Source organism: Actinoplanes sandaracinus, assembly GCF_030009775.1.
In the GTDB taxonomy this organism is placed as follows: Bacteria; Actinomycetota; Actinomycetes; order Mycobacteriales; family Micromonosporaceae; genus Actinoplanes; species Actinoplanes sandaracinus.
On record NZ_JASCTH010000008.1, the window covers coordinates 166,589 to 279,112 of the forward strand.

General features: G+C 70.1%; 111 protein-coding genes, 2 tRNA genes and 2 pseudogenes (1 of these 115 running past the window's edge). 40 read left to right on the plus strand and 75 right to left on the minus strand.

The genetic code is table 11. The features are described 5' to 3' along the window. The first annotated feature begins 131 nt into the window (after positions 1–131). Positions 132–836, plus strand: a complete 705-nt coding sequence (locus tag QLQ12_RS14295; protein WP_282760130.1) for an HAD family hydrolase — start codon at positions 132–134, stop codon at positions 834–836. A 208-nt stretch (positions 837–1,044) separates the two neighbouring features. Here QLQ12_RS14295 and QLQ12_RS14300 read toward each other — a convergent pair whose 3' ends face one another. The 5 genes from QLQ12_RS14300 to QLQ12_RS14320 form a co-directional block, all read right to left on the minus strand. After that, complete coding sequence (locus tag QLQ12_RS14300; RefSeq protein ID WP_183222624.1) at positions 1,045–1,632, minus strand: GTP-binding protein; 588 nt, start codon at positions 1,630–1,632, stop codon at positions 1,045–1,047. 1 nt (position 1,633) lies between these two features. Next, the gene (locus tag QLQ12_RS14305; RefSeq protein ID WP_043533582.1) at positions 1,634–2,014 is read right to left on the minus strand and encodes a DUF742 domain-containing protein; all 381 of its coding nucleotides are present in this window, start codon (positions 2,012–2,014) and stop codon (positions 1,634–1,636) included. Between the two features lie 132 nt (positions 2,015–2,146). After that, entirely contained in the window at positions 2,147–2,551 is a 405-nt protein-coding gene (locus QLQ12_RS14310) for a roadblock/LC7 domain-containing protein (RefSeq protein ID WP_067706828.1), read from the minus strand. Next, positions 2,548–6,003 carry a sensor histidine kinase gene (locus QLQ12_RS14315; RefSeq protein ID WP_282760134.1) on the minus strand — a complete coding sequence of 1,152 codons (3,456 nt, stop codon included), beginning with the start codon at positions 6,001–6,003 and terminating at the stop codon, positions 2,548–2,550. The genes QLQ12_RS14310 and QLQ12_RS14315 overlap by 4 nt, the downstream gene beginning before the upstream one ends. 453 nt (positions 6,004–6,456) lie before the next feature. Continuing rightward, the gene (locus tag QLQ12_RS14320; RefSeq protein WP_282760135.1) at positions 6,457–7,578 is read right to left on the minus strand and encodes an adenosine deaminase; all 1,122 of its coding nucleotides are present in this window, start codon (positions 7,576–7,578) and stop codon (positions 6,457–6,459) included. 26 nt (positions 7,579–7,604) lie between these two features. Between QLQ12_RS14320 and QLQ12_RS14325 the strand changes: the two genes are divergently transcribed. After that, positions 7,605–8,405, plus strand: coding sequence for a putative RNA methyltransferase (locus QLQ12_RS14325; protein ID WP_282760137.1), 801 nt, complete (start codon positions 7,605–7,607; stop codon positions 8,403–8,405). Positions 8,406–8,519: 114 nt separating this feature from the next. On the opposite strand, the gene QLQ12_RS14330 is transcribed toward QLQ12_RS14325, so the two are convergent. The 12 genes from QLQ12_RS14330 to trpS all read right to left on the minus strand — a co-directional run bounded on the left by QLQ12_RS14330 (position 8,520) and on the right by trpS (position 19,954). Then, entirely contained in the window at positions 8,520–9,200 is a 681-nt protein-coding gene (locus tag QLQ12_RS14330) for a DUF4272 domain-containing protein (protein WP_282760138.1), read from the minus strand. A 6-nt stretch (positions 9,201–9,206) separates the two neighbouring features. After that, positions 9,207–10,484, minus strand: coding sequence for a thymidine phosphorylase (locus QLQ12_RS14335; RefSeq protein ID WP_282760139.1), 1,278 nt, complete (start codon positions 10,482–10,484; stop codon positions 9,207–9,209). Between the two features lie 49 nt (positions 10,485–10,533). Next, the gene (locus tag QLQ12_RS14340; protein ID WP_282760141.1) at positions 10,534–11,247 is read right to left on the minus strand and encodes a cytidine deaminase; all 714 of its coding nucleotides are present in this window, start codon (positions 11,245–11,247) and stop codon (positions 10,534–10,536) included. 159 nt (positions 11,248–11,406) lie between these two features. After that, positions 11,407–12,678 carry an ABC transporter permease gene (locus QLQ12_RS14345; RefSeq protein WP_282760142.1) on the minus strand — a complete coding sequence of 424 codons (1,272 nt, stop codon included), beginning with the start codon at positions 12,676–12,678 and terminating at the stop codon, positions 11,407–11,409. Between the two features lie 4 nt (positions 12,679–12,682). Then, positions 12,683–13,882: an ABC transporter permease gene (locus QLQ12_RS14350; protein ID WP_282760144.1), complete on the minus strand. Its 1,200-nt coding sequence runs from the start codon at positions 13,880–13,882 to the stop codon at positions 12,683–12,685. After that, the gene (locus QLQ12_RS14355; protein ID WP_328518277.1) at positions 13,879–15,360 is read right to left on the minus strand and encodes an ABC transporter ATP-binding protein; all 1,482 of its coding nucleotides are present in this window, start codon (positions 15,358–15,360) and stop codon (positions 13,879–13,881) included. The genes QLQ12_RS14350 and QLQ12_RS14355 overlap by 4 nt, the downstream gene beginning before the upstream one ends. A 160-nt stretch (positions 15,361–15,520) precedes the next feature. After that, positions 15,521–16,615: a BMP family lipoprotein gene (locus tag QLQ12_RS14360; RefSeq protein ID WP_282760146.1), complete on the minus strand. Its 1,095-nt coding sequence runs from the start codon at positions 16,613–16,615 to the stop codon at positions 15,521–15,523. Positions 16,616–16,816: 201 nt separating this feature from the next. Next, a complete protein-coding gene (locus QLQ12_RS14365; protein WP_282760148.1) occupies positions 16,817–17,044 on the minus strand; it encodes an SCO4848 family membrane protein in 228 nt (75 codons plus the stop codon). A 21-nt stretch (positions 17,045–17,065) separates the two neighbouring features. Next, positions 17,066–17,443, minus strand: coding sequence for a hypothetical protein (locus QLQ12_RS14370; protein ID WP_282760150.1), 378 nt, complete (start codon positions 17,441–17,443; stop codon positions 17,066–17,068). Positions 17,444–17,450: 7 nt separating this feature from the next. Then, the gene (locus tag QLQ12_RS14375; protein ID WP_282760151.1) at positions 17,451–18,371 is read right to left on the minus strand and encodes a YihY/virulence factor BrkB family protein; all 921 of its coding nucleotides are present in this window, start codon (positions 18,369–18,371) and stop codon (positions 17,451–17,453) included. Positions 18,372–18,392: 21 nt separating this feature from the next. Continuing rightward, positions 18,393–18,923, minus strand: a complete 531-nt coding sequence (locus tag QLQ12_RS14380; protein WP_282760152.1) for a 2'-5' RNA ligase family protein — start codon at positions 18,921–18,923, stop codon at positions 18,393–18,395. Between the two features lie 5 nt (positions 18,924–18,928). Beyond that, entirely contained in the window at positions 18,929–19,954 is a 1,026-nt protein-coding gene (trpS, locus tag QLQ12_RS14385; protein WP_282760153.1) for a tryptophan--tRNA ligase, read from the minus strand. A 131-nt stretch (positions 19,955–20,085) separates the two neighbouring features. On the opposite strand from trpS, the gene galE reads away from it, so the two are divergent. The 4 genes from galE to QLQ12_RS14405 all read left to right on the plus strand — a co-directional run bounded on the left by galE (position 20,086) and on the right by QLQ12_RS14405 (position 23,360). Continuing rightward, complete coding sequence (gene galE / locus QLQ12_RS14390; protein WP_282760155.1) at positions 20,086–21,060, plus strand: UDP-glucose 4-epimerase GalE; 975 nt, start codon at positions 20,086–20,088, stop codon at positions 21,058–21,060. Between the two features lie 2 nt (positions 21,061–21,062). Then, the gene (gene galK / locus QLQ12_RS14395) at positions 21,063–22,205 is read left to right on the plus strand and encodes a galactokinase (RefSeq protein WP_282760157.1); all 1,143 of its coding nucleotides are present in this window, start codon (positions 21,063–21,065) and stop codon (positions 22,203–22,205) included. Between the two features lie 36 nt (positions 22,206–22,241). Beyond that, a complete protein-coding gene (locus tag QLQ12_RS14400) occupies positions 22,242–22,439 on the plus strand; it encodes a hypothetical protein (RefSeq protein ID WP_282760159.1) in 198 nt (65 codons plus the stop codon). Positions 22,440–22,559: 120 nt separating this feature from the next. Beyond that, positions 22,560–23,360: an ATP-binding protein gene (locus tag QLQ12_RS14405; protein ID WP_282760161.1), complete on the plus strand. Its 801-nt coding sequence runs from the start codon at positions 22,560–22,562 to the stop codon at positions 23,358–23,360. Here the strand turns inward: QLQ12_RS14405 and cysN are convergent. The 10 genes from cysN to QLQ12_RS14455 all read right to left on the minus strand — a co-directional run bounded on the left by cysN (position 23,344) and on the right by QLQ12_RS14455 (position 33,664). Further along, positions 23,344–24,642 carry a sulfate adenylyltransferase subunit CysN gene (cysN, locus tag QLQ12_RS14410; protein WP_282760163.1) on the minus strand — a complete coding sequence of 433 codons (1,299 nt, stop codon included), beginning with the start codon at positions 24,640–24,642 and terminating at the stop codon, positions 23,344–23,346. The genes QLQ12_RS14405 and cysN overlap by 17 nt on opposite strands. Next, positions 24,642–25,553 (minus strand): sulfate adenylyltransferase subunit CysD, encoded by a 912-nt coding sequence (gene cysD / locus QLQ12_RS14415; protein ID WP_282760165.1) that lies wholly within the window; start codon positions 25,551–25,553, stop codon positions 24,642–24,644. Before cysD ends, cysN begins: the two co-directional genes overlap by 1 nt. 54 nt (positions 25,554–25,607) lie before the next feature. Then, a complete protein-coding gene (locus tag QLQ12_RS14420; protein WP_282760167.1) occupies positions 25,608–26,492 on the minus strand; it encodes a 3'(2'),5'-bisphosphate nucleotidase CysQ in 885 nt (294 codons plus the stop codon). 30 nt (positions 26,493–26,522) lie between these two features. Beyond that, positions 26,523–28,283 carry a sugar transferase gene (locus QLQ12_RS14425; RefSeq protein ID WP_282760169.1) on the minus strand — a complete coding sequence of 587 codons (1,761 nt, stop codon included), beginning with the start codon at positions 28,281–28,283 and terminating at the stop codon, positions 26,523–26,525. Between the two features lie 98 nt (positions 28,284–28,381). Further along, the gene (gene pth / locus QLQ12_RS14430; RefSeq protein ID WP_282760409.1) at positions 28,382–28,969 is read right to left on the minus strand and encodes an aminoacyl-tRNA hydrolase; all 588 of its coding nucleotides are present in this window, start codon (positions 28,967–28,969) and stop codon (positions 28,382–28,384) included. Positions 28,970–29,054: 85 nt separating this feature from the next. Beyond that, entirely contained in the window at positions 29,055–29,657 is a 603-nt protein-coding gene (locus QLQ12_RS14435) for a 50S ribosomal protein L25/general stress protein Ctc (RefSeq protein WP_282760171.1), read from the minus strand. A 405-nt stretch (positions 29,658–30,062) separates the two neighbouring features. Further along, on the minus strand, positions 30,063–31,043 hold the full coding sequence (locus QLQ12_RS14440) for a ribose-phosphate diphosphokinase (RefSeq protein ID WP_282760173.1): 981 nt from the start codon (positions 31,041–31,043) through the stop codon (positions 30,063–30,065). Positions 31,044–31,156: 113 nt separating this feature from the next. Further along, on the minus strand, positions 31,157–32,596 hold the full coding sequence (glmU, locus tag QLQ12_RS14445; RefSeq protein ID WP_282760174.1) for a bifunctional UDP-N-acetylglucosamine diphosphorylase/glucosamine-1-phosphate N-acetyltransferase GlmU: 1,440 nt from the start codon (positions 32,594–32,596) through the stop codon (positions 31,157–31,159). 88 nt (positions 32,597–32,684) lie between these two features. Beyond that, positions 32,685–32,756 (minus strand) — tRNA-Gln (locus tag QLQ12_RS14450). Positions 32,757–32,773: 17 nt separating this feature from the next. After that, positions 32,774–33,664 (minus strand): helix-turn-helix domain-containing protein, encoded by an 891-nt coding sequence (locus QLQ12_RS14455; protein ID WP_282760175.1) that lies wholly within the window; start codon positions 33,662–33,664, stop codon positions 32,774–32,776. Between the two features lie 128 nt (positions 33,665–33,792). Here QLQ12_RS14455 and QLQ12_RS14460 point away from each other — a divergent pair, with 128 nt between their 5' ends. Then, entirely contained in the window at positions 33,793–34,395 is a 603-nt protein-coding gene (locus QLQ12_RS14460; RefSeq protein WP_282760411.1) for a TetR/AcrR family transcriptional regulator, read from the plus strand. A 26-nt stretch (positions 34,396–34,421) separates the two neighbouring features. On the opposite strand, the gene QLQ12_RS14465 is transcribed toward QLQ12_RS14460, so the two are convergent. The 4 genes and pseudogenes from QLQ12_RS14465 to rsmA all read right to left on the minus strand — a co-directional run. Next, positions 34,422–34,883: a DUF4383 domain-containing protein gene (locus QLQ12_RS14465; protein ID WP_282760176.1), complete on the minus strand. Its 462-nt coding sequence runs from the start codon at positions 34,881–34,883 to the stop codon at positions 34,422–34,424. 78 nt (positions 34,884–34,961) lie between these two features. Further along, positions 34,962–36,758 carry an ABC-F family ATP-binding cassette domain-containing protein gene (locus QLQ12_RS14470; RefSeq protein WP_282760179.1) on the minus strand — a complete coding sequence of 599 codons (1,797 nt, stop codon included), beginning with the start codon at positions 36,756–36,758 and terminating at the stop codon, positions 34,962–34,964. 7 nt (positions 36,759–36,765) lie between these two features. After that, on the minus strand, positions 36,766–37,713 hold the full coding sequence (locus QLQ12_RS14475; RefSeq protein WP_282760180.1) for a 4-(cytidine 5'-diphospho)-2-C-methyl-D-erythritol kinase: 948 nt from the start codon (positions 37,711–37,713) through the stop codon (positions 36,766–36,768). A gap of 119 nt (positions 37,714–37,832) precedes the next feature. Further along, a pseudogene (gene rsmA, locus QLQ12_RS14480) lies at positions 37,833–38,660 on the minus strand (16S rRNA (adenine(1518)-N(6)/adenine(1519)-N(6))-dimethyltransferase RsmA); the annotation flags it as partial. A 60-nt stretch (positions 38,661–38,720) separates the two neighbouring features. On the opposite strand from rsmA, the gene QLQ12_RS14485 reads away from it, so the two are divergent. After that, positions 38,721–39,143 carry a hypothetical protein gene (locus QLQ12_RS14485; protein WP_282760181.1) on the plus strand — a complete coding sequence of 141 codons (423 nt, stop codon included), beginning with the start codon at positions 38,721–38,723 and terminating at the stop codon, positions 39,141–39,143. A 257-nt stretch (positions 39,144–39,400) separates the two neighbouring features. Here QLQ12_RS14485 and QLQ12_RS14490 read toward each other — a convergent pair whose 3' ends face one another. Continuing rightward, positions 39,401–40,306, minus strand: a complete 906-nt coding sequence (locus tag QLQ12_RS14490; RefSeq protein WP_282760182.1) for a TatD family hydrolase — start codon at positions 40,304–40,306, stop codon at positions 39,401–39,403. 78 nt (positions 40,307–40,384) lie between these two features. Between QLQ12_RS14490 and QLQ12_RS14495 the strand changes: the two genes are divergently transcribed. After that, entirely contained in the window at positions 40,385–41,419 is a 1,035-nt protein-coding gene (locus tag QLQ12_RS14495; RefSeq protein ID WP_282760183.1) for a hypothetical protein, read from the plus strand. A 48-nt stretch (positions 41,420–41,467) separates the two neighbouring features. On the opposite strand, the gene QLQ12_RS14500 is transcribed toward QLQ12_RS14495, so the two are convergent. Further along, the gene (locus QLQ12_RS14500) at positions 41,468–42,781 is read right to left on the minus strand and encodes a PKD domain-containing protein (RefSeq protein WP_282760185.1); all 1,314 of its coding nucleotides are present in this window, start codon (positions 42,779–42,781) and stop codon (positions 41,468–41,470) included. A gap of 196 nt (positions 42,782–42,977) precedes the next feature. Further along, positions 42,978–44,783 (minus strand): methionine--tRNA ligase, encoded by a 1,806-nt coding sequence (gene metG / locus QLQ12_RS14505; RefSeq protein ID WP_282760187.1) that lies wholly within the window; start codon positions 44,781–44,783, stop codon positions 42,978–42,980. Between the two features lie 132 nt (positions 44,784–44,915). On the opposite strand from metG, the gene QLQ12_RS14510 reads away from it, so the two are divergent. Beyond that, complete coding sequence (locus QLQ12_RS14510) at positions 44,916–45,887, plus strand: hypothetical protein (protein WP_282760189.1); 972 nt, start codon at positions 44,916–44,918, stop codon at positions 45,885–45,887. 154 nt (positions 45,888–46,041) lie between these two features. Here the strand turns inward: QLQ12_RS14510 and rsmI are convergent, their stop codons facing one another. Then, positions 46,042–46,899, minus strand: coding sequence for a 16S rRNA (cytidine(1402)-2'-O)-methyltransferase (gene rsmI, locus QLQ12_RS14515; RefSeq protein WP_282760190.1), 858 nt, complete (start codon positions 46,897–46,899; stop codon positions 46,042–46,044). A 75-nt stretch (positions 46,900–46,974) separates the two neighbouring features. Here rsmI and QLQ12_RS14520 point away from each other — a divergent pair, with 75 nt between their 5' ends. Beyond that, a complete protein-coding gene (locus QLQ12_RS14520) occupies positions 46,975–48,558 on the plus strand; it encodes a dolichyl-phosphate-mannose--protein mannosyltransferase (RefSeq protein WP_282760192.1) in 1,584 nt (527 codons plus the stop codon). Between the two features lie 629 nt (positions 48,559–49,187). On the opposite strand, the gene QLQ12_RS14525 is transcribed toward QLQ12_RS14520, so the two are convergent. Then, positions 49,188–49,736 carry a hypothetical protein gene (locus QLQ12_RS14525; RefSeq protein WP_282760194.1) on the minus strand — a complete coding sequence of 183 codons (549 nt, stop codon included), beginning with the start codon at positions 49,734–49,736 and terminating at the stop codon, positions 49,188–49,190. Positions 49,737–49,765: 29 nt separating this feature from the next. On the opposite strand from QLQ12_RS14525, the gene QLQ12_RS14530 reads away from it, so the two are divergent. Continuing rightward, the gene (locus tag QLQ12_RS14530) at positions 49,766–52,135 is read left to right on the plus strand and encodes a bifunctional polysaccharide deacetylase/glycosyltransferase family 2 protein (RefSeq protein ID WP_282760196.1); all 2,370 of its coding nucleotides are present in this window, start codon (positions 49,766–49,768) and stop codon (positions 52,133–52,135) included. A 55-nt stretch (positions 52,136–52,190) separates the two neighbouring features. Here QLQ12_RS14530 and QLQ12_RS14535 read toward each other — a convergent pair whose 3' ends face one another. Next, a complete protein-coding gene (locus tag QLQ12_RS14535; protein ID WP_282760197.1) occupies positions 52,191–53,435 on the minus strand; it encodes a GAF domain-containing sensor histidine kinase in 1,245 nt (414 codons plus the stop codon). 169 nt (positions 53,436–53,604) lie between these two features. On the opposite strand from QLQ12_RS14535, the gene QLQ12_RS14540 reads away from it, so the two are divergent. Continuing rightward, positions 53,605–54,108, plus strand: coding sequence for a DUF2199 domain-containing protein (locus QLQ12_RS14540; RefSeq protein WP_282760199.1), 504 nt, complete (start codon positions 53,605–53,607; stop codon positions 54,106–54,108). A 9-nt stretch (positions 54,109–54,117) separates the two neighbouring features. Further along, positions 54,118–54,573 (plus strand): GNAT family N-acetyltransferase, encoded by a 456-nt coding sequence (locus tag QLQ12_RS14545; protein WP_282760201.1) that lies wholly within the window; start codon positions 54,118–54,120, stop codon positions 54,571–54,573. A 61-nt stretch (positions 54,574–54,634) separates the two neighbouring features. Here QLQ12_RS14545 and QLQ12_RS14550 read toward each other — a convergent pair whose 3' ends face one another. From QLQ12_RS14550 to QLQ12_RS14560, 3 genes are all read right to left on the minus strand, one after another. Beyond that, entirely contained in the window at positions 54,635–55,048 is a 414-nt protein-coding gene (locus QLQ12_RS14550; protein ID WP_282760203.1) for a hypothetical protein, read from the minus strand. A gap of 1,191 nt (positions 55,049–56,239) precedes the next feature. Beyond that, positions 56,240–56,416: a hypothetical protein gene (locus QLQ12_RS14555; protein WP_282760204.1), complete on the minus strand. Its 177-nt coding sequence runs from the start codon at positions 56,414–56,416 to the stop codon at positions 56,240–56,242. Positions 56,417–57,340: 924 nt separating this feature from the next. Then, positions 57,341–57,673: a hypothetical protein gene (locus QLQ12_RS14560; RefSeq protein WP_282760206.1), complete on the minus strand. Its 333-nt coding sequence runs from the start codon at positions 57,671–57,673 to the stop codon at positions 57,341–57,343. Here QLQ12_RS14560 and QLQ12_RS14565 point away from each other — a divergent pair. Next, positions 57,663–58,160, plus strand: coding sequence for a DUF4760 domain-containing protein (locus QLQ12_RS14565; protein ID WP_282760208.1), 498 nt, complete (start codon positions 57,663–57,665; stop codon positions 58,158–58,160). The two genes, QLQ12_RS14560 and QLQ12_RS14565, sit on opposite strands and share 11 nt — an antisense overlap. Before the next feature lie 552 nt (positions 58,161–58,712). Here the strand turns inward: QLQ12_RS14565 and QLQ12_RS14570 are convergent. Together QLQ12_RS14570 and QLQ12_RS14575 are read right to left on the minus strand one after the other, a co-directional pair. Continuing rightward, the gene (locus tag QLQ12_RS14570) at positions 58,713–59,186 is read right to left on the minus strand and encodes an HIT family protein (RefSeq protein WP_282760209.1); all 474 of its coding nucleotides are present in this window, start codon (positions 59,184–59,186) and stop codon (positions 58,713–58,715) included. Next, a complete protein-coding gene (locus QLQ12_RS14575; RefSeq protein ID WP_282760211.1) occupies positions 59,183–59,659 on the minus strand; it encodes a UTRA domain-containing protein in 477 nt (158 codons plus the stop codon). Before QLQ12_RS14575 ends, QLQ12_RS14570 begins: the two co-directional genes overlap by 4 nt. On the opposite strand from QLQ12_RS14575, the pseudogene QLQ12_RS14580 reads away from it, so the two are divergent. The 3 genes and pseudogenes from QLQ12_RS14580 to QLQ12_RS14590 form a co-directional block, all read left to right on the plus strand. After that, positions 59,589–60,276, plus strand: a pseudogene (locus QLQ12_RS14580) (replication initiator); the annotation flags it as partial. The gene QLQ12_RS14575 and the pseudogene QLQ12_RS14580 overlap by 71 nt on opposite strands. A gap of 101 nt (positions 60,277–60,377) precedes the next feature. Continuing rightward, positions 60,378–60,587, plus strand: coding sequence for a helix-turn-helix domain-containing protein (locus QLQ12_RS14585; RefSeq protein ID WP_282760213.1), 210 nt, complete (start codon positions 60,378–60,380; stop codon positions 60,585–60,587). A gap of 188 nt (positions 60,588–60,775) precedes the next feature. Further along, positions 60,776–61,846 carry a tyrosine-type recombinase/integrase gene (locus QLQ12_RS14590; RefSeq protein ID WP_282760215.1) on the plus strand — a complete coding sequence of 357 codons (1,071 nt, stop codon included), beginning with the start codon at positions 60,776–60,778 and terminating at the stop codon, positions 61,844–61,846. Positions 61,847–61,910: 64 nt separating this feature from the next. Here the strand turns inward: QLQ12_RS14590 and QLQ12_RS14595 are convergent. From QLQ12_RS14595 to QLQ12_RS14620, 6 genes are all read right to left on the minus strand, one after another. Then, positions 61,911–61,984, minus strand: a tRNA-Ala gene (locus QLQ12_RS14595). Between the two features lie 198 nt (positions 61,985–62,182). Next, the gene (gene sepX / locus QLQ12_RS14600; RefSeq protein ID WP_282760413.1) at positions 62,183–62,947 is read right to left on the minus strand and encodes a divisome protein SepX/GlpR; all 765 of its coding nucleotides are present in this window, start codon (positions 62,945–62,947) and stop codon (positions 62,183–62,185) included. Positions 62,948–63,078: 131 nt separating this feature from the next. Further along, positions 63,079–63,717 (minus strand): GNAT family N-acetyltransferase, encoded by a 639-nt coding sequence (locus QLQ12_RS14605; protein WP_282760217.1) that lies wholly within the window; start codon positions 63,715–63,717, stop codon positions 63,079–63,081. Beyond that, a complete protein-coding gene (locus QLQ12_RS14610; RefSeq protein ID WP_282760219.1) occupies positions 63,718–65,028 on the minus strand; it encodes a molybdopterin molybdotransferase MoeA in 1,311 nt (436 codons plus the stop codon). Next, positions 65,025–65,915 carry a UTP--glucose-1-phosphate uridylyltransferase gene (locus QLQ12_RS14615; RefSeq protein ID WP_282760221.1) on the minus strand — a complete coding sequence of 297 codons (891 nt, stop codon included), beginning with the start codon at positions 65,913–65,915 and terminating at the stop codon, positions 65,025–65,027. The genes QLQ12_RS14610 and QLQ12_RS14615 overlap by 4 nt, the downstream gene beginning before the upstream one ends. 41 nt (positions 65,916–65,956) lie before the next feature. Next, positions 65,957–67,951 (minus strand): GGDEF domain-containing protein, encoded by a 1,995-nt coding sequence (locus QLQ12_RS14620; RefSeq protein ID WP_407651481.1) that lies wholly within the window; start codon positions 67,949–67,951, stop codon positions 65,957–65,959. A gap of 76 nt (positions 67,952–68,027) precedes the next feature. Between QLQ12_RS14620 and QLQ12_RS14625 the strand changes: the two genes are divergently transcribed. The 3 genes from QLQ12_RS14625 to QLQ12_RS14635 all read left to right on the plus strand — a co-directional run bounded on the left by QLQ12_RS14625 (position 68,028) and on the right by QLQ12_RS14635 (position 70,118). Continuing rightward, positions 68,028–68,648: a 5-formyltetrahydrofolate cyclo-ligase gene (locus QLQ12_RS14625; protein ID WP_282760225.1), complete on the plus strand. Its 621-nt coding sequence runs from the start codon at positions 68,028–68,030 to the stop codon at positions 68,646–68,648. A 243-nt stretch (positions 68,649–68,891) separates the two neighbouring features. Continuing rightward, positions 68,892–69,266, plus strand: a complete 375-nt coding sequence (locus tag QLQ12_RS14630) for an FmdB family zinc ribbon protein (RefSeq protein ID WP_282760227.1) — start codon at positions 68,892–68,894, stop codon at positions 69,264–69,266. 345 nt (positions 69,267–69,611) lie between these two features. Continuing rightward, positions 69,612–70,118: a hypothetical protein gene (locus tag QLQ12_RS14635; protein WP_282760229.1), complete on the plus strand. Its 507-nt coding sequence runs from the start codon at positions 69,612–69,614 to the stop codon at positions 70,116–70,118. A 211-nt stretch (positions 70,119–70,329) separates the two neighbouring features. On the opposite strand, the gene QLQ12_RS14640 is transcribed toward QLQ12_RS14635, so the two are convergent. After that, on the minus strand, positions 70,330–70,509 hold the full coding sequence (locus tag QLQ12_RS14640) for a hypothetical protein (protein ID WP_282760231.1): 180 nt from the start codon (positions 70,507–70,509) through the stop codon (positions 70,330–70,332). Positions 70,510–70,573: 64 nt separating this feature from the next. On the opposite strand from QLQ12_RS14640, the gene QLQ12_RS14645 reads away from it, so the two are divergent. Further along, on the plus strand, positions 70,574–70,903 hold the full coding sequence (locus tag QLQ12_RS14645) for a translation initiation factor 2 (protein ID WP_282760233.1): 330 nt from the start codon (positions 70,574–70,576) through the stop codon (positions 70,901–70,903). Positions 70,904–70,992: 89 nt separating this feature from the next. Here QLQ12_RS14645 and QLQ12_RS14650 read toward each other — a convergent pair whose 3' ends face one another. Beyond that, the gene (locus QLQ12_RS14650; RefSeq protein WP_282760235.1) at positions 70,993–71,448 is read right to left on the minus strand and encodes a DUF2231 domain-containing protein; all 456 of its coding nucleotides are present in this window, start codon (positions 71,446–71,448) and stop codon (positions 70,993–70,995) included. A 272-nt stretch (positions 71,449–71,720) separates the two neighbouring features. On the opposite strand from QLQ12_RS14650, the gene QLQ12_RS14655 reads away from it, so the two are divergent. Then, a complete protein-coding gene (locus QLQ12_RS14655) occupies positions 71,721–72,575 on the plus strand; it encodes an oxygenase MpaB family protein (protein WP_282760238.1) in 855 nt (284 codons plus the stop codon). Positions 72,576–72,590: 15 nt separating this feature from the next. On the opposite strand, the gene QLQ12_RS14660 is transcribed toward QLQ12_RS14655, so the two are convergent. The 7 genes from QLQ12_RS14660 to QLQ12_RS14690 form a co-directional block, all read right to left on the minus strand. Next, positions 72,591–73,415 carry a RecB family exonuclease gene (locus QLQ12_RS14660; RefSeq protein ID WP_282760414.1) on the minus strand — a complete coding sequence of 275 codons (825 nt, stop codon included), beginning with the start codon at positions 73,413–73,415 and terminating at the stop codon, positions 72,591–72,593. Between the two features lie 112 nt (positions 73,416–73,527). Further along, complete coding sequence (locus QLQ12_RS14665; protein ID WP_282760240.1) at positions 73,528–74,145, minus strand: MarC family protein; 618 nt, start codon at positions 74,143–74,145, stop codon at positions 73,528–73,530. 51 nt (positions 74,146–74,196) lie between these two features. Continuing rightward, positions 74,197–75,051, minus strand: a complete 855-nt coding sequence (locus QLQ12_RS14670) for a PHP domain-containing protein (RefSeq protein ID WP_282760242.1) — start codon at positions 75,049–75,051, stop codon at positions 74,197–74,199. Positions 75,052–75,091: 40 nt separating this feature from the next. Beyond that, positions 75,092–75,907: a PH domain-containing protein gene (locus tag QLQ12_RS14675; protein ID WP_282760244.1), complete on the minus strand. Its 816-nt coding sequence runs from the start codon at positions 75,905–75,907 to the stop codon at positions 75,092–75,094. A 9-nt stretch (positions 75,908–75,916) separates the two neighbouring features. After that, positions 75,917–76,075, minus strand: a complete 159-nt coding sequence (locus QLQ12_RS14680) for a hypothetical protein (protein ID WP_282760246.1) — start codon at positions 76,073–76,075, stop codon at positions 75,917–75,919. Between the two features lie 130 nt (positions 76,076–76,205). Further along, on the minus strand, positions 76,206–76,880 hold the full coding sequence (locus tag QLQ12_RS14685; RefSeq protein ID WP_328518278.1) for a DUF6758 family protein: 675 nt from the start codon (positions 76,878–76,880) through the stop codon (positions 76,206–76,208). 65 nt (positions 76,881–76,945) lie between these two features. Continuing rightward, positions 76,946–77,593 carry a TrmH family RNA methyltransferase gene (locus QLQ12_RS14690; RefSeq protein ID WP_282760250.1) on the minus strand — a complete coding sequence of 216 codons (648 nt, stop codon included), beginning with the start codon at positions 77,591–77,593 and terminating at the stop codon, positions 76,946–76,948. A 486-nt stretch (positions 77,594–78,079) separates the two neighbouring features. Here QLQ12_RS14690 and trxA point away from each other — a divergent pair, with 486 nt between their 5' ends. From trxA to QLQ12_RS14710, 4 genes are all read left to right on the plus strand, one after another. After that, positions 78,080–78,502: a thioredoxin gene (trxA, locus tag QLQ12_RS14695; RefSeq protein WP_282760252.1), complete on the plus strand. Its 423-nt coding sequence runs from the start codon at positions 78,080–78,082 to the stop codon at positions 78,500–78,502. Positions 78,503–78,625: 123 nt separating this feature from the next. Then, the gene (locus tag QLQ12_RS14700) at positions 78,626–80,575 is read left to right on the plus strand and encodes an intein-containing Rv2578c family radical SAM protein (RefSeq protein WP_282760254.1); all 1,950 of its coding nucleotides are present in this window, start codon (positions 78,626–78,628) and stop codon (positions 80,573–80,575) included. A 322-nt stretch (positions 80,576–80,897) separates the two neighbouring features. Then, positions 80,898–81,305, plus strand: a complete 408-nt coding sequence (locus QLQ12_RS14705) for a CoA-binding protein (RefSeq protein ID WP_282760256.1) — start codon at positions 80,898–80,900, stop codon at positions 81,303–81,305. A gap of 218 nt (positions 81,306–81,523) precedes the next feature. Next, complete coding sequence (locus tag QLQ12_RS14710) at positions 81,524–82,075, plus strand: DUF4190 domain-containing protein (RefSeq protein ID WP_282760258.1); 552 nt, start codon at positions 81,524–81,526, stop codon at positions 82,073–82,075. Positions 82,076–82,116: 41 nt separating this feature from the next. Here QLQ12_RS14710 and QLQ12_RS14715 read toward each other — a convergent pair whose 3' ends face one another. From QLQ12_RS14715 to QLQ12_RS14725, 3 genes are all read right to left on the minus strand, one after another. Beyond that, a complete protein-coding gene (locus tag QLQ12_RS14715; protein WP_282760259.1) occupies positions 82,117–83,055 on the minus strand; it encodes an SDR family NAD(P)-dependent oxidoreductase in 939 nt (312 codons plus the stop codon). Positions 83,056–83,163: 108 nt separating this feature from the next. Beyond that, positions 83,164–83,781, minus strand: a complete 618-nt coding sequence (locus tag QLQ12_RS14720; RefSeq protein ID WP_282760260.1) for a hypothetical protein — start codon at positions 83,779–83,781, stop codon at positions 83,164–83,166. Between the two features lie 116 nt (positions 83,782–83,897). Beyond that, on the minus strand, positions 83,898–84,803 hold the full coding sequence (locus QLQ12_RS14725; protein ID WP_282760262.1) for a DMT family transporter: 906 nt from the start codon (positions 84,801–84,803) through the stop codon (positions 83,898–83,900). A gap of 134 nt (positions 84,804–84,937) precedes the next feature. On the opposite strand from QLQ12_RS14725, the gene QLQ12_RS14730 reads away from it, so the two are divergent. From QLQ12_RS14730 to QLQ12_RS14750, 5 genes are all read left to right on the plus strand, one after another. Further along, complete coding sequence (locus QLQ12_RS14730) at positions 84,938–85,636, plus strand: HAD family hydrolase (RefSeq protein ID WP_282760264.1); 699 nt, start codon at positions 84,938–84,940, stop codon at positions 85,634–85,636. A gap of 99 nt (positions 85,637–85,735) precedes the next feature. Continuing rightward, positions 85,736–86,230: a hypothetical protein gene (locus tag QLQ12_RS14735; protein ID WP_282760266.1), complete on the plus strand. Its 495-nt coding sequence runs from the start codon at positions 85,736–85,738 to the stop codon at positions 86,228–86,230. 196 nt (positions 86,231–86,426) lie between these two features. Beyond that, complete coding sequence (locus QLQ12_RS14740; RefSeq protein WP_282760268.1) at positions 86,427–87,704, plus strand: magnesium transporter MgtE N-terminal domain-containing protein; 1,278 nt, start codon at positions 86,427–86,429, stop codon at positions 87,702–87,704. A gap of 47 nt (positions 87,705–87,751) precedes the next feature. Further along, positions 87,752–88,225, plus strand: a complete 474-nt coding sequence (locus QLQ12_RS14745; protein ID WP_282760416.1) for a DUF1003 domain-containing protein — start codon at positions 87,752–87,754, stop codon at positions 88,223–88,225. Positions 88,226–88,246: 21 nt separating this feature from the next. Next, entirely contained in the window at positions 88,247–89,407 is a 1,161-nt protein-coding gene (locus QLQ12_RS14750) for an Mrp/NBP35 family ATP-binding protein (RefSeq protein WP_282760270.1), read from the plus strand. Here the strand turns inward: QLQ12_RS14750 and QLQ12_RS14755 are convergent. Together QLQ12_RS14755 and QLQ12_RS14760 are read right to left on the minus strand one after the other, a co-directional pair. Next, on the minus strand, positions 89,404–89,817 hold the full coding sequence (locus QLQ12_RS14755) for a Sec-independent protein translocase family protein (protein WP_282760271.1): 414 nt from the start codon (positions 89,815–89,817) through the stop codon (positions 89,404–89,406). The genes QLQ12_RS14750 and QLQ12_RS14755 overlap by 4 nt on opposite strands. Before the next feature lie 70 nt (positions 89,818–89,887). After that, positions 89,888–91,171, minus strand: a complete 1,284-nt coding sequence (locus tag QLQ12_RS14760; protein WP_282760272.1) for a S1C family serine protease — start codon at positions 91,169–91,171, stop codon at positions 89,888–89,890. 253 nt (positions 91,172–91,424) lie between these two features. On the opposite strand from QLQ12_RS14760, the gene QLQ12_RS14765 reads away from it, so the two are divergent. Then, entirely contained in the window at positions 91,425–92,033 is a 609-nt protein-coding gene (locus QLQ12_RS14765) for an O-methyltransferase (protein ID WP_282760273.1), read from the plus strand. Here the strand turns inward: QLQ12_RS14765 and QLQ12_RS14770 are convergent. Both QLQ12_RS14770 and QLQ12_RS14775 read right to left on the minus strand, forming a co-directional pair. After that, complete coding sequence (locus QLQ12_RS14770; RefSeq protein WP_282760274.1) at positions 91,998–93,416, minus strand: leucyl aminopeptidase family protein; 1,419 nt, start codon at positions 93,414–93,416, stop codon at positions 91,998–92,000. The genes QLQ12_RS14765 and QLQ12_RS14770 overlap by 36 nt on opposite strands. A 77-nt stretch (positions 93,417–93,493) precedes the next feature. Next, complete coding sequence (locus QLQ12_RS14775; RefSeq protein ID WP_014694782.1) at positions 93,494–93,661, minus strand: DUF3117 domain-containing protein; 168 nt, start codon at positions 93,659–93,661, stop codon at positions 93,494–93,496. A 274-nt stretch (positions 93,662–93,935) separates the two neighbouring features. Between QLQ12_RS14775 and QLQ12_RS14780 the strand changes: the two genes are divergently transcribed. Together QLQ12_RS14780 and QLQ12_RS14785 are read left to right on the plus strand one after the other, a co-directional pair. Then, positions 93,936–94,748, plus strand: coding sequence for a PaaX family transcriptional regulator (locus QLQ12_RS14780; RefSeq protein ID WP_282760280.1), 813 nt, complete (start codon positions 93,936–93,938; stop codon positions 94,746–94,748). Then, entirely contained in the window at positions 94,745–95,533 is a 789-nt protein-coding gene (locus tag QLQ12_RS14785; protein ID WP_282760281.1) for an enoyl-CoA hydratase-related protein, read from the plus strand. The genes QLQ12_RS14780 and QLQ12_RS14785 overlap by 4 nt, the downstream gene beginning before the upstream one ends. A 3-nt stretch (positions 95,534–95,536) precedes the next feature. Here the strand turns inward: QLQ12_RS14785 and QLQ12_RS14790 are convergent, their stop codons facing one another. The 5 genes from QLQ12_RS14790 to ndhC form a co-directional block, all read right to left on the minus strand. Further along, positions 95,537–96,049, minus strand: coding sequence for a hypothetical protein (locus tag QLQ12_RS14790; RefSeq protein WP_282760282.1), 513 nt, complete (start codon positions 96,047–96,049; stop codon positions 95,537–95,539). Positions 96,050–96,056: 7 nt separating this feature from the next. Beyond that, a complete protein-coding gene (locus QLQ12_RS14795) occupies positions 96,057–96,632 on the minus strand; it encodes a DNA-3-methyladenine glycosylase I (protein ID WP_282760284.1) in 576 nt (191 codons plus the stop codon). Then, complete coding sequence (locus tag QLQ12_RS14800; protein WP_282760286.1) at positions 96,629–97,132, minus strand: SRPBCC family protein; 504 nt, start codon at positions 97,130–97,132, stop codon at positions 96,629–96,631. Before QLQ12_RS14800 ends, QLQ12_RS14795 begins: the two co-directional genes overlap by 4 nt. After that, positions 97,129–97,575, minus strand: a complete 447-nt coding sequence (locus QLQ12_RS14805) for a DivIVA domain-containing protein (RefSeq protein WP_407651482.1) — start codon at positions 97,573–97,575, stop codon at positions 97,129–97,131. Before QLQ12_RS14805 ends, QLQ12_RS14800 begins: the two co-directional genes overlap by 4 nt. Before the next feature lie 70 nt (positions 97,576–97,645). Further along, positions 97,646–98,023 carry an NADH-quinone oxidoreductase subunit A gene (ndhC, locus tag QLQ12_RS14810; RefSeq protein ID WP_282760288.1) on the minus strand — a complete coding sequence of 126 codons (378 nt, stop codon included), beginning with the start codon at positions 98,021–98,023 and terminating at the stop codon, positions 97,646–97,648. A gap of 187 nt (positions 98,024–98,210) precedes the next feature. On the opposite strand from ndhC, the gene QLQ12_RS14815 reads away from it, so the two are divergent. Next, positions 98,211–100,064, plus strand: a complete 1,854-nt coding sequence (locus tag QLQ12_RS14815; RefSeq protein WP_282760290.1) for a 2-oxoacid:acceptor oxidoreductase subunit alpha — start codon at positions 98,211–98,213, stop codon at positions 100,062–100,064. Continuing rightward, entirely contained in the window at positions 100,057–101,067 is a 1,011-nt protein-coding gene (locus QLQ12_RS14820) for a 2-oxoacid:ferredoxin oxidoreductase subunit beta (RefSeq protein WP_282760292.1), read from the plus strand. The genes QLQ12_RS14815 and QLQ12_RS14820 overlap by 8 nt, the downstream gene beginning before the upstream one ends. A 9-nt stretch (positions 101,068–101,076) precedes the next feature. Here QLQ12_RS14820 and QLQ12_RS14825 read toward each other — a convergent pair whose 3' ends face one another. Continuing rightward, complete coding sequence (locus QLQ12_RS14825; RefSeq protein ID WP_282760294.1) at positions 101,077–102,093, minus strand: potassium channel family protein; 1,017 nt, start codon at positions 102,091–102,093, stop codon at positions 101,077–101,079. Positions 102,094–102,186: 93 nt separating this feature from the next. Between QLQ12_RS14825 and QLQ12_RS14830 the strand changes: the two genes are divergently transcribed. Continuing rightward, on the plus strand, positions 102,187–102,663 hold the full coding sequence (locus tag QLQ12_RS14830; RefSeq protein ID WP_282760296.1) for a phospholipase: 477 nt from the start codon (positions 102,187–102,189) through the stop codon (positions 102,661–102,663). A 138-nt stretch (positions 102,664–102,801) separates the two neighbouring features. On the opposite strand, the gene QLQ12_RS14835 is transcribed toward QLQ12_RS14830, so the two are convergent. After that, a complete protein-coding gene (locus tag QLQ12_RS14835; protein ID WP_282760297.1) occupies positions 102,802–105,480 on the minus strand; it encodes an ATP-binding protein in 2,679 nt (892 codons plus the stop codon). Between the two features lie 466 nt (positions 105,481–105,946). Then, entirely contained in the window at positions 105,947–106,171 is a 225-nt protein-coding gene (locus QLQ12_RS14840; protein ID WP_282760298.1) for an FmdB family zinc ribbon protein, read from the minus strand. Positions 106,172–107,045: 874 nt separating this feature from the next. Between QLQ12_RS14840 and QLQ12_RS14845 the strand changes: the two genes are divergently transcribed. Both QLQ12_RS14845 and QLQ12_RS14850 read left to right on the plus strand, forming a co-directional pair. Beyond that, positions 107,046–108,455: a lytic transglycosylase domain-containing protein gene (locus QLQ12_RS14845; protein WP_282760299.1), complete on the plus strand. Its 1,410-nt coding sequence runs from the start codon at positions 107,046–107,048 to the stop codon at positions 108,453–108,455. A 111-nt stretch (positions 108,456–108,566) separates the two neighbouring features. Further along, on the plus strand, positions 108,567–109,583 hold the full coding sequence (locus QLQ12_RS14850; protein WP_282760301.1) for a GNAT family N-acetyltransferase: 1,017 nt from the start codon (positions 108,567–108,569) through the stop codon (positions 109,581–109,583). A 165-nt stretch (positions 109,584–109,748) separates the two neighbouring features. Here QLQ12_RS14850 and hemB read toward each other — a convergent pair whose 3' ends face one another. The 3 genes from hemB to hemC all read right to left on the minus strand — a co-directional run. Next, positions 109,749–110,738, minus strand: coding sequence for a porphobilinogen synthase (gene hemB, locus QLQ12_RS14855; RefSeq protein ID WP_282760302.1), 990 nt, complete (start codon positions 110,736–110,738; stop codon positions 109,749–109,751). An 87-nt stretch (positions 110,739–110,825) separates the two neighbouring features. Beyond that, complete coding sequence (locus QLQ12_RS14860) at positions 110,826–112,412, minus strand: bifunctional uroporphyrinogen-III C-methyltransferase/uroporphyrinogen-III synthase (RefSeq protein ID WP_282760304.1); 1,587 nt, start codon at positions 112,410–112,412, stop codon at positions 110,826–110,828. Beyond that, positions 112,409–112,524, minus strand: the end of a protein-coding gene (hemC, locus tag QLQ12_RS14865; protein ID WP_282760306.1) for a hydroxymethylbilane synthase. 814 nt of this gene lie beyond the right edge of the window; the window shows 116 of its 930 coding nt (coding positions 815–930); the start codon falls outside the window, past its right edge — the gene reads right to left on this strand; it ends in the stop codon at positions 112,409–112,411. The genes QLQ12_RS14860 and hemC overlap by 4 nt, the downstream gene beginning before the upstream one ends.

Below are 112,524 nucleotides of genomic sequence, written 5' to 3' on the forward strand. Positions count from 1 at the left end.
CCCCCCACCAACCCCCCCCCCGCCCCCGCCCCCCCCCCCCCCCCCGCCCCCCCCCCCCCGGGCCCCCCCCTTCTCGCATGCCCGGCCACCGGGGCCCGGAGCCCCGGACGCCGGTGGCGGATGATGATCGCATGCGAGGTGTTGTCTTCGACTTCTTCGGCACCCTGACCGATCCCGCTGTGGAGAGTCAGCGGAAACAGGCCTTCACGGCCACGGCCGAGGTGCTCGGGGTGCCGGCGGAGCGGTTCTGGGCCGCGATGGCGGGCAGCTTCCCGAGGCGGATCGTGGGTGCCTACGGCAGCACGCGGGAGACGCTCCTCGCGATCGCCCGGGAGTGCGGCGCGAAACCGGACGAAGAACAGCTGGACCGTGCGGTGGCAACGCATCGTTCGGGCGCTGAGAGGCTCCGCACGCCCCGTCCGGAGGCCCTCGCGGTACTCGACCACCTCCGGACCCAGAATTACCGTCTGGGCCTTCTCAGCGACTGCTCCAGCGAACTCTGCGAGGCGTGGCCGGACACGGTCTACGCGGCACGGATCGACGCGCCGGTCTTCTCCTGGAAGGAGGGCCACCGCAAACCCGATCCGAGGTTGTACGCGACCGCCGCCGCCCGTCTGGGTGTGCCGGTGTCCGAGTGCTGGTTCGTCGGTGACGGCGGCAGCCGGGAGCACGACGGCGCACGCCGGGCCGGCATGCGGCCGGTGCTGGTGACCAATGCGGCCTACCCGGGGGCGAACCTGCTGCGGGACGACCCCGATTCGTACCTTCCGGAGCACCGGATCGACGACCTGGGCGAGCTGATCCGGTTGCTGGGGCCGAGCCATGACAACGGGTGACCGCTCATATACGATTGTGCCCGGCCGAAAGCGCGCGAAAGCCCCGCTCCGGTCACAGCAGTGAATACTTCAGCCCTGGGGTTGATCCAGAGCTGAAGAACTCAGCTGTGTCGCAGCGGGGCTTGATCGCCTGAGCCATCGGCCCGGCGAGCAGCGCTGGTTGAGACCGGCCTGGTGAGACCGGTTTCCGCGCGGGTGGTGCTGCTGGTCAGGCAGGCGCCGTGGCGCGAGTGCGACGCATCGTCAACACATACTCGACGAGCGAGATGAGGACGTTCTTCGTCGACTCACGATTACGGGCGTCACAGCTCACGACGGGCACGTCGCTCGAGATCGCCAAGGCGTCCCGCACGTCCTGCGCGTTGTGGTACTGCATGCCGTCGAAGCAGTTTATCGCCACCAGGTACGGCAGGCGACGGTGCTCGAAGAAGTCGATGGCGGCGAAGCAGTCGGCGAGCCGACGCGTGTCCACCATGACGACAGCACCGATAGCCCCCCGGACCAGTTCGTCCCACATGAACCAGAACCGCGTCTGGCCAGGTGTTCCGAACAGGTAGAGGATCAGGTCACGGTCGATGCTGATCCGGCCGAAGTCCATGGCCACGGTGGTGGTCATCTTTCCCGGCACCTGCCGGTTGTCGTCGACACCCACACCGGCCGAGGTCATGATCGCCTCAGTGGTCAGTGGGGTGATCTCCGAGACCGACCCCACCAGCGTCGTCTTGCCGACGCCGAAGCCACCGGCGATGACAATCTTCGCCGATGTCACGCGTCCCGCAGCGGGACGGTGCGACATGTCAGAGCCTGCGAAGTCCACTCAGCACCCTTTCCAGCAGTTCCGTGCCTACCGCGTCGGTCTCGTCTTCGAGCGAGGTGGGCTCGTAAACCGCGACCAGACCGTCAGTGGCCATGTCCGCGACGATCACACGTGCCACACCGAGCGGCAGTTGCATGCGTGCGGCGATCTCGGCGAGCGATTGGACTCGCCCGCCGTCGCACATCGCCGCGATGTACTGATGCTCGCTTCCACCCTGTCCGCCACGGCTGATCCCAGAACGGCCGCGCACGGTTGTCTCGACCAGCGCTTCCAGCGCTATCTCAAGCTTCGGCCGGGTCCGACCGCGGGTCATGGCGTACGGCCTGACCAGCGCGCCAGTCGGCTCATCGCGTTCAGGCATCGTCACCCTCAACCCCTCCCTCGGCCCCTCGAAGTGTATTGGTTATCAAAGCTTTGACCAGTAGCCGGCTGAGCCTGTCCGCGGTGGTAGACCCCGGACGAAGCAGTAGATCATGCCGGCTCACTACCCGTATCAGCCCAGCACCCCGGCCGCGGAACGCGGCGCGGGGGTCAATGCCTCACCGACACGGTCGACCAGGAGAGCCATCTCGTAGCCGACCTGCCCGACGTCGCAGCTGCGCGCCGCGAGCACCGCGAAGGAGGACCCGTCGGAGATGGACATCAGGAACAGGAAACCATTGTCCATCTCGACGACCGTCTGAAGGACGGCGCCACCCTCAAAGCATCGCGCGGCGCCCTGGGTCAGGCTTACCAGGCCGGACGCGATGGCCGCCAGCTGGTCGGCACGGTCACGCGGAAGGTCCCGCGAGGACGCCAGGAGCAGCCCGTCGGCGGAGACCGCGATCGCGTGCGCGACCCCGGGAACGCGGTCGGCGAAGTTGGCCAGGAGCCAACCGAGATCCTGCGTAGATGTCATGCCTCATGCTCCTTGCCAGCCTGCGAGGGCTGCTGCCCTCCCGGAGTGTCCTCCAGGTTGGTCGATTGTTCCTTGGTGCGACCGCGCTGAACCCCACGGTGGTACGCGGAGAGTAGCCCGCGAACCCCCTCAGGCGTCCGGCGCTGGACGGAGGTACCGCCCCGGTCGACACCACCGGGGACGAGTTGGGCCATCGGCTTGCGCTTCGGCAGGCCCGCCGTGGTGGTGACCTCGACGGGCGCCTCGGCTGCCGCGCGGGCAGCCTGCCAGCCGTCGTCTGCCGCGGTCCGCCAAGGGTTCGCCGCGGGGGCGCCATTGTTGCCGTACCCAGCCGCAGCCGCGGCCGGTGCACCAACAGTAGCGGGGTCGAAGGTGCGAGGTTCGGGTGAAGCGGCCTGCTGCGGCACTCCCGCGGTACGGGCCGGCTCACCGGTCGAGATCCGCTGAGAGATGACCGACTCGTCGCCGACGCCGGAGACCTGCGGCCGGGCGGGCTCGTTGCCGGGCACCGTGATGAACCAGGCCGACTCGAGCTCCCGGAAGATCGGCAGCTCCATCGTCTCGTCAGCGAACGGCACCGCGCCCTCGCGGGCCGAGGCCATCTGTGCGGCGGCGGTGGCCTGGGCCTCCACCGGCGTCGACGGAGCCGCCTGTGCGGGCGACACCGGCGCCGTCTGCGGGTTGGCCGGGCGGGCCACCTGCGGCTGCGCGTCGAAGCTCTCCGGGCGGAACCGCGGGATCTCGGCAGTCATGTCGAGCGCGGCGGCCAGGTTCTCCGGCACGTGCGGGGCGGGGTGCTCGCGTTCCGCGGCGACCGGCGGCCAGGCCGGCGGCGCCGAGGCGTACGGGCTGCGCTGGTCGGCCGGCGATCCCGAGGTCGGCGAGGCCGAGATCGGTTCGGCCGGGCCCGCGGAGACCGGAGCCGCCGACACCGGCGGAGCCGACACCGGCGGAGCCGAGACGGGCGGCGCCGAGACCGGGGGCACCGGGGGCGCCGAGACCGGCGGCATGAACGCGTTGCGGCTGTAGCTCTCGGGGTTAGCCGGAAGCTGGCGCGGAATGGTCGCGCCGAAACCGTTGGCGTCGCCGTCGGGCCGGAAGTCGCCGTTGCGGCGCTCGGCCAGTTCGTCCAGGCCGGCGAAGCCCTGCGGACCGGACGGCAACGGCGGGATGACCTCGTTGCTGCGCGGGCCGTGGAAACCGTTGGCCGAGCCGTTCGCCGCGTTGAAGCCGCCGCCGTTGGACCCGTTGGACCCGCCGCCGTTGAAGCCACCGGCGTTGAATCCGCCGAAGCCGACCGGGGGCGCGCCGGTGAGGTCGGACCAGGCCGGAACCGGGCCGTTGGACCCGTTGGACCCGTTGGAGCCGGGGTAGCCGCTCTCCAGAGCCAGGGGCTCACCGAAGCTCGGCAGGCCGGAGCCGGGACCGCCGTCGAACGAACTCCGTGACTGGACCTGGGCGGTAGCCGCCGCGGCCAGGACCGAAGCGGGCAGACCCACCTCGGCGACGGTGCCGCGCTCACGGTCGGCGGGCCGGAGCTCGACCCGGACGCTGTGCCGGTTCGCCAGCCGGGCGACCACGACGAGGCCCATCATCCGGGAGACGGCGACGTCCACCGTGGGCGGGTTGGCGAGCCGCTCGTTCAGGTCGCGCAACTGCTCACGGCTGATGCCGATGCCGTGGTCCTCGACGGTCAGCACGGCGTGGTCACCGAGGCGCCGGGCCTCGACGAGCACGTTCGAGTTCGGCGGGGAGAACGCGGTCGCGTTGTCGAAGAGCTCGGCGACCAGGTGCACCATGTCGTTCACGGCGTGCGCCGCGACCTCGATGTCCCGGTCGATCATGCCGAACTCGATGCGGGTGTAGTGCTCGACCTCGGACTGCGCCGCCCGGAGCACGTCGATCAGGGCGGCCGGCTCCCGCTGCACACGGGTCGAGTCGGCGCCCGCGAGAACCAGGAGGTTCTCGTCGTTACGGCGCATTCGGGTGGCGAGGTGGTCGAGCTGGAAGAGCTCGGCCAGCCGGTCCGGGTCTTCCTCGCCGCGCTCCAGGCGGTCCAGGTGACCGATGAGCCGGTCGACCAGGATCTGCGAACGGCGGGCGAGGTTGACGAACATCGTCGCGACCGAGGAACGGAGCGCGGCCTGCTCGGCCGCGGTACGCACCGCTTCCAGGTGGACCGCGTTGAACGCCTCGGTCACCTGCCCGAACTCGTCCCGGCTTCGGACCGGGAGTGGCTCGGCGATCTGGTCGGCGACCTGTGCCGGAGTGAGCGACGCGGAGAGCGCCGGGTCACGCAGCCGGCTCACCGCGTGCGGCAGGCCGAACTGGGCGACGGCGAGCGCGCCCTGGCGGAGCTCACGCAGCGACCGGGCCATCGACCGGGCGACCAACCAGGCGAACAGGATGGCCAACAGGAGCATGCCGAGCAGGAGGCTCGTCTCCAGGAAGACCTTCTGGTTCGTCTCGTTGCGCAGCACGGTGGCGTCGGCCACGATCCGCTTGTCGAGTTCGACCTCGACCTGGCGGAAGAGCGTGTTGTAGCCGGCCAGCGCCTCTTCCCACTGTGCGGAGTCGAACGGGAGGTTCCCCGTCGCCTGCGCCTGGCGGAACTCCAGGGGCGCGATGTAGTTCTCCGCGGCCTGCTTCTTCGGACCGGTGACGGTGTTGTTGAAGAAGTTCAGCTCGTCCGCGGTGCCGACGGCTTCGAGGGTCTCGGCCGCGAGCTTGTAACCGGTCTGCGTCTGCAGCAGGTCGCGGCGGTCGCGGTTGTCGAACTTCTGGTCCGCCACGAACGTCTGGCCCAGGTAGCGCTGCTGGGCGATGTAGTCCTTCGCCCTGGCGACCGCGGCCACCACCCGCAGGTGGTCACTCAGCTCCTGGTCGTTGGCGAGCTGCGCGGAGATGTCACGGACCTGGAGCAGGTCGTCGATGAGGGTGTCGTACGTCTGCAGGATCTGGTCCGGCGCCTCGTCGCCCTTGGCGACGCGGCTCCGGAGCACCGGCAGGTCCTCCAGGTTGCGTTCCAGGCGGAGCAACAGTGTGCCCACGTTCTCCGGAACGTCCTCCAGCGCGGCTCGCTGCTGAACGTAGGGCGCCTTGGCGTCGTCGACGCTCCGGTGCTCCTCGTTGTAGAGCTTGACCGCGTTGTTGAAGGGCTCGGCGCCCTTGGGCGACTTGGCGATCATGACGCCGTACGTGCGCTCGGCCTGCAGGTGGTCGACCAGACCACCGGCGGCCTCGGAGAGCACCGATAGGGTGCGTGCGCGCTCCGCGTTACTGGCTTCGTCGATGTGGTCCACGAGGCCGTTGACACCGACGATGATCGTTGCCACCGTCGGCACCAGCATGATGAGGCCAAGTTTGGACCAGATGGGTAGGTCTCGCAGCCGACCCGCGGGTCGCCGCAGACGCGACATGACGCCATTCGCGCTACTGGGGCGCTTGCTCACGTCACCGTCCTCCTGATTCGGGTCCGGCATTCGGCACGCCAGACACCGCACACGGCCGACTCGCCGACGTCGGGCCCCCGAGATTCCATCACGACAAGTGTCAAAGAGAAAGAGCAGGCAGACACGGACCGGTTGTGTGACGCGATGTTGCAACTTCGTAGTTGGACATCGCCGGTCCTATTTCACTGCCGATGGAACGCATGTCTCTCAAGGTCACTTCACGGTCGGCGCAGCGTTTGGGGGGTGGGTGCCGGCCGACCGGGTCCCGATCGTAGTCGATCGCGATAGGACCCACGATGACTCAGGTGCCCCGCGATCGGCAAGGTGAGATGCCAGAGTATGCCGACTTTGCAGGCGGCAGTCTAGCCGAACGGCGGGGCCCCAGAGGCTGACGGTTGATTTCTTATGACGTACGTTCGTTCAGATCCGGCTATTACCGGACATAGTGCAATCTCATGCCAACAGTTTGGCGTACGCCGGTTTGATGACCTCGTTGATGAGCACCAGGCGCTCGTCGTACGGGATGAAAGCGGACTTCATGGCATTGATGGTCAGCCACTGCAGTTCCATCCAGCCCCACCCGAACGCCTCCGTCAGCAGAGTCATCTCCCGTGTCATCGACGTGCCACTCATCAGCCGGTTGTCAGTGTTGACCGTCACCCGGAACCGGAGATCGTGCAGCAGCTTGATCGGGTGCTCGGCGATCGACGCCGCCGCACCGGTCTGCACGTTCGACGACGGGCACATCTCCAGCGGGATCCGCTTGTCCCGGACGTAGGAGGCGAGGCGCCCCAGCACCGGCGGCGCCGCCTGGGTGCCACCGGTCGCCGACGCGGCGCTCGGCCCGTCCGGGGTGGCCGTGATGTCGTCGACCAGCCGGACCCCGTGGCCCAGCCGGTCCGCGCCGCACCACTGCAGAGCCTGCCAGATCGAGGGCAGACCGAAGGCCTCGCCGGCGTGGATGGTGAAGTGGAAGTTCTCGCGCTGCAGGTACTCGAAGGCGTCCAGGTGCCGGGTGGGAGGGAACCCGGCCTCCGCGCCCGCGATGTCGAAACCGACCACGCCGGTGTCCCGGTAGCGGACCGCCAGCTCGGCGATCTCCTGCGAGCGGGCGGCGTGACGCATCGCGGTGAGCAGGGTCCCGACCCGGATGGGAGTGCCGTTCGCCGCGGCTTCGGCGGAACCCTCACGGAACCCCGCGTGGACCACCTCGACCACCCGGTCCAGGGTGAGCCCGCGCTCCAGGTGCTGTTCCGGGGCGTACCGGATCTCGGCGTAGACGACGCCGTCGGCGGCCAGGTCGAGGGCGCACTCCCGGGCGACGCGGTGCAGACCCTCCTCGGTCTGCATGACCGCCACGGTGTGGGCGAAGGTCTCCAGGTACCGTTCCAGCGAACCGGAGTCGGCGGCCGCGACGAACCACTCGCCGAGCCGGTCCGGATCGCGGGTCGGCAGTTCATGCCCCACCGCCTCGGCCAGTTCGACGATGGTGGCCGGCCGCAATCCACCGTCCAGGTGGTCGTGCAGCAGAACCTTCGGGGCCTTGATGATGTCGGAGTGTGCGATGCCAGCCATCAGAAGAGCCTAGAGGGAAGCCCTGGATGATCGACGGAGCAATTCCGTATCTGCGGTGCCCCGTGTGCCGCGACACACTGTCCCGCCAGGAGCGGTCGCTGCGCTGCGCGCGCCGGCACAGCTTCGACATGGCGAAGCAGGGGTACGCGGACCTCAGCGCCGGACGCCTCCCGCACACCGGCGACAGCGCCGAGATGGTGGCCGACCGAACCGGATTCCTGGCCGCCGGGCACTACCGTTTCGTCGCCGAGGCGCTGGCCGCGCACCGGGCCGGTGGTCTCGTGCTGGACGCCGGCACCGGCACCGGTGACTACCTGGCCCGGTTCCTCGACGCCTCGCCGGAAGCGATCGGTCTGGGCCTGGACGTCTCGAAACCGGCGCTGCGACGGGCGGCGAAGGCTCATCCCCGGGCCGCGGCGGTGCTGACCGACCTGTGGCGGCCGCTGCCGGTCGCCGACGCGGTGGCCGACGTGGTCCTGAACGTGTTCGCGCCGCGCAACGGCCCGGAGTACCGCCGGGTGCTGCGCCCGGACGGCGTGCTGCTGGTGGTCACCCCGGCGGCCGACCACCTGGCCGAACTGGTCACCGCGCACGGGCTGATCCAGGTGGACCCGGAGAAGGCGGCCCGGGTCAGCGGCAGCCTCGGCGAGCACTTCACGCGGGTGACCACCGGCACCCACCGCCGCGAGCTGAGACTGACCGCGGCCGAGGCCCGCACCCTGATCGGGATGACTCCCAGCGCCCGGCACGTGCCCGTGGACGACCTGCCCACCCACGATCTGACGGTGACGGCCGCCGTCGACGTCACGGCCTACCGGCCGCGCTGACCGCCATGCCCGGCGGCGGCGCGGCGGCCCGGTGCGGCGCGGACGTCGCCGGGACAGCGTGGGGGCGACCCGGATTCTCTGGTACGCCCGGTGGCCGTACCAGAGAGGGGGGTTTCAGACCGAGAGATCGACTTCTTCCCACTCGGGGGGTTTCTCGTGGTAGGGGCCGCGGAAGACGACGGCCCACTCGAGCGCCCAGCGGCGCTGGCCGATCGCGTTGCTGTCCACCTCGCCCGGCAGTGACCGGCCGTTCTGCTCGGCCTCCTGGAAGGCCCAGTCGAGGCAGTAGTAGAGGTCGAGCAGAACCGCGGCCTCGGCCGGGTCCCGGACCGCGACCAGGGACCGGGACCGCCAGCTGGTGAAGCTCTCCCCCGCCGGCAGGTCGGGCATCTGGGCCATCAGCCGGTCGTCCGGCGGCACCGTGGGATCGAGGTGCCGGCTCAGGCCGAGCAGCCAGGCCAGCGCGAAGACCGCGTCGTGGTGCAGCACGAAAGACCGGTGGTCGCCTTTCGCGCCGATCACGAACTGCCACTCCGGCGGGGTGACCAGCTCGACCAGGTGTGAGCCGAGCAGCCAGCTCATCGCCGCCTCGGTGGGCATGCCGAAGCAGCGGGCCACGACGACGTGCAGCACCGCGGCGCGGGCTTCCAGCTCCGCGGTGTTGCGCAGCTCGACGGTGTCACCCTCTTCCCAGACCAGCGGGAACGCCAGCGGGGGCAGAGGCAGGCCGAGGCGCGCCAGTTCGTCGAGACTCGCCTCGCGGACCGCGCGGGGGTCGGGGACGGCCTTTTCCATGGCGGCTCAGGCTATGCGGTCGAGCAGGAGCGGGGAAGGGGCGGGCGGCTCGGTGCCGACCGTGATCGCTCCGGCGGCGTCGTCGCGGGCGGCCGGGATCCGGGACTCCTCGTCGGCGCGCAGTTCCAGGAGGACGTCCCCGGCCTTGACCCGGTCACCGGGGCGGACCCGGAGCTGCACTCCGGCGCCGAAGCTGACCGGGTCCTCCTTGCGGGCCCGGCCGGCGCCGAGACGCCAGGCGGCGATGCCGACGCCGTACGCGTCGATCGAGGTCACCACGCCGTCCGCGGTGGCCCGGAGCACCTCGGTGTGCGCGGCCGTGGGCAGTGTCGCGTCCGGGTCGCCGCCCTGTGCCCGGATCATCGCCCGCCAGGTGTCCATCGCCGCGCCGGAGGCCAGGGCCTTCTCCGGGTCGGCGTCGACGCCGGCGGCGGCGAGCATCTCGCGGGCGAGGGCGAGCGTGAGTTCCACCACATCGGACGGTCCGCCGCCGGCCAGGACCTCGACCGACTCGGCGACCTCGTTGGCGTTGCCGATGGCCAGGCCGAGCGGAGTGCTCATGTCGGTGAGCAGGGCGACCGTGGTGACTCCGCTGTCCTTGCCGAGCTGGACCATGGTGCGGGCCAGCTCCTGCGCCATGGCCAGGTCCTTCATGAACGCGCCGGTGCCGACCTTGACGTCCAGGACCAGCGCGCCGGTGCCCTCGGCGATCTTCTTGCTCATGATCGAGCTGGCGATCAGCGGGATGGCCTCGACGGTGCCGGTGACGTCACGCAGCGCGTAGAGCTTGCGGTCGGCGGGGGCCAGGCCCTCGCCGGCGGCGCAGATGACCGCGCCGATCTCGTCCAGCTGGCTCTTGAACTGGTCGTTGGAGATGCGGGCCTGCCAGCCCGCGATCGACTCCAGCTTGTCCAGGGTGCCGCCGGTGTGACCCAGGCCGCGGCCGGAGAGCTGCGGCACGGCCACGCCGCACGCGGCGACCAGCGGGGTCAGCGGCAGGGTGATCTTGTCGCCGACGCCGCCGGTGGAGTGCTTGTCGGCGGTCGGCCGGGACACCCCGGAGAGGTCGAGCCGCTCCCCGCTGGCGATCATCGCGGCGGTCCAGCGGGCGATCTCGGCGGGCGTCATGCCGCGCAGCAGGATCGCCATGGCGAGCGCCGACATCTGCTCGTCGGCGACGACGCCCTTGGTGTAGGCGTCGACCACCCAGTCGATCTGGGCGTCGGACAGCACCTGGCCGTCCCGTTTGGCCCGGATGACGTCCACTGCGGCAAAAGCACTCATCGTTGTTCTCCCTCGGGCATGCTCTCGCGGCGTGCGCCCCAGCAGTTGATCATGCCGGGTCCTCCCAGCGTTGGGGGATGCCCTCGGGGGCTTCGCCCTCGCCGGCCCAGGACAGGCCGCCCTCGGCGTCCACCACCACGACCCGCGGGGTGCGGACCAGGCCCCAGGCCACCGCGGCGGCCGTGCTGGCCAGGTTCGGCGCCTCCTCCAGGATGCCCTTCGCCTCGGCCGATCCGGGCTCGCCGGACGATCTCTCCCAGTACCCGGTCCAGACCGTCTCGCCGCCGGACAGGTCCGGGTGGACGAAGACCGTCCCGCGGCCGCGCCACTTCGCCAGCTCGGCGGGGACGTCGGCGCCGCCGACCGGGCCGGTCACCCGCTCCATGTCCTCATAGCCGAAGGCGTGCGGCAGCAGCTCGGTCATCCGCAACGGGCGGGGCACCGCCTCGACCAGCAGCTCGGGGCCACCGTGCTCCCAGAGGAGCTGGCGGCAGCGGCCGCACGGCATCAGCGGGGCTCCGGTGGCGTCCACGCAGGAGATCGCCACCAGCCGGCCGCCGCCCGTCGCGTGCAACGAGCTGACCAGCCCGCACTCGGCGCACAGGGTCATGCCGAGGGACGCGTTCTCCACGTTGCAGCCGACGATCACGCGACCGTCGTCGACCAGGCCGGCCACGCCGACCGGAAAGTCGGACACCGGCGTGTAGGCCCGCCGCATCGTCTCGATGGCGGCAGCCCTCAGGGCCGCCCAGTCGATCTCCATAACACCTGATTCTGCCGTAGGACGGGACAACGCCGTCACGCGCTCCGCGAGACGGCGCCCATGACGAACCTTTTACCGCTCCCGGCGAGCGGCTCTCTCATGAGTGCGGAAACAGCGATGCCGTGCCGCCGGTCTCCAGGCGGCACGGCATCGCGGACGTCAGCCCTTGATGTACGGCAGACCGTCGGCCGCCGGAGCACGGACCCGGCCGACCAGTCCGGCCACCGCGATTAGCGTCGCCAGGTAGGGCAGCATGTTGAGGAACTGGCTCGGCACCGGGCTGTCGATCGCGCCCAGATAGGTGGCCAGTTTCTGCGCGAAGCCGAAGAACAGCGCCGCCCCGAACGCCCCGAACGGTGTGTACCGGCCGAAGATGAGCGCGGCCAGGGCGATGAAGCCGGCGCCCGCGGTCATGTTCTTGGTGAAGCTGCCGGTCGCCACCAGCGTGAAGTACGCCCCGCCGATACCGGCGACCACGCCGCCGAGCAGCACGTTCATGTAGCGCAGGCCGCGAACCCGGATGCCCACCGTGTCGGCCGCGGTCGGGTGCTCGCCGACCGCGCGGGTCCGCAGGCCCCACCGGGTCCGGCTGAGCCCGAAGTGGATCACCACGACCAGGCCGAGCGCGACCCAGACCAGCAGGTTCGCCTCGAACAGCACCGGCCCGACGACCGGGATGTCGGCCAGCCCGGGGATCCGCCACTCGGGCATCTGAGGCGGGGTGTTGTAGGTCGGCGCGTCCGGCTGCATCAGCCGCTCGTACAGGAAGCCGGTGATGCCGAGCGCGAACAGGTTCAGCACCATGCCGACGACCGTCTGGTCCACCAGGTAGCGGATCGACAGCACGGCCAGGATCCCGGCAATGATCATGCCGCCGACGGCCGCGCTGACCAGCCCGACCCAGACACTGGTCGCCATCGTGCCGACCAGGGCGCCGGCGAACGCGCCCATCAGGAACTGGCCCTCGATCGCCACGTTCACCACCCCGGACCGCTCGCCGAGCACACCGGCGAGAGCACCGAGGATCAGCGGCAGGGCCAGTTGCAGCGTGCCGTCGGTGGTGTCCACCAGCGGCATGAACTCGCCCGCCACCTGCCAGCACAGGAAGGACAGCACGAAGGCCAGGATGCCGGCACTGAGCAGCGCGTTCGACCAGCGCTTGAGCAGGCCCGCGAAGAGCGCCCCGCCGGCCACCAGGGCGAGCACCCCGAAGAGCACCGCGCCGTACTGGCCGTTGATGGAGAGGGCGGCGCCCTCGGCGTTCTCGCTCAGCGTGAACCGGGCGTCCTCGCTCGGCGCCAGCGCGCCGAACACCGCGGCGGCCAGGCCGCCGAGCAGGATCAGGGCCAGGCCGAGACGGCGCTGCCGGGTCCAGAACGGCTCCGGCGCGGCGACGACCTCGGTCGGCTCCTCCACAGTCGCGGTCGACATGTCCTCAGCCCTTCGCCAGGGAGGCGCCGAGCCCGGTCGCCCGGGCAGCGCGCAGACGGAAGATCGCCTTCACCAGAGCGGGAGCGGCGATGAAGATGACGATGAGCGCCTGGAGCACCGTGACCAGCTCCAGGGAGATGCTGGCGAAGGACTGCATCCGGTCACCGCCGGCCCGCAGCGCGCCGAACAGCAGCGCGGCGAACAGCGTGCCCCACGGGCGGTTGCGGCCCAGCAGGGCGACCAGCAGGCCGTCGAAGCCGATGTTGCCGGCCACCGCGGGGGTCAGCGCGTGCGCCGTGCCGAGCACCTGGGTGGCGCCACCGAGCCCGGCCAGGCCACCGGCGATCGCCATGAGCAGCACGTACGTCCTGCCGACACCGATGCCGGCGGTCTTCGCGGCGTGCGGGTTGGCGCCCACCGCCCGCAGCTCGAAACCGAACGCCGAGCGGTTCAGCAGCCAGGAGACACCGGCCGTGACCAGCACCGCGAGGATGATCCCGAGGTGCACGCGGAGCACGCCGCCGGGCGACGGCAGTTGCGCGGTCTCGGCGACCGTCTTGCTGATCGCGTCGGTACGCCCGGGAGCCTGAATGCCCTGCTGGATGACCAGCCAGGACAGGAAGAGGCCGGCCGAGTAGTTGAGCATGATCGTGGTGATCACCTCGTGCGCCCCGGTACGTGCCTTGAGGAAGCCCGGGATGAAGCCCCACAGCGCGCCGCCCACGACACCGGCGATCAGCGCGACCAGCAGGTTGAGCACGACCGGAAGGCCGAACGTGAAGCCGGCGATCCCGGCCGCCACACAGCCGAGCACCGCCTGGCCCTGCGCGCCGATGTTGAACAGGCCGCCCCGGAAGGCGAGCGCGACCGACAGGCCGGTGAAGACCATCGGGGCCGCGTAGGTCAGGGTCTCCGACAGCGGCGCGAACGCCTGCTGCCAGGTGGCGGTGCCGGCGAACCAGGCGGAGAACACCTGGGGGTCACCGAAGGCGCCCTTGAGCAGGTCGGCGTAGGCGGTGCTGACCACCGCCCAGCTCGACTCGATCGCGTCGCTCGGGCGGGCCGTGAAGTAGCCGAACTTCGCCAGCACATCCGCGTCCGAGACGATGATCAGGAGCGCGCCGATGAGCACGGCCAGGACCATCGACAGGAACGTGAGCGCAACGGTGTTCGCGGACCAGAGCTTCCGCAGGAACGCGGTCACTTCTCCCCCTCCGGCGTGTCGCCGGTGATGCCGGCCATGAGCAGACCGATCTCCTCGCGCGGCGTGTCCGGCGAGACGATGGCCAGGACCCGGCCGCGGTACATCACCGCGATCCGGTCAGCCAGGCCGACCACCTCGTCCAGTTCGCTGGAGACCACCAGCACCGCGGTGCCCTGGTCGCGCTCGTGGATGATCCGGCTGTGGATGAACTCGATCGAGCCGACGTCCACCCCACGGGTGGGCTGCGACGCGATGAACAGGCGCAGCGGGCGGGACATCTCCCGGGCCACCACGACCTTCTGCTGGTTGCCGCCGGACAGCGTGCCGACCGGAGTGGCCGGTGACTGGCAGCGGATGTCGAACTGCTCGATCCGCTCCTTGGCGTTGCCGCCGACCTTGCCGAGGTCGAGGCTGAACGCGTTGCCGTACGGCGCCTGGTCGTACATGTCGAGGACGAGGTTCTCCGCGACGCTGAACTCCTTGACGACGCCGTCGTGGCTGCGATCCTCGGGGATGTATCCGACGCCGGAGCGCAGGATCCGCTTGGTGCTCATGGTGACCAGGTCGTCGTCGTCCAGCCGGACCGCGCCGGCGCGCACCTCGCGCAGGCCCATCACGGCCTCGACGAGTTCGGTCTGGCCGTTGCCCTGAACGCCCGCGATGCCGAGCACCTCGCCGGCGCGGACCTCCAGGTCGACGCCGTCGACCGCGCGGACGCCCCGGTCGTCGTCGACCACCAGGCCCTCGATCTTCAGGACGCTGCGGCCGGGCTCGGCCGGCGACTTCTCCACCTCGAGGCTCACCGCGCGGCCGACCATGAGGGCGGCCAGTTCCTCCTCGCTGGTGTCCGGAGAGGCGGTGCCGACGACCTGGCCACGGCGGATCACGGTGATCCGGTCGGCGATCGCCTTGACCTCTTTGAGCTTGTGGGTGATGAAGACGATGGACTTACCCATCGCGGTGAGCGAGCGCATCACCGCGAGCAGTTCCTGGGTCTCCTGGGGGGTCAGCACGGCGGTCGGCTCGTCCAGGATCAGCAGGTCGACCTCGCGGGTGAGGGCCTTGACGATCTCGACGCGCTGCTGCGCGCCGACCGGCAGGTCCTCGACCAGCGCGTCCGGGTCGACGGGCAGGCCGTACCGCTGGGAGGTCTCGATGACGTCGCGGCGGGACCGGCGGCGGTCGAGCCAGCCGAGCGGGCCGCCACGCACCTCCTCCGCGCCGAGCGCGATGTTCTCGGCCACCGTGAAGACGGGCACGAGCATGAAGTGCTGGTGCACCATGCCGATGCCGGCCGCGATGGCGTCACGGGGGCTTTTGAAGACGCGGGGCTCGTCGTTGACGATGATCTGGCCCTCATCGGGCTGGAGCAGCCCGTAGAGCTGGTTCATCAGCGTCGACTTGCCGGCGCCGTTCTCGCCGAGCAGGGCGTGAACCTCGCCGGGCTCGACGGTGATGTCGATGTGGTCGTTGGCCACCAGGTCGCCGAAGCGCTTGGTGATGCCGCGCAGTTCCAGTTTCAGCGGAATCTCCCGACGTCGGGTAGCTAAGCCTGGTGGATGGGGGGAATGCGAGCCGCCGCTCGGCCCCGGGTGATTACCCGCGGCCGGGCGGCGGCCAGATGTTACTACCCGTGGGTCACTTCGGCGCGTTGGCCGACTCGACCTTGACGGTGCCGGCGACGATGTCGGCCTTCAGCTTCTCCAGCTCGGCCTTCAGAGCAGCGTCGACCTTGCTGTCGAACTGGTTGAACTTGGCGAGCGAGACGCCGTCGTTCGCCAGGCTGCCCACGTAGCCCGGGGTCGCCGACAGGGTCTCGCCCTTGGCGCCCTTGACGACGGACTGCTTGACCGCGTCCTCGATGTTCTTGACGACGGTGCTCAGGAAGACCTCGCAGTACTGCGCGGCGCTGACACAGCCGTCCTGGTCGACCCAGATGACCGAGAGCTTGCCGCCGGAGTCCTTGGCGACCTGGGCGGTGCCCAGGCCGGTGCCGCCGGCGACCGGCATGATCACGTCAGCGCCCTGGCCGACCAGGGTCTGGGTGACGCTCTTGCCCTTGTTCTGGTCGATGAAGCTCTCGGCGAAGTTGCCGTTCTGGGCGGCTTTGTCCCAGCCGAGGACCTTGACGTCCTTGCCCTTGACGGTGTTGTAGTGCTTGACGCCGTCGGCGAAGCCGTCCATGAAGATGGTCACCGGGGCGATCTTCAGACCGCCGTAGGTGGCGACCTTGCCGGTCTTCGAGTAGCCCGCGGCCAGGTAGCCGGCGAGGAACGCCGCCTGGTGGGTCGCGAACTGCATCGGGTAGACGTTGCTGTTGCCGCTGCCGCTGTCCACGATGGCGAACTGCGACTTGGGGTTCTCCTTGGCGACCTTGGTGGTCACGTCGCCCATCAGACCGCCGACGGCGAGGATGTAGTTGCAGTTCTGCGTGACGTAACCGCGCAGGCCCGGCTCGTAGGAGGCCTCGGAGGAGGACGCCACGAACTTCGGGTCGACGTTGCTGGCCTCGGTCTTCGCCGCCTGCAGGCCGGCCCAGGCCGAGGCGTTGAACGACTTGTCGTCGATGCCACCGAGGTCGGTGACCATGCAGGCCTTGTAAGCGGCCCCCGCGGCGGTGCTGCCACCGGTCTTCGGAGCCTCCGCCGGTGCCTGACCACAGGCAGCGGCAGCGAGCGTCAGCCCACCTGCCGCGAGAATCGCCACGATCCGCTTCCCACGTACTGGGCGCAAGACGCCCTCCTTCCGCTGCACACCGAGGCCCTGTTTACCCGGGTGAATCTCAGGTCGGGAGCGTATCCCCGGGCCAGCACCCCGCAAGGGCATCGGTACGGACTGTTGGCGCACCGTTATACCGCCGCAACCACCCTGGTGGTGGCACGTCGCTTTCGGCTGGTTCAGGTGGGAATTGCGACGGTGACGGGAAACACTGCGTTAATCTGCGGCCCGCCGCCAGGCCCGGACGCCGAGGACGCCGACCGTGGTGCCGATCGCCAGCGAGGCCGTGATCAGCAGGGCGTGCACCCAGAGGAACGAGGTCGGCGCGCCACCGTCGAACGAGCGGTCGTCGTTCCAGATGGCGAGCCCGAACCGGGGCCAGATGATCCAGGTCCACACGCCCACCGCGATCAGGAACGCCGCCCACCGTCTGTTGATCAGCACGCGGGCCAGTATCCCATCGGCTCAGGCGGTCAGCTTCCCGGCTATCCGCCGCCAGCCGGCCAGCACCTCGGCCGGTTCCGGCGGGGCGCCGGGGTGCTCCCGGGCGAGCTGGGGTTCGAAGTCCCCGGCGTCCGGCGCCTCGGCCGCCGCCCGGGCCAGCTCGATCTCCTTGCGGATCGCGTCCACCCCGTCCAGCGGCAGCATCGGCTCGACCACGGCCATCAGATCGTCGTCGGCGACCACCGCGCGGGCCAGCGCGAGCGCGTGCCGGTGTTCATAGGGCCCGCAGACGATGGGCTCCCACTCCTCCAGGTCGCCGAGCGAGCCGATGGTGATCACCCATGGCTGCTCGACGATCGGCGAGCCGGGTGGGAGGTGCAACGTCACGAGGGTGCCCATCGGCCCATCATCGTGGGCGCTCATCCCTGATCCAGGTGTTTTGGCCCACGGGAGCGGTCTTGTCATCAGCGGAGAGATCGACCACCCGGCCGTGCGGGCTGGTCGCCGCCCAGGACGCGCCGAAGAGCAGCAACTGGTTGAAGACATAGAGGTAAACCAGCGCGCCGACGGCGGAGCCGACCAGGCCGTACGCCGGATTCCGCTGCACGATCTCGACGAACGACTTGCCGATCGTGTTGAGCAGCATCAGCCCGATCGCCACCTGGAGGACCGGCGGGGCCATCCGGCGCGCGGTCATCCGCAGCCGCGGCACGGCGGCGAGCAGCGCCGTCGCCAGGAACATGTTGACCCCCAGCGTCAGCACCCAGCTCACCACCGACAGCGTGGTGCTGAAATCGTCGCCGGCCAGCCAGTGCAGCAGCCGTTCCAGGCCGTAGACGGCCATCTGGGTGAGCGCCAGCAGGAGCAGGAGCCCGACCAGCACCAGCAGGTCGACGGCTTGGCGCACCCCGATGTATCCCGGCTGCTCGCGCAGTTGCCAGATCAGCCGCTGCGAGGAGCGGATCGACTCGACCCAGCCGATGCCGGTGAAGGTGAGGCCCACCAGGCCCACGATGCCGACGCTGCCCTTGCTCTCCAGGATGGCCTGGATGTCCAGGAAGGGCAGGTTGTGCCGCAGGAAGTCGCGCACGAGGGCGAGCAACTCGACGTTGTTGGTCAGCAGGAAGCCGAAGACCGAGTAACCGATCAGCAGCAGGGCGAAGACCGCGAAGAATCCGTAGTAGGCGATCGCGGCCGCGAGCCGGCCGCCCTGGACGCTCTCGTACCGGAGGATGGCCCGGCACAGATGGTCGAAGTAGGGCGACCGGTAGCGCACCACCATGATCCGGGCCGCGGTCGCGTCATAGGCCCGGTCGATCGGATTCACCGGCCGACCGTATAGGACAGGTCAGCGTCCGAGGGGGAAGTCCCGCCGTGGCTGCCAAGGTCCTTCGCCGCCGTGCGAGAAAAGCGTGAACGCGGAGACCTCGAACCTGGCCGAGAAACCGGCCAGATCCTCGAAGACCGAGTCCAGCGCGCCGGCCGGCACGTCCTGGGCGACGGTGACGTGCGGGTGGTACGGGAATCGGGTGTCCCGGTTGATGTCCTCCGACCGGGTGATCGCCTCGGCCAGCAGCTCGCACTCGCTGATGCCCTGGGCCAGTGTCACGAACACCACTTCGGTGATCGGCCGGAACGTGCCGGTCCCCCGCAGGTGGACGGTGAACGGGGCCTGCGCCGAGGCGATCGCCTCCAGGTGTTTCTCCACTGCCGGCAGCGCGTCGGCGGCCACCTCGGTGGGCCCGAGGAGGGTGACGTGCGCCGGCGTGTAGGCGGCCTGCGGGTCACCGGCCTCCGCGCGCCTGCGGGTGAGCGCCGAGCCCCAGGGCTCGGGTATGTCGATAGCCACGCCGATGCGGGTGATGGCCGGCTGGGACATTCGGCTCAGGCCCCGCGGGCAGGGCTGAGGAAACCCACGTTCCGGTACGCCGTGGCGAGGGTGGCCGTGGAGACCGCCCGGGCCTTCTCAGCCCCGATCGCCAGCACCTTGTCGAGTTGGGCGGGGTCGTCCAGGTAGAGCTTGGTGCGCTCCTGGATGGGCTTGACGAACTCGACCAGCACCTCGGCGAGGTCCTTCTTCAGGTCGCCGTAGCCGCGTCCGTCGTACGCCTCGAGCAGGTCGTCGATGGCCCGGCTGGTGAGCGCCGCGTAGATGGTCAGCAGGTTGCTGATGCCGGGCTTGTTCTCCTCGTCGAAGAGGATCTCGCGCCCGGTGTCGGTGACCGCCGACTTGATCTTCTTGGCCGAACGGGCCGGGTCGTCCAGCAGCTCGATGATGCCGTTCGGCGAGGAGGCCGACTTCGACATCTTGATCGCCGGGTCCTGCAGGTCGGTGATCTTCGCGGTGTCCTTCACGATGTACGGCGAGGGCACGGTGAAGGTCTTGCCGAACCGGGTGTTGAACCGCTGCGCCAGGTCGCGGGTCAGCTCCAGGTGCTGCCGCTGGTCCTCACCGACCGGGACCTGGTCGGCCTGGTAGAGCAGGATGTCGGCGGCCTGCAGGATCGGGTAGGTGAACAGCCCGACACTGGTGCTGTCCTGGCCGGCCTTGGTCGACTTGTCCTTGAACTGCACCATCCGGCCGGCCTCGCCGAATCCGGTGATGCAGCTGAGCACCCAGCCGAGCTGCGCGTGCTCGGGCACGTGGGACTGCACGAAGAGGGTGCACCGCTCCGGGTCCAGCCCGAGGGCGAGCAACTGGGCGGCGGAAATCCGGCTACGGTTACGCAATGTGGCCGGATCATGACCCATGGTGATCGCGTGCAGGTCGACCACGCAGTAGAACGCGTCATGCGTGTCCTGCATCGCCACCCAGTTGCGCACCGCGCCCAGGTAGTTGCCGAGGTGGAAGGAATCGGCGGTCGGCTGGATGCCGGAAAGCACTCGCGGGCGGCGGGCAACGTCGGACATGGCCGCCATTGTGTCAGCCCCGGGGCGGGAATCGCGAATCCCCTGCCCGGTCGCGCCAATGTTCGAACCTGTTGACCTATGAGCGATTCTGGGGAACTCTAGGATCGTCCTGACTAGGGAGAGTGCTTGTCGTGAAATTGCTCGTCACCGGCGGCGCCGGCTACGTCGGTAGCGTCACCAGCAGGCTACTGCTCGACGCGGGCCACGAGGTCGTCGTGCTGGACAGCCTGCGCACCGGTTTCCGCGAGGCCGTCGCCCCCGACGCCACCTTCGTCGAGGCCGACATCGCCGACGCCGCCCAGGTGCTGACGCCGGACTCCGGGTTCGACGCCGTCCTGCACTTCGCCGGGCTGATCGCGGCCGGCGAGTCGATGGCGAAACCCGAGCTGTACTGGCACGAGAACGTGGTGAAGTCGCTCGCCTTCCTCGACGCCGTCCGTGCGGCGAAGGTCCCGCGGTTCATCTTCTCCTCCACCGCCGCCGTCTACGGCAACCCGGTCGAGCTGCCCATCACCGAGGCCGCGATCAAGGCCCCGACCAGCACCTACGGCTCCACGAAGCTGGCATTCGACCTGGCCCTGACCTCGGAGGCGTTCGCGTACGGCCTGGCCGCCGTCTCGCTGCGCTACTTCAACGTGGCCGGCGCCTACATCAGCGACAGCCACGAGATCGGTGAGCGCCACGATCCGGAGACCCACCTGATCCCGATCACTCTCCAGGCCGCCGCCGGCAAGCGGGAGAAGCTGCAGCTGTTCGGCGACGACTACCCCACCGCCGACGGGACGTGCGTGCGCGACTACATCCACGTCCACGACCTGGCGCGGGCGCACCTGCTGGCGCTGGACGCGACGGTCGCCGGCGAGCACCGCGTCTACAACCTGGGCAACGGCAACGGGTTCTCCAACCGGCAGGTCGTCGAGGCCGCCCGCGAGGTCACCGGCGCGGCGATCCCGGTCGAGATCGCCCCGCGCCGCGACGGCGACCCGGCTACCCTGGTGGCCTCCTCGGCCCGGGCCCGCGAGGACCTGGGCTGGGTGCCGGAGAAGAACACCCTGCAGGACATGATCGGTGACGCCTGGACCTTCTACCGGAAGCACGTCGCGTGAGCATGAGCATTCCCTCGGCCGCCACGGCGGCTTTCCTCGAGGCGTACGCGACGGAGCCGGCCGGACTGTGGGCGGCGCCGGGCCGGGTCAACCTGATCGGCGAGCACACCGACTACAACGACGGCTTCGTCCTGCCCTTCGCCCTGCCGCAGCGGACGGTCGCGGCCGCCGGCCCGGCGCCGGACGGCCGCTGGTCGGTCTGTTCGACTCTGGCGCCGGACCCGGTCTCGTTCGGGGTCACCACCCCGGGTGACGTGACCGGCTGGGGCGCGTACGTCGCCGGGGTGGTCTGGGCCCTGAAGGACGCCGGCTTCGAGGTGCCGCCGGCCCGCATCGCCATCGCCTCGGACGTGCCGCTCGGCTCCGGCCTGTCGTCGTCGGCCGCCCTGGAGTCGGCCGTGCTGACCGCTCTGGTCGATCTCGGCGGTCTGGACGTCGCGCTGGAGCGCCGGCCGGCGATCGCGCAGCGGGCCGAGAACGTGTATGTCGGCGCCCCCACCGGCATCCTCGACCAGTCCGCGTCGATCCGCTGCCAGGAAGGCCGCGCGCTGTTCCTGGACTGCCGGACCTACCAGGTCGAGCAGATCCCGTTCGACCTGACCGCCGAGGGCCTGGCCATCCTGGTGATCAACAGCAACGCGCCGCACCGGCACGTCGACGGCGAGTACGGCGAGCGCCGCAAGAGCTGCGAGGCGGCGGCCGCCACACTGGGGGTGGCGGCGCTGCGGGACGTCTCCACCGACAGCCTGCCGCAGGCGCTGGAGCGGCTCGACGACGACGTGATGCGGCGCCGGGCCCGGCACATCGTCACCGAGAACCAGCGGGTCCTCGACACCGTGTCGCTGCTGCGTTCGGGCCGGGTGCGGGAGATCGGCCCGCTGCTGACCGCCTCGCACGCGTCGATGCGCGACGACTTCGAGATCACCGTGGACCAGGTGGACGTGGCCGTGGAGGCGTCGCTCGCGGCGGGGGCGTACGGCGCCCGGATGACCGGCGGCGGATTCGGCGGCTGCGTGCTGGCCCTGGTCGACGCCGAGCGGGCGGACGCGACGGCGGCCGCGGTCGACGCCGCGTACCGGAAGAGGGACTTCACCGCCCCCACCAGTTGGGTGGCGACCGCCGGCCCGGGCGCGGCCCGGCTCTGACGCTTCGATCGACCTGCGGCGGGTATGCCGGTTCTCATGACCAACGAGCCCAACCCGCCGCAGGACGAGCGCAACGAGCCCAACGAGTTCGGCTTCGCCGGAGCCGCCACCGCACCGCAGCCGCGGCCGAAGCCCTCCAGCACCGACGGTGAGCAGATCGCGGTGCCGTCCGGCGATCTCACCGGCGCCCTCGGTGAGGCCATCGAGGAACGCACGGCCCGCAACGGCGACTGACCCGCCCGGCCGAGCCTCCGGCACCCCTCATCCGCGGGGGCCGGGCTCGGCCTTTCGCCCGATCACCCGCAGGAGCGAGACCAGGGGCTCGGTCCCGGGCGCCGGACTATGGTGTGCGACATGGGGGTAAGCCCACCGTATCTTCACGATCACACCGAGCGAGGCGTCAGCGTCGACACCACCGAGGACGCCGCCGTCTCGCTGCTCACGGTCCGCGGGCCGTGGGACGCCCAGCTGCGCCTGCACGCGTCCGCGACGCTGCGCCGGTGCTTCACCGATCACCCCGACGGGCTGATCGTTGATCTGACCGGGCTGCACGACCCGCACAGTGAGAGCGCCACCACCTGGACCACCGCCCGGCACTTCGCCGCCCGGCTGGAACCGCCGGTGCACCTGGCGCTCTGCGTGCCGCCGCATCTGCCGCTCGCCGACCGCATGCAGGGGCTGGGCGCCGGCCGTTTCCTGCCGATCTATGCGAAAGTGCGGCAGGCCCGGGTTGCGCTGGCCGGCCGGATCCCCGGCGAGGACCGCCTCACCGCCACCCTGCGACCCGACGCGGAAGCGCCGAGCCTGGCCCGCAACCTGGTCAGCGACGCCTGCCTGACGTGGGGCCTGGCCCATCTGCTGCATCCGAGCCGGGTGGTGATGTCGGAGCTGGTCACCAACGCGGTCGAGCACGCCCGCACCGAGATCCGGGTGGCGGTGAGCCGGCGCGGCGCCGGGCTGCACCTGGCCGTGAGCGACGGCGACCCCCGCCTGCCCCGGATGATGCCGGTGTCCCGCCCGCGCCCGGACCTGCCGCTCGACGAGCGGGGCCGCGGGCTGCGGACGGTGCACGAGGCGGCCGCCCTGTGGGGGTGCGAACCGACCGAGACCGGCAAGGTCGTCTGGGCGACGATCAGGGTCAGCGCGCCTCGATGATCATTCCGGCGCCGACCGTACGGTTGGTGCTCTCGTCGATCAGGATGAAACCGCCGGTGGTGCGGTTACGGCGGTACTCGTCGGCGAGCAGCGGCACCGTGGTCCGCAGCTTGACCCGGCCGATCTCGTTGAGGGCGAGCCCGTCCGCCGACTCGTCGCGGTGCAGCGTGTTCACGTCGAGCCGGTACTGCAGGCCACGCACCACGGCACGGGCGGTCCGGGTGGTGTGCTTGATCGCGTATTTGCCGCCGACCCGCAGCGGGGCCGTCTCGTCCATCCAGCAGATCATCGCCTCGATGTCCTGCGCGACGGCCGGCGCGTTGTTACGGCGGCAGATCATGTCACCGCGCGAGATGTCGATCTCGTCGTTCAGCCGGACCGTCACCGACATCGGCGGGAACGCCTCGCCGACCGGGCCGTCAGCGGTGTCGATCGACGCGATCGTGCTGGTCATGCCGGAAGGCAGAGCCATCACCTCGTCACCGGGCTTGAGGATGCCGGAGGCGACCTGACCGGCGTAGCCGCGGTAATCGGTGACCGTGGTGGACTGCGGACGGATCACGTACTGCACCGGGAAACGCACGTCGACCAGGTTGCGGTCGCTGGCGATGTGCACGTGCTCCAAGTGGTGCAGCAGCGACGAGCCCTCGTACCACGGGCTCTTGTCCGAACGGGAGGCGATGTTGTCGCCGTTGAGCGCCGAGATCGGGATGGTCGTCAGATCGGGGACGTCCAGCTTCGCCGCGAACGAGGTGAACTCGTCGGCGATCTTGTCGTAGACCGCCTTGTCCCAGTCCACCAGGTCCATCTTGTTGATGCAGAGCACCAGGTGCGGCACCCGCAGCAGACTCGTCAGGAAGGCGTGCCGGCGCGACTGCTCGACCAGGCCCTTACGCGCGTCGACCAGGATCAGCGCCAGGTCGGCGGTGGACGCGCCGGTGACCATGTTCCGGGTGTACTGAATGTGCCCCGGGGTGTCGGCGATGATGAACTTGCGGCGCGGCGTCGCGAAGTACCGGTACGCCACGTCGATCGTGATGCCCTGCTCCCGCTCGGCCCGCAGACCGTCGGTGAGCAGCGCGAGGTTCGTGTACTCGTCACCGCGGGAGGCGCTGGCGGTCTCCACCGCCTCGAGCTGATCCTCGAAGATCGTCTTGGTGTCGTAGAGCAGACGGCCGATGAGGGTCGACTTGCCGTCGTCCACACTGCCCGCGGTGGCGAACCTCAGCAGGTCCATGCCACGCCCGGCGGTGGCGTCCGGCTCCAGAACAGCCTGGCTCATCAGAAGTAACCCTCTCGCTTACGGTCTTCCATCGCGGCCTCGCTGACCTTGTCGTCACCGCGAGTGGCGCCGCGCTCGGTGATCCGCGTGGCGGCGACCTCGTCGATCACCTTCTCCACGGTGTCGGCCTCGGACAACACGGCCGCGGTCTGCGACGCGTCACCGACCGTGCGGTACCGCACCCGGCGGACCTCGGACGTCTCACCGTCACGCAGCCGGATGAACTCGTTCACCGCGTAGAACATCCCGTTACGCTCGACGACCTCACGGTCGTGGGCGTAGTAGATGTCCGGCAGCGGGATGTCCTCCTTGGCGATGTAGTGCCAGACGTCCAGCTCGGTCCAGTTGGACAGCGGGAACACCCGGATCGACTCGCCCGGGTGGTGCCGGCCGTTGTAGAGCGACCACAGCTCGGGCCGCTGGTTCTTCGGGTCCCACTGACCGAACTCGTCACGGAAGCTGAACATCCGCTCCTTGGCGCGGGCCTTCTCCTCGTCCCGCCGGGCGCCGCCGAACAGGGCGTCGAACCGGTACTTCTCCACGGCGGCGAGCAGCACCGGCGTCTGGATCCGGTTGCGCGTGCCGTCCGGCAGCTCACGCACCTGGCCCGCGTCGATCGCCTCCTGCACGCTCGCGACGACCAGGTTCAGGCCGAGCGAGGCGACCCGCCGGTCCCGGTACTCCAGAACCTCGGGGAAGTTGTGGCCGGTGTCGACGTGCATGACCGGGAACGGGATGCGCGCCGGCGCGAACGCCTTCTCCGCGAGGCGCAGCATCACGATCGAGTCCTTGCCGCCGGAGAACAGCAGCACAGGGCGCTCGAACTCGGCCATGACCTCACGCATCACGAAGATGCTCTCCGCTTCGAGAGCATCCAGATGCGAAACGCGATAGGGCTTCGTCTGGCTCATGGGTTCAGTCCCCAGACCTTTCTCCGGTGTCGGTCGGCAGGGCAGACGTCATTGTTACGGAAGATGCCTCTGCAACGCAGCAAGCAACCGAGGAGCGAGATCCTTACGACAAACGACCAGGTCAGGCAAACTTGGATCGGCCTGGTTGTACGTCAATGGTGAGCCGTCGACCCGGGACGCGTGCAGGCCAGTGGCCAACGCCACAGCCACCGGAGCGGCCGAGTCCCACTCGTACTGGCCGCCGGCGTGCACGTAGGCGTCCGCCTCGCCGTTGATCACCGCCGCGATCTTCACCCCGGCCGAGCCCATCGGCACCAGCTCGGCGCCGAGATCCTCGGCCAGCGCGGTCACGAACGCCGGCGGACGGGTCCGGCTCGCCGCGATCCGGATCGACCCGCCGGTCGCCGACTCCAACGGCATCGGCGGGTACGCCGGAGGCTGATCGGTGGCGAGCGTGCAGTGCCGGGCCGGCATCGCCACCGCGCCCGCCGTCAGATGGGCCGGAGCCGACGAATCGGCCGTCCACAGCGCCACGTGCACCGCCCAGTCGTCGCGCCCCTCCTCGGAGAACTCCCGGGTGCCGTCCAGCGGATCCACGATCCACACCCGGTTCGCGCCGAGCCGGTCCGGCCGCGACACCGGCGCCTCGTCCTCGGACCACGCCACCCGGGCATGCTCGTCCTCCTCGGACAGCACCGCGTCCGCCGGACGCCAGCGGGCCAGCTCCGCCCGCAACAACTCGTGCGCGGCCCGGTCGCCGGCCGCCTTGAGAGCCTTGCCGTCCGCGTGCCCCATCTCGGCACGAACCTGGAGAAGCACCTGGCCGGCACGGTCCGCCAGCCAGCGGGCGAAAGCGGCGTCGATGACCGGCGGGGATCCGCCCTCACCCGCGTCCCGCGGACCCGCTATGCGTGCTGACGTCTTCGTCTGCTCGCCCATCTCTCGCTCCTCACTGAAAGATCGCCTCTGTCAGTACGCTCCCGACGACCGCGCCACCGCGGTCACCGTCCTGAGCAGGATCACCAGATCCAGGCTCAGCGACCAGTTCTCGACGTAGCGCAGATCCAGCCGAACCGCCTCCTCCCAGGAGAGGTCCGACCGCCCCGACACCTGCCAGAGACCGGTCATTCCCGGCTTGACTGCCAGCCGGCGCCGCACGTCGTCGGCATAGGCGGCCGCTTCCGTGGGCAGCGGCGGCCTCGGGCCGACCAGAGACATCCGCCCCGACAGGACGTTCAGCAGTTGCGGCAGCTCATCCAGCGAGAACCTGCGCAACCACCGCCCGACCGGGGTGACACGCGGGTCGTCGCGAATTTTGAAGAGCACACCGTCGTGCTCGTTGAGGTGCCTCAGCTCGGCAAGCCGGGCCTCGGCGTCGACATACATGCTGCGGAACTTGAAGATCCGGAACAAACGGCCATCACGTCCCACGCGCACCTGGCGAAAGAGTACCGGGCCACGTGACGTAAGGCCCACGCAGAGCGCCACGCTCAGAAGCACAGGACCGAGAAGGATCAGCAGAATCAGCGCACCGACCCGATCGACCAACTCCTTCACCAGCCGCGAGCCACCGTGCAGCCGGGGATGCTCGACATGCAGCATCGGCAGACCGTCGAACGGGCGGATCGTGGTCCGCGCACCGGCCACATCCACCAGCGCGCTCGCCACCACCAGGTCCACCTCGTCGCGCTCCAGCCGCCACGCCAGCCGCCGCAGCGCCGCCCCGTCCAACTCCGGGCAACTGAGCACCACCACGGTGTCCGCGTCGGCCCGCTCCACCGCGCTCGCCACATCGTCGAACGTCCCGAACACCGGCAGATCGGTCACCCCGACCCCGTCGGCGCCCGGCGGCAGGCACGCGCCCACCACCTCCAGGCCGTGATAGCGCTCGCGGCGCAACTGCCGGGTCATCCCGATGACCGACAACTCGTGGCCGACCACGATCACCCGGCGGAGGTTCTCGCCCCGCACCCGCGACAGATGCAACCGCTTACGCAACGCGAACCGCAGAACCACGATCGTGGCTATCGCCAGCGGAAACGACACCAGGACGTACGACCGGGCCAGATCCAGATTCAAGGCGTACGACACCAGAGCCGCGCCACCGACCACACCCGCCCCGCCGCGCAGCACCCGCTGATACTCGTCGGAACCGACGAACAGATACCGCGACTCGTACGCCCGGGCCGCCACCAACACCAGCAACAGCACCACCGGCATCAGCGCCGACCAGATCAGATACAGCCGGTTGTAGTCGGTGACCGCGTCCCCGAACCGGACGACGAACGTGCCCGCCCCCGCCACCACACCCGCGCTCACATCCGCGAGGACCAGCGTCCGCACATAGCGGCGCTCCCAATCCTGCCGGCGCGACATCGCCGCGTGCCGCCCCCGCGTCCGCACGAACGGCCGGCTCGCCGGACGAGCGGCCATCGACCGGTTACGGCCCGTCGACGCATGCCGGTCGACCGCCTGGTTGCGGGCCGGATCGGTCTCCCCGCCCGCCACCCGCGGCGGGGCGTTCTCCACACCCGCCGCGGGCACCGGAATCCTGCTGTTACGGCCACTGCGCCGCACCGCCGGCCGCTGCGGACCCTGATTACCGGGCGGATGATTCGCCACGCCGTGACCCGGCGGCGCCTGCGGCACACGGTCCGGACGGACCACCGGCAGAGCCACCGTAGCTTCGGTCAACGCGTCCGCCCGGCCCTCGGACACGTCCTGCGACATCCCCCGAACCTCCCGTCACATCGGCCTCGCACCGAATTCGTGCGTCCGTGTGACCAACGGACGACCGCGGGCGGCGTCACGGCATCGTCAGATGGAGATCAAACGCCGTGGTACTTGTTCTGCGCCCACTCGACACCCTCGCCGACGATCGCCTCCACCACGTCAGCCGCCCGATCCACCAGGAAATCCAGCTCCTTGCGCTCAGCCGCGGAGAAGTCGGAGAGCACGAAGTCGGCCGGATCCTGACGTCCCGGAGGCCGTCCGACCCCGAAGCGCACGCGAGCGTACTCCTTGCTCGCCAGCGACTTCGACATCGAACGAAGACCGTTGTGACCGCCTTCGCCGCCGCCACGTTTCGCCCGGACCTGCCCGAACGGCACATCAAGCTCATCATGCACCGCGATCACATGAGCCACGGGGATTTTGAAGAACTGCACCAGGGACACCACCGGAGCACCCGACAGGTTCATGTACGTCAATGGCTTCAACACGATCAGTTTCGGCCCGCCCAGCCCCAGACGGCCCTCCGCCATCTCGCCCTGCGCCCGCTTCGCCCGCCCGAACTTGCCGCCGGTCCGCGAGGCCAGCAGATCGGCCACCATGAACCCCACGTTGTGCCGGTTACCGGCGTACTCCCGGCCCGGATTCCCCAGACCGACCACCAGCCACGGCGCCTCGTCGCTCAACCTCTTCGCCTCCACATAACGAATCAGGGAAAGTGCCACCCGGCACTTTCCCTGACATCTGGCTCACCGCTGAGACGTGACGGAACTACTCCGCGGTCTCGCCCTCAGCCTCAGCCTCAGCCTCGGCCGGAGCCTCGTTCGACTGGGCCGCGTTGATGACCGCGAGCACCGTGTCGGCGTCCACAGCCAGCTCCACACCCTTCGGCAGCTTCACGTCGCCGGCGGTGAGGTGCGACCCGGCCTCGAGGCCCTCGATCGACAGCTCCAGCTCGGACGGCAGGTGCAGCGCCTCCGCGACCACGGCCACGGTGTTCGACTCGTGCGTGATCAGGGTGTTCTTGGCGGCCTCACCCGTCAGAACCACGGTGATGTCCACCTGGATCCGCTCGCCACGCTTCACGATCAGCAGGTCCACGTGCTCGAACGTGTCCTTGATCGGGTCACGCTGAATCGCCTTCGGCAGCGCCAGCGTGGCAGCCGCGTTACCGGCGATGTCGATCGTGAAGATCTGGTTGATGCCGCCGTGCCGGATGGCGGCGGCGAACTCACGGGCCGGAAGGGCGATGTGCTGCGGCGCCTCGCCGTGGCCGTACAGCACGGCAGGCACGAGGCCGGCCCGGCGCGTGCGGCGAGCACCACCCTTGCCGAACTCGGTGCGGGGCTCGGCGCTGATCTTTACCTCGGACACGGGGAAACTCCTGAAACTCTTCGATGCGGGCTGCGTCTAAGTCTGCGGCTGCGGTATCCGGCAGTGCTGCGTTGGTGACCTTTGACGGCGTTGCGGGCCGTCGCTGGCGACGGTGTTGCGGCGCTGATCTTGTTACGGCGCTGCCGGGCAAGGGGGCGCGCTGGGCACAGGCCCGGAGCACCGCGTCGATGACGGCACCTCGAGTGGACTGCGAACCTCAGCAGACCACGAGGCACCCTCGCCGTGGCAACCGTACTAGCTTACCTGCCACGATCGTGCATCAGTCAGCGGGTCTGCCCGGCTGACGGCATCCAGGAAAAAATCACCCCACTGATGCAACTTGCACCACCACAGGAAACACCCGTCACACCCGACGGGCGCCCCTGAAGCGAGACAACCGCACGATCAGCTGAGGCCACCGAACAAAGTGGTCACCGAACCGTCATCGAACACCTCACGGATCGCCCGCGCCAACAACGGCGCGATCGACAACACGGTGATCTTGTCGAGCTGCTTCTCCGGCGACAACGGCAACGTGTTCGTCACCACCAGCTCACTGATCCGGCTGTTCTTCAACCGCTCCGTCGCCGGATCCGACAGCAGAGCATGCGTCGACGCCACGATCACATCAGCCGCACCCTCCTGGAACAGGATGTCCGCCGCCTTCGCGATCGTGCCACCCGTGTCGATCATGTCGTCGACAATCAGGCACACCCGGCCCTCGACCTCACCGACCACCCGGTTCGCCACCACCTGGTTCGGCTTCAACGGATCACGGGTCTTGTGAATGAACGCCAGCGGGCAACCACCCAGCCGGTCCGTCCACCGCTCCGCCACCCGCACCCGGCCCGAGTCCGGCGCCACCACCGTCATCGGGCGGCCCGCGTACTTCCGCTGCACATAGTCAGCCAGGATGTCCATCGCGAACAGGTGATCCACCGGGCCGTCGAAGAAACCCTGAATCTGCGCGGTGTGCAGATCGACCGTCAGAATCCGGTTCGCACCCGCCGTCTTCAGCAGGTCAGCCACCAGCCGCGCCGAAATCGGCTCACGGCCACGGTGCTTCTTGTCCTGCCGCGAGTACGGATAGAACGGCAACACCACGGTGATCCGCTTGGCCGACCCACGCTTCAACGCGTCGATCATGATGAGGGTCTCCATGACCCACCGGTTCACACCCTCCGTCACCGACTGCACGACGAAAGCGTCCGAACCACGAACCGAGTCCTTGAAACGGACGAAGATCTCGCCGTTCGCGAACTCATAGGAATCCGACGGCGTCGGCGCCACGCCGAGCACCTGGCCGATCTCTTCCGCCAGCTCGGGAAAACCCCGGCCGGAGAAAAGCATCAAACTTTTACGGTTCTCGGCGACGATGCTGCCCATCGGCTCGCTGCTCCCGTGGTTAGGGGGTAGGGGTTTCGCAGTGAAGTATCCCTTGCCGCAACGTAACCGCCATGTTTCCAGGCCCGCGGGTGGGATGCCTCACCCCAGCTGGATCAGTCCTGCTCAGGGGTGATATTCGCGGCCTCCGCGGCAGCCGCCGAAACCGTCCCAGGACGCTTGCGCGCCGTCCAGCCCTCGACGTTGCGCTGCTGCGCCCGCGTCACACCCAGGCTGCCCGCCGGCACATCCTTCGCGATCGCGCTGCCCGCCGCGACATACGCCCCCGGACCGACCTCCACCGGAGCGATCAACACCGTGTCCGACCCCACGAACGCCGCCTCGCCCACGGTCGTGTGACTCTTCTTCACCCCGTCGTAGTTCGCGAAAATCGTACCGGCGCCGATGTTCGCCCTCGCGCCGATCGTCGCGTCACCCACATAGGTCAGATGCGGCACCTTCGCACCCTCACCCAACTCGGCGTTCTTCGCCTCGACGAAACCACCGATCTTCGACTGCCGCGCCAGCCTCGTCCCCGGCCGCAGGAACGAGAACGGCCCCACCGTCGCCGAAGGACCCACCACCGCGCCGATCGAATGAGTCCGCAACACCGTCGCGCCCTCAGCCACCACCGTGTCGATCAGCGTCGTGTCCGGCCCCACCACCGCACCCCGGGCCACCGAACTCGACCCGAGGATCTGCGAATTCTGATCCACCACCGCGTCCGGCTCCAGAGTGGCCGTCACATCGATCCAGGTCGTCGCCGGGTCCAGCAGCAACACACCGGACCGCATCCACCCCTCGTTCACCCGGTCGCGCATCAGCACCCTCAGCCTCGACAACTCGGCACGGTCATTGCAACCCAACGTCTCGAAGGCGAACTCCGCCACCTCGATCGCCACCGGATGCCCCTGCGACGCCAGAATCGCGAACACGTCCGTCAGATACTCCTCGCCCTGCGCGTTGTCCGTCGACAGCTTGCCCAGCGCCTCACGCAACAACACCGCGTCGAAGGCATAGATCCCCGAGTTGATCTCGCGAATCCGGCGCTCCTCCGCCGAAGCGTCCTTCTGCTCGACGATCCGCTGCAGATTGCCGTCCGCACCCCGCACGATCCGGCCCAGCCCACCCGGCTCCGCCACCTCGGCGCTCAGCACCGTCGCCGCCGCACCCGCCCGCTCGTGCGTGGCCAGCAGCGCCTCCACCGTCTCCGGGCGCAACAGCGGCACATCGCCGCTCAGCACCACCACGGTGCCGGTCAGATCAGGCGACGCGTCCAGCGCGATGCGCACCGCATGCCCCGTCCCGTTCTGCTCGGCCTGCAACACCGGCGTCGCCTGCGGGGCGGCCTCGGCCAGGAACGCGCCGACCTCGTCGGCCTTGTGCCCGACGACGACCACCGTGCGGTCGGTGTTGATCGCCGACGCGACGGCCAGGACGTGGCCCAGCAGGGTGCGCCCGAGCAGAGGCTGAAGAACCTTGGGCGTCGCGGATCTCATCCGCTTGCCCTCGCCGGCGGCAAGGACGACGACGGTACGGCTGGGGGCCTGGCTCACGTGGCAACTCCATCGATCAGCGGTCGGCATCCTGGAGGGCGGCATCGTGGCCGCCCTCAGCCATTCGGTTCGCATATCACAGAAGTTGCTCGGCCGCCAGGACTCGAACCCGGAAAGCTAGGACCAAAACCTAGAGTGTTGCCAATTACACCACGGCCGAATAGTTCTATGGACAGACTAGCGCCCCTCCAGACGATCGCGATAAGCGGACGAGGCCTCACGGATGACCGCCTTCACGACCCCCTCCATCCGCCAATAGAGCTCCCGGCTCTTCGGGGCCGTGACCGTCAGACAGCCGTGGTAGTCGTCGCCTACGTTCTGGCGCGGAGTCTCAGGCACGTGCTTCTTGATGGTGGGCCTCTGGAACCGTGCACGAGGGATGGACAAGGTCTCGGCCCACCAGTCGGCGGCTGCCTCCGCGTCAGCCGTCTCATGGATGCTCACCCGATAAGCCAACTCGCCGGGATCATAGCCACTGAGCTGCAGGAACCTCATGATGAGGGCCAGCAGACCGGGGTCGCTGTTGATGAAAGCGAAGCGATCGGCACGCGCCCACGGCTTCGACTTGGCGCCCTCGCACCAGTAGGAGATGGCGCCGAGCAGAAGCACGTCGCGATCCGACAACCGACCGGCATCACGTGCCGCCATCTCCCAGATCGCCATCTGCTGCCGGTCGCGCTCCTCTCGGAAGCCGTCCCACCGGGCCGCTATCCGCTGCTTGGCCAGCTCACGCTTTTCCCGTGCACGCTCGCTGTCGGGATCGAGCGGGACATGGCCCACCCAGTTGAACGCCGTTGATTTTGCGACCCCCATCCGGGTGGCGATGTCGTTGATCGACCACCCTTTCTCGCGCAGGTCCGCCGCCTCGCGCCGGAGGTCGTCCTTCGCGTTCGGCCGACGGGTCCACTGAGGGGGTTCGATGCCGCGCAGCCAATCGGTCAACGTGCCGTTGCTGACGCCGAACAGCTTGATCAGCTGGGATCGCGACAGTCCGGGATCGACACGGAGCCGCCTCGCCTCAGCCCGCATGTCAGCCATCCGCGCACTTGCTTCATAACTAGTGGTCATAGAGCAAGGCTATAGGCGCACGACAAGGGAGCGCAAGATGCATGTGTCATTCCTGGCAGGATGGGCGGGTGACTGAGCAGGGCGAGAGCATCGACAAGCAACGGCGGGCCCCCGCGCCACGGGTCCGGATGTCGGCCGCTCAGCGGCGGGAACAGCTGATCACGATCGGCCGGCAGTTGTTCGCCGAGCGCGGGTTCGACGCGACGAGCGTCGAGGAGGTCGCCGCGCGGGCGAAGGTGTCGAAACCGGTGGTCTACGAGCACTTCGGCGGCAAGGAGGGCCTCTACGCCGTGGTCGTCGACCGTGAGATGCGGGCTCTGCTGGACCGGATCGCGACGGCGCTGACCGCGGGTCACCCGCGCGAGTTGCTGGAGCAGGCGGCGTTGGCTCTGCTGGATTACATCGACGAGGAGCCGCACGGGTTCCGGGTGCTGGTACGCGAGTCGCCGGTGCTGTCGTCGACAGGGAACTTCTCCAGCGTCATGGGCGACGTGGCGCACCGGGTGGAGCACATTCTGGGTGCGGAGTTCAAGAGCCGTGGTCTCGACCCGAGATTGGCCGAGTTGTACTCACAGGCGCTGGTGGGGATGGTGGCGCTGGTCGGGCAGTGGTGGCAGGAGGCGCGGAAGCCCAAGAAGGAGATGGTGGCCGCGCATCTGGTGAATCTGGCGTGGAACGGCTTGTCTCATCTGGAGGCGAAGCCGGGCCTGCTGACTCGCCGGGTCCGCTGAGGGGACCCGGCGACGGTCAGGACGGATCAGGCGGTGCGGCCTTCTCGGACCTGGCGGGGTGCGCCGGCCTTGGACTCCGGTGCGGTCTTGCTGTAGAGGCTGACCGTGATGAGGAGCAGTCCGACGAGGTAGGTGACGATCACCGTGGACATGGTGAAGCCGAAGATGTTCACCTCGTCGGTGCGCAGGACGGCCAGTTCGTAGCTGCCGAGGACGAGGAGGCCCCAGCCGAGGTACTGGTCGACGAGAACGTCGATGTTGCGGCCGACGGCGGTGCCGAGCAGCACGAGGGCGCCGAGGGCGAGCGAGATGAACGACCAGAGCAGGTTGCTGCCCTGTCCGATGACTCGCACGCCGGGGCCGGTGAAGGCTTCGCCGCTGGTGGTGATGAACCCGATGATCCCGAAGGCCACCAGGTACGCGCCGGTGATGAAACCGACCACGCGGTAAAGGGGCCGAAGCGGGTGGTTGACCGGGGTGTGCGCCATGGTTCCGTCTCCAAGGTCGGGTGTCTTAGTGCAGATTCTCGCGTATCCCCGACAAGCGGCGCAGGTACACCCCCCGCTTCAGTTTCCGGGCACCTTTTCGGCCAGTTCCATCCAGGCTTCCTCGGTCTGCGCGATCTCCTGCCGGACGGCTTTGAGCTGTGCTTCCAGCTCGACGAGCTTGTCGTAGTCGCTGCCGTGCAGGGCCAGGCCTTCGTTGATCTTCGCTTCCTTCTCGGAGAGCTTGGTCATCTGCCGTTCCAGCCTCGACAGGTCCTTGCGGGCCTGACGTAGCTCGGCCGCGGACAGGCCGGGCCCGGTCGGCGGCGCCTCGGCGCCTTTCGCGGTGATGGGTGCGAAGCCGGGGGTGGCGACGCGGGCGAGGTATTCCTCGACTCCGCCGGGCAGGTGCACCATCCGTCCGTCGCCGAACATGCCGTAGACGGTGTCGGTGACGCGCTCGACCAGGTAGCGGTCGTGGCTGGCGACGATCATGGTGCCGGGCCACGAGTCGAGCAGGTCTTCGAGCGAGGCGAGGGTGTCGGTGTCGAGGTCGTTGGTGGGCTCGTCGAGGAGGAGCACGTTGGGTTCGGTGGCGAGCAGGCGCAGCATCTGCAGGCGCCGGCGTTCGCCGCCGGAGAGGTCGCTGACCGGTGTCCAGATGCGCTTGTCGGTGAAGCCGAATACTTCGGCGAGCTGGCCGGCGGAGAGTTCGCGGTCGCCGAGTTTGACGCGTTTGGCGACTTCTTCGACGGCTTCGAGCAGTCGCAGGTGGCCGGGTAGTTCCTTCAGCTCCTGGGAGAGGAAGGCGGGGCGGACGGTGGAGCCGGTGACGAGCCGGCCGCCGTCGGGTTTGGTGACGCCGGCGAGCAGGCGCAGCAGGGTGGTCTTGCCGGCGCCGTTGGCGCCGAGGATGGCGATCCGGTCGCCGGGGCCGACCTGCCAGGTCAGGTCGCTGAAGATCGATTTGGGGCCGGCGTTGAGTTGGACCTGTTCGAGGTCGTAGACCTGTTTGCCGAGCCGGGTGGTGGCGAGCCGCTGGAGGCTGACCTGGTCGCGGGCCGGCGGGACGTCGGCGATCAGGGCGTTCGCCGCGTCGATCCGGAATTTCGGTTTGGAGGTGCGGGCCGGCGGGCCGCGGCGCAGCCAGGCGATCTCCTTGCGGAGCAGGTTCTGCCGGCGGGCCTCGACGGAGGCGGCGACTCGCTGGCGTTCGGCGCGCGAGAGCACCCAGGCGGCGTAGCCGCCTTCGTAGGTGTGCACCTGCTGGTCGACGACTTCCCAGGTCATCGTGCAGACGGCGTCGAGGAACCAGCGGTCGTGGGTGACGACTAGGAGCGCGCCTCGGCGGGTGATCAGGTGTTTGGCGAGCCAGTCGACGCCGGCGACGTCGAGGTGGTTGGTGGGCTCGTCGAGGATGAGCAGGTCGCTTTCCCGGACGAGGAGGGCGGCGAGGGCGACGCGCCGGCGTTCGCCGCCGGACATCGGGCCGACGGGGGTGTCGAGCCCGAGGTAGCCCATGCCGAGGCCGTCGAGGATGGTGCGGACGCCGGCGTCACCGGCCCACTCGTGTTCGGCGCCCATGCTCTGCGGCAGCCAGGCGGTGCCGAGCACGACGTCGCTGACGGTGGCGTCGGCGTCGAGGGTGAGGGTCTGCGGGAGTGAGGCGACCCGCAGGTCCCGGCGGTGGGTGACTCGCCCGGAGTCTGGTTCCTCGGTTTTGGCGAGCATGCGGAGGAGGGTGGATTTGCCGGCGCCGTTGAGGCCGACGATGCCGATGCGGGCGTCGTCGTCCAGGCCGAGCGACACGTCGGTGAGCAATTGGCCGGCTGCGCCGTAACCCTTGCTGACCCGGTCCAGGTTGATGATGTTGGCCACGATGCGTCTAGGTTACCCGCGCCCCGGGTTGTGGTCCGCGGGCGGTGACGGCTGCCCGGCACACTTTCGCCGCGGTGAGGCCGGCGGCGACCTCTTGAGCGTGTGCGGCGTCGGCGGCGAGGAAGACGCAGGTGGGGCCGGAGCCGGAGACGAGCCCGGTGATGGCGCCGGCCTCGTGGCCGGCTTTGAGCACGTCGGCCAGTTGGGGGCGCAGCGAGAGGGCGGCCGGTTGCAGGTCGTTGCCGAGGGCGGCGCCGAGGACCTCCGGGTCGCGCTGGCGTAGGGCGGCCATCAGCTGGTCGGGGCCGCCGAGCGGGGCGGGTGGCCAGGAGTCGTCGCGGAGTCTGTCGAGTTCGCGGTAGACCGCGGGGGTGGAGAGGCCGCCGTCGGCGATCGCGACCACCCAGTGCCAGGTGGTGGGCCGGGCGAGGATGGGGCTGACGGTCTCGCCGTGGCCGGTGCCGAGGGCGGTGCCGCCGTGCAGGAGGAACGGCACGTCGGAGCCGAGTTCGGCGCCGACTTCGGCGAGTCGGTCGCGGGACATGCCGAGGCCCCAGAGCAGGTCGCAGGCGATGAGGGTGGCGGCGGCGTCGGCGCTGCCGCCGGCCAGCCCGCCGGCCAGAGGGATGCTTTTGCGCAGGTGGAGGCGGGCGTAGGCGGGGACTCGTGCCCGGGTGGCGAGGGCGCGCGCGGCCTTGATGATCAGGTTGCTCTCGTCGAGGGCCAGCTCGCCGGTGCCCTCGCCCTCCATGGTGACGGTGAGGGTGTCGCCGCGGCGGGCGGTGAGCTCGTCGAAGAGGCTGATCGCGTGGTAGACGGTGTTCAGCTCGTGGTAGCCGTCGGGCCGCAGCGGGCCGACACCGAGGTGCAGGTTGATCTTCGCCGGGACGCGCACTTTGACGGGGCCACGGTGCGGGCGAAGCTCGTCGTCGTCCGGTCCCCAGGCCTCCGTCACGGAGTGATGTCCCGGATCGCTTCCGCGGTCATGAGTGTCATCTCCTCGGGCTCTACGACAGAGGGATCTACGCCGGAGGGATCTACGCCGGACCGGCTGAGCTTACCGCCGTGCCCCTGCGCTTTCGCCGCCGCCGCGATCGCGGCGAAGTCGCCGACGGTCAGGGCCTCGCCGCGGGCCTGCGGGCTGATGCCGGCGGCACGCAGCATCGCCTCGGCCTTGTCCGGGCCGCCGGCCCAGCCGGCCAGGGCGGCCCGGAGGGTCTTGCGGCGCTGGGCGAAGGCGGCGTCCACGACGGCGAACACGTCACGGCGTGCGGCGCCTGCCGGTGGTTCGCGGCGGGTGAAGGCGACCAGGCCGGAATCCACGTTGGGGACGGGCCAGAACACCGCGGGCGGCACCTTGCCCGCGGACCTGGCCTCGGAGTACCAGGCGAGTTTGACCGAGGGCACCCCGTAGACCTTCGATCCGGGGCCGGCGATGAGGCGGTCGGCGACCTCTTTTTGCACCATGACGAGACCGCCGCGGAGGGTGGGCAGTTCAGCGAGCAGGTGCAGGACGACCGGCACGGCGACGTTGTAGGGCAGGTTCGCCACCAGCATGGTCGGCGCCGGGTCGAATCGGTCGCCGGTGATCCGGAGGGCGTCGGCCGTGTGCACGGTGAGGTGCGGCGCGGTGACGGTGTCCGGCAGGGCTTTCGCCAGGGCCGGGTCGATCTCGACGGCGTGCACGTGGCGCGCCGCCGTGACCAGGCCCAGGGTCAGCGAGCCGAGACCGGGGCCGACCTCCAGCGCGACGTCGTCGGGGCGCAGGCCGGCGGCGGCGACGATCCGCCGGATGGTGTTCGGGTCGTGCAGGAAGTTCTGGCCGAGCTTCTTGGTCGGCGCGACGCCGAGACGCGCCGCCAGCTCCCGGATCTCCGCCGGGCCGAGGAGTCCATCCGCCATGTCCGAGAGCCTACGGTGACGGGTCCGGGCCACTGGACACCGCCGGGTAGGAATGGAGTGATGACGGAGTTGCTGGAGCTGCGGGGAGTGGTCGAGGCGGCCCCGGACGTGGTCGCCGCGGTGCTGCTGGACGTCGGTCCCGGCGGCCGGTCTCCGCTGACGGTCTCCGGCACGGTGGAGCGCGGCGGCGGTGACGCCTTCGTCGTCGTGCGGGAGGGCAGCCGGATCACGGTGACCGTCGATCGTGCCGTTCGTTCGGTGACCCAGCAGGGCGAGTGGTGGTACCGCGGTGTGACGTCGGTGGAGCCCGATCCGCGCGGGTCGGTCGTGGTGCACCGCGTCTTCAACATCGCGCTGGGGCATCGGTGGGCGGTCCGCATGGTCTCCCGGGGCCCGCTGATCGCCGCGCCGACGGCTTTCGCCACCCAGCTTGAGCTGCTGAGCGGCGTGCTCGGCGTCGCCGCCTGGGTCATCCCGGACTGACGTCCGCCCTCACCCGCGGCATACAAAATCCCGCTTTCGTACGGCCACAACGCCCCGCCGAACCGTGTCGTCACGGGCCTACCACGCGACGTGGGGCCGGTGCCGGGTCGCTGCGCGTCTTTCGGGCGGGGCGGCGGGTGACCGGCGCGGTGCGGCCGGGGACCGCCACGTCGCGTGGTAGCCGGGGACGGTCTGGTTCGGCCGCGGCGGCCTGGCCGTACCGGATGCGGGTGGGAAGTGCCGGAGCGCGGCGACGCTCAGGTCCAGGGGCCGAAGACGGCCTCGCCGTTGGCGGAGACGGCGGCGCAGAGAGTGTCGAGGTCGGTGCCGGAGGCGGCGGCGAGGGCCCGCATGGTGACGGGGATGAGGTAGGAGGCGTTGGGCCGGCCACGGTAGGGGGTGGGGGTGAGGTAGGGGGCGTCGGTCTCGACCATCATCTGTGTGGGCGGGGTGATCGCGGCGGCTTCGCGCAGGTTGGTGGCGCTGGCGAAGGTGACGGTTCCGGCGAAGCTGAGGTGGTAGCCGCGCCGGACGCAGACGGCCGCGAAGTCGGCGTCGCCGGAGAAGCAGTGCAGCACGACCCGGTCGGGGGCGCCCTCCTCGTCGAGGACGCGCAGGACGTCGTCGTGTGCCTCGCGGTCGTGGATGATCAGGGCTTTGCCGTAACGCTTGGCGATGGCGATGTGGGCGCGGAAGCTCTCCTCCTGTGCGGCGCGGCCGTCGTCGCCGGTGCGGAAGGTGTCGAGGCCGGTTTCGCCGATGCCCCGGACCCGGGGCCGGGCGGCGAGCGCCTCGATCTGGCGGAGGGCCTCGTCCAGATCGGCGAGGCGGGGCGCCTCGTTCGGGTGAAGGGCGACCGCGGCGAGGACCGTGTCGTTGCGGTCGGCGAGGTCGGCGCCCCAGCGGGACGAGTCGACGTCGACTCCTACCTGGACGAGCCGGTCGACGCCGCTCTTCGCGGCGGCGGCGATGAGTGCCTCGATGGGGTCGCCGTCACCGTCGCCGGGCCCGCCGGCCTCCTGGATCGTGAGGTCGAGGTGGGTGTGGCTGTCGAAGACCGGGACCGCTAGCGGCTCCGGCGCCGGCGGGAATCCGCCTGCGCGGCGGGACTCCTTGGCGCGGCGGCGGTCTGAAGGAGACTGACCGGAGGGAGACGAAGGCATGTGAGACATTGTGCACGCCGAGATTTCGGTAACCGGGTGTTCATCCGATATCCATCGCGGTCACTTAGGTTGCGCTCCGTGACCGTGACTGGTGAGGAGAGCGAGCTGGGCGCCGACCCGCTCGACCCACCCCTGATGGCGCCGCTTCGCCGCGATCTGAGCTGGCCGCAGGTCCAGGCGATGAGCCAGTCCGCCGGTTACCGCGACGATCCCGGGTTGCGCCGGATCCGGGCGACCGCCGCGGTCCGCCGGGGCACCCGGATGACGAAGATGCTGTCGCCGGCCCAGGTCGCCGGCCATCTCGGCGGCTGGCTGCCGTACGGCTTCTGCTATCGCGCGTGCGACATCGCCCACCTGCGGGAACCCGGCGATCTGGCGCTGCTGCGCACCGACGGGCTGGCCGATGGTCACGCCACGTTCGCGCTGCGCTGGCGGGCTGTCGACCCGCTGGACTACGAGGTTCCGGCCGGGCCGGCGCAGCCGGGGCTGGCGTCTCTGCCGGGGCATTCGCGGATCGGGGCGATGGTCCTCGGCACCGGTTTCACCCCGAGCACCGACGATCTGATCCCGGAGTATGTGACGGCCGGGTTCGCGGACCTGCCGCTGTCGGCGAACGCGCAACTGCTGGCCTGCCTGCCGGGCGGCGACGAGGTGGTGCTGTACACGTACCAGCCGGAACAGCACGGCTGGCTGCGGCTGGCCGGGCCGCGCTGGCGGGGCCTGCTGTCGGAGATTCCCGGCGGCAGCCCGGACCGGGAGTACGTGCCGTGTTCGGCGGCCGCTTCGGCGCGCCTGGTGGGCCGGATCGACGACAGTGAGTACGAGGCGGTCGCGGACCCGCCCGGTGAGTTCCGGGTGCGGGCGCTGACCCGGGCGGCGCGGTACCCGGTGCAGGCCCTGAGCCGGCGGGCCGAGCAGGCGCGCTGGCGGGATGTGCCGTGCTGGGTGCTGCAGCGGGACGAGACGTGGGCGCGGCTGCGGCTGCTCCGCCCGGACGCCGAGACGATCAGCGCGGTGGGAGCCCGCTGCTACGAGCGCGGCGTCTATGAGGCGTGGGCGCCGGTGGGCGAGCTGACCGATCATCACATCGCGGACATCGCCTACCAGCTGTGAGAGCACGGCGATGCCCGCCGAGCTCACGGCTCGGCGGGCATCAGCGGATCACTTGCGGGTGATCTTCGCGGTGCGGTACGTGCCGCGGTAGTTGTTGGCCCAGTCGAACGCCCAGGCCTCGGCCCAGATCATCTGGTTCTTGGAGATGCCGGCCGGCACCTTCAGCGACCACTTGCCCTTGACGATCTTCACCTTGATGCCGCCGGCGGCGTAGCAGTGCTTGACGATGCCGGCCTCGTTGTAGACCCGCTTCCACTTCCGGTTCGGCTTCAGGCAGTACATCTTGCCGGTCGAGGTGACCCGGGTGACGGTGACGCCCACGTGGCGGAGGCCGGAGCCCTTGTCGGACACGGTGCCGGTGATCGTCTTCCAGGAGCCGGCCCGGTTCGCCGAGGACGGCTTCTTGATCGTCAGGCCGGGCTTCCAGCTGTCCTTGACGATCTTGATCCGGCCGGCGGTCTGGGGAACGGCGTGCCCCTTGGCGTTGCCCCACGCGACCGTGATCGCCCGGACACCGGAGAGACGTCCGGTGCCGACCTGGACGTACGTGTTCGTGGCCGGATCCCAGCGCCACTGGTAGAGCACACGGCCGACGACGGAGCCGGTCTTCGCCTTGTGCGTGGAGACCCAGCCGTCGCTCCAGTCGATCCGCATCGTCGTCGCGCCGGCCGGGACCTTGGCTACCTTCACCGCGAACGCCGTGCCCTGGTAGGCGGACTTCTTGGTGAGCGACAGCTTGCCGACCGGGACGGTCACCGCGACGGTCCGCGACGGGATCGCGGACTGGTTCCCGGCCGGGTCGGTGACGGTCACGCTGACGGTGAAGTTGCCGGCCCGGGTGTACGCCTTGGTGGCGGAGAACGTGGCCGGGTTCAGCTCGGTGGTGGTGCCGTCACCCCAGCTGATCACACGCTTGAGGGTGTCGGGAGCGTCGACCGGGTCGCTGAACTCGGTGGCGGACTGGTCGACGGTGATCTGCTGGCCGGCCCAGACCGAGGTGTGGTTGAGCCGGAACGAGCCGGTCGGCTTCGTGGTGTCGGCCGCCGGAGGCTCCGCGGCGGTGACGGGCGGCTCGGCGTTGGTGACCGGCGGCGCCGGGTCGGTGACCGGCGGAACCGGCTCGGTCGCCGGCGGCACGGCCTGGGTCGCCGACGACTCCTGCTCGGTGGTCACCGACTCCGGCTCGGCGGTCAGCGGCTCCGGCTCGGTGGACAGCGGGTCGCTGTTGAGGTTCGCGGTGGGTGCGTCGGCGGACGACGAATCCGGGTTCGCGTAGGCCGGCGAGCCATGCAGTGCGCCGCCGACGAGAAGCGCGCCGCCGACGAAAGCCGCCAGAACTGGCCGCGCGAGGCGTGTTTTCACAGAACTCCTTCGAGGGGGTGGATGCCACATGAAGGAGCTGAGCTGAAGTTACGTACCCGTACCGACGAAACGCCCCCGTTCCCCCGTGGCGTACGCGACAGTACCGACTCCACCACCGCTGATCAATAGATTTGAGATAGACGATGCCCGCCGGGAAATCTCACACCGGCGGGCATCTCATGTGGAAACGCTCAGGTCAGGACTCTTCGCCGCCCAGGCGGGCCAGCTCCTCGTCCACAACCGACGGATCTAGTTTGCGGAACACCGGTTTCGGAGCGGCGAGCGGCGTGCCGGCCACCACCGGCACCGACTCCCACCGGGCGCCGGCCTTGTAGTCACCGGTCAGCACCGGATAAGCGGGCCCGCCGTCGAGATCCTCGACCTCCTCGATCCGCGGCATCGGCGCGTGCACGCCCTCGCCGCCGAGCAGCTCGAACACCTTCTGTGCGGAGTGCGGCAGGAACGGGGTGAGCAGCGTGTTCGCGTCACTGATCACCTGGAGCGCGACATGCAGGATGGTGCCCTGGCGCGGCTTGTCCTCTTCGGACTTCAGTTTCCACGGCGCCTGCTCGGACAGATATTTGTTGGCCTCGGCGACGACCCGCATGGCCTCGCCGATCGCCGCCTTCTGCCGGTGCTTGCCGATCAGCTCGCCGACCGTGGCGAACCCGGCCTTGGCGACCGCGAGCACCGCCTCGTCCTCACTGGTCAGCGGGCCGGGCTCGGGGATGACGCCGAAGTTCTTCGCCGCCATCGAGACCGACCGGTTGACCAGGTTGCCCCAGCCGGCGACCAGCTCGTCGTTGTTGCGGCGGACGAACTCCGCCCAGGTGAAGTCGGTGTCGTTGGACTCCGGGCCGGCCGCGGCGATGAAGTAGCGCAGCGCGTCGGCGTCGTAGCGCTCCAGGAAGTCGCGCACGTAGATGACGACCCGGCGCGAGGAGGAGAACTTCTTACCCTCCATCGTCAGGTACTCGCTGGAGACGACCTCGGTCGGCAGGTTCAGCTTGCCGAACTGCCCGGCCTCGCCGCCCTTGTCGCCCTCACCGGAGTAACCGAGCAGCAGCGCCGGCCAGATCACCGAGTGGAAGACGATGTTGTCCTTGCCCATGAAGTAGTAGCCGAGCGCGTCCTTGCCCTGCGCGTCGGCCGACCACCATTTCCGCCACGCGTCCGGGTCGCCGGTGCGGCGGGCCCACTCGACCGACGCCGACAGGTAGCCGATGACCGCGTCGAACCAGACGTAGATGCGCTTGTCGCCGCGGTCGCGCCAGCCGTCGAGCGGGATCGGCACGCCCCACTCCAGGTCACGGGTGATGGCCCGGGGCTGGAGGTCGTCGAGCAGGTTGCGGGAGAACTTGAGCACGTTGGGCCGCCAGTTCTCCCGGCGGTCCAGCCAGCCGCCGATCGCCTCGGCGAAGGCCGGCAGGTCGAGGAAGAAGTGCTCGGTCTCGACGAACTTCGGCGTCTCGCCGTTGATCCGGGAGCGCGGGTTGACCAGTTGCTCGGGGTCGAGCTGGTTGCCGCAGTTGTCGCACTGGTCGCCGCGGGCGCCGTCGTAACCGCAGATCGGGCAGGTGCCCTCGATGTAGCGGTCGGGCAGGGTGCGGCCGGTGGACGGGGAGATCGCGCCGAGGGTGGTGCGGGCGACGATGTAGCCGTTGCGGTGCAGACCCTCGAACAGCTCCTGGACGATTCCGTAGTGGTTGCGGGTCGTCGTGCGGGTGAACAGGTCGTAGGAGAGGCCGAGACCGTGCAGGTCCTCGACGATCACCCGGTTGTAGCGGTCGGCGAGCTGGCGCGGGGTCACCCCGTCGGCGTCGGCCTGCACCTGGATCGGGGTGCCGTGCTCGTCGGTGCCGGACACCATGAGCACGTCGTGGCCGGACATCCGCATGAACCGGCTGAAAACGTCGGAGGGCACTCCGAAGCCGGAGACATGACCGATGTGGCGCGGACCGTTGGCGTAGGGCCAGGCGACCGCGGCGAGAACGTGACTCATGTCGTACAAGGGTAGTGACCGTCCGGGGTGCGCCGCGAACGGATTGCCGCCTCCCGCGCTGGTATGCCGATTTGTCCCGACACGCCCCATCAGTGACGTGCTCGGCACGGGGCCGCGGCGTTCAATGGGCAGGTGACCGGAAACGCGCCGCAGCCAGGGGAAACGCCCCAAGATCAGGGCAACCCGTGGACTCTGTCCGACCCCGACGGCGCCTGGTGGCGTGGGGAGACCGGCCGGGACGCCCCCGACGCCGGCCCGCCGGCCGCCCCGGCCCACGCCGCCGGGGTCCGGGACCTCACCGAGCATCTGAGCGAGACCGGAAACCCGAGCGAACCCGGACACCTGAGCGAACGTCCGACCGAGAGCCTGGACCTCAGCCCCGGCGGGTCACGGCTCGCCACCGCGGGCGAGCTGATGATCGTCGAACCGGGCGCCGAGCCGGTCCCCCGTCCAGGGGTCACCCCGCTGCCCGAGGTGCTGGGCGCGCCCGAGGTCGAGGCGCGGCTGGAACGGATGGAGAACTCCCCGTTCTGGCTCAGCGAGGAGGAGCGCATCGCCTCGGAGGCGGCGCAGGCCGACCGCCGGCCCGGCAGACGACGCCGGCCGCCCGCCCACAACCCGCTGACCGCGCTCTTCTCGCTGGTCGTGCTGAGCCTCGTGGCGGCCTTCTTCGGCTGGGTCAGCGCGGAGCCGTTCTGGCTGGCGGTGGGGCACGGCGACCACGGGTACGCGACGACGACCCGGTGCCATGGCGACGGGCTGACCCAGCGGTGCACCGGGCGGTTCGCCACCGAGAACGGGAACATCACCGTGGCCCGGGTGACCCTGCTGGGCGTGACCGGCGACCAGCGGCACCCGGGAGCGATCTCACCGGCCCGGATGGTGAGCCCGGCCAGCACCCAGGCGTACGCCGCCCCGGCCGGGCCGCTCATGCACCTGCGTTGGGGGCTCGGCTTCCTGCTCGTGCTGATCTGCGGTTACGGCATCGCCGAGACGACCGGGGCACGGCGGCTGCCGTCCCGGCCGACCCGGCGGTCGGCGATGATGGCGAGCTTCCTCGGGCCGCTGCTGCTCCTCGCCGGGTTCCTGATCTCGGCCTACTGACCGGCCGGCGGTCAGCGCGGTGTCAGGGACGCTGATACCGCGCTGACGGCCGGCCGGGTGGGCCGCGAGCAGGCAGCAGCCCGCAGGTCGCGTTACGGCCGGGCCCGCGCGGGCCTCGCGCGGACCGCCACGGCGCTGCGGTGGCCGTACGAGATCAATGGTTTTCGTGGACCAGGGCGTAGACGTCGCGTTTGCGCAGTCCGTATTCGTCGGCCACCGCCTGGATGGCGTCCCGGCGGGTGGCGCCGCCACTCTCGCGCAGGGCGACCGCCGCCCGCAGTTCGTCGTCGTCGGGCGGCGTCGCCGGCCCGGCCGGCGCACCCGCCACGACGAGGGTGATCTCACCGCGCGGTGGGTCCGCGGCGGCGCCGGCGGCGAGGGCGGCGAGCGTGTCCCGGCGGATCTCCTCGTAGGTTTTGGTGAGCTCCCGGCAGATCGCGGCCTGCCGGTCCGCCCCGAAGATCGACGTCAGGTCCTCCAGCGCGCCCACGATCCGGTGCGGAGCCTCGAAGAAGACCAGCGTGCGCGGTTCGCCGGCGAGTTCGCGCAGCCGGGAGCGGCGGCCGGAACCGGACCGCGGCAGGAAGCCCTCGAAGACGAAACGGTCGCTGGGCAGGCCGGACAGGGCCAACGCGGTGGTCACCGCGCTGGGTCCGGGCGCCGCGGTGACCGGGAACCCGGCGTCGAGGGCGGCCCGGACCAGCCGGTAGCCGGGGTCGGAGACGCTCGGCATGCCGCCGTCGGTCACCACGGCGACGACGGCGCCGCCCCGCAGGGCTTCGACCAGTTCGGGGGTACGGCGTTCGTCGTTGCCCTCGAAGTAGGAGACGATCCGCCCGCGCACGGTGACGTCCAGGTCGCGGGCGAGCCGGGCCAGGCGCCGAGTGTCCTCCGCGGCGATGACGTCGGCCGAGGTCAGGACCTCGCGCAGCCGGGCCGAGGCGTCGCCGGTGTTACCCAGCGGGGCGCCCGCCAGGATCACGCGACCGCCGGTTTCTTGTGCATCAGGCATCGGAAAAGTCCATCACATGACAGGACGCGCCGACGGCGGGCACCGGTTCTCAGGGTCGCGTCCTACGATCGCGGGGTGACGACGGCGGCGACAGCTGAGACAGACCGCACCACCGCGGACTCCCCCGCCGGGGTGGAACCGCCGGTGGGCGTGCGTGCCATCCCCGTGATCGTCCGGCGCCGCCTGTCGACGCTGGACCGGGCCTTCGACCCGTACTCCTGGCTGGTGACCGCGATCATCACGCTGGTCGCCGGGATCCTGCGGTTCGACGGGCTCAGCGCTCCCAAGGGGTACATCTTCGACGAGGTGTACTACCCGACCGACGCCTGGGACATGCTCCAGCACGGTGTGGAGTGGGACGAGAAGGTCAACGGCGCGGCGTACGTGGTGCATCCGCCACTCGGCAAGTGGCTGATCGCGCTCGGCGAGCTGATCTACGGCAACAACGAGCTGGGCTGGCGGTTCTCCACCGCGGTCGCCGGCACGCTGATGGTGCTGATCATGATCCGGGTCGCCTACCGGCTGTTCCGCTCGATCGTGCTGGCCGGGACGGCCGGCCTGCTGATGGCGCTGGACGGTTTCCAGCTGGTGCTGTCGCGCACGTCGCTGCTCGACATCTTCATCGGCCTGTTCATCCTGATGGCGTTCGCCGCGTTGGTGCTGGACCGCGACCACTACCGGCGCAACCTCCAGCGGGCGCTGGAACGCGGCTGGGACCCGTCGACGACGCCGCACCTGCCGCGCATCGTGCCGTGGTGGCTGCTGGCCTCCGGGATCGCCTTCGGCATGGCGTGCAGTGTCAAGTGGAGCGCGCTCTTCTTCGCCCCGTTCTTCGCCGCGATGGTGCTCGTCTGGCGCTCCCAGGCGCGCCGCTCCGCCGGGGTGCGCGGGCCGATCATCGCCGGGGTCCTCGGCGACCTCGGCTGGCTGGTGCTGGCCTTCGTCCTGACGATCGGCGTCTACCTGGCCAGCTGGACCGGCTGGTTCGTCACCGACCACGGTTACTTCCGGCACTACCGGGCCGACAACAACTGGAGCGAGCCGCCGGTCATCGGAGCGTTGCTCAACCTGGCCCATTACCACTCCGAAGCGTTCAACTTCCACACCGGACTGACCCAGAAGCACACCTATCAGTCGTGGCCGTGGCAGTGGCTGCTACTCGGGCGGCCGGTGGCGTTCCACTGGGGTTCCACCGGCAACTGCGGGGCGCCCAGCTGCGCCTCCGAGATCCTGCTGGTGGGCACGCCGGTGCTGTGGTGGTCGTTCCTGCCCGCGCTGGCCGCGCTGGCGTTCGTCGGCATCGCCCGGCGGGACTGGCGGGCCTACGCGATCATGACCGGTGTGGTGGCGGGGCTGCTGCCGTGGTTCTACTTCGCGGTCCAGGACGGCCGGACGATGTTCGCGTTCTACGCGATGCCGGCGCTGCCGTTCCTGATCCTCGCGGTGGTCTACGTCCTCGGAGCGATCATGACGCCGGCGGACGGGATGGCCACCGGATCGGCGCGCACCGACCGGCAGTTGGTGGGCACGGTGGTGGTAGCGACCTATGTCGTCCTGGTTGCGCTGTGTTTCGCGTACTTCCACCCGATTTTCGTGGGCACGCTCATGCCGTACGACGACTGGTCGGTCCGCATGTGGCTGGGCAGCCGCTGGATCTGATCCCGGCCTCGTCGATCGAAGCCCCGGGGCGTGCCGCAAACGAAAGGGCGCGCCCCGATCGCCTGCCACGGGGGAAGCGGGCGATTGGGGCGCGCAGGAAGAGCTTAACGAGCGGAGATGTCCCGCACAACGGGTGCCGTAGCGAGAATGTCGCGTCGCTCCCACCATCCCAACGATACGGACATTAGCCTCTTACCTCGCTTATAGGATTTATCCTCTCACGAAACATGTTCGACAAACGAGTCGGCAATGCGACAGCAGATTGCCTCAGCAAACGGCGTAACCTCTTTTCTTTTGGCGTGGCGTCGCTGCTCAGCAGATTGGCGCGACTGAACCGGCACACCCCCCTCCATCAGGCCCCTTCAGGCAGCCGGTTGCTTTGTCCTTTTTGTGACGATTAGTCGGCGGTCCCCCTTGTGGGTGATCTGTGCCAAGATCGCGACAAATGTTCTTAGGCTTCGCCGCGTGACTTCGCAGGAGCCCCAAACCTCGCACCAGGCCGACGAGTACGCCCCCGAGACGGAAGTGATCGCCGTACCGGAGCCCGCACCGGTGTTCGTGGACTCCACCGGACGGCGCAGCCGACTCCTCCGGCACCTCGCGTTGGCCTTCGGCATCCTCCTCGTCGCCTACGGCGGGCTGGTCAGCGTCAGCCTGGCCGGCGGGCCGGTGAGTTCGAGCGCCGTGTTCCCCCTGCCCGGACTCGACGACGACTCCGACGAGCCGAAAACCGAGCCCGTCCCCACACCGACGCCGACACCGACACCGACCACCAGCGCGGCCCGCCGGATCGTGGAATCGGCACAGCGTGACGGGACCGACCAGCGCCGGCCGGCCCTCTCGCCCTCGCCGAAGGCCTCCACCAAGCCCTCGAGGTCGCCCAGCCCCAAGCCGTCGCCGCCGAAGACGTCGGTCAGCCCGACGGTCACCAAACCGGTCGAGTCGGCAACCGTGACCAAGGAACCCGAGCCCGGCCCCGGCTCCGGCACACCCGTGCCCCCGGTGCCGCCGGTGCCGCCGCCCGTGGCGCGGATCCCCGACAGCGGCGGCGCCGGTGGCGGCGGCCCGGTCACCGGCTCCACCACCGCTCCCGCCGGCGGGTCCGCGGCCGCGGACCCGTCCCCGCCGACGCTGCCGACGGTCGCCGACGATCCCGTCGACCGCGCCGCACCATCCACCCGGCCGCACCATCCACCCGGGCCGCGCCGTGAGCGCCGCCCCCGCCCGCCGGGCCCGGCGCCGCATCCTGCCGCGCCCCCGGGTACTCCTCGGCGCCCTGCTGGCCGGCTCGTTCGTCGCCGTGCTGGCCGTGCAGGCCTACATCAACGCCGAGTTCGCCCGCGACCACGTCCAGACCACGGTCGGCGACCAGACCGCAGTGCCACCCTCGATCCTCAAGGGCGGCCCGATCATCAACACCACCGGCGGCCAGGAGAACAGCAGCCGGCTACCCGAACGCACCATCGCCCTCACCTTCGATGACGGCCCCGATCCGGAGTGGACGCCGAAGGTTCTGGAGGTGCTGCGCAGGCACGAGGCGCACGGCACCTTCTTCGTCGTCGGGTCCCAGGTGGCCCGCAACCCGGAGGTGGCCCGCCAGGTCGTCGACGGCGGCAACGAGCTCGGCCTGCACACCTTCACCCACCCCGACATGCAGCAGCTCGCCCCGTGGCGGCGGGAGCTGGAGCTGTCACAGACCCAGATGGCGATCGCCAAGGCCACCGGGGTACGCACCAACCTGGCCCGGTTCCCCTACTCGTCGAGGAACGCCGCGATCGACGAGGGCAACTGGAATCTGATCAAGGAGGCGGGCGCCCTCGGCTACCTGGTCGTGGTCAACGACACGGACAGCTTCGACTGGCAGCGCCCCGGCCCCGAGAAGATCATCGAGAACGCCACCCCGGCCGGCGAGCAGCCCGCCGTCATCCTGTTCCACGACGCCGGCGGCGAGCGCTCACAGACCATCGCCGCCCTCGACGAGTTCATCCCCCGGATGAAGGCCCGCGGCTACCGGTTCACCACCGTCACCGAAGGCCTCAACCTCAGCATCGCCGAGCAGGCCGCGAAGGCCGGCGCCGACCGGGCCGAGAGCACCGAGGCGCTCACGCCGCTGCCGCTCAACCCGCGGGCGCTCGCTCACGACGAGTGGCGCGGCACCGCCGTGCTCTGGACGGTCGGCCTCGCCGACGGCATGGTCACCGTGATCGCCGGGCTCTTCCTCGTGGTCGGCGCGCTCACCATCGGCCGCACCCTGCTGCTGCTCCTGCTCGCCACCCGGCACGCCCGGCAACGCAGGAAACCCGGCTGGACATGGGGGCCGCCGGTCACCGAACCCGTCTCCGTGATCGTGCCCGCCTACAACGAGAAGGAGGGCATCCAGGCCGCGGTCCGGTCCCTGGCCGGCGGCGATCACACCGAGATCGAGGTGGTCGTGGTCGACGACGGATCCACCGACGGCACCGCCGATCTGGTCGACCGGATGGCGTGGCCGAACGTCCGTGTGGTCCGGGTCCCCAACGGTGGCAAGCCGAACGCCCTCAACACCGGCGTCGCCCTCGCCCGCCACGACCTGATCGTCATGGTCGACGGCGACACCATCTTCGAACCCGACGCGTTGCGGCTGCTCGTCCAGCCGTTCGCCGACCCGTCGGTGGGCGCGGTCGCCGGCAACGTCAAGGTCGGCAACCGGGAGACCACCGTCGCCCTCTGGCAGCACATCGAATACGTGATCGGCTTCAACCTGGACCGCCGCCTCTACGAGGTGATGAACTGCATGCCGACCGTGCCCGGCGCGATCGGCGCGTTCCGGCGGGAGGCGCTCGCCCAGGTCGGCGGAGTCAGCGACGAGACCCTGGCCGAGGACACCGACGTCACCATGGCGTTCTGCCGGGCCGGCTGGCGGGTCGTCTACGAGGAGAACGCCCGCGCCTGGACCGAGGCGCCGACCACCATGGAGCAGTTGTACCGGCAGCGGTACCGGTGGAGTTACGGAACCATGCAGGCGATGTGGAAGCACCGCAAGGCGCTGTTCGACTCGGGGCCCTCCGGCCGGTTCGGCCGGGTCGGCCTGCCGTTCCTCGCCCTCTTCGGGCTCGCGCTGCCGATGCTCGCCCCGGTCGTCGACATCATGCTCGTGTACGGCCTGGTCTTCTGGGAACTCGGCGAGACCGCCACCGCCTGGCTCGGCATGCTGGCCCTGCAACTGTTCACCGCGGCCGTGGCGTTCCGCATGGATCGCGAGTCGTTCAAGCCGCTGCTGAAACTGCCGTTGCAGCAGTTCGCCTACCGGCAGTTGATGTACCTGGTCCTGCTGCAGTCGGCCACCACCGCCCTGACCGGCGGGCGGCTGCGCTGGCACAAGCTCAACCGGACCGGGCTGGCCCCGCGGTCCGCGGAACCGCCACCGCCGCCGCTTCCACCACCGGCCGTCGCCTCGGTCGCGCCCGCGCTGGACACCTGGCCCCCGGTCTACGGCGACGTCCCACCGGCGCCGCGGCGGGCGCCGGTCGGGCGGGCCGTCGCGCCCCCGGCAGTGCCGTCCCAGCCCGCGGCGGAGAACCTGCGGGAAAGGCTGTGAGACCGGGCCCGCCCTCGATCGAACTGCAGCCGGCCGAGGGCGGGTCCTCACATCGTCACGCGACCGCCAGGTCCTTGATCAGGTCGGCGGGGTTCATCTGCGCGTAGGGGAAGACCACATGCAGCGAAGTGCCGTCCCCCGGCCGGTCGGAAAGGGCCACGGTGGCGTGGTGCGCGTCCAGGATCCGCTTGGCCACGGCCAGCCCGCGATCCGGTCCCGGCACATCGGCCGGATTCGCGATCGCGCCGTAGTACAGGTGCGGGAACAGGTCGGGACGCAGCCCGTCCGGCAGGTCCATGTCGTCCAGCCGTACCGTCGGGCCGGACTCCATCTCCGTGCCCACCCGCACCCGGCCGCCCTCCGGTGTGTACTTCACCGCGGCGAAGAGAAGGTGCGTCAGCACCTGCTCCAGGCGCACCGGGTCGGCGATGATCGGCAGCGACGGGCCACCGGCCTGGTTCAGGATCCAGATGTGCTTGCTCGCCGCGATCGGCCGGACGGCCTCCACCGCCCGCTGGGTCACCCGGGTCAGGTCGCACTGCCGCATGTGCAGGCTCTCCCCGCCCAGGCCGGCGTCGGCCATCGTGGTCAGGTGGTCGATCAGCTCCCGGAAGCCGCGCACATGCGCCGCCGTGGCCCGGCCCACCAGGTCGGCCATCTCCAGATCGTGGTAGCCGGTGTCGCCGAGCCGGTCCAGGTACGCCGACATCAGCCGCAGCGACGACCGCAACTCCCCGCCGACCAGTCCGGCCAGGTCGTCCTTGCGCCGCTCCAGCTCCTGGAGCCGGGCGGTGGTGTTGGCCAGGGCGAAGGCGTACCGGCGCAGCTCCAACTGGGCGGTCACCTGCCGGGCCAGAGCCCGCAGCGCCTGCTGCTGCTCGACGTCCAGCGTCCGCGGCACGGTGTCCATCACGCACAGGGTTCCCAGCGCGAACCCGTCCGTGGTGAGCAGTGGCGCACCCGCATAGAACCGGACCCCGTCCACGCCGGTCACCGCCGGATTGTCGGCGAACCGGGCGTCCTCCAGGGCGTCCGGCACGATCAGCAGATCGCGGCCGAGGATGGCGTGGGCGCAGAACGACACGTCCCTCGAGGTCTCCGCCACCTCCGAGCCGGCGCGGGCCTTGGCCCACTGCCGGTCCGCGTCCACCAGGCTGACCAGCGCCATCGGTGTTTCACATACACCGGCCGCAAGCGCAACGATGTCGTCGAAGTCCTTTTCCGGTGGGCTGTCGAGGATGTCGAGCGAGTACAACGCGGCCAGCCGCTCGATCTCGTTGTCGGGCAGTGGTGCTTTCATGGGGCGTCACCTCCGAGACTCGAATTAGAGGTACCACCCAAAAGTAGCAATTTTCACTTTTCGCCCATAATTGGGAGCCCCGGTTCGGCTTCGTTTCCCGGCGGCCCGGGGTGTGACGTGCCCCGAGAGGCGCCGACCGCCCCGGTGATCGGCCGTATGCTTCGCGCCCATGAGCACTGAGCAATTCACCTGCGGCACGTGCGGCGAGACGCACGACGGCCCGCCGCTCAGTTTCGCCGCTCCGGCCCCGGACTTCTGGCAGCCGGAGATGGCAGACCGTGAAGGCTGCCTGCTGGACTCCGACCTCTGCGTGATCAGCGGGGAGCAGTTCTTCATCCGCGGCCTGATCGAACTGCCGGTGTGGGACACCGGCGACATCTTCACCTACAGCATGTGGGTGTCGCTGAGCCGGCCCAGCTTCACCCGGGCCGTCGACGTCTGGGAACAGCCCGGCCGCGAAACCGAACCGCCCTACTTCGGCTGGCTCTCCAACGTCATCGCCGGATATCAGCCGTCGACGCTGAACCTGCGGACGAACGTGCACACCCGGTCGGTGGGACAACTGCCGTACATCGAACTCGAACCCACCGGGCACCCGCTCGCCGTCGAACAGCTCGCCGGCATCACCCGCTCCAGGGTCGAGGAGATCGCAGCCTTCCACCTGCACCGCTAGCCTGCCCTCATGGAGCTACGGACCATCGACCAAGGCAACTACGAGGCTGTTCTGGCCATCTCCGTCCGCCCCGACCAGAACGACCTCGTCGCGCCCGTGGTCAAGTCGCTGGCCGAGGCGTACGTCTACGCCGACTACGCGTGGCCGCGCGCCATCTACGACGGCGACGAGCCGGTCGGATTCGTGATGGCCTTCATCCGGATCCCGTGGCGCGACCCGTCCGACGACGACCGTCGCTCCGGTCTCTGGCGGCTCAACATCGCCGCCGGCCGGCAGGGCCGCGGATACGGCGCCTTCGCCGTCGAGGCCGTCTGCGACGAACTCCGCTCCCGCGGCGAGACCAGCGCATTCGTGACGTACGAATCCCGCGACGGCGGGCCGGCACCGTTCTATCTCCGACTCGGGTTCCACCCCACCGGCGAACTGGCCGACGGCGAGACCGTCGCCGTCCGCGACCTCAGCTGACCCTCGTCCCGGACCACCGCGAGCGGGCAGGCCGCCCTAGTCGACGGTGTTGGATCGCGCGTCACGGCGTCACGGCGTCACGCCTCGCCGGGACAGCCGCCACGGCGCCGGCCGCGAGTGCGCCGAGCAGTCCGACGGCTCCGCCGAGGCCGGGGCGTGGCCGCACCATCGGGACGACGGCATCGAAGAAGAGGGAGGCATCGTTGTACCGGCTGATCAGCCACCCGGTGACGCCGGCCGCAACCAGGGCGGAAAGGACCGCGAGGAGCCCCGGGCGAGCCGCCCGCATCGATCCGGACAAGTGGATCACGGCGCAACCGGCCGCGGCGGACTGGGCGGCGACGTAGACGGGCCAGCCGGGGATGCTCAGCACAGAGAAGGTGATGCCGCCGTAGTGAGCCCACGGCAGCACCAGCGACAGGCCGGCGCAGACCACCGCGGCAGCGGCCGTCACCCATGCCGTCGACCTCCGCACGGCCCCATCCTGTCGGCCCACCACCCGGCTCACAAGCCCCGGCCGGGCACCCTGGGCTATCCGGTTTTGATCACTGGAGTGCAGTTCTCCCGGGCCGGGGTGTCGCGCCATAGGCAGATCTTGAGGGTGACCGGCTGGCCGCCGATGGTCGTGGCCACTGCCGGGGAGCGGACGTAACCGCGTTCGGTGACCGCCAGCGCGACGGCGCACTCGCGCCAAGGGCCGTCGGCGATGCGCCAGCTGAGGCGGGAGCCGCCGGAGTGGGGGCTTCGTCGAAGGTCGGCAACAAGTACGGCAAAGGCGCGGCCCGCGACCCGACGACGGCCCGATAGCGGTCACCGTTGACGTCCACTCCCTCGGTGTTCACGCCACCCGCACGCTGATCTCCCCGCCTACCGGCACCGGGATTCGCGACAGTCATGTAGTGCTTGGCACGGGTCTCGCCCACGCGACGCCGCGCGCCGACTTCGGCGGCACCCATGAGACGGCCCGTGCGCGGCATGTCCTGACGCTATGGAGATCAGCACTGACGCCTCCGGCGCTACCGGAAGCGAGCCAACCCAGATCATCATTGTCCGCACTACTGCTGTCCGGTGCAGCGTCGGCAAACTGCTTAACGACTCTCCTGGAGCCGGAGAGATTGCGGCGTATCGGGACGGCTATGCCGACGGATACGTGGACTGCCTGACCGTAAGCAACCGCATCCCCCGACCGTGAGCTGAGAACCGATTCCACTATCAGTCCCCTAAGACACTTCAGGCCCGGTCGAATGACCGGGCCTGAGCTGCATATTCATAGATCAATCAGAGGTGGAGCTGACGGGATTTGAACCCCAAAGATCACCAGCTCGGACGATCCGGACGTCAGGCGCCTGCTGACCTGCAAATATCGCTCATCATCTCTCGACTTATGACACCGCTGTACAACCCCGGTTGGGCCGGATCTGTGCCCGATGATCTTCGGTTGCTGCACGGCTCACCGGGCACTCCTGGCGGCGCTGTCGGCTGAGCCGCAACACTCCGAGCGGGCGACGAGCATCGAACTCGCGTCATCAGTTGGGAATCGCGTTAATCGCAACCTAGTTGGCTCCCCTCACGGAGTCAGAGGGTAGTTCCTACACCGGCCGCCGGACTGGTCTGCGCCGATGTTGACCCCTGTTGACCCTGCTGATCGGGCACGCGGCGGGCACGCCTAGTTGGGGTAATCGCCGTACCAGATGTTCGATCCCGGATCGGCGTTTACGTCCGCCCGTTTCAGAACCTTTGAGGCAGCAGCGGAAGCTGCAACAGCCGCAGCACGTTGAACTTTCCGGTTTTTCGCAGCCTTGAACGCAAAGTCGAGTAGTGCCTTGCCGATTTGAGGATCCATGTGGCAACACCGTCCCTCTGACTGTGAAGCGTGTGGTGACTGAAGCATCCTCGTAGGTGCTAGCTGGAGCAAGCGCTGTGCGTAAATACCCACGGATCGAGTGACTGACGTGGATCACCAGCCAGCCGATGCGAGTCTTTGAAGACCAATAAATCACTCGGGCCATGCCAAGCCCGGCATCCTCGCAGATTGAGCATGCCCAGTCCGCAGAGTCACGGTGCTGGCCGATCGGCGGGTTCCTTGGCCCCCAGGCACTTTTTGATCTTCACTGAACTGCCGTACTGGCCGCTTGAACTGGAATCCTTGGTCCGCCGCCGCCCATGGCCGTCCGCCGCAATCACTGGTGATTGTCACCCAGTTAGTCACCCAATACCCCAGAGATCGTCTACCCGTAACGCCACTGCTGCGCTCCGCGAGTCGGCACTCAGCTAGTCGCCCGGATACCTCAGCGGAGGATTTTCGAATGATGATCCTGCATCAAGGTCAACACGGGCAGCGTTGATCAGGTCCTTACGGCTAGGGCGAAGAAACGCACTGATCGACTCTGACCCTGGGCCCTCACGGACGGCTAGGTGAGTCCGGACCGCGAGGGCGTGAGCGGCTGTCGCCACCTCCGCAGAGCAAAGCAGCTGCACCGGCCTCAGGTTGATCCACAGCTTGTCCAATGTTGTGTTGGATCGCTCCTCGACATCAAGTCGACCGTCTTGGTGGATGTACTTGGCTACGCGTTCCACTTCCTGCGCGACCTGGAGGAAGGCCACGAGGTGGTTCAGGCGCTCTGGCCGACGGGCCTCTCGCAGAGACTCGGCATGTCTTTTAGCTGTAGATACTTCGGTTGCGCGTTGCGTTGCAAGCGAGATCCCGCCGCCGATCAAAGCTCCTAGTAGCACTGCAAACGCCGGCCACACACTGTTCGTCATGTTCTCAGCCTGGCGGCCGCAGGCAACCCCGCGCGAGGCGCAAGGCTATGCAGTCGCTGCCGAACGCAATCAGGTTGAAGATGATCACTGTCAGCTTGGGAAGTGCTTTGAGCGGGCCCTGCGTGGGAGTACCACCAGCCATGACCTCCTGAAGCGGCTCGGTGAGGGGCGTCGCGTCGAGCCCAGGATGACCACTCTTGACCTCTACTCTCCTGTCGAGCGGGCATAAAACAGGCACGGCGCGTCGGTCCTTCTCACTGCATGGCTGAGTAACCTTGCACACTTCTGTCACCGTATAGATACACAGCGTTACGGAGGTGAAGGTCTTGGAGATCATTGCAGGCATCGTCGGGGCGATACTCGGTGCCTTGGGGACGATGATCGTTGCCCGCCTAGAATCGCGGCGCACAGGTCGACTGAAAGCGGTATATGACCTGTACGCAAGATGGCATTCCAGTGAGATGAACTATGCTCGCATACGCGCCCATCACGTTTTTCATAGCGAGCAGCAGAATCGGGTGCCTAAAAGTTACTGGCAGATTAATGAATCCCTCTGGGCGGGGGGACGCGAGGACGACTGGATAGCAATCCAACTAGTCATTCACTACTTTGAAAGCTGCGGCGAACTTTTGGAGGAAGGTGCGATCGATCGCAGCCTGTTTCAACGCATGATGGGACGTTATGCATCTTACTGGATCGACCGCTATATTCACCCTCTTTGGTTCCGGTCCTTGGAACCTGACGATGGTGCCGAATTGGGTTGGTACACCAAGATTGCCTGTCTGCGCGAAAATCTTGGTCCAGGGGTTCCACTCAAGGCATAGCCCGAAATACGGGCGTGCGTCAAGGCGTTCTTGACACACCCGAGCATGGGGCTTCACGACGACGAGTCGGGTGTCGGGGTTGGCGGCGCGCGCCACGATGCGGGCAGGCCGCCGGCCTGCCCCTTGACACCTGGTCGCTAGGGCCGCAGAGGCTCACGACTCAAGGGCTGCCGCTTGCGGCCGTCGCTTGCGACGCGAAGCGCCCTTGATCGTGAGTGCGGCCCGGACACACTGCGCGCCGCCAACCCTGGCGCTCGGCGGCGGTGACCCGCCCTGCGGCCTGGCGGGACCGCCCGGCCGCGTCGCCCAGGTCGTCCCCCGTCGGCCGCCGGCCAAACTCCCAACACCCTCCCCCGGGACTCTGGCGGTCTTCGGCAGGCCCGACCCTTCCGTTTTCCACGCCAGCCGACGGGCTGCCTGCGTGGCCGTCGTGTGCGACAGCTAAGCGACGGACACGCGCCCAGGCGGCGGCGTGAGCGGCCCGTTTCGGGCCGCCTTGAAGACGTACAGAAAGTTTGCACACGACGGGCGGCGGCCGACCGTGCATCGGAATTAGCCGAGCAGCTTCCGAAGTCCCTTGGCGTCCCCGTTCAGCGCCTCGGCGTTGAACTTGGCCTCGCTTCCATCTTGAGGGAGCAGTGGGAACGGCCTTCCCGGAGCGGGATCGATCTCGTATCGCGGCAGGAGATGCGTGTGAAGGTGCGGAACGGTGTTCCCCAGAGTTTCGTAGTTCATCTTCAGCGGCTTGTAGAAGGCGGCCAGGGCCTTGCCGACCTTCACCACTTCGAGCCAGTACTCCGCAGCCTCTTCGTCGCTCAACTCGAACGGCTCGATGACATGTCGTCCTCGCCAGATGACAAGGGTGTAGCCGCGTTGGATACTCGCACTTTGAAGAACAGCGTCCACTTTGGATGACTGGTAGATGCGGATGCCGTATTCATCGGACTCCGGACTGCGTTCTCCGCACATCTCGCAGCTTGTACCTGCAACGCGCTCATCCCAGTCAAGGGGCCATTGGGCAGTCATCGGCGGATATCACCCTCGTTCCACTCGTAGGAGAACTCATGACGGTCTGCTGCGTAAATGTCATGGGCGACTTGGAGCGGTCGGTCTTGCTCGTCGTAATCCACGTGCCACATGTGCACCACCGTTATCCCCGGACGTAGCTGCAATAGCCGTGCCTCCTCCGGCACGGGCATCTCAGCTCGGAATACCTCAATGCCATGCACGAACCGGTGGCCGAGTCGCTCAATAGGCTCGTCGGGACCTTCCGGAAGTGCATCAGGTGACTCCAGGCGCGTACCGTCAGCAATCCACAATGGGTAGTAACTCGTCGACAGAACTGCGGGCACATCGTCGAGCAGTTGAAGCCGTCGTCGGATGACAACTTCCTCACCGACGCCATCCGCCACGATCACCCACGAGACCACCCCAGCACACCCCGACCAGCCCGAGGGCTGGCCGATCCGCTGGGGCGATCCCGACAAGGGCCTCGACATCCGGCCCCTCTCTAGCTGGCGATGGTGCTGTCTCCGACGCCCAGGCCGCCGCCTACCTCGCCAAGTACGCCACCAAATCGACGGAGGCGACCGGCTACCAGTCCACCCGGATCACCGCCGACAGCGACGAAGTCATCGATCCCACAGGCGGTCACATCGCTCGTCTCGTCGCCGCGTGCTGGCGACTCGGCCGACCCACCCATACCCCGATTCACTGTCAACCCAGCCTTGACACCGAACCCACCAGCGCCATGCCGGCCAACCCGTACGAGAGGCTCCGGCGCTGGGCACACATGCTCGGCTTCGGCGGCCACTTCCTCACCAAAGCCCGCCGCTACTCCGTCACCTTCGGCAGCCTCCGCGCCGCCCGTGCCGCCTACCGTCGTGCAACCGATCTCGACCACCCCGGCGAACTATCCGGCCCGGACCCGATCGAGCAGGCCGTCATCGTCGGCGTCCTCGGCTTCGCCGGAGTCGGCTGGCACACCACCGGAGACGCCCTCCTCGCCAACACCGCCGCCGCCCTCGCCCGCGAACGACACCGCACCGGCCGCGAAGAACTCGCCCACGACACAGGCACCGCCCTTGCCGCCTCCACCCTGAGCACCGCCGCATGACGACGCACCACCCCTGCCATTTGCAGGTGTCAGCTCTTGATCGCCGACCAAGTGCGGCTCGATCCGTTTTCCCTTTCACTGCACCTGAAGGAGACACGGACATGACCCGCGCCACCACCGAACCAGTCGACACCCACCCCGGTGCCGAACTGTGGACCATCGAGGAAACAGCCGCGTTCCTCCGGACCCCGGTCGGGACGCTCTACCAATGGCGACACCGCCGCAAAGGTCCACCAGCCGCCAAAATCGGCCGACACCTGCTCTACGACCCGGCAGACGTCCGCGCCTGGTTCCGGAAGCAGGTGGCCTGACCAGGCCTGTCGATGACCTCTGGTACCTGTCCCAGCGTGGCCCGAACAAGGAGCGCTTCAAGTCCAAGCGATACGGCCGGGGCAAACGCTGGCGCTGCCGTTACGAGGACGCCAACGGCCAACCACGGGAACGACTGTTCGAGCGCAAGGCCGACGCAGAGGCGTTCGATCTCGAAGCCCGTACCCGCGTGGCACCGGAGACCCGGATCGACCAGTCTGAACGGCGCAGCACCTACCGCGATTACGCCGAACGGTGGCGACACTCCCGGAAGGTCAGTCAAGCACTCGACTACCAACGGCACCTTGACTCGCGTCTACGCCACCATCACTACCCGTACTTCGGCGACCGGCCGATTCGGGCCATCACCGTTACCGACGTCCTCGAATGGGTCGCCAAGCTCATCGGCGCGGAAGCTGCACAGTCCTCGATCAAGACCTACTTCGACGTGCTGAACGTCATCATGAACGCCGCCGTGATCGACAAGGTCATCCCTGACAACCCCTGCCGGGCCGTCCGGATATCGGCCATCCTTCGTGGCTTCTCCCGTGCCCCCAAGTGGGTGCCTACCACCGAGGACGTGCTTTCTCTGCTGCACGTCGTTCCACCTCGGTACCGCGCGGCCATCTGGCTCGGCGCGGGGGAAGGGATGCGCCTCGGCGAGGTCCTCGGCACCGAGAACGGTCCACGCTGCATCGACCCTGACCACCAGCAGGTCCACGTGGTTCAGCAACTGCGGTTCCACAAGGTCGCCTATGGCGGCTTCTATCTCGCCCCGCCCAAGTCGGGATCGGTCGGCGACGTCGATCTAGACGACACCGTTGCGGCGGCACTCGCCGAACACGTCCGGCGCTTTCCGCCTGCCCGTGTCGACCTGCCCGACATCACCCGTGGAACACCCGATCCCGGAAAGCCGGCCACCCGACGAGTCGCCGAACTGCTGTTCACCGACGACTACGGTCGGCCCATCCATGACCAAGCCTGGTCGAAGCTCTGGGCAGGATGGCGTAAGGCTGCGGGCTGGCCTCAGGAAGGCACCTTCCACTCGCTACGCCACTACTTCGCTACGGCTCTGATCGCTGCCAACCTCGACCCGACCGACGTGCAGAACGCGCTCCGTCACTCCAGCCTGCGAATCACGCTGGAGACCTACGTGCACTGGTGGCCGAAGAAGGATCGTCGCCGGAACGTCATCGGCACCGGCCTGTTGGCCGCTGAGGACCTTCGTCAGGGCGGCGGTAAGAACCTGATCCTGCTCTGAGTTGTGCCGGATCTGGGCCTAACGATCAATGGCCAGCGTTTCCGCTGGCCAGATCATGTGTGGGTGGAGCTGAGGGGATTTGAACCCCTGACCCCCTCGATGCGAACGAGGTGCGCTACCAGTCTGCGCCACAGCCCCTTGGTTTTCCGGCGACAACGTCACCTTGGAACCGACAAAAGGCTAACAGGTCGCTGGCGCATCCCGCGAACCGCCCCTCCCCCCGAACGCCGAGCGGCAGCAGCCCGGATGCGGGCGCAGCGGCCGGGAGCGCCGCCGACGTCGCCGAGGGAGCCAGGGAACGGCGAAAACAGTGGGGCAGGGTGGCCGTACCCCCGCTCAGGAGGCGTTGTGGTGCCGCCCACCGGCCTCGTAGGGGCGACCGCGCAGACCGCCGCCTCGCCGCCGATAGGAGACGGAGCCGCCGTTGGCGGCGACCGGAAGGTCGGAGGGCTCCCGGTCGAGGCCCATCGCCGCGCGTCGGACGGCTTCGCGCTGGACGGCGAGGCGGCGCTGGGCTTCGCGGCGGGCGGCGGCGCGGCGGGCTTGTTCGCGGCGGACCTCGGCCTGGCGGGCGGCGAGCCAGGCCGCTTCGCGGGCCTGGATGTGGCGGCGGCGGCGGTCGGCGACGGCACGGTTGCGCAGGTGTACGAGGTACAGGCCGAGCAGACTGCCGGTGACCGCGACGCTGATCCAGAATCCGGGGCTGACCGCGACGACGCCGACGAGTTCGATGACGTTGAGCAGGACGAGCGCGGCGAAGACTCGGCGACGGCGGACGACCGCGGGGGTGCCGCGGCGTTCCGGGACGCGGCGGGGTGGGCGTTTGCCGGTGACGAGGCGGAGGCGCCGTTCCGCCGGCGCCTGGACATCGGCCGCATCACCCGTTGGGGCGGGGACCGTAACCGTGACCTGGCGGCCGGGGTTGATCGGTCGGCGTCCGGGCACGGTACGGCGACGGCGGTGGCGCTGGAGCACCCGCGCCGTCGAGGACGCCCGCTCCGCGGCGAGGCGCTCGGTGGCGTCGTACCGGCGCACCAAGGCCGGGGCGAGGGCGAGCAACCCGGCCGCGGCGAGGACGGCGAGGAGCACCGAAGTCGGCACCGTCACCCCTCCATCCCGCCACGACGGATGACACGACGAATGACCGTGTCGAATGACACGACGACTGCGAGGTTACGGGCGGTAGCGGTGATATTCCGCGCGCCGCGCCGGTAGCGTTCTGACGTTCAAGATCACTGGGCGGTACGGGCACGCCGCCACCGCGCCAGCAGGCCACCTTCGAGGGCGACCTCTTCGCTGGTCATCGCATATCCGAGGTGATCGCGCCAACCCCCGTCGATGTGCATGTAGCGCTGGTGGTAGGCCTCCTCGCGGAATCCCAGCTTCTCCACCACCCGGCGGCTCGGCCCGTTCTCCGGCCGGATGTTGACCTCGATGCGGTGCAGACCGCCCGGGCCGAAGGCGTGGTCGACGGCGAGCGCGAGGGCCGTCGGGATCACGCCGCGGCCGGCCACCCGATGATCCACCCAGTAGCCCGCGTACGCCGACGCGAACGCCCGCCGCACGATGTTGCCCAGGTTGACGTGCCCGACCAGCCGTTGCCGGCCGTCCTCGACCAGGCAGACGGCGAACGGCATGCTGTCGCCGTTGCGGGCGGCCCGTCTCATGTCGCGGTAGACGTAACCGAAGGCGCGCGGGGAGTTCATCTCCGCCCACGGTCCCGGCGGCGTCGACTCCCAGGGCGCCAGCCATGCCTGGTTCGCGATCCGGACCTCGGACCAGCTCCGGGCGTCGCCCCGTTTGTACGGCCGCAGCAGCACAGCCCCGTCCGCCAGCACAGCGGGCCATCCGGGCGTGGTGGCCCCCAGCATCTATCGCCTCCGGTCGAGCAGCAGCACGTCGACGGTCGAGCCCGCGGCCGCTGTGGTGACCCGTTCGCCGAGCACCAGCAAGCCGTTGGCCTCGGCCAAACCGGAGAGAGTGTACGGCCCACCGGCGAGCGGCTGCACCGTGTAACCGCCACCCCGCCGTTCCGCGACGTGGGCCGGCCGGAACTCACGCAGCCCGCCGGGCGACGACACCGTCTCCAGCAGGTGCGCCTTGACGCCGGGCCGGAACACCGGCTCGGACCCGGCGAGCAGCTGGATCACCGGCCGGGCCAGCACCTCGAAACCGATCAGCGCGGCGCCCGGCTCGCCGGGCAGGCAGACCACCGGGACCTCCTCGCCGCCGACGGTGCCGAACCCGAGGGCGGTGCCGGGGCAGAGGGCGACGTCGGTGAACGCGACGGTGCCCCGGCCGGAGCCCGGCCTGGACAGCACCCGGCGCAGCATGTCGCCCGGCCCGGTGCCGGTGCCCCCGGTCGTAATGATCAGATCGGCGCGCAGCGTCTGGTCCTCCAGCAGGCCGCGCAGCCCTTCCGGGTCGTCGTCGCAGATGCCGATCCGGTACGCCGTCGCGCCCGCCTCCACCGCGGCCGCGGTGAGGGCGTGCGAGTTGGCGTCGACGACCTGCCCGGGCTGGCTGGGCCGGCCCACGTCGACGAGCTCGTCACCGGTGGCCACGACCACCACCCGCGGGCTGGGCCGCACCATGACGTGCCCGATGCCGGCGGCGGCGAAGACGGCGACCATCGGCGGGGTGACGTAGGACCCGGCGGAGGCGAGCAGCTGCCCGACGGCGATCTCCTCCCCGGCCCGCCGGACGCCCGACCCCCGTTTCGGGGCGTGCATGATCTCGACCGCGGCCATGCCCTGATCGGTCCAGTGCACCGGGACGACCACGTCGGCGCCGAGCGGCAGCGGAGCGCCCGCCGCGACCGAGAAGCAGGTTCCCGGAGTGATCCGGACCGGCCGCCAGTGCGCCGCCCCCATGTCGCCGACCACGTTCAGCCGGACCGTGCGGGCGGTGCTCTCGAACTGCCCGAACGACGGGTGCGACCCGATGCGCCCGGCTCCCGCCAGGTCTTCCCATCGGGCCGCGTACCCGTCGATCGCGGCCTGGTCGAACGCCGGGAACGGGTGCGGCGCGACGACGTCGGCCGCCAGCGTGTTCCCGTGCGCCTGAGTGAGGTCGAGGTCGAGCGGAGGCAGCGCCCGGAGCCTGCGCAGCACGCTGCCCAGGTACTCGGCGAGAGGCATCAGCTCGTTGGCGGCCGCCTCGCGATCGGCCGTCGCGGTCATCCCTTCCGACCACCGACGAATTCGGTGAGCCAGCTCAGGAACTCCTCGCCCAGGTCGTCGCGCTTGACGGCGAGTTCGACGACGGCCTGCAGGTAGCCCAGCGGCATGCCGGTGTCGTAGCGGTGACCGCGGTAGACGATGCCGTGCACCGGCACACCGTCGGCCAGCATCGTCGCCATCGCGTCGGTCAGCTGGATCTCGCCGCCGTTGCCGGGCTTGGTCTCGGCGAGCACGTCGAAGATCGAGGCGGGCAGCACATAGCGGCCGAGCACCGCCAGGTTGCTCGGAGCCTCCTCCGGCGACGGCTTCTCGACCAGGCCGGTGACCTCGACGACGTCCGGCTTCCCGGTCTCGCGCACGGACGCGATGCCGTACCGCGACGTCTCGTGCGGGGCGACCTCCATGAACGCGAGGACGATGCCGCCGGTCTCCGCCTGCAGATCGATCATCGCTGGGAGCAGCGGCTTGTCCTCCTCGACGAACTCGTCACCGAGCAGCACCGCGAAGGCGTTGTCGCCGACGTGCGCGGCGGCGGTGCCGACGGCGTGGCCGAGGCCCAGCGCCTCACCCTGGCGGACGGTGTAGATGTCGGCGAGTTCGCTCGAACGGCGTACCGCGGCGAGCCGCTTGTGGTCGCCCTTCTCCTCGAGCCGGGCCTCCACGTCGGGACGCCGGTCGAAGTGATCGACCATCGCGGTCTTGCCGCGGCCGGTGACCAGCAGGACGTCGGTGATACCGGCTGCCGCGGCCTCCTCGACGATGTACTGCAGAACCGGCCGGTCCACCACCGGCAGCAGTTCCTTCGGCACGGCCTTGGTGGCCGGCAGGAAGCGGGTGGCGAGCCCCGCCGCGGGGATCACGGCCTTGACGGCGCGCTTCGTCGTCATTCAGTCACTTCACCTTCGCTGGTTCCGGACATGCCGCGAGACTATCGGCCGAGGCCATGTCGCGGCGGGTGCGGCCCACCGATGGCGGCGGTCGCGGGGTTCAGATGCCCTTCCGGGCCGACACGGGAAACCCGTTCCGCCAATCGGTACGTGTCCCTGCCCGCGTTCTTCGCCACATACAACGCCTCGTCGGCCGCGTCGAGCACCGCCTGGGCCGTCCCGCCGTGTTCCGGGAAGACCGCGATGCCGATGGAGACGCTGATCGGGACGCGGTCGTTCATGCCCGGCCGGCGCGGGTCGACCGGCACCGGCCAGTCCCGCACCGCGGCGCCCAGCCGCTCGGCGACGATCACACCGCCGTACGCGTCCGTCTCCGGCAGCAGCACCACGAACTCCTCCCCGCCCTGGCGGAACGCCACGTCGACCTCACGCAGACCGAGCCGGATCCGCCGGGCGAACTCGCCCAGCACCTGATCGCCCGCCGCGTGCCCGTACGTGTCGTTCACCTCCTTGAAATGGTCCAGATCGAGGACCAGGACGGTGAGCATCCGGCCGAACCGGCTCGCCCGCTCCACCTCGCGGCGCAGCACCTCGCGCAGATAACGGTAGTTCCAGAGTCCGGTCAGCGGATCGGTCAAGGAGAGCCGTTGTGCCTCCTCATGGACCCTGACGTTGTGCACCGCCACCCCCGCCTGCCCGGCGAAGGTGCGCAGAGTGCGCATATCGGCATCCTCGAAGGAGGGGCCGCCGAGCCGGTCGTAGAGGGCGAGCACTCCGAGCACGCCCGGCTCCGGCTCGGAGTCCTCGGTGGGCGGGGCACAGATCGGGACAGCGAGATACGACTCACACACCGGCTCGTCGGAGGCGGTGCAGGCCGCGCCCCGCAACGGCGATCCGGTGGCCGCCACCTTGCCGAGCACGCCGCGGCCCGGCACGAGGCAGCGTTTCAGCAGGTCCGCGTCGGGCACGTCCCAGTCGCCGGTGAGCCCGACACCGCACCGGGCGGCGAGCCGCCCGTCGGCCGGGTCGGTGAGCAGGATCAGCCCGGCCCGCGCGCCGGTCGCCGTCATCGCGGTCCGCAGGATCACCGGCAGGATCCGGTCCAGGTCGTGCGTGCTGGACAGGGTGTCGCCGAGGATCGCCAGGTGACGGCGAAGCTGGTCACGGCTCGCGGTCAGCGCCTGGACGTAGGACTGCAACTCCCTCGTCATCCGGTTGAACGTGCCGGCCAGGCGGCCCAGCTCGTCCGGGCGCGGAATCGGCACCCGGGTGTCGAGGTCGCCGTTCGCGACCCGGTCGGCCGCCCACGCCAGGTCACCGAGCGGGCGGGTGGTCGAACGGGCCAGCCATCGGGCGGCGACCACCGCGACCACTGCGGTGACCAGCACGATCAGGACCAGGACCGCGTACCGGACGGCCGGTTCGCCGCCGGCGGCGCGCAGGGTGAGGCGCAGCGGGCGGCCGGGTTCGGCGGGCAACTCACGGTCCGTCGTCCCGGCGGCCTCCGGCGCGGCCGGGCCGAGCGCGACGCCGACACCCACACCGACGGCTTCGCCGAGCCGGCTCAGCATGGCGGCGTCGATCCGCTGGGCGGCGGTCACGGTCACCTCGTCGGCGTACGCGGACGCGGCCAACGCCGTGGCCGTTTCCGCCGGGTTCGCTTCGGCCGGGTCGGCGCAGTCCCGCCAACCGGCCGGGTTGGCATCGCCCGTGGTCGCGGCCCGTCCCAGGATGGGCTGTTCCGGATCGGTCACATGAAGATCGGTGGCCAGCCCTCGGGCGAGCAGCTGGCCGGCGACCGCCTGACGGTCGGCCGCCGGGACGACCGCGACGGCGTCGGCGGCGGCCTGCAACTGACGGCAGATCGCGCCGACCGCGGCATTCACGGTCATCTCCGCCTGGTCGAGGCGTTCGGTGGTCCGCTCCCGGTTCACCGCGCCGGCGGTCAGCGCGACGAATATGGACCCGAGTAGGACCGGACCAAGCACGACCACCAGGAATGCGCTGGTCAGCCGGCCACGTAATGTCACGCACATCCTCCTGGGGTGGCCCTCTTTGGAGCGATGCTGACATAGTGTGCACCGTTTGCCGGCTTCCAAAAGGGGGTGTTGCATGTCGGATTTAACCCCTGATGCGGAAAAATCCCGGAATTTCAAGATCGCGCTACGCACACGCCTGCTCACGGCGCGTCGATCACTTCCGGTCACCGTTCGCTCGGCCGCCGCCGCGCGACTGCAGGAGGAGACCCTTGCTCTGGTACGGGAGACCGGCGCCCGGGCCATCGCGGCGTACGTCCCCGTCGGCTCCGAACCGGGCGGCCCCGACCTCCCCGACCGGCTCTTGGCCGCGCTGCCGCCCGGTGGCCGGCTGCTCCTGCCCGTCCTGCTCCCCGACAACGACCTGAACTGGGCGCCGTTCACCGGCCCCTCGTCGCTTCTCACCGGATCACGTGGCCTCCGCGAGCCGTCGGGGCCACGGCTCGGCGCGACGGCGGTCCGCTCGGTTGACCTGCTGCTGGTCCCCGCCCTCGCGGTGGGCCGCGACGGCACCCGCATGGGACGGGGCGGCGGCTCCTACGACCGCGTCCTGGCACGCCTGCCGTCACCCGGCCCGCTGGTCGTGGCGCTGCTGCACGACGGCGAGGACGTCGAGGCCGTACCGGCCGAACCCCACGACCGCCCCGTGCACGCCGTCCTGACCCCGTCCGGCGGCCTCTCCCACCGCCCACGGTGAGCCGCCACCGGCTCCAACAGCTCACCCGGGCGTTGCCGCCTCGTGGGCCCGAGAGCCTGCGGCGGCTGGACCACCGGTCGCGGCCAGGCCGTCCGCGACCGTGGGCCGGCAGGCCACTGTGACGACTTCCACCGGCGGCTTTCTCCCTCAGGCCGGGCTCCGAGTGGACGAATTGACCTCCGATGCCGCAACATTGGCACTCGGAGTTGGCGAGTGCCAGCAGCCGATTGATCCGGAGGAGCCGTGCCTACCTACCAGTACGCCTGCACCGAGTGCGGTGAGCACCTCGAAGCTGTGCAGTCCTTCTCCGACCCCGCGCTCACCGAGTGCCCGAACTGCCAGGGCAAGCTCCGCAAGGTGTTCAACTCGGTCGGGATCGTCTTCAAGGGTTCGGGCTTCTACCGCAACGACTCCCGCTCCGGCAACGTGAGCGCCGAGAAGTCGGGCAGCGGTTCCGGAGAATCAGCCGCCAAGAAGTCGGAGACGTCGACCACCTCGTCGTCCGACTCGTCCTCGTCGACGACCACCTCGTCGTCCTCGACGGCTTCTTCGTCCTCCTCATCCGGCTCGACGTCGTCGTCGACCGGCAGCGGAGCGAAGACCCCCGCGGCCACCTGAGCCGCAACGGACCCACCGCACCACCTACGTCGCCTACGCGCCGAGCCGGTCCCCGGCCCGGCGCGTAGCCGTTTCCAGGGTTGTCCACAGTTCACCGCTGTCCACAGGGCTTCCCCACCGCGGAGCAGCCGAGGCCTAGCGTCTGTCGCGCCGCCTCCTCGGCGACGGCCGCCTCGCCGGAACCGCCACGCCCCCGGCGACCATTGCCGTCCGGCGGCTGTGGTCGCCAGGCGGCGGCTGTAGTCGGTGGCCGGCGGCTGTGGTCGCCAGGCGGCGGCTGTAGTCGGTGGCCGGCGGCTGTAGTCGCCAGGCGGCGGCCCCGACATGGCGAACTCTGGAGGTGTGATGTCCCGCGCGGATCCGACGCCGGCCGATGAACGTCTCGACCCGGTGCGATGGCGCCGGCCAGGTCGCGGCACGCTGCTCCGCCTGGTCACCGTCACGGTGCTGTTGATCACAGCGGCCGCGGTCCTCTGGCTCGAGCCGGCCGGCTGCGTCCCGGCCACGACGACACAGCCATCGGGCTCGGCGACCGGACCCTCATCGGCGCCGCCATCGAGTCAGGCGGTGGCCACCCGGCAGATCCCGCCGGGCAACGTCGGGGTTCCGGTGCGGCTGGCCGACCCCACCGCACTCACCGTGGTCCGTCCCGGCAACCGGGTGGATCTGCTCCGCCTCGACGGCGACCACGGCAGGACGACCGCGGTGGCGAGCGCGGCCCTGGTCCTGGAGGTGACCGGAGCCGGCGATCCGGCCACCGGTGGTCTGCTGCTGGCTCTCGGCCCAGCCGAGGCCGAACGCGCGGTCGCCGCCTCCGGCCGCGGTTTCGCAATAGTGATCCGCCCGAACTGACCGACGACGAGCCCGCCGAGAAACGCGCCGGCCGACGCAGAGCCGCCCGAGCCGGAATTCACTCCAGCAGACACGCTGACCCGACCGGCCCCCGGCCGGGCGGCCGGCTCGGGGTGAAGGTCAGCGCCAGCCCCCGGTGAAGGCAGCCCCAGCTCGCGGTGAGAGTCAGCGCCAGCCCGGGGTGAAGGTCAGCGCCGGCTCGCGGTGAGGGTCAGCCCCAGTGTGGCGGCCGGTCCTCCAGCAGGCGGTCGTCGTTGGACGAGGATCGCTCGCCCCAGCCGCGCTCGGTGTCGTCGCGAGTCTGGTCAGGCAACACCGCGGCCTCCTCGGACTCGAAGTCGACCTCGCGCTCGGCGTCGTTGTCCCGCTCAGGGTCATCCAGGATGTCCACGTCTACGAGGGTAAGCCGACAGCGGCGCAGCCGTCGTCCCCCTCCGGTTGTACCGTCGGTGAACGTGAGCTCCCCCACCAGCGTCCCGGACGATGACGACGCCTATTGGCAGCGCCCTGATCCGGCCGCCGAGCCGCTCGGCCGGCCCGAGTCTCCTCCGCCGGCCCGGCCTGCCGGCTATTCGGGGCCGCCACGTGCCGACCCGCCGCCCGCCGACTGGCGACCGCCGACGATCGCGCACCCGCCACCGCCCCGACGGCTTCCGGCGCAGAACGCCGAAGCCCTCGACGAGGCGGAGGGGTCCGCGCGCACCGTCACGTACGGCATCGGCCTGGTGGCCGGCGCGATCAGCCTCATCCTGGCCTGCCTGCTCTGCGCCCGCATCGTCTTCTGACGGCCCGTGCGCCGGGCACGACGCCCGGAACACCGCGCGCCGCCGGCCGGAGCCGGCGGCGCGCGGTCAGACTGCGGGACAGCGGACGATCAGTAGGTGCCCCAGACCGCGGTCGCGCCCGAGTCTCCGGTCTCGTACAGGTAGTAGCCGCTCAGCACGGCCAGCACCACCAGCACCAGGGCGAAGCCGAGGTCGGCGAACTTCGGCAGGGCGCGGGGGTTGCGGGCGGTGAGCACGACCAGGGTCAGGCTGACGACGCCGAGCGCGAGCGTGAGCCAGAACGTGGTCGTGCCGTTCGCCATGTGCCCATCGAGGATGACCTTGCCGGGCGGTGAGACCCGCCCGAGGCTCAGCAGGCGGTTGTAGAACTCGGTGCCGGAGAGCATGGTGATCAGCGCGGCGATCGGCGCGACGATGGCCAGGAGCCCCACCGCCCATCCGATCTTGGGGCGCCAGGAGGCGACGAAGCCGTAGACGACCGCCCCCAGAGCGAGCAGGGGCACGAAGATGACGGCGGCGTGCAGCACAAGGACATGTACTGGCAAACCGTTTACCTGGTCTAACACCATTCCTCCTCGATCCGGGCGGCGGCGGTCCGGGTGAAGGTCAGCTTAGGAGTTCTGTGACGGCGCAAACATCCCCCCGAGGTCAAGTCGTGATCGAACCGCGCCGTACGCGCCGGTAGGCGTGATCATCGCGAGTGCCGGTGATGGCCGCTTCGCCACGCTGCCGGCACCCGGTGACCCGTGCGGGCCCGGCCGGAACGCCGGCCGCCTCCTGACCGGCCGCCGGGCGGATCCCGTGGCACGCTGGATGAATGACGGGAGACGTGGGCCTGTTCGGACCGGACTCGGTCACCTGGAAACTGCACCGCGAGCCCATCCTGCTGCTGGGCGGCCTACGGTCGCTCTACCTGCAGGCGCTGCATCCGCGGGCGGTGGCCGGCGTGGCCCAGAACTCCGGTTACAAAGCCGATCCCTGGGGCCGGCTCGTCCGCACCTCGGATTACGTCGGCACCGTGATCTACGGCAGCACCGCCGAGGTCGAGGCCGCCGCGAGCCGGTTGCGGCGGTTGCACGCGCGGATGTCGGCGGTCGACCCGCTGACCGGTGAGCGGTTCCGGATCGACGAGCCCGGCCTGCTCCGCTGGGTGCACGTGACCGAGGTCGAGTCGTTCCTGACGACGGCCGTCCGGGCCGGGGTGCGGCTGACCGCCGACGAGGTGGACGGCTATTACACCGAGCAACTGCGCTCGGCCGAGCTGGTCGGGCTCGACCCGGCGAGCGTGCCGTCGACCGCCGCCGAGGTGGCGGCCTATTTCGAGGCGATGCGCCCGGAGCTGGGCCTCACCCGGGACAGCGCGGAGACCGCCCTCTTCCTCACGGTGCCGCCAGTGCCCCAGCACTGGGGTGGTCGCGCGCTGCGTCTCGGCCTCACCCTGGGCCCGGCCCGGTGGGCTTATCTCGGCATCGCCGGGACCGCGGTGGGCCTGCTGCCGAGCTGGGCCCGGAAGATGTACGGCGGCCTGGGCTGGCCGACCACCGACGTGGCGGCCGGCCTGTCCGTGCGCGGCATGCGGGCGCTCATCGCCGGGGTGCTGGCCGCTCTGCCCGAGCAGTACCGCGTGGCCCCGATCCGCCGTGCCGCCCTGGAGCGGGCCGGCCTGGCGTGACCGGACGCCAGGTGCTCAGGCGCTCAGGTGCTCGACCGCCGTCCACGGCTCCTTGGCCACCGCCTGGGCGCCGGCCGGGCACACCTTGCGAAAGTCGCACCACCCGCACAGCGAGCCCGGATTGACCGGGAACTGCTCATCCGGGTCGGCGCCGGCAGCGACCGCCTTCTCCGCGGCCATGATGTCGAGCGCGGTCTCCTCGGCCCGGCGCACCTGACGGTCCAGCGACTCGGCGGTGTGCTCGTGGACGGCGACCACGCCGGTCGGCAGGTGGTGCAGCTCGACCCGGTAGCAGGGCCGCCGGAAGATGCGCTGGGCGGCGAACGCGTACAGCGCGAGGGCCTGGGAGCCGCGGGCGTCGTCGGCGGAGAGCCCGGAGCGGCCGGTCTTGTAGTCGACGATGACGGCCTCGGGGCCGTCCGGGCCGACCCGGTTGTCGATCCGGTCGGCCCGCCCGTTCAGCGCCAGCACGCCGGTCTTCGCGGCGACGACCCGCTCGACGCCGAGGGGCTCCTCCTCCGGGTCGAGGGTGGCGACGTAGCTCTCCAGCCAGTCGAGGGCGCGTTGGTAGGTGGCCCGCTCCTGGTCGACGTCGCGGTAGCCCTCTCGCACCCAGGTGGCTTTGAGCAGGCGGGGCAGCACCTCGGGCAGGCGCTGCTCGGTGGGCAGCATGTACCAGTTCTTCAGCGCGGTGTGCACGCTGGCGCCGAGGGAGTTGTGCGCCCAGGGCGCGCCCTTCGGCGGGGTCGGCCGGTCGACGTACGAGTACCGGTACCGGCGTGGGCAGTCGGTGTACGTCCCGAGCTTGCTCGGTGTGCAGACGAAGAGTCGCTCGGGCATGCCGGCGAAACCGAGCTGCTCGGGGATCGCGGACTTGTTGACGGAGGACCCGGTGGCCCGGGAGCGGGTGGGGGGCACGGGAACAATCCTGCCAGCACCCCCCGACAAAACGTCAGGGCAGCGCGGCGTACGACTGCACGAAGGCGTACACCGCGTCCGCGATGAGTTGCACCGCGATGGCCGCGAGGAGCAGCCCGGCGATCCGGGTGAGCACCTCGATGCCGGCCGGGCGCAGCATTCTGACGATCACCCCGGAGAAGCGCAGGACCAGCCAGACGGTCGCCATCACGGCGAGGATGCCGGCCGCCAGGACCAGGTATTCGCCGGTGCCCTCGGCCCGCTGCACGTAGAGCATGGTGGCGACGATGGCGCCGGGCCCGGCCAGCAGCGGGGTGCCGATCGGGACGAGGGCGACGTTGCTGGTCCCGATCTGGTCCGAGGGCTCGTCGGTCTTTCCGGTGAGCAACTGCAACGCCACCAGGACGAGGAGCAGGCCACCGGCCGCCTGTAGGGCCGGGAGCTGGACGTGCAGGTAGTCCAGCAGGGTCTGCCCGGCGACGGCGAAGCCGATGATCACACCCAGGGCGAGCAACACAGCCTGGGTGGCGGCCCGGTTGCGGGCCTTCGCGGGCATGGAGCCGGTGAGTGCGAGGAAGACCGGGACCATGCCGGGCGGGTCCACGATCACCAGCAGCGTCACGAAGAACTCGCCGAACAGCTTGACATTCACCCGAACAAGGTAGGTGTCGTGGCCGTCCCGCGCAGGCGGGTGCGGTGAGCGTCACCCGAGCACGGGAACTCCGGTCGCTGCCGAGACGATTTTCTCGAAGGCCTCGGGATCGGTTCGGAAGGCTCCGAGCTGGACCGTCTTGTGCGTACCGTGGAAGTCGGAAGATCCGGTGACGACGATGCCGAGCCGTTCCGCCAGCGCCCTTATCTGCGCCCGCTCTGCGGGGGTGTGGTCCTCGTGATCGGCCTCCAGGCCGAAGAGGCCGGCATCGGCCAACTCGGCGATCAGCTCGTCGGGCACCACCCGGCCGCGCACCGTCGCCCGGGGATGGGCGAACACCGCGACCCCGCCGGCCTCGCGCACCGCCCGGAGAGCGTCGAAAACATCAAGATCAGATTTGGGTACGAAATAGCGCGAGCCCAGCCAGGCGGACGCGAACGCCTCATTCGTGGTCTTCACCAGACCGGCCCTGATCAGCGCCTGCGCGATGTGCGGCCGCCCCACCGAGCCGCCGGCGGCATACCCGTGCACCTCACCCCAGGTGATCGGCACGCCGTCGGCCCGCAGCTTTTCCACGATCTTCTCGCCGCGTCGCTCCCGGTCCTCGCGCAGCCGGACGAGCTCCGCCGCGAGCACCGGCTCCGCCGGGTCGAAGAGGTAGGCCAGCAGGTGCAGCGGGATCGCCGGTTCCACCCCGTGCCAGCGGCAGGACAACTCGGCGCCACGGACCAGCCGCAAGCCCTCGGGGCGGGCCGCGGCGGCCTCGTCCCAGCCGCCGGCGGTGTCGTGGTCGGTGATCGCCATGACGTCCAGCCCGGCGGACGCACCCGCCCGGACCAGCTCGGCCGGCGTCAGCGTGCCGTCGCTGGCGGTCGAATGACAGTGCAGGTCGATACTGGTCACCACTGTGACGCTACCGTCGGGCACGGTCGCGGGCCGGCACAGTTCAGGCGTCGTCGCCCTCGTCGTCCTTGCCGAGCCGGGCTTCCACCGCCTGGGGCTCGTACATCTCCTCGACCACGCGGAGGTAGAGCTCGTTGGGGTTGGGCAGGTGCTTGACCTCGCGCAACGCCTGGTCCTGGCCGGCCGACTCGAGGACGAAGGTGCCGTAACTCAGCATGCGGCCGAGGGCGGACTGTTCGTACTTCATGTCGGTCACCCGCAGGAGGGGCATCATCGCCACCTTACGGGTGATGATCCCGTTGACCACCATCACGCGCTTGTTGGTGAGGATGAACCTGTCGAAGTACCAGTCGAAGACCTCCCACGCCACCCAGCTGATCACGCCCAGCCAGATCAGGACGGCGACGGTGACCAGACCGTCGACCTCCTGCTTGGTCAGGAAGCCGGCCAGGTAGCCGAGCACGAGCGTGGCGGCGGCGCCGATGCCGATCGGCTTGGCGAGGTGGATCCAGTGTCGTTTCCACTCGCCGCGATAACGCTCAGTGGGGAACAGATAGCGGGCGACCAGCGTGGTCGGCTCGTCCTCCAGCGGGAGGAAACGCCGGGGGCCACCACCGCGGTCGAGCCCTTCCAGCTCCTCGGGCGTGAAGCTGGGAGCCTGATACTCGTCGGTCTCGTCATAGAGGTCGTCGGGTGAGCGGCGGCGCCGCGCGAACGCCGGGTCGTCCTCAAAGGAGGCGGCGTCAGGGTAATCAGGATCGTCGTCGAAGGCGGGGTCGCGATACCCATAGCTCTCATCGTCGTCCTGAGGGCGACGGGCACCCTCACCTCGCGGGTCGCGCGGCTCACCAGGATCCATGTAGAGATGCTATGCGACGAGGTCGGTGAAGAACGTGCCGAAGCCCTCGGCGATGTCAGCGATCGTGCCTCCGAGTGACTCGAAAACCGACGCGGCCGATCTCGGGTTGAAGGCGATGAAGAAGATCAAGAATGCAATGCCAAGCCAGGTGAGGACCTTCTTGATCATGGCGGGCCTTCTCCTCCGGTGCGGGTTGCGTTCAGCGCCGCGGCAATACTGACGGTATCAGCTTCGTCGCTTCGTGTGAACAAAGTGGCCAGAAAGTCGATTGCCATAGCTACAGGTCACACCTTAGGGATCAGGCCCTGCCATGCAGGTACGGCGACGGCGCTCCGAACACGAGCTCGGGCGGCACACCCTCGGAGAGGTCGTGCAGGACGACGTGCTCCGCGAGAAGATAGCCCGCACTCGCGGGCCACGCTACCGCATAGAGCCACATTCCCTTTGCCTCACTCACGTAGGCGCTTCGATCTTCGGGTGACTTGACACACCACAGTGGAGTCGGATGCCCAGCCGCCTTGATCTTCGCATGTGGACCGGCGTGCGAACCACGGTCGGCCAGCGCCTCGGAGAGCAGATGCCCGGGGTCGATCCCGGGTATCCCGGCGAACCTGGTGCCCAGGCCCACGCCCGGCTGCTCGGCGATCAGGACCAGGTCCGCGGGCCCGCCGCCGAGCGGCTCCGGACCGCTGCAGGCGAGGGCCGTCGCCCGGACCCCGGACCGGTCGTCGCCCGACCAGCCGACGCCGGTGACCATCCACCCGGCGGGCAGCGGCCACGGGCACCACAGCGGGATCCGCTCCGCGCTCGTCGCCGATTCCCGCAGCACCGTTCCGACTATCTCGGCGCTGATGTGCTCGGCGACGTGGAACGGCGGAACGTCGCCACAGTCGTCGCACCGCCAACTGCTGTGCATCAGATCCGGCTTCCGGACCTGAGCGGCACATCTGGGGCAACTCACTGTGACACCCACACTCCATACCGTGCTGGTCGCGCGGCGCTCCGTCAAGCGAATCGGCGGAAGACGGGCCTATCCAGTCACTCCGGGGGCGGTCCGGCGTGTGCGCGGACCCAGGCATGCATGGCGATCCCGCTGGCGACCCCGGCATTGATCGAGCGGGTCGAGCCGTACTGCGCGATCGAGAAGAGTTGCGCGCAGGCCTTCCGGGCCGGCTCGGACAGCCCGGGCCCCTCCTGGCCGAAGAGCAGCACGCACCGGCGCGGCAGCGTCGTCGTCTCCATCGGGCGGGAGCCGGGGAGATTGTCGATGCCGATGACCGGGAGGTCCGTGGACGCGGCCCAGGTCACGAAGTCCTCGATCGTCGAATGGTGCCGCACGTGCTGGTAACGGTCGGTGACCATGGCGCCGCGGCGGTTCCACCGGCGCTGGCCGACGATGTGGACCTCCGCGGCCAGGAAGGCGTTGGCGTTGCGCACCACCGTGCCGATGTTGAAGTCGTGCTGCCAGTTCTCGATCGCGACGTGGAAGTCGTGGCGGCGGGTGTCGAGATCGGCGACCACGGCCTCACGGGTCCAGTACCGGTAGCGGTCCACCACGTTGCGCCGGTCGCCCTGCTCCAGCAACTCGGGATCCCAGTGGTCGCCGACCGGCCGGGCACCCATCCAGGGACCGACACCGACTTCGATGGATCGATCATCGCTGGTTTGGTCGCCGTCCGCCGTCATGGGGCGTTAGGCTACCGACTCGACCACGGGTCACCATCAGGTGATCATGGGATGCGGCTGGCCGAACGAAACCGGCAGGGGACGCAATGAGCGGCGGGGCCCTCCCCGGCACCCGCCGCCCACGCTCTGTTGGGAAAGAGTTTGCCTTACCGTCCGTATCCATGTGAAGGACTTTCAGATGTGAGCCAGCTCACATTTAGGTTAGTTAACTGTTTCAGGATCCTCTCGGGATCGCTCCCACACGCGGGGCGCAACCTGGTCAAATCGCCTGGATGACATGATCGGATGCAGAATCGTCAACTCGATCGTGTCGGCAAGCAGACACCAAGCGCCTACATTCAGTTACCATTGGTCGCCCATGGTCGTTTGACGATCCGAAATCCCGAAGGGTGCCGTACACCACGTGTCGCGGCGCCCGGTACGGGAATGATGAGTGGGTGCCCGGAGTTTCACCCGACGAAAGCGATTCCCGCAGACGGAGGCATCATGGCGACGGTTACGCTGACCGCAGCGAACTTCGACGAGGTCACCAGTAAGGACGGCATCGTCCTGGTCGACTTCTGGGCCAGCTGGTGCGGGCCCTGCGTCCGCTTCGCACCGACCTACGAGCGCTCCTCGGAGAAGCACCCCGACATCGCCTTCGGCAAGGTCGACACGGAGGCGGAGCAGCTCCTGGCGGCCAAGTTCGACATCCGGTCGATCCCCACGATCATGGCGATCCGCGACGGCATCGTGGTCTTCTCCCAGCCCGGCGCGCTTCCCGAGTCGGCTTTGGAGAGCCTGATCGAGAAGGTGCAGGAGCTCGACATGAACGAGGTGCGTGACCAGATGTCCGCACACAGCAAGGCGGCACACGGCGACTCCGCCGAGGCGCCGGCCCAGGACCAGCCGGCCACCGCGCGCGGCTGACCAGCGACGCAGAGGGCCCGTGGACCGGTTCGGTCCGCGGGCCTTTTCGTGTGGCCTCCTTTGTGTACACCTGTTCGAGGAAAGCCATGGACAGGCCCTAGAACGTGTGTTCGAATACGTGCCATGCGATGGTCCCACCTGTCGGCTCGGCCCGGCGACTCGCTCTCCGACAGGGCGGCGCCGGCGGCCCCACCCCTGCCGCTGGCGCTGCCCGGCGCGACCGTCCGCACCTTCGACACACCCGGCTTCGCGGGGATGACGTTCTACGAGATCCGCGCGAAATCCCTGATCAACCGGGTCCCCGGGGCGTCGCGGGTGCCGTTCGAGTGGACCCTCAACCCCTACCGCGGCTGCTCGCACGCCTGCACGTACTGCCTGGCCGGTGACACGCCGATCCTGCTCGCCGACGGTTCCACCCGGCCGCTGGCCCAGATCCGGCCCGGCGACACCGTGATGGGGACCATGGGGGCGGGCGCCCATCGGCGTTATGTGCCGACCACCGTCCTCGACCACTGGGCCACCAGCAAGCCCGCCTTCCGCGTCACCCTGGCCGACGGCACGCGCCTGGTCTCCAGCGGAGATCATCGCTTCCTCACCGACCGCGGGTGGCGGCATGTCAGCCCCGCCGAGCCACACCTGCCGGCCCTGGCCGTCGGCGACCTGATGTTCGGGGTGGGCCGCTTCGCCGAGCCGCCCAAGGAGTCGCCCGACTATCAGGCCGGATTCGTCTGCGGTCTGGTCCGCGGCGACGCGTCCGGCGCCGGTGTGGCCGCCGAGAGCGACGCCTGGATCCGGGCCGACGGCTACCTCGACGACGTCTCCCTCACCGAGGCGGTGCGCTGGCCCGATCTGCCGGCCGGTGACTGGTTCCGGGGCTTCCTGGCCGGCGCCTTCGGCGCGGTCGGCCGCACCGACCGCCTGGCCGTGGTCTTCGAGAGCGGCGACCCGGCCTACCTGCGGCGGGTGGCGCACGCGCTCACCCACCTGGGCCTGATCGCCCGTGGTCCCGGCCGCGTCCGGCCCGGTTCCCTCGGCCGGGTCCAGACCGAGCGCCACCTCGACGCCGCGCTGCGTTTCCGGCATCTGACCGGCGCCTCGATGGGCCCGCTGGACGCCTCCGGGGTGGGCGTGCGCCACGAGCGGCGGCTCGCGGTGGCCGACATCGAGGACCTCGGTTTGACCCTCCCGCTGTTCGACATCTCGACCGGCACCGGTGACTTCATCGCCGACGGTGTGGTCAGCCACAACTGCTTCGCCCGCAACACCCACACCTATCTCGACCTCGACGCCGGCCACGACTTCGACACCCGGGTGGTGGTGAAGGTGAACGCCGGCGAGCTGATCCGCCGCGAACTCGCCGACCCACGCTGGACCGGCGCACCGGTCGCGATGGGCACCAACGTCGACGTCTATCAGCGGGCCGAGGGCCGTTACCGGTTGATGCCGGAGATCCTGGCAGCGCTGCGCGACCACGCCAACCCGTTCTCGATCCTGACCAAGGGCACGCTGATCCTGCGCGATCTCGGGCTCCTCCGGCAGGCGGCCGAGGTGACCCGGGTGAGCCTGGCCTTCTCGGTCGGCTTCGTCGACGAGACTGTCTGGCGCTCGGCCGAGCCCGGCGCCCCGAGCCCGCGCCGCCGCCTGGAGGCGGTCCGCCGGCTGACCGACGCCGGGTTCGAGGTCGCGGTCCTGATGGCGCCGATCCTGCCCGGCCTCACCGACACCGAGGAGTCGATCGACGAGACCGTGGCCGCGGTCGCGGCGGCCGGAGCGACCGGCGTGACACCACTCCCGCTGCATCTGCGGCCCGGCGCCCGCGAGTGGTACGCGGCTTGGATCGCCCGGGAGCACCCCCGTCTCCAGCCCCGCTACCGGGAACTCTTCGGCAACGGCTCCTACCTGCCACGCGCCTACCAGGACGAGATCAACGCCCGGGTCCGGATGGCGGCCCGCCGGCACGGCCTGCACCGCCCCGCGCCGGCCACGGCCCGCGGGGAGACCGGCACCGGCGCGCGGCCCGGTCCGGTCGCCCCGGCCCGCGCCGCCCACACCGACCAGTTGACCCTGCTGTGACGGCGCTGACCGGCCCTCCCACGGTGGCTGCCGCCCGTTCAGCGCCACCGGGCCACGCCGCACCAGGGCGGCCACACCCGGCCGAACCACCAGGTCGGACCACACGCCGCCAGGCACCGTCCGGCCGGGCCGCACCCGCCACGCACCGCCAGGGCCGGGCCACACGCCGCCAGGCACCGCCAAGCTGGCCCGCACCCCGCCAGGCACCGCCAAGCTGGCCCGCACCCCGCCAGGCACCGCCAGGCCGGCCCGCACATCGCCAGGCACCGTCCGGCGGGGTTCGAGCGATTTCGGCGATCGGGAGCGCGGCTAGAGTTGCCGGATGCGGAGTGCCCAGCAGATCCTCGCCGAGGCGAGCGTCATCGCGGTGGTCGGAGCGTCCCGCGACGCCCACAAGCCGGCCCATACGGTGCCGTTGCAGATGCTTCAGCACGGCTGGCGGATCATCCCGGTCAATCCCTTCGTGGACGAGGTCTTCGGCGTCCCGACGGTGCCCACGCTGGCCGACATCGGCGAGCCCGTCGACCTGGTGAACGTGTTCCGGCCGGCACGCGACGCCGTGGAGGTGGTCCGGCAGGCCATCGCCGTCGAGGCGCCCGCGGTGTGGCTGCAGAGCGGCATCGTCTCGGCTGAGGCCCGGCGGCTCGCCGAGGAGGCCGGGCTCGACTATGTCGAGGACAGGTGCCTCGCCGTCGAGCGCGCGGTCGGCCGCCTCACCAGGCGGTCCTGAGCCCGCAAAAGCTGTGCGAGGAAGACCACGGGGCCACGGGACTTGGCAGGACCGGCAAAGATGGGGGCTGCCCCGGCCCACGGTTCAGGAAGCGGCCGAGAGCCACCGGCCACCACCACGACCACATGCGATACCACCGTCACACCCGTGACGGCCCTTTATCGCTGTCTGCCTCGGCCACCGGAATGTACGGTGCGAGGACTCAAGGAGGACGTCCCATGACCTACCCCCCGGCCGACGGCACGCCGGATCCGTACCAGCCGTCGCAGCCACCACCCAGCGACCCGACTCTTCACTACCCGCCGCCCTACACTCCGCCGCCGTCGAGCCCGGCGCCCTTCAGCGGTGCGGGTTACCCGCCGCCGCCGCCGAACCCGGCGCCGTCCAGCGGTGCGGGTTACCCACCGCCGCCCGGCTACCCGGCCGGTCCGCCGGTGGACAAGTCGCCGTTCGGTGACCAGGGTCAGTTCGGCGCTCCCGGTTACGGTGGCGGCCCGGGTTACGGCACTCCGTACCCGAATCAGGTGATGCCGACGAACACGATGGCGATCCTGGCGCTGGTGTTCGCCTTCGTCTTCTGCCCCGCCGCGATCGTCTTCGGCCATATCGCGAAGAAGCAGATCGCGCGCACCGGGGAGCAGGGCAGCGGGCTCGCCACGGCCGGCCTCATCCTGGGCTACATCTTCACGACGATCATGGTGCTCTACTGCGCCGCGGTCGGAGTGGCCATCGCCTACGGCATCAACGAGGGCAACACTTCCGGCTACTGAGATCGTGCCGGCCGGAGACCACCGGCCGGCACGGACACGACTCAGCGGAACTGGGCCTCGCGGACGCTGTTGCCGCCGTCGACGACCAGCATCTGGCCGGTGATGTAAGACGCGGCCGGCGAGCACAGGAACGTGACCGCCGCGGCGACCTCGTCAGGTGTCCCAGGACGGCCGATCGGCGTGCCCAGACCCTGTTTGATCTCGGTCACCGTGGAGGCGGCCGTGTAGATCGTGCCGGGCGCGACACAGTTGACGTTGACGCCGTCGGCGACGAGTTCCATCGCGAGGGCGCGGGTCAGGCCCACCACGCCGGCCTTCGCGGCCGCGTACGCCGCCTCGGTGGGCAGCGCGTTCACCGGGCCGGCGGTGGCGGAGAGGTTGACGATCCGGCCCCAGCCCTGCTCCGCCATGCTGCCGACGAACGCGCGGCTGCACAGGAACGCGGTGCTCAGGTTGCGGTCGATCTCCGCTTTCCACTCGTCGTAGGTGAGCTGGGCCACCGGGCGGAGCACCTCGGGGCTGGCCCGGCTCGCCAGGCCCGCATTGTTGACCAGCACCTCGACGTCGCCGAGTTGGTCCGAGATGGCGTCGGCGAGCGCGCCGACCTCGGCCTCGTCGGTGAGATCGGCCACGAAGCCGGTCACACCGAGCTCGGTGGCGCGTTCATGGATGCGGCGGGTGGTGGACACGATCGCCACCCGGGCACCGAGGTCACGCAGGCGGCGGGCCGTCGCGTACCCGATGCCGTCGGGGCTGCCGGCTCCCGTGACGAGGGCGACCTTGCCGTCCAGGCGGAGAGTGACCGGCGCGTCGCCGGACACCTCGACCAGTTCCGCCTCGACGAGGTCCTGCATGTCGGTGCCGGCCGGGCGATCCGAGTCGGTTCCGGGGGTGCCGGAACGCGGTGGTCGGCCGGCGGCGGGGCGGGTTGTGTCGCGCCGGGACGGACTACCCCCGGTGGAACGGGCGTCGAAGACCATGCGGCGATCCTGCCTGCTCCGGGAGGCCGGGGCAAACATCGCGTCACCGTGGCGTTCGCGGCGACCCCAATCCGACAGGCGGAAAGAGGGGTCCGAAGCGGCCGGAAATCAGTTCGTGGGCAGCGGCCGGACAGGCCCTTCTTCGACGATGACCAGCGGCGCTTCGTCGCCGTAGCGGTCCCGGAAACCCCGGCGCGCCGAGTCCGGGTCGCGGGTTCCGACCTCCACACCCGCACCATCGTGGCGACTACCGACCGTGGTGATCCGGGTGCCCTGAGACGTCCAGTAGGGCAGATCGGCCACCACCCGGTCGTGCCACTCGGTGAGTTCCGCCGCGCCGTGGGCGGCATCCCGCACCACGATGCAGGAGTCCTCGGCGCTGCCGCGGATGAAGTCGTCGAAAGCCGCCGACGGTACGCGGTACACGATCGCCCGCACCTTCGCCTGATCGACCTCGATCCCGGCGAAGCTATCGGCGAACCGCTCGCGCCCGCCACGGTCGATCCGCTCCATCGCGGCGGCGAGCCGCGGCGGCGTCACCGGAACCCGGCGACCCCCGGACGTCGTGTACTGCGCCGGGCGGCTGAACTCGCACCCAGCGGTGCGCCAGCCGCCGGTCAGCCCGGTCCGCTGCGCCGAATCGTCGCCGCCGCCCTCGCCGCAGCCGGGGACGGTCATGACGAACACTCCGGCGAGCAGCAGCCGGACCACTCGTTCGCGATGCATGGCATCCCCCTTCAATACCCGCCCCGCCCGCCGGCCGCCAGCGGGACAGCGCCGTCGGCCGTGACAACGAGCGGCCCGGGTCGACGTTTCGTCATCGAAGGGGAGGATCAGCTCCTTTACCGGCGGATTAGCTTGAAAGAGGCCTGACCGAGAATGAACACCGCGACCCCGGCCACGAGCAGCAGCAGGCCGGGAAGCGACTCCGCCCGCGGCACCTGGTCCAGCCACCACCAGGCGAGGAACGCCGCACCGGGCACCTCCAGCAGGATCAGGACGCTGACCGTGGTCGCCGAGGTGTGCTGGAGCGCGTAGTTGAACATCGAGTGCCCCAGCAGCTGGGCGCCCGCCACGAGGCCCAGGATCGCGGCCCAGGTGCCACCGTCGTACCCGCCGAGGTCCACGTCGAAGGCCAGGCAGACGGCGAGCAGCACGACCGCGCAGGTGCCGTAGCAGATCCAGGTGTAGGTGGTGGTGCTCAGCTCCACCCGGGCCCGCTCGCCGAGCGCCGTGTAGACCGCCGCCGCCATCGCACCGAGCAGAGCCAGCACGTCGGCGAACACGGCCTGCGCGGACACGCCGACGTCCACCCCGGTCGCCCAGGCCGCCCCGGCCACCGCGAGTCCGATTCCGATCCACCCGGCCGCCGGCAGGCGCCGGCCCTGTGCCGCCGCGATCAGCCCCTGCCACACCGGCTGGGTGGCGACCAGGGCGGTCGCGGTGGCCACTGAGCCCAGTTGCACGCTCGGCATCCAGGTGGCGAAGTGTGCGGCCAGCGTCAGCCCGGCCAGCACGCTGAACACCCCGGCCGGACCGCGGGCCGCCCGTCGCACCTCGGCCCGGCGCGGGCCCAGCGCGATCGGGGTGAGGACCACGACGGCGATCCCGTTGCGCCAGAACGCGATCGCCAGGGCCGGGGCGGCCGCGAACGCGATCAGCGGCGCCGACGACGACACGGCCAGGACCGCGACGGTCAGCGCCAGGGCGGTCGGCGCGGCCACTTGGGCTGATGAACGCACATTCATCCCCGGCCATCGCTTCTTGCGCGGTCGTGCCGCACAGTTTGCGACTGTCTATTGGCGGACAGTGACGGAGTCGATACAGTCACCGACGGCTCCTCGCCTGTTTCAAACTTTCGATGCCCTGGAGGCCGATTTACATGCCCGCGTACCGTGCGGTCGTGTTTGACTTTTTCGGCACATTGACCCGGTCTGTGCAGCGCGGTCCTCAGCACGCCGCCATCGCCCGGTCTCTCGGCGCCGATCCGGAGGCCGTGACCGGCGTCCTCGACCGCACGTTCCGCGCCCGTGCCTGCGGCCGGTACGGGTCCGCCGAGGCCACCCTCCGCTGGGTGATCGAGCAGGCCGGCGGCCGCCCACGCCCCGGCGCCATCCGTGCCGCCATGCCGGCCCGTGTCGACGCCCTGCGCGCCGACACCCAGCTGCGACCGGATGCGATCAGCGCCCTCACCGCCATCCGCAGCCGTGGCGTGCGCACCGCCGTGGTCAGTGACTGCACCCACGAACTCCCCGCCTTCCTGCCCGGTCTCCCGGTGGCGCCGCTGCTGGACGCTCAGATCTACTCGGTCGAGCTGGGCGTCTGCAAACCGGACCCGGAGATCTACCTCGCCGCCTGCGACCGGCTCGGCGTGGCCCCGGAGGACTGCCTCTACGTCGGCGACGGCGGCAGCCACGAACTCACCGGTGCCGCCGCCGTCGGCATGACTCCGGTCCGGCTGGCCGCTCCCGATCTCGCCAACCATCTCGTCTTCGACGCCGACACCAACTTCGCGGGCCGCACGGTCCGCTCTCTCACCGACGTCCTCACCGTGCTCGGCCCGGTCCCCGCCCTCGTCTGACCCGGTGTGGGCGGGCGCGTGCCGCTGCCCCTCTCCGGTCGCACATTCGCTCGAGCGGCGGGCGGGGTGCCGGCGGGTGTGGCGTGGGAGGATCGGACGGTGAGTTCTGGGGTGCTGGAAGAGGCGATCAAGAAGGCGGCCATCGCCTGGATCTCGGTGGCGGACGGGCCCGCCTACGCGCTCTGGTGCATGCCGGTCGAGACCTCGCTGATGGTCGTCAGCGGGCCCGGCGAGCAGTTCGCTGCGGGGCTCGCCGAGGCGCAGCGGGCCACGGTCCGGCTGCGCGGCGACCACGGTGGCCTGATCGTCCTGGCCGAGGCCACCGTGACACGGCTGGTCCCGGGCAGCGACGAGTGGAACGAGATCGCCCCGCAGGTCGCCGCCAAACGGCTCAACGCGTCCGGCTCGGCCGACGAGGTCGTCGCCCGCTGGGCCGCCGACGGTTGCGCCCTGGTGCGCCTGACGCCCGCCGCCGAGACCGCGGTCGGATCCGCCGGTGTTCCGGCCGAGTCCCATGCCGGGCCGCCCCGGGAGACCCCGGCGCGCGTCGAGACCCGTCGCCCCTTCCGCCTTCACCGGGTCCGCAAGCGCTGACCGGCCCGCAGTGGCGGCGGGGCGGGCGTCTCCGAACGGTGGAACTCCCGGGCCGGCACGCGGGTGCGCCGCATGAGCGTTTCTGGCCGCCGAGCACCGCGGCAAGCGGTTTACCGGTCCGTGGCCGATCCGTGAACACGTTCACGATCTCGTACGCCAAGGTGGACATGTCCGAACCCTGACCTAGTCTGGGGTCGTGACCATGGGGACGAGGGTTTACCTGGCCCGCCTCGCCGGTCTGCCGGTGTTCGATCCCAACGGCGATCGAGTCGGGCGGGTGCGTGACGCGGTGGTCCGCCTGCGCACCACGAACCGGCCACCCCAGGTGGTGGGGCTGGTCGCCGAGATGGCGCTGCGCCGCCGCATCTTCCTGCCGATCGGCCGGGTGACGAGCATGGACGCGGACGCCGTGGTGCTCAGCACCGGCACCCTCAACCTGCGCCGGTTCGAGAAGCGGCCCAACGAGTTGCTGGTCCTGGAGGATCTGCTGGACCGCCGGGTGACCGTGGTGCCCGAGCACGGCGACGGTGAGGATCACACCGGCATCGTGCTGGACATCGGCATGGAGCTGAGCCGGAACACCGAGTGGTTGCTGACCCGGGTCGCGGTCCGCGAGCACACCGGCCGGCTGGCCCGGCGCGGTCACGTCTACCAGGCCGAGTACGAACGGGTGCGGGGCCTGGTCGGCCCGGCCGAGACGCAGGGCACCTCGAACCTGATCGCGCTCCTGGACCAGATGCGGCCGGCGGACATGGCCAACGCGCTGCAGGACCTGCCGGACGCCCGCCGTAACGAGGTGGCCGCCGCCCTGAACGACCGGCGGCTGGCGGACGTCCTGGAGGAGTTGCCGGAGCACGACCAGGTGGAGATCCTGGCCGCGCTGGGCCGGGAGCGGGCCGCCGACGTGCTGGAGCGGATGGACCCGGACGACGCCGCCGACCTGCTCGCCGAGTTGCCGCATGCCGAGCAGGCGGTGCTGCTCGACCTGATGGAGCCGGATGAGGCGGCCCCGGTCCGGCAGCTGTTGAACTACCGGCCGGGCACCGCGGGCAGTGTGATGACCTCGGAGCCGGTGATCCTGACCCCGGACACGACGGTGGCCGAGGCGCTGGCCCGGATCCGCAATCCCGAGCTGTCGCCGGTGGTCGCCGCCCAGGTGTTCGTGGCCCGGGCGCCGGCGGCCACGCCGACGGGTAAGTACCTGGGCATGGTGCATTTTCAGCGATTGCTGCGAGAACCGCCGGCGTCGATCGTGGGCGGTCTGGTGGACAGCGGCATCGAGCCGTTGCGCACCGAAACGGGACTGCTGGAGATCACCCGGCGGATGGCGACGTACGACCTGGTGGCGATGCCGGTGGTGGACTCGACGCACCGGCTGCTGGGCGCGGTGACGGTCGACGACGTGCTGGACCACTCGCTGCCCCGGGACTGGCGTGACCGGGACGCCCACGGCGACGAGCTGGTGACCCCGTGAGCGAGAACCGGCGTGACCGTCTGGACCAGCCGCGCGACCCGGGCCGGATGCGGCTGCCGAAGTTCGACCCGGAGGCGTTCGGCCGCTGGTCGGAGGGCATCGCGCGGTACATGGGGACGGCGAAGTTCATCGTCTACATGACGGTGCTGATCGCCGCCTGGTTCGCGTGGAACACCCTCGCACCGGTGCGGCTGCGCTTCGACCCGTACACGTTCACGTTCCTGACGTTGATTCTGTCGCTGCAGGCGTCGTACGCCGCGCCTCTGATCCTCCTGGCGCAGAACCGGCAGACGGACCGCGACCGTCTCGCGATGGAGGAGGATCGCCGCCGCGCGGCGATGCAGAAAGCGGACACCGAATTCCTGGCCCGCGAGATCGCCGCCCTGCGGATCGCGCTGGGCGAAGTCGCGACCAGGGATTTCCTCCGCTCCGAGCTGACCCGGCTGGCCGATGAACTGGACGAGGCGGCCCTGCGCCGGGAGAAGCGGGCACGTATGGAGTGGGAGGAGGACCACCCCTGACCGCTGGGTAGAGTCGACAGCATGGCTCCGCCCACACACCCCGCCTCCACGCTCGAGGACGCCATCCAGGCCGCTCTGGCGACCGTGGACGACCCCGAGATCCGCCGCCCGATCACCGACCTCGGCATGGTCGCCGGCTTCACCGTGAGCGACGGCCTGGTCAAGGTCGATCTGCTGCTGACGGTCGCCGGCTGCCCGTTACGGGACAAGCTGACCAACGACATCACCGCCGCCCTGACGAAGATCCCGTCGATCGACCGGGTCGAGATCAACTTCGGGGTGATGACCGAGGAGCAACGCAAGGCGCTGCAGACCACGCTGCGCGGCGGCGGGGATTCGGCCGAGCCGGTCATCCCGTTCGCCCAGCCCGGCTCCCGGACCAGGGTGTACGCGGTAGCGAGCGGCAAGGGTGGCGTCGGCAAGTCGAGCGTCACCGTGAACCTGGCCGCGGCGCTCGCCCAGCGGGGTCTGTCGGTCGGTGTGATCGACGCGGACATCTACGGCCACTCGGTGCCGCGGATGCTCGGCGTCGAGAGCAAGCCCACCCGCGTCGAGGAAATGATCATGCCGCCGCAGTCGCACGGCGTGAAGGTGATCTCGATCGGCATGTTCACCTCCGGCAACGCCGCGGTGGTCTGGCGTGGCCCGATGCTGCACCGCGCGCTGCAGCAGTTCCTCGCCGACGTCTACTGGGGCGACCTGGACGTGCTGCTGCTCGACCTGCCGCCGGGCACCGGTGACGTGGCCATCTCGCTGGCTCAGCTCCTGCCGAACGCGGAGATCCTGGTCGTGACCACCCCGCAGATGGCCGCGGCCGAGGTCGCCGAGCGGGCCGGCGCGATCGCCCTGCAGACGCACCAGCGGCTGGTCGGCGTGGTGGAGAACATGTCGTGGCTGGAGCTGCCGGACGGTTCGCGCATGGAGGTCTTCGGCACCGGTGGCGGTCAGACGGTGGCCGACTCGCTCAGCAAGACCATCGGCGCTCGCGTGCCACTGCTGGGTCAGATCCCGCTGGACACCCGGGTGCGTGAGGCCGGTGACGCCGGCACCCCGATCGTGCTGGCCGACCCGGACGCGCCGGCGGCCAAGGCTCTCGACGGTGTCGCCGACAAGCTGGCCGTCCGCCGGGAATCCCTCGTCGGCAAGCCCTTGGGTCTGCTGGTCAACGCGCGTAAGTCTTAGGTCGCGTCGAGGTCGTAACGCTGCGCCGGTCGGGGAGTCTCGGCCGGCGCGGTCGCTTTCGGGGAGCTCCTGAAGTCGGTGGCGGCCGCGACCTCGTCGAATTCGCTCTTGACCCCGTTGAGGTCCTGCTTCACGTCGTCGTAGAGGGTCTGCAGCGGCTTGCGGATGGCCGCCTCGTCGTCCTCGCTGAGCAGGTGCTTGCGGATGAACGCCTTCGGGTGCAGGTCCTCGAGCTGGATGTCCGTGCCGAGCTCGCGGCTCAGGTCGGTGGTCGCGTTCTGCGCCATGGAACGCAGCCGGCGCAGCAGGCGCATCCCGTCGCCGAGCACCTTGGGGAGACGTTCCCCGAAGATGAACAGCGCGACCAGGAGCAGCGCGCCGATCTCCCAGCCGTTCAGATTTTCGATCACGTCCGGCCTCCCAGGCTTCCCGGCCCAAGGGTACGCACGATCGCTGTGCGATCGCAGCCCGGCCGGGGCATCAATTGGTGTCCGCCGCGAGGGTCACCGAGGCGGACGAGGGCTTGCTGCCGCGGCGGTACTCGACCGCCACGACCGAGCCGGGAGCATACTTGCGGACCATGGCGATGAGGCCGGTCCCGTCGTCCAGCGGGCGCCCGTCGAGCTTGGTGACCACGTCGCCGGCGCGCAGGCCGGCGGCGGCCGCCGGGCCACCCGACTCGACCGCGCGCAGCCGGGCGCCACTGGCCGCCTCACCGGTGATCACCTCAGCGCCGATCACGGTACGCCGGGCCTTGCCGGTGTCGATGATGTCCTCGGCGATCCGCTTGGCCTGGTTGATCGGGATGGCGAAGGCGAGACCGATGTTGCCGGCCTCGGTGGTGCTGCCGCCGACCGAGCGGATCACCGAGTTGACGCCGACGACCTCACCCGCCGCGTCCACCAGCGGGCCACCGGAGTTGCCCTGGTTGACCGCGGCGTCGGTCTGGATGGCCGCGTAGTAGCGGGTGGTGCCGCTCTCCTCGCCGGCCTGGATTGTGCGATCGAGGGCGCTCACGATGCCGGCCGTCACGGTGTTGACCAGCGCGAGGGGTGAACCGAAAGCGAGCACGTGGTCACCGACCGCGATCTGGTCGGAGTTGCCGAGCGCGACCGGGGTCAGCCCGTCCTTTGCGACTTTGATCACTGCGAGGTCGGACTCCGGGTCACGGCCGATCAGCTTCGCGGCGGCGGTGGAGCCGTCGTGGAACGAGACCGAGAGGGAGCTGTCGCCGCCCTCGACCACGTGGTCGTTGGTGATCACGTAGCCGTCCGCGGAGACCACGAAACCGGACCCGATCGCCCCGCTGACCCGCACCGTCACGACGCTCGGCTGCACCCGCTGGACCACCCCGCCGAACGATTCCTCGGCCCGCTGGGCGGACTCCGGGGTGTTCTGGCCGGGCGCGCCGAGCGCGGTGCGGCCGGCGTCGACATAGCCGCCCTTGACCGCGAAGAGGAAGCCGAGCGTGCCGCCGACTCCACCTGCCAGAAGGGCTGTGACCAGGCAGATCACCATGATCGAGGCGAGCGGCCGGCGAGGCGCGTCAGGGTTGGGCGGCGTGTCCAACTGCGGGCCGCCGGTGGGCGGCGGCGCCGGCAGGACGACTGCCGAGGGGGCGTACGGATCACGCCAGGGATCGGTGAGCGCGTCGGACCACCAGGGTGACGCCGGCGAGCCCGGGGGCGGGCCGTACGGCTGCTGCCGCGGGTCACCGGAAGAAGGGGACGTCGGTGGCCGACTCCAGTTCCAGCCGTCGGTCACGTCGGTGCCTCCACTCCGCTCAACCGGCTCCGCGCCTCCAGGATGACACGGATCCGCCGGTTCACACCTTGCCACGGGTTCGCACATGCGACGAGTGCACTGTTTATGCATCGACGGCGCGGTGCATCACCGGAGAACATCGCTCTACTCTCTTATCCGATGTGCGTGGTTGGTCCGCGAGCATCACCACTGTTGTACGGAGGTCGTCATCATCGGTCCCGCTCGTTCATTCGGTCAGCCGGCGGCGCAATCAATGCCGTTCGCGGAGACCTACGCCACCGAGGACCCGGTTCTGCAGACCGCGCGTGCTTTGGCACACGAGCTAGGCCTGCCCTGTGTCTCGCCGGGCGCCGGCTCGGTGCTGAGCGTCCTGGCCGCCGCCGGCAGCGCCAAGGCGGTGGTCGAGATCGGCACCGGAACCGGCGTCAGCGGGATATGGCTGCTCCGCGGCATGCGCCCGGACGGGGTCCTCACCACCATCGACGTCGAGCACGAGCACCAGCGGATCGCCCGCCGGATCTTCGTGGAGGCGGGTTACGCCCCCTCGCGGACCCGGATCATCAGCGGCCGCGCCCTCGACGTGCTGCCCCGGCTCGCCGACGGCGCCTACGACCTGATCTTCGTGGACGCCGACACCACCGAGTTCGCCGCCTGCACCGAGGCCGCGCTGCGCCTGCTCCGGCCGGGCGGGGTGCTGATCGTGAACGGCGCGCACGCGAACGGGCGGATCAGCGACCCGTCCGCCCGGGACGTGGACACCCTCACCGTCCGGGAGACGGTGAAGGCGATCCGCGAGTCGGAGGAGTGGATCCCGGCCGTGATCCCCTCAGGCGCCGGCCTGCTGACCGCTGTGAAGCGCTGAGAGGTAGTTCAGGAGCGTCCGGGCGCCCCAGCCGGTGGCGCCCTTGGTCAGCTCCCGATCGTGCGCCTCGGACCAACTGGGGGCGGACATGTCCAGATGCGCCCACCGGGCCTCGCCGAAGAAGTCGCGCAGGAACAGGGCGGCCATCACCGCGCCCGGTCCGGCCGGGGCGCTGATCCGGTCGGCGATGTCGCTGCGCAGGTTGTCGTTGTAGTCGTCGGTGAGCGGCAGCCGCCACATCTGCTCACCAGCCGCCGCCCCCGCCGCGGTCAACGCCGCCGCCAGTTCGTCGTCGGGGCTGAACAGGGCCGCCGTGCGCTTGCCCAGGGCGACCGCGTTCGCCCCGGTCAGGGTCGCCAGGTCGATCATCAGGTCGGGTCGCAGCACCTCGGCCGCGTAACCCAGCGCGTCGGCCAGCACGATCCGGCCCTCGGCGTCGGAGTTGGTGTTCTCGCTGGTCGAGCCGTCGTAGTGGGTGATCACGTCACCGGGGCGGAAGGCGGAGCCGCTGATCGCGTTCTCGGCCAGCGGAACGAGCGCGGTCACCCGCACACCCAGGCCGAGGTCGGCGGCGCCGAGGATCGCGGCGACCACCGCGGCCGCGCCGCCCATGTCCTTCTTCATCAGCTTCATGCCGTCACGCGGCTTGATCGAGATGCCGCCGGTGTCGAAGGTGATGCCCTTGCCGACCAGGACCACGTGGGTGGTCGCGCCGGGCGGGTGCCAGGAGATCTCGACGAACACCGGCGGGGACACCGAGCCGGCGCCGACGGCCCGCAGGCCACCGAACCGCTCCAGCTCGTCGCCGGCGCGCACGGTCACGGTAACGCCGGCGCGGCTCGCGGCCTCGGCGACGACCTGGTCGGCGAACCACTCCGGGTTCTTCAGCGACGACGGCGTGTTGGTCAGGTCCCGGGCGAGCCAGGCGGCACGAGCCGCGACATGCGCCCGGGTGAGGCTCTCGGCGTACACCCCGGGCTTGTCGGCGATCAGCCGGACCTCGCCGGACCGGACCGGCAGCACCCCGTCGCGGTATCGGTAGCCGCCCAGCCAGAGGCCCTCGGCCAGACCGCGCAGCGCCGCCGGGGCGAGCCCCTGCGGAGTCAGCACCTCCAGCGCCTCGTCGTCGCCGGCCTCCCGGACGGCGGCGGCTCCCGCCGCGCGCCAGCCCGCCTCGTCGCCGGAACCGACGCCGGCCAGCAGCACCCGCGACGGCCGTCGCAATGGACGCGGCAGCACCATGACCTGGCCCGGCTCGATGCCGGCGGCCAGCGCGGCAGCCTCGGCGCCGACCTCTCCCGGCGCGTGCGAGCCGTCCGGTCCGACCGGAACGACCCAGGTGGACGCGTCGTCGGCAACGTCCGTCAATCGGATTGCGAACACGGGAGGATGACCTTTCCGTAAGACATGGAAAGCCCGCCGGTACGGGCGGTACCGTACCGGCGGGCTCGCGTGAAACGTCAGCCGGCGATCGACTTCAACGCGTCACCCAGCGCGCTGGCCTCGTCCGGGGTCATCTCCACGACGAGACGGCCACCACCCTCCAGCGGGACGCGCATCACGATGCCACGACCCTCCTTGGTGACCTCCAGCGGACCATCGCCCGTCCGCGGCTTCATCGCCGCCATCTTGTCTCCCCTCAGACCTACGTCAGGGTCGGTGGGTTACCCCACAGCCACTTGCTCCTGGAATGCCAGCAGCCACGTCACGTGCTCAGCCCCACATGACGCGGTGCTCGTTTCCGATCGGCGGCCCGCTCAGGCCGTTTCACGTCTTCACGCGCAGCGGCCCACCGTGCCGATCAAACATTTTCCCTGATGAACACCGGCGAACCCAAACCCAGCCCGGGCGGATGTGACAGCGTCTAGCATATCGTCTTTCGGGCTGTCACAATGTGCGGTCATGCAGGCGCGGTCCGCACTCTTCGACCTGTACGGCGACTACCTGCGCGCTCGTGGTTCCCGAGCCCCGGTGTCCGCCCTCGTCAGGCTGCTGGCCCCGCTCGACATCGCGGCTCCGGCGGTCCGCACCGCCGTGTCGCGAATGGTGCGACAGGGATGGCTGCATCCGCTGCGCCTGGCCTCCGGACCGGGTTATCTGCTCACTCCGAAAGCCGCTCGCCGGCTCGACGAGGCGGCCGCCCGGGTGTACCGAACCGGTCGCGGCGGCTGGGACGGCCGCTTCGACATGATCCTGTTGCACGAGCCGGTCGCGCGCCGGGACGCGGCCCGTCTCACCTATCTGGGCTACGGGCCGCTCAGCGAGCAGGTCTGGGTGGCCCCCAAGGCCTCCGAAGAGGTCGAGGCCCTGCTCAACGAGGCCGGAACCGGGTTCGAGCGGTTCAGCGCCAGCCACACCGCGGGCTCGCCCGGCGCGATCAGGATCGTCGGCCGGGCCTGGGATCTGGGCCAGATCGGCCGGGCGTACGAGGAGTTCGTCGAGTCGGCGCGCCCCGCCATGAAAGCGATCACTCCACGCAGCACCGACGAGGAGGCGTACGCGGCCCGGTTCCGCCTGGTGCACGGCTGGCGCTCGTTCCTCTTCCACGACCCGCAGCTGCCGCCCGCCCTGCTGCCCCCGGGCTGGCCGGGCGTCAAGGCGGCCCTGTTCTTCGACAAGCACGCCACCCGGCTGCGTCCCGCCGCCGACCGGCATGTGGAACGTTGCCTGCAGTCGGCCGCCCGTGGGGGACGTGTGGGATTCTCAGAACCATGACCGATGTCCTGCTCGTCGACCGCACTGACGCGGTCGTCACCCTGACCCTGAACCGCCCCGAGGCGATGAACTCGTTCACCGTCGACCTCAAGGAGGCGTTGCGGGACACCCTCGCCCAGTTGGAGAGCGACCGGTCGTGCCGCGCGATCGTGCTGGCCGGTGCCGGCAACGCCTTCTGCGGCGGCCAGGACCTGCGCGAGCACGCGGCGCTGCTCCAGTCCGGCGCGACCGACCTGAACACCGTCCAGGTGCACTACAACCCGATCGCCCAGCGGCTGGCCAGCATGCCCAAGCCGGTGATCGCGGCGGTGCGCGGGATGGCCGCCGGGGCGGGCGCCTCGCTGGCCCTGCTCGCCGACTTCCGCATCGGCGGCCCGAAGACCAGCTTCCTGATGGCGTTCGCCAACGTGGGCCTGGCCGGCGACAGCGGCATCTCCTGGTCGCTGCCGCGCATCGTGGGGCACGCCAAGGCCGTCGAGCTGCTGCTGCTCGCCCAGCCGGTCAAGGCCGACGAGGCCAACCGGATCGGCATGCTCACCAGGCTGCTCGACGACGACGAGCAGGTGCTGCCGGTGGCGCAGGAACTCGCCGCCCGGCTGGCCGCCGGCCCGACCGTCGCCTACGGCGCGATCAAGCGGGAGCTGTCCATCGGTGACGCCGGCACGCTCTCGGACGCGCTGGCGGCCGAAGCACAGGCGCAGGCGATCTGCGGCGCGACCGCCGACCACCAGGCCGCGGTGAGCGCCTTCCTCAACAAGCAGAAGCCGACTTACCAGGGCCGCTGACCGTTACTCGTCGTCGTCTTCCTCTTCGGGGTCCTGGTTCGCCTCGGCCCCGAGGACGAAGGCCTGCATGGCCAGCTCGTCCCCGGACGGCCAGACATAGGTCGGCAGCTCCACCGGCCCCAGCTCCAGCACGTGCGACCAGAACTGGCGCACCGCCTCCGCCGGGTTCACCGCCTCGATCGGCAGCGCCACACTGACCAGCCAGGCCTTCTTGTCGGCCGGGCCGCCCAGCCGGGCGGAGAACCGCCGGAACGTCTCCTCGTCGACCGGGCCGGCCGAGAGCCCCTCGGCGGGGACCGGCTCGTCGAAGGCCCGTCGCAGGTACCACAGCGCGAACTCGCCGCCGTCCGCCTTCTCCACCCGGGCCAGAGCCACGACCTGTTCCCCGGCGACCAGCAGGACCTCGTCACCGACCGAAGCACCGGCCGGGCCGTCCGCCAACGTCACCACATCGTGCTGGAACAACCGCTCGGTCGCCCACTGCTCGTCCGGAATGATTACCACGAACTGCGCCATGGGAACATCACATCACGGGCACCCAGCAGTCTGCGAGGTGGTCGTCGACCATGCCCGTGGCCTGCATCAACGCGTAAGCGGTGGTGGGGCCGACGAACTTGAAGCCCCGCTTCTTCAGCGCCTTGGCGAGGGCGGTGGACTCCGGTGTCACCGCGGGGACGCCGGCCCGGTCCAGCGGCCTCGGCCGGGCCGGTGGCGCGAACGACCAGAGCAGCTCCGACAGACCCTCCGGCAGGCCGGCCGCGACCCGGGCGTTGTGCAGGGCGGCGTCGACCTTCATCCGGTTGCGTACGATGCCCGCATCGGCCATCAGGCGGGCGGCGTCCGCCTCACCGAACTCCGCCACCTTCGCGATCGAGAAACCGGCGAAGGCCGCGCGGAAGGCCGGCCGCTTGCGCAGAATGGTGATCCACGACAGCCCGGACTGGAAGGCCTCCAGGGTGAGCCGCTCGAACAGCGCGTCGTCGCCGCGGACCGGCCGGCCCCACTCGTCGTCGTGGTAGACCACGTAGTCCGGCGAGCCGCCGCCCCAGAAACAGCGCGGGCGCCCGTCGGCGCCGATCACGATCCCGGAGTCGGTCACGGCAGGCGGCCCTGCTCCACCAGGCGGGCGAACTTCCGCAGCGCGCCGGTGAAGCCCAGCTTCGAGCCAGGCCAGAGGACCGGCCAGGCGATCTTGCCGACCGGGCCGGCCGGCAGGTGGAACCACTCGTGCAGGACGATCTGGGTGCGGTCGCCGGACATCGCGGTGCACCGCATCGCCCCGGGGCCGCGTAGCACCTTGCCGCAGTGCACGACCCGGACCTCGTACGGCGCGTTGACCTTGACCACCCGCAGTTCGTCGCGCAGGATCGCCGGGCCGATCGCGGTGACCGCCTCGACCAGGCTGCCCTCGCCGCCGTCGCCCTCGACCACCCGGACCCGGGTGAACGGGATCCACTCGGACTGCTTCTCCCAGTCCAGGAACGCGGCGAAGACCTTGGGCGCGGGCGCGTTGACGATCACCGTGGCGGTGACCTCGCCGGCGCCGGGACTGGCGGCGTCGCCGAACCCCTCTGGGCCGGCCTCCGGATCGCTGCTCATCGCTTCTCCACCGGCTCCTGCTCCTCGGACGGCGCCATCGGGATGACCACCGGCGGCGGCGTGACGGCGGGCTGCGCGGCCGGGGCCAGCGCGGCCTCTCGGGCCTTGCGCAGCGCCTCGGCGTCCTCGGTACGGCCCTCGCGCAGCGCGGCCACCTCGGCTTCGAGGACGCCGATCAGCTCGCTCTTGTAGCCGATGTCGTACGCCGCCCGCTGCAGCGCCTGATCGACCTGCGCCATCCGGTACCCCCGCCAGACGGTGTCGAACCTGGTCCGGGAGATGTCCTCCTCGCCGAGCGGGCGGTCGCTGGGCAGCGGAACCGCACGGCCGTCGGGCTCGACCGGGGTCAGGCCGGAGTCGCCCCCGCTCAGCAACACGGTCACACCGAAGACGATCGTCGCGACGACCAGAGCCACGACGATGAAGAGCAGAAGCTGACCCATGCGCACGATGTTGACATGTCCGCTTTCCGTAGGCGAGACCGCCACCCGGTCCGCGGCCTCCGGCGAGCGATCAGGTCCAGGTCAGGATGCGCTTGCGCCAGGCGTACAGGATCCCGAGCGCGAGCACGGCGACGAAGATGCCCATCTCGGCGATGGCGAGCCCGCCGAATCCCGGCCGGTCGAAGATCAACGCCCACGGGAAGAGAAATACGGCCTCCACGGCGAAAAGCACGTAAAGGTACGCGTACACGTAATACCGGATCTGCGCCTGCGCCCAGTCTCCGCCGACCGGATCGATGCCACTCTCGTAGGAGATCCGCTTGCCCGCCGGCTCCGCCGGATTCGAGGGCCGCAGCAGGCGGTTCGCGCCGAAGGCCGCCACGAACAGCAGCACACCGGCGAGGAGCACAAGGCCCAGGGTGGCGTACGAACCGAGATATCCGTCCACGATCGGGGAGCCTATAGGACGCAACCAGTGAGATCGGGTAGCTGGTTGTTTGCCGTCACGGCTACCGTGGGCAACGGTCTGCGGCCCCTTCGTAAGGAGTGGCGACGTAGTCTGGACGTGACGATCTGCGGCCCTGCCCATCGACACACTTTGTTGCAGCGGGACCGCGCCCTCTGGAGGTTGAATCGTGCCCGCTACCGAGAAGCGAGTCGAACAACTGGACCGGGTTGTCATCCGATTCGCCGGCGATTCCGGTGACGGTATGCAGCTCACCGGCGACCGGTTCACGTCCGAGACGGCTCAGCTCGGCAATGACATCTCGACGCTTCCCAACTTTCCGGCGGAGATCCGCGCGCCCGCAGGCACCCTTCCCGGGGTCTCCAGCTTTCAGGTGCACTTCGCCGACTACGACATCCTGACCCCAGGTGACGCGCCGAACGTGCTGGTGGCGATGAACCCGGCCGCGCTCAAGGCCAACCTCGCCGACCTGCCCGCCGGCGCCGACATCATCGTCAACACCGACGAGTTCACCCGCCGCAACCTGGCCAAGGTCGGTTACGCCGTCAGCCCGCTGGAAGACGACTCGCTCGCCGAGTTCGCGGTCCACCCGGTGGCCCTGACCTCGCTGACCGTCGGCGCCCTGGCCGACCTGGGCATCGCCAAGAAGGACGCCGAACGCGCCAAGAACATGTTCTCGCTCGGTCTGCTGAGCTGGATGTACTCGCGCCCGTTCGAGTCGACGCTGCGATTCCTGGAGCGCAAGTTCGCCAAGCGACCCGACCTGGTCGCCGCGAACAAGGCCGCCTTCCAGGCCGGGTGGAACTACGGCGAGACCACCGAGGCGTTCTCGGTGCGCTACGAGATCAAGCCGGCGAAGATGCGTTCCGGCACCTACCGCAACATCACCGGCAACCAGGCGCTCTCACTCGGCCTGGTCGCGGCGGCGGTGCGGTCGAAACTGCCGCTCTTCCTCGGCGCCTACCCGATCACCCCGGCGTCGGACATCCTGCACGAGCTGAGCAAGCACAAGCGGTTCGGCGTCACCACCATGCAGGCCGAGGACGAGATCGCCGCGGTCGGGGCGGCGCTCGGAGCCTCCTACGGCGGGGCGCTCGGCGTCACCACCACCAGCGGGCCGGGCGTGGCGCTCAAGAGCGAGACCATCTCGCTGGCCATCGCCCTGGAGCTGCCGCTGGTGATCGTGGACGTGCAGCGGGCCGGCCCGTCGACCGGCATGCCGACCAAGACCGAGCAGGCCGATCTCAACATGGCCCTGTTCGGCCGGCACGGCGAGGCGCCGCTCGCGGTGATCGCGCCCAAGTCACCGTCGGACTGCTTCCACGCGGCCATCGAGGCCGCCCGGATCGCGCTCACCTACCGCACTCCGGTCATCCTGCTGTCCGACAACTACGTGGCCAACGGGTCGGAGCCGTGGCTGCTGCCGTCCGTCGACGAACTGCCCGATCTCCAGGTCGAGTTCGCCACGGCGCCGAACACCTCCGACGGGCGCTTCCTGCCGTACCTGCGTGATCCCGAGACGATGGCGCGGCCGTGGGCCGTGCCCGGCACGCCGGGCCTGGAGCACCGCATCGGTGGCCTGGAGAAGGCCGACAAGACCGGTGACATCTCCTACGACCCGGCCAACCACGAGTTCATGGTCCGCACCCGGCAGGCCCGCATCGACGCCATACCGGTGCCCGATCTGGACGTCGAGGACCCGGCCGAGGGCGCCCGGGTGCTGGTGCTCGGGTGGGGCTCCACCTACGGACCGATCGGCGCCGCCTGCCGGGCGCTGCGCCAGCGCGGTCTGAACATCGCGCAGGCCCATCTGCGACATCTCTCGCCGCTGCCGGCCAATCTCGGCGAGGTTCTCGCGGGGTACGACAAAGTCGTCGTCCCGGAGATGAACCTCGGTCAGCTCGCCTCGGTGATCCGGGCGAGGTACCTGATCGATGCGGTTCCGTTCAACCAGGTCAGCGGTCTTCCGTTCACCGCCGCGACGCTGGAGAGCATGCTCGAGGACGTGGTCAAGAATGGCTGAGACGGTCGCACTCAAACTCACCGCCAAGGACTTCAAGTCCGACCAGGAGGTTCGCTGGTGCCCCGGCTGCGGGGACTACGCGATCCTCGCCGCGGTGCAGGGCTTCATGCCGGAGCTGGGCATCCCCCGGGAGAACATCGTCTTCGTCTCCGGCATCGGCTGCTCGTCGCGTTTCCCGTACTACATGAACACCTACGGGATGCACTCGATCCACGGCCGGGCCCCGGCGATCGCGACCGGGCTGTCAGCGTCCCGGCCCGACCTGAGCGTCTGGGTGGTCACCGGCGACGGCGACGCGCTGTCGATCGGCGGCAACCACCTGATCCACGCGCTGCGCCGCAACGTGAACCTCAAGATCCTGCTGTTCAACAACCGGATCTACGGGCTCACCAAGGGGCAGTACTCCCCCACCTCCGAGCTGGGCAAGATCACCAAGTCGACACCGGCCGGCTCGGCGGACTCGCCGTTCAACCCGCTCTCGCTCGCCCTCGGCGCGGAGGCGACGTTCGTGGCCCGCACCATCGACTCGGACCGCAAGCACCTCCAGTCGGTGCTGCGGGCCGCGGCCGAGCACGAGGGGTCCGCGTTCGTCGAGATCTACCAGAACTGCAACATCTTCAACGACGGCGCCTTCGACCTGATCAAGGACGCCTCCTCGCGCGACGAGCACCTGATCCGGCTCGAACAGGGCCAGCCGATCACCGTCGGCGGCCTCAACGTGGTCCACCCGGAGGGCAGTTTCGGCCTGAAGGTGCAGGAAGGCGGCACACCGATCGTCCACGACGCGACGGTCGACGATCCGGCCTACGCGTTCGCGCTGAGCCGGCTCTCCGGCTCCGACCTGGGCACCACCCCCATCGGGGTGTTCCGGGACGTGCGGCGCCCGTCTTACGACGAGATCGTCCGCAAGCAGGTGCTCGACGCGAAGACGCAGGCCACCGGCACCCCCGAGGAGATGCTCGACGGCCTCCTCAACGCCGGCGACACCTGGACCATCCTCTAGCCGGCCCTCTCACACGGTGACGCCGTTGGTCGCCGACTCCTCGTCGCGGATGTAGACGAGCAGATCGCCGGTCTCGATGGTGATGATCTGCTCGCCGCCGAGCGGCAGCACCTTGCCGCGCCGGATCAGCGCCACCACCAGGGTGTTCAGCTCCCGCGGGTTCCGACCGACCTCGGCCCGCTCGGCCGAGCGCATCGCCAGCGCCATGCCCTGGCCGGGTGTCAGCAGGTCCTCCACCACGTCGATCAGTGGCGGCGCGGTCGTGGTGAGGCCCAGCAGGCGGCCGGCCGTCGACGACGACACGATCACGTGGTGCGCGCCGCTCTGCTTGAGCAGGGCGGCGTTCTCCTGCTCCCGCACGGCCGCGATGATCCGGACCTGGCCGGCGGTCAACTGCCGCACGGTCAGCGTGATCAGCACCGACGACTCGTCGCGGTCGGTGGCGATGATGACCGACTTGGCGTTCTTCACGTCCGCTTCGTTCAGTACCGCGGACCTCGTGGCGTCGCCCTCGATGACGACCAACCCGCTCGCCGCGGCCTGCCGGACCCCGGCCTCCCGGTTCTCCACGATGACGATGCGCGACTTGTCGTAACCCGTCTCCAGCAGCGCGGCGACCGCGGCACGGCCCTTCGTGCCGTACCCGCAGATGATCACGTGGTCCTTCAACTTGCTCCTCCACCGGGCGACCCGCAGGCCCTTGCGGTATTGGTCGGTCAGCACCTCGAGTGTGGTGCCGACCAGGATGATCAGGAAGAGGACCCGGGCCGGGGTGATGAACAGGACGTTCACCAGGCGGGCGCCCTGGGTCTCCGGCGTGATGTCGCCGTATCCGGTGGTGGAGAGCGACACGACCGCGTAGTAGAAGCAGTCGAGAAGAGTCAGGCCGTCTTCGTTGACGTCACGGTAACCCTCACGATCCAGATAGATGACCGTGACCGCGAGCAGCACCAGGGTGCACGCCATCGCCAGGCGGACACCGAGGGCCCGCAGCGGTCCCTGCCGGACCATCGGTAGATGAATCATGGAACCGCCTGCACGCGATCACCTTAACGGTCAAGCTAAAGGTCGTATCCCAGGACATCACATCAGTCACCGGCCCCGCGTCGGAGGTACCTCATGCGCCGCATCGCGGTCGCCGCACTGCTGACCACAGCCCTGATCCCGGCCCAGCCGGCGCGGGCGGCATCGATCGCCACGGTCACCCACCCCTCGGCCCCGGCGGCGGTCACCCGGGCGGAACTCCTGGCCGGCTGGACGCAGCCGACCGCCGCCAGCACCGCCGCGTGGGACGCCGCCCGCGCTGACCAGGACCGTTGGGCCGCCTACGGCTTCGACTGGTCCACCGACCTCTGCACACGGTCCCCCGAGGCCCCGTTCGGCTTCGTCTTCGCCGACGCCTGCCGGCGCCACGACTTCGGGTACCGCAACTACCGCGCCGACGCCGCGTTCGCGGTACACAAGAAACGCATCGACGAGGTGTTCCGCGCCGATCTGCGCCGCGTCTGCGATGCGTACCGCAAAGCCGCCCAGCCGATCTGCAACGCCGTCGCCTGGACCTACCACCAGACGGTCCGCCTGCTCGGCACCGCCTGACCCGCCGGGTTCGCCACGGCCTTGCCGGTGAGGCGCGCGGCGGCCGGGAGTGGGGGCCGCCTCGCGCGCGGGAGCCACGGGGCCGGGTGATCGCGGTTGTGGGAGCAGTGGCCGTACAAGATAAGGGTTGATGGTGGCCTATCGGGCTATCTGGGCGAAGCGGGCGGCGCCGTCTTCGAGGTCGGGGTGCTCGACGGCCAGAGCCATCGCCACTATCCGGTCGAAGCCCAGGCCCGCGCCGTCGGCGTAGGCCGCGTCGAAGGTGACGTCACCCATTGCGGCGCGTAGCGACGTCTGGTGCGCCGACCAGAAGGCGCCGAACGACTCGGTGCGGCGCGCGCCACGGGCCGCCTCCGCGCCGCCGAACAGCACCGTCGCGGTCGCCGGATCGCCGCCGAGCGCGCAGCGTACGGCGATCGCCGCCACCGCGTCGGCCGCCGCACCGCGGAAACCGTGCCGCAGACGGGAACGCAGCGCCACCACCAGGTGATCGTGGGCGGCGACCAGGTCGCCGCGGCGAAGCGCGACCATGCCGAGCAGCCAGTCGACGGCACGCCGGCCGCGGTCCTCGGGTCGCGCGGCCTCCAGATGACGGGCGGCGCCGAGCAGGTCCGAGGCCTCCGCCAGCGCCTCGCGACGCCAGAGCAACTCGGCGAGAGTCAGGACGGCGGGGAAGGCGGCGTTCGGGACGCCGGTACGTTCGGCCTGGGCGACCACCTCACGGCAGTCCCGCTCGGTGGCGCCGGGATCGTCCCCGGGCAGAGTCAGACGGGCCGCGCGGACCCGGACCAGCAGCGCCGGATCGCCGGAACCGCGAGCCTCCGCCTCGGCACGGGCCAGGAGACGCTCCCGCTCGGCCCGGTCGCCGGTCAGGCCGGCCCACACCAGACAGGCGGCGACCGACTCGGCCACCGCGACGACCGATCCGGCCTCCGCCGGAGTGCCCGGCTCGGACGCGACGCGGCGGGTACCGGCGGCGGGAAGGCGCCGGTAGAGGGTGGACAGCAACTCCCGGCCGTCGCGGGTGTCGCCGTGCTCGCGCCACCACGGGTCGAGGGCGACCGCCAGCCGCAGCCCGGCCGAGACGTCACCGGTGGCGGCGGCCCAGCGCAGGGCGGCCTGCCACTCGGCCACATAGGGGCTCAGCTCGGTCAGCGACACCGTACGGACCTGGCCGTCGGTGTCCACGGTGACCCGGTCGAGGGTGTGCAGCGACCAGGCGAGATGCCGGTCCCGGATCACGGGTTCGTCGCCGGTCGACGACAGCTGGCGCAGCGCGTACGCCCGCACCTGGTCCGACATCCGGTACCGGGGGCCGGGAACCACCTCGACCAGCGACTTGTCGGCGAGTTCGGAGAGCGCGCCGAGCGCCTCCGGGTCGCACCACTCCACGGTGGCGAGCTCGACCGGGCCGGCGAACGCGGCCAGCCGGCGCAGCAGATCGGCGGCGCGGCTCCCGAGCGTCCGGTACGACCAGGCCAGGTTGTTGGTCAGACTGGCGTGCCGGCCGTCACCGGCGGCGTCGTTGTCCAGCGCGCCGAGCGGATCGTCCAGGCGCCGGGCCAACTGCTCGGCCGGCAGCAGGCGGAGCCGGGCCGCGGCGAGCTGGATCGCCAGCGGCGAACCCTCCAGGCGGGCGGCCAGCCGGGCCAACTGCGGATCACCATCGCCGGGACGACCGCCCTGCGCGGCCGCCGCACGATCCCGGAGCAGGGCGAACGCGTCAGCCGGCGCGAGCGGCGGAAGCCGCCAGACCGTCTCGCCGGCAAGTGCCAGCGGAGCCCGGCCGGTAGCCACCACGTCCAGCCGGCGGCAGCGGCTGAGCAGGCGGTGAGCCAGCGCGGCGGTCAACGCGGGCGCCGCGTCGCACGTCTGCAGCAGCACCAGCATCCGCCGCTCCGCGCACTGCTCGACCACCGTGTCGATCATCGGGCGGCCCGGCTCCGGACGCAGGCCCAGGGCCGCGGCGAGGGCGGTGGGCAGGCCTTGCGCCGCGACCGCGGCATCAATCGACCACACCCCGCCGGGGTACGCCTTGAGGAGCTGCTCCGCCACCGCGTGTGTGAGCCGGGTCTTGCCGGAACCGCCCGGGCCGACCACGGTGACCAGGCGGTTATGGCTGATCAACTCGGCCAGGTCGGCGAGTTCGGCGCGGCGGCCCACGAACGGGCTGTGCTCGGCCGGAAGGTTGTGCCGGGGAGCCTCCGCCGTCCGCGGGCGGGGAAAGTCCCGGTCCAGGCCGGGCGCTGTCACCTGGAAGAGACGCTCGTCGTCATCGAAGCCACGCAGCCGGAAGGCGCCCAGGTCGAGCAGGTCCACGGTGGCCAGCGTGGCCGCGGCCGCGGCGCCGGCCGAACCGCCGGACGTGGCGGCATAGGCGGCGGTCACCGCCAGAGCGGTCGCCTCCGAACACAAAACCTGGCCGCCGTGCGCCGCGGCGGACACCCGGGCGGCCCGGTGCACCTCGGCGCTGGCGTACTCCTGGCCGACCGGAACAGCCCGGCCGGTGTGCAGTCCGATCCGGACCCGGGGCACCGCGTCCGGACGCGGCCAGTCGTAGGACGCCAGTCTCCGCTGCGCCTCGACACACGCCGCGACGGCCGCGTCGGCATGGGAGAACGCCACGAAAAATGAGTCACCCTCCGTAAGGAGTTCGACACCTCTAAACTCGTCGAACACGGCGCGTAGCACCGCTCGGTGAGCGCCGAGCACGTTTCGATACGTCTCACCGAGCATCCGAGCGAGCCTCGTCGAGCCCTCGATGTCGGTGAACATGAAGGTCACCAGGCCACTGGGTAGCTCGATCCGTCCCGACACGGTGGAACCTCCGCCCCCTTTTGGAAGTCGTGACTCATGCTGCCGTATCTCTGTGTCACCGCCCATCGTAGAAACGGACGGTAACCATTTACCCGCCACGGCCGACCCCTTACGGAGGACATCCTGATCGCGACATCGACCGGAGGCATACGGGACTACGCGTCTCGTAACGAAAGAGGTCGAACGCGGAAACGCCGCGCTCGGCCAAAACCGCCGGGCTGATCGGGTGTACCCGTACGGGGCAATGAAACCGCCACCGGGAGCGAGTGGAAGGTTACCGGCCGAAGTCGACACTGATCATGGTCGCTCCGGCCGGGTCCTCGCTTCCGGATGCCCGGTTACCCACCATCCGTGTTGCCGGGGTCGCTTCGACGCATGGTCGGCGGTTCGCCCGCCGGCCGGTCGCCGGGGTGGGTGCGGCTTGCGACGGCCGGTCGCCTGACCGACGGCTTTCCGGGGCCGTCGATCAGCAGCCGCAGCCGCCGCCGCAACAGCCACCACCACCGCCGCCACCACCGGCTGGGACGGACGGGGCCCCGCCACCACGGCCGGTCACGGCGACTGTGGACAGCAGCTTGACGGTGTCGTCGTGGCCCTGCGGACAGGCCGCCGGCTCGCTGGCCTCACGCATCGGACGGCTGACCTCGAAGGTGGCGCCACAGGGGCGGCACCGGAACTCATAACGCGGCATCCGACCAGCGTAGGGCCCCTGCGATGCGGAGCGCACGGGGAGTTCTTGAGGAGTTGTCCACAGGCCTCCGACGGCCTCCCCGCAGATGGTTTCCGGCGGGTAGGGTCTACGCGTGGCGGAGGCACGGAAGAATCCAGCAGAGCGACCGGAACTGCGGTCCGCGGCACCGCATCAGGGCGGGCCGCTGAGCAGTTCGGGCGCCGCCCCCGGCGATTTTGTTCCGGTTGCCCCAGCTTGGTCCCACGCGAGCCTCACCCCGTCCCACGTGGCGCCGGCCGTCCCGACACCGACCAACGCACCCCCGACGGCTCCGGCTCCTACCAACACCGCACCGACGGCTCCGGCTCCTACCAATGCGGCGCCGTCGGCTCCGTCGCCGGCCACCGTGGTTCCCGCTGTGCCGTCGCCGGCCACCGTGGCTCCGGCCACCCCGGCAGCGGTCAAGGCGATCCCCGCCGTCTCGACGCAGGCCACCGCGGTCCCGCCACCGGCCGATGACGTTCCGGCCGCTCCGGCCACGACCGACGTGGCCCCGGCGACGGCCGGTGTGGCATCGACTGGAGCCGATGGACCGGCAGGTACTGGGTCGGACGCCTCACCCGAGCGGAAAGCCACGCCTGAGCCGAAGGGCGCGCCTGAGCCCGGCGCCGCCGCGCAGGGCTCGGCGGGTTCGAAGGGCGGAGCGTCTGGCGTGGAAGGCGACGGTTCGGGTTCGGGTTCGGGTTCGGGTAATGAGAACGAGCCCGGCACGAGCGGCACCGCCCCGGACGAGCCCAAGACCGGCGTGGCATCACAGCAATCGGAAACCGGCGGCACCGCCCCAGAGGCGTCGAAGGCCGACGCGGCAACGGAGGGACCGGGAGCCGGAGACTCGGTGCCGGCCACTCGGGAGAAGGGCAGCGGGGAGAAGGCCGCCAGCTCGGCCGGGCCGGGATCCGCTGTGGCTGGCACGGCCATGGACAGCAAGCTCAGCGACGGCGTGACGGCGGACAGCAAGCCGACGGCCGACACGGCTACTGACAGCAAAGCCACCGACGGCAAGCCCGTCGCTGACAGCAAACCCGCCGATGGCAAGCCTGCCGCTGACAGCAAACCCGCCACTGACAGCAAACCCGCCACTGACAGCAAGTCCGCCGATGGCAGCAAGTCCGCCGATGGCAAGCCTGCCGCTGACAGCAAGGCCGCTGGAGTGACCGGGGCTGCGGCCGCGGCGGCCGGGGACCAGAAGGGCAGGGCTGCGGCCAAGAGCGGAAAGGCGCAGCGCCGTTTCCGGCCGCTGCATCTGACCGGCCGGGCCGCACGCGGTGTCGTCGCCTGGACGCGGGGGCCGAGCGGGCGCGTGATCGTGCCGGGTGTCCTGGTGGCCGCGCTGGTCGTGGGGGCCGGGGCTTCGGGGGCCTATCTGGTGCCCCAGGCGCTGGAGGCCAGACCCACTCCCAGTGCCACCCCGGCGTTCGGCGAGGCCGGGCCGGGATCAGCGCCGCCGGGCGGGTGGTCGTCGGCGGGAGTCCCGGCTGCCGGGCTGCCCGGGGCGGGGAACATGCCGTCGAACTATCCGGGGCTGGGAGGCACCGCGCCCAACGGCCTGCCGGGGGCGACCGGATTGCCGGGAGCGACCGTGCCCAACGGCCTGCCGGGAGCGACCGGGCTTCCGGGAGCGACCGTGCCCAACGGGCTGCCGGGGCTGACCCCACCGAACGCGGCCGTCAACCCCCGGCCGGCCGATGCCCTGGCCAGCTGGGCGACGCAGGTCGGGACACGGGTCGGGATCCCGGTGGTGGCGGTGCAGGCGTACGGCTACGCCGAACTGGTGACCTCGAAGACCACGCCGAGTTGTCACCTGAGCTGGACCACACTCGCCGCGATCGGGAAGGTCGAGTCGTCGCACGGGAGTTTCAACGGCGCGGTGCTGGGCGCGGACGGCGTGGCGACTCCGACGATCTTCGGGTTGCCGCTGAACGGGCAGGGCGGCCGGCAGATGATCGCCGACACCGACCGGGGCGCGCTCGATCAGGACACCACCTACGACCGGGCGATCGGGCCGATGCAGTTCATCCCGACCACCTGGAAGGAGACGGCGATCGACGCCGACCGGGACGGGGTGGCGAACCCGAACGACATCGACGACGCGGCGCTGACCGCGGCGTCGTACCTGTGCAAGGGCGGGCGCGACCTGGCCAAGGCCGACGCTTGGTGGGACGCGATCCTGTCGTACAACGCGGTCCGGCCGTACGCGCAGAAGGTCTTCAACACCGCCGACGAATACGGGCGGCGCAGCCGTTGACGGTCACGGAGCGCCCGGACATCGGCGCTCATCGCAACGCTGAGTGAGCATTGCCGTACTTTTGCGTGGCGAGCACTTCCCTGTAGGTCTCACAAACGGCACGATGTACCCGTGAGGGTGCGCGAATGGGATCCCCGCTCCGCGTCCGCGACCGAGGTGAACTCGCTCGTGGAGACGGTGAACGCGGTCCTGGCGGCCGATCTCCCCGATGATCCACCTTGGCGGGACGTGCAGGTCAGGGAATATCTCGCTGAGACGATGCCGGGCGAGCGGCGAATCACCTGGGTGGCCGAGGACGACCGCCTTCCCGAGGGCGAGAGCAAGATCTTCGGGCACGTCAACATCCTGCTGCTCGGCGACATCGGCGTGCTGGAGGTGCTGGTCCGTCCCGAGTTGCGGCGCCGAGGACTGGGCCGGCAGTTGGTCGCGGTAGCGGTCCGCCGGGCCTATCTGGAGGGCTTCTCCTCGATCGGGGTGGAGGCGATCGGCGGCACGTCGGCGATCCCGTTCTACGAGTTCCTCGGCTTCGAGCGGGAGTATGTGGAGACTCGCAGCGTGCTCAACCTGGACACGGTCGACTGGCTGGCTCTGGGCGGCATGGCCGGCGGGATCGGCCCCGGCTACCGCGTCGAGTACCACCCGGGTGGCCCACCGGAGCATCTGCTCGGCGCCTATGCACAGGCCAAGGCGGAGGCGCAACGCGACGACGACGATCTCGACCTGGCCCCGCGCTCGTCCGATCCGCAGCGGCTGCGCGACTCGCTGGAAACGTTGCACAAGCGGGGCTTGAAGCCGTACATCGTGCTCGCCATCCATGAGGCGACCGGCACCGTGGCCGGGCTGACCGAGGTGGTCGTTCCGGCGCAACATCCGGAGCGCGCCGACCAGTACGACACGATCGTCGTCCGGGAGCACCGGGGTTACGGCATCGACCGGGCGCTCAAGGCGCGGATGCTGTTCGAGTTGCGTGCCGCCGAGCCCACGCTGCGCCAGGTGCAGACGTGGAACGCGCAGCACAACGAGTCGATGCTGAAGGTCAACGCCGAGCTGGGCTACCAGTCCGACCGTGACTGGTTCGAGTACATCGCCGACGTCACCCAGCTGGTCCAGTCACTGGAGCCCGGTTAGCCCCAGCACTGAGGGCTAGCCGGTGATCCGCTGCTCTGCCCGAAAGGCGCGCTGGGGCCGGGAGAGGGCCGGGCCTCGCGTGGACTGACACGTGAGGGGTGGATGCGATGGGGGCGGCCCACGGCGTACCAGACCGGGGGTGAAAGCCGGCGACGGACCGTGAGGTCAGTAGCGGTCGCGGAGGAGCGTCGCCGCCTCTGCCGCCCAGTAGGTCAAGGTGATCTGGGCGCCGGCCCGCTTGATCGAGGTGAGCGATTCGAGGATGACGCGTTCGCGGTCGATCCAGCCGTTGGCCGCGGCGGCCTCGACCATCGCGTATTCGCCGGAGACCTGGTAGGCGGCGACCGGCACGGTGACGCGGTCGCGGATGGCGGCGATGATGTCGAGGTAGGGCAGGGCCGGCTTGACCATGACGATGTCGGCGCCCTCGGCGATGTCGAGGTCGACCTCGCGCAGGGCGTCCCGGGCGTTCGGCGGGTCCTGCTGGTACTGGCGGCGGTCGCCCTGGAGGGTGGATTCGACGGCCTCACGGAACGGGCCGTAGAAGGCGCCCGCGTACTTCACGGAGTAGGCGAGGACGGCGACGTCCTGGTGGCCGGCCGCGTCGAGAGCCTTACGGATCACGCCGACCTGGCCGTCCATCATGCCGGACGGGCCGACCATGTGGGCGCCGGCGTCGGCCTGCGCGACCGCCATCTCGCCGTAGATCTTCAGGGTGGCGTCGTTGTCGACCGACCCGTCCGGAGCGAGCACGCCGCAGTGCCCGTGCGAGGTGAACTCGTCGATGCAGAGGTCGCCCACGATGACCGTGCTGTCGCCGAGCTCTGCCTTGAGGTCGCGGATGCCGACGTTGAGGATGCCGTCCGGGTCGAGGCCGGCCGACCCGGTCTCATCCTTGTTGGCGTTGTCCGGCACGCCGAACAGCATGATGCCGCCGACACCGGCGGCGACCGCTTCGGCCGCGGCCTTGCGCAGCGACTCACGGGAGTGCTGGAGGACGCCGGGCAGCGAGCTGATCGGCTTCGGCTCGGTCAGTCCCTCTTTGAGGAACATCGGCAGGATCAGCTCGGACGGCGCGAGGCGGGTCTCCTCGACCAGACGGCGGATCGCGGGTGTGCGCCGCAGGCGGCGCGGACGGATGTCGGGGAAGGACATCAAGCGCTCCTAAAATGCCAACTGAAAAGCGAGCGGAAACGAAGAGGCGCGCCGGTTGAGGAAACCCGGCGCGCCTTCGTCAGAGGGTCAGCGGAATCGGAGGGCGGTGGGGCCCTGCACCTTGGAACCGCGGCGCTGCTTGGCCGGCATCGCGGCCAGCTTCTCGCGGAGTTCCAGGGCGTACTCGGCGAGCGCCTCGACCAGGTCCGGCACCGAGGCGTTCTGCGGCTGGGTGTCGACCCGGAGGCCGAACTCCACCGCGGTCTCCGCGGTCTTCGGGCCGATCACCGCGACGACCGTGCGGGCGTGCGGCTTGCCGGCGATGCCGACCAGGTTGCGGACGGTCGAGGACGAGGTGAAGAGCACCGCGTCGAAGCCGCCGGACTTGATCGCGTCGCGGATCTCGGCGGGCGGCGGGGCGGCGCGGACCGTCCGGTACGCGGTGACGTCGTCCACCTCCCAGCCACGCTCGATGAGCCCGGCGGCCAGGGTCTCGGTCGCGATGTCGGCGCGCGGCAGCAGCACCCGGCCGACCGGGTCGAGGATCTCGTCGTGCGGCGAGAACTCGGCCAGCAGGCCGTCGGAGGACTGCTCACCGGACGGGATCAGCTCCGGCTGGATGCCGAACGCGCGAACCGCGTCGGCGGTGGCCTCACCGATGCAGGCGATCTTCACGCCGCCGAAGTGGCGGGCGTCGAGGCCGTGCTCGCCGAACTTCTCCCAGACCGCGCGGACGGCGTTCACCGAGGTGAAGATCACCCAGGCATACCGGCCGTCGACCAGGCCCTTGACCGCGCGCTCCATCTGGGCCGGGGTGCGGGGCGGCTCGACCGCGATGGTCGGCACCTCGCACGGGATCGCCCCGTAGGCGCGCAGCCGGGCACTCATCGCGCCGGCCTGCTCCTTCGTGCGCGGGACGAGGACCTTCCAGCCGTACAGCGGGCGGTTCTCCCACCAGCTCAGGGCGTCGCGCTCGGCGACCTCGGAGCCGACGGTGAGGACGACCCGGCCGGTGAAGCCGAGCGCCGCCGCGACGAAGCTGTCCACCGTCGAGGTGGTCGTGTACTGCGTCTCGCCGGTGCCGTCGCCGGTCACGCCGACCGGGACACCCGGCTCGACGCCGGCCGCGAGCAGGCCGTCACGGACGGCGGCGAGGTCGCCGGCGTCCACGGCGACCGCGAACGAGCCCTTCTGGGCGGCCGCGGCGAGCGCGTCGAAGTCCAGGTTGGCGACGTCGTCGACGTCGGCGGAGATCCGCACGCCGGGCAGCGGCACACCGGCGTAGGCGGCGACGCCCTCGGCCTGTCCGATGCCCGGGATCACCTCGAAGTGCACCGCGGTCCGCGCGACCGCCTGCACCTCCTTGACCACGGACTCGTGGCCGAACGGGTCACCGGCGACCAGGTGCACGGCGGAGAGGCCCGACTTGGCGGCGGAGAGCAGCACCTTCGCGACGTCGCCGGGCGCGCCCTCGGCCGGGCTGAACTGCGCGTCCTCCTTGGCGTCGGAGCGGATCGCGCTGAGCAGCGATTCGGGCACGCCGCGGTCGTAGACCACCTGATCTGCATCGGTCAGCGCCGCGTACGCGCGGCGGGTCAGCAACTCCGGGTCGCCGGGTCCGGCGCCGATGAACGCGATGCGTCCGGCTGGCTTACGGGCGGTGCGGGTGGTCATTCTGTGCTCCCCATCAGGGTATCGGCTCCGGCGTCGAGGAGATCGATGGCAAGTGCCTTGCCGATCTCCGCCGCGCCGGCGGGCGTTCCGGTGCGCGACAGACGGATGGCTC

Excerpts from the sequence above, each read along its gene's own strand:
- QLQ12_RS14295 (WP_282760130.1), top strand. The coding sequence starts at position 132 with ATGCGAGGTGTTGTCTTCGACTTCTTCGGCACCCTGACCGATCCCGCT.
- QLQ12_RS14300 (WP_183222624.1), bottom strand. The coding sequence starts at position 1,632 with ATGTCGCACCGTCCCGCTGCGGGACGCGTGACATCGGCGAAGATTGTC.
- QLQ12_RS14305 (WP_043533582.1), bottom strand. The coding sequence starts at position 2,014 with ATGCCTGAACGCGATGAGCCGACTGGCGCGCTGGTCAGGCCGTACGCC.
- QLQ12_RS14310 (WP_067706828.1), bottom strand. The coding sequence starts at position 2,551 with ATGACATCTACGCAGGATCTCGGTTGGCTCCTGGCCAACTTCGCCGAC.
- QLQ12_RS14320 (WP_282760135.1), bottom strand. The coding sequence starts at position 7,578 with ATGGCTGGCATCGCACACTCCGACATCATCAAGGCCCCGAAGGTTCTG.
- QLQ12_RS14325 (WP_282760137.1), top strand. The coding sequence starts at position 7,605 with ATGATCGACGGAGCAATTCCGTATCTGCGGTGCCCCGTGTGCCGCGAC.
- QLQ12_RS14330 (WP_282760138.1), bottom strand. The coding sequence starts at position 9,200 with ATGGAAAAGGCCGTCCCCGACCCCCGCGCGGTCCGCGAGGCGAGTCTC.
- QLQ12_RS14335 (WP_282760139.1), bottom strand. The coding sequence starts at position 10,484 with ATGAGTGCTTTTGCCGCAGTGGACGTCATCCGGGCCAAACGGGACGGC.
- QLQ12_RS14340 (WP_282760141.1), bottom strand. The coding sequence starts at position 11,247 with ATGGAGATCGACTGGGCGGCCCTGAGGGCTGCCGCCATCGAGACGATG.
- QLQ12_RS14345 (WP_282760142.1), bottom strand. The coding sequence starts at position 12,678 with ATGTCGACCGCGACTGTGGAGGAGCCGACCGAGGTCGTCGCCGCGCCG.
- QLQ12_RS14370 (WP_282760150.1), bottom strand. The coding sequence starts at position 17,443 with ATGGGCACCCTCGTGACGTTGCACCTCCCACCCGGCTCGCCGATCGTC.
- QLQ12_RS14380 (WP_282760152.1), bottom strand. The coding sequence starts at position 18,923 with ATGTCCCAGCCGGCCATCACCCGCATCGGCGTGGCTATCGACATACCC.
- trpS (WP_282760153.1), bottom strand. The coding sequence starts at position 19,954 with ATGTCCGACGTTGCCCGCCGCCCGCGAGTGCTTTCCGGCATCCAGCCG.
- galK (WP_282760157.1), top strand. The coding sequence starts at position 21,063 with ATGAGCATTCCCTCGGCCGCCACGGCGGCTTTCCTCGAGGCGTACGCG.
- QLQ12_RS14400 (WP_282760159.1), top strand. The coding sequence starts at position 22,242 with ATGACCAACGAGCCCAACCCGCCGCAGGACGAGCGCAACGAGCCCAAC.
- QLQ12_RS14405 (WP_282760161.1), top strand. The coding sequence starts at position 22,560 with ATGGGGGTAAGCCCACCGTATCTTCACGATCACACCGAGCGAGGCGTC.
- cysN (WP_282760163.1), bottom strand. The coding sequence starts at position 24,642 with ATGAGCCAGGCTGTTCTGGAGCCGGACGCCACCGCCGGGCGTGGCATG.
- cysD (WP_282760165.1), bottom strand. The coding sequence starts at position 25,553 with ATGAGCCAGACGAAGCCCTATCGCGTTTCGCATCTGGATGCTCTCGAA.
- QLQ12_RS14420 (WP_282760167.1), bottom strand. The coding sequence starts at position 26,492 with ATGGGCGAGCAGACGAAGACGTCAGCACGCATAGCGGGTCCGCGGGAC.
- QLQ12_RS14425 (WP_282760169.1), bottom strand. The coding sequence starts at position 28,283 with ATGTCGCAGGACGTGTCCGAGGGCCGGGCGGACGCGTTGACCGAAGCT.
- QLQ12_RS14440 (WP_282760173.1), bottom strand. The coding sequence starts at position 31,043 with ATGGGCAGCATCGTCGCCGAGAACCGTAAAAGTTTGATGCTTTTCTCC.
- QLQ12_RS14455 (WP_282760175.1), bottom strand. The coding sequence starts at position 33,664 with ATGACCACTAGTTATGAAGCAAGTGCGCGGATGGCTGACATGCGGGCT.
- QLQ12_RS14460 (WP_282760411.1), top strand. The coding sequence starts at position 33,793 with ATGTCGGCCGCTCAGCGGCGGGAACAGCTGATCACGATCGGCCGGCAG.
- QLQ12_RS14465 (WP_282760176.1), bottom strand. The coding sequence starts at position 34,883 with ATGGCGCACACCCCGGTCAACCACCCGCTTCGGCCCCTTTACCGCGTG.
- QLQ12_RS14485 (WP_282760181.1), top strand. The coding sequence starts at position 38,721 with ATGACGGAGTTGCTGGAGCTGCGGGGAGTGGTCGAGGCGGCCCCGGAC.
- QLQ12_RS14490 (WP_282760182.1), bottom strand. The coding sequence starts at position 40,306 with ATGCCTTCGTCTCCCTCCGGTCAGTCTCCTTCAGACCGCCGCCGCGCC.
- metG (WP_282760187.1), bottom strand. The coding sequence starts at position 44,783 with ATGAGTCACGTTCTCGCCGCGGTCGCCTGGCCCTACGCCAACGGTCCG.
- rsmI (WP_282760190.1), bottom strand. The coding sequence starts at position 46,899 with ATGCCTGATGCACAAGAAACCGGCGGTCGCGTGATCCTGGCGGGCGCC.
- QLQ12_RS14535 (WP_282760197.1), bottom strand. The coding sequence starts at position 53,435 with ATGAAAGCACCACTGCCCGACAACGAGATCGAGCGGCTGGCCGCGTTG.
- QLQ12_RS14540 (WP_282760199.1), top strand. The coding sequence starts at position 53,605 with ATGAGCACTGAGCAATTCACCTGCGGCACGTGCGGCGAGACGCACGAC.
- QLQ12_RS14545 (WP_282760201.1), top strand. The coding sequence starts at position 54,118 with ATGGAGCTACGGACCATCGACCAAGGCAACTACGAGGCTGTTCTGGCC.
- QLQ12_RS14555 (WP_282760204.1), bottom strand. The coding sequence starts at position 56,416 with ATGGATCCTCAAATCGGCAAGGCACTACTCGACTTTGCGTTCAAGGCT.
- QLQ12_RS14560 (WP_282760206.1), bottom strand. The coding sequence starts at position 57,673 with ATGATCTCCAAGACCTTCACCTCCGTAACGCTGTGTATCTATACGGTG.
- QLQ12_RS14570 (WP_282760209.1), bottom strand. The coding sequence starts at position 59,186 with ATGACTGCCCAATGGCCCCTTGACTGGGATGAGCGCGTTGCAGGTACA.
- QLQ12_RS14575 (WP_282760211.1), bottom strand. The coding sequence starts at position 59,659 with ATGTCGAGGCCCTTGTCGGGATCGCCCCAGCGGATCGGCCAGCCCTCG.
- QLQ12_RS14585 (WP_282760213.1), top strand. The coding sequence starts at position 60,378 with ATGACCCGCGCCACCACCGAACCAGTCGACACCCACCCCGGTGCCGAA.
- QLQ12_RS14605 (WP_282760217.1), bottom strand. The coding sequence starts at position 63,717 with ATGCTGGGGGCCACCACGCCCGGATGGCCCGCTGTGCTGGCGGACGGG.
- QLQ12_RS14610 (WP_282760219.1), bottom strand. The coding sequence starts at position 65,028 with ATGACCGCGACGGCCGATCGCGAGGCGGCCGCCAACGAGCTGATGCCT.
- QLQ12_RS14615 (WP_282760221.1), bottom strand. The coding sequence starts at position 65,915 with ATGACGACGAAGCGCGCCGTCAAGGCCGTGATCCCCGCGGCGGGGCTC.
- QLQ12_RS14620 (WP_407651481.1), bottom strand. The coding sequence starts at position 67,951 with ATGTGCGTGACATTACGTGGCCGGCTGACCAGCGCATTCCTGGTGGTC.
- QLQ12_RS14625 (WP_282760225.1), top strand. The coding sequence starts at position 68,028 with ATGTCGGATTTAACCCCTGATGCGGAAAAATCCCGGAATTTCAAGATC.
- QLQ12_RS14635 (WP_282760229.1), top strand. The coding sequence starts at position 69,612 with ATGTCCCGCGCGGATCCGACGCCGGCCGATGAACGTCTCGACCCGGTG.
- QLQ12_RS14655 (WP_282760238.1), top strand. The coding sequence starts at position 71,721 with ATGACGGGAGACGTGGGCCTGTTCGGACCGGACTCGGTCACCTGGAAA.
- QLQ12_RS14660 (WP_282760414.1), bottom strand. The coding sequence starts at position 73,415 with ATGCCCGAGCGACTCTTCGTCTGCACACCGAGCAAGCTCGGGACGTAC.
- QLQ12_RS14675 (WP_282760244.1), bottom strand. The coding sequence starts at position 75,907 with ATGGATCCTGGTGAGCCGCGCGACCCGCGAGGTGAGGGTGCCCGTCGC.
- QLQ12_RS14680 (WP_282760246.1), bottom strand. The coding sequence starts at position 76,075 with ATGATCAAGAAGGTCCTCACCTGGCTTGGCATTGCATTCTTGATCTTC.
- QLQ12_RS14690 (WP_282760250.1), bottom strand. The coding sequence starts at position 77,593 with ATGACGGCGGACGGCGACCAAACCAGCGATGATCGATCCATCGAAGTC.
- trxA (WP_282760252.1), top strand. The coding sequence starts at position 78,080 with ATGGCGACGGTTACGCTGACCGCAGCGAACTTCGACGAGGTCACCAGT.
- QLQ12_RS14700 (WP_282760254.1), top strand. The coding sequence starts at position 78,626 with ATGCGATGGTCCCACCTGTCGGCTCGGCCCGGCGACTCGCTCTCCGAC.
- QLQ12_RS14705 (WP_282760256.1), top strand. The coding sequence starts at position 80,898 with ATGCGGAGTGCCCAGCAGATCCTCGCCGAGGCGAGCGTCATCGCGGTG.
- QLQ12_RS14710 (WP_282760258.1), top strand. The coding sequence starts at position 81,524 with ATGACCTACCCCCCGGCCGACGGCACGCCGGATCCGTACCAGCCGTCG.
- QLQ12_RS14715 (WP_282760259.1), bottom strand. The coding sequence starts at position 83,055 with ATGGTCTTCGACGCCCGTTCCACCGGGGGTAGTCCGTCCCGGCGCGAC.
- QLQ12_RS14720 (WP_282760260.1), bottom strand. The coding sequence starts at position 83,781 with ATGCATCGCGAACGAGTGGTCCGGCTGCTGCTCGCCGGAGTGTTCGTC.
- QLQ12_RS14725 (WP_282760262.1), bottom strand. The coding sequence starts at position 84,803 with ATGAATGTGCGTTCATCAGCCCAAGTGGCCGCGCCGACCGCCCTGGCG.
- QLQ12_RS14730 (WP_282760264.1), top strand. The coding sequence starts at position 84,938 with ATGCCCGCGTACCGTGCGGTCGTGTTTGACTTTTTCGGCACATTGACC.
- QLQ12_RS14745 (WP_282760416.1), top strand. The coding sequence starts at position 87,752 with ATGCGGCTGCCGAAGTTCGACCCGGAGGCGTTCGGCCGCTGGTCGGAG.
- QLQ12_RS14750 (WP_282760270.1), top strand. The coding sequence starts at position 88,247 with ATGGCTCCGCCCACACACCCCGCCTCCACGCTCGAGGACGCCATCCAG.
- QLQ12_RS14765 (WP_282760273.1), top strand. The coding sequence starts at position 91,425 with ATGCCGTTCGCGGAGACCTACGCCACCGAGGACCCGGTTCTGCAGACC.
- QLQ12_RS14775 (WP_014694782.1), bottom strand. The coding sequence starts at position 93,661 with ATGGCGGCGATGAAGCCGCGGACGGGCGATGGTCCGCTGGAGGTCACC.
- QLQ12_RS14780 (WP_282760280.1), top strand. The coding sequence starts at position 93,936 with ATGCAGGCGCGGTCCGCACTCTTCGACCTGTACGGCGACTACCTGCGC.
- QLQ12_RS14785 (WP_282760281.1), top strand. The coding sequence starts at position 94,745 with ATGACCGATGTCCTGCTCGTCGACCGCACTGACGCGGTCGTCACCCTG.
- QLQ12_RS14790 (WP_282760282.1), bottom strand. The coding sequence starts at position 96,049 with ATGGCGCAGTTCGTGGTAATCATTCCGGACGAGCAGTGGGCGACCGAG.
- QLQ12_RS14800 (WP_282760286.1), bottom strand. The coding sequence starts at position 97,132 with ATGAGCAGCGATCCGGAGGCCGGCCCAGAGGGGTTCGGCGACGCCGCC.
- QLQ12_RS14805 (WP_407651482.1), bottom strand. The coding sequence starts at position 97,575 with ATGGGTCAGCTTCTGCTCTTCATCGTCGTGGCTCTGGTCGTCGCGACG.
- QLQ12_RS14820 (WP_282760292.1), top strand. The coding sequence starts at position 100,057 with ATGGCTGAGACGGTCGCACTCAAACTCACCGCCAAGGACTTCAAGTCC.
- QLQ12_RS14825 (WP_282760294.1), bottom strand. The coding sequence starts at position 102,093 with ATGATTCATCTACCGATGGTCCGGCAGGGACCGCTGCGGGCCCTCGGT.
- QLQ12_RS14830 (WP_282760296.1), top strand. The coding sequence starts at position 102,187 with ATGCGCCGCATCGCGGTCGCCGCACTGCTGACCACAGCCCTGATCCCG.
- QLQ12_RS14840 (WP_282760298.1), bottom strand. The coding sequence starts at position 106,171 with ATGCCGCGTTATGAGTTCCGGTGCCGCCCCTGTGGCGCCACCTTCGAG.
- hemB (WP_282760302.1), bottom strand. The coding sequence starts at position 110,738 with ATGTCCTTCCCCGACATCCGTCCGCGCCGCCTGCGGCGCACACCCGCG.
- QLQ12_RS14860 (WP_282760304.1), bottom strand. The coding sequence starts at position 112,412 with ATGACCACCCGCACCGCCCGTAAGCCAGCCGGACGCATCGCGTTCATC.